Origin of the sequence: Blastomonas sp. RAC04 (assembly GCF_001713435.1) — a bacterium.
GTDB classification, from domain to species: domain Bacteria; phylum Pseudomonadota; class Alphaproteobacteria; order Sphingomonadales; family Sphingomonadaceae; genus Blastomonas; species Blastomonas fulva.
In genome coordinates this window covers 500,672-612,588 of sequence record NZ_CP016460.1, presented here as the reverse complement: position 1 = coordinate 612,588, position 111,917 = coordinate 500,672, and the positions used below count along the sequence as shown (strand labels likewise).

106 protein-coding genes and 2 tRNA genes (1 of these 108 cut by a window edge) are annotated in these 111,917 nt (G+C 64.6%); 39 read left to right on the top strand and 69 right to left on the bottom strand.

Annotation, left to right across the window (positions count from 1 at the left end; translation table 11 throughout):
* The 4 genes from BSY18_RS04010 to BSY18_RS03995 all read right to left on the bottom strand — a co-directional run.
* Positions 1–334: the 5' portion of a DUF1178 family protein gene (locus BSY18_RS04010; RefSeq protein WP_069049725.1), read on the bottom strand. 176 nt of this gene lie to the left of the window's left edge; only the first 334 of its 510 coding nucleotides appear in the window; its start codon is at positions 332–334; its stop codon lies off the left edge, out of view.
* Positions 331–1,158, bottom strand: coding sequence for a carbon-nitrogen hydrolase family protein (locus tag BSY18_RS04005; RefSeq protein ID WP_069049724.1), 828 nt, complete (start codon positions 1,156–1,158; stop codon positions 331–333). Before BSY18_RS04005 ends, BSY18_RS04010 begins: the two co-directional genes overlap by 4 nt.
* A gap of 7 nt (positions 1,159–1,165) precedes the next feature.
* On the bottom strand, positions 1,166–1,423 hold the full coding sequence (gene grxC / locus BSY18_RS04000; protein WP_054133131.1) for a glutaredoxin 3: 258 nt from the start codon (positions 1,421–1,423) through the stop codon (positions 1,166–1,168).
* A 75-nt stretch (positions 1,424–1,498) separates the two neighbouring features.
* A complete protein-coding gene (locus BSY18_RS03995) occupies positions 1,499–2,248 on the bottom strand; it encodes a ComF family protein (protein ID WP_069049723.1) in 750 nt (249 codons plus the stop codon).
* A gap of 41 nt (positions 2,249–2,289) precedes the next feature.
* Here BSY18_RS03995 and BSY18_RS03990 point away from each other — a divergent pair, with 41 nt between their 5' ends.
* The gene (locus BSY18_RS03990) at positions 2,290–3,153 is read left to right on the top strand and encodes a class I SAM-dependent methyltransferase (protein ID WP_069051681.1); all 864 of its coding nucleotides are present in this window, start codon (positions 2,290–2,292) and stop codon (positions 3,151–3,153) included.
* 152 nt (positions 3,154–3,305) lie between these two features.
* Complete coding sequence (locus BSY18_RS03985) at positions 3,306–4,085, top strand: SDR family oxidoreductase (protein WP_069049722.1); 780 nt, start codon at positions 3,306–3,308, stop codon at positions 4,083–4,085.
* Between the two features lie 18 nt (positions 4,086–4,103).
* On the opposite strand, the gene BSY18_RS03980 is transcribed toward BSY18_RS03985, so the two are convergent.
* From BSY18_RS03980 to BSY18_RS03955, 6 genes are all read right to left on the bottom strand, one after another.
* Positions 4,104–5,708, bottom strand: coding sequence for a long-chain fatty acid--CoA ligase (locus BSY18_RS03980; protein ID WP_236823441.1), 1,605 nt, complete (start codon positions 5,706–5,708; stop codon positions 4,104–4,106).
* 75 nt (positions 5,709–5,783) lie between these two features.
* A complete protein-coding gene (gene dnaE, locus BSY18_RS03975; protein WP_069049720.1) occupies positions 5,784–9,269 on the bottom strand; it encodes a DNA polymerase III subunit alpha in 3,486 nt (1,161 codons plus the stop codon).
* 45 nt (positions 9,270–9,314) lie between these two features.
* Positions 9,315–9,653 (bottom strand): hypothetical protein, encoded by a 339-nt coding sequence (locus BSY18_RS03970; protein WP_040370991.1) that lies wholly within the window; start codon positions 9,651–9,653, stop codon positions 9,315–9,317.
* Positions 9,654–9,799: 146 nt separating this feature from the next.
* Positions 9,800–10,276, bottom strand: a complete 477-nt coding sequence (locus BSY18_RS03965) for a glutathione peroxidase (protein WP_054133136.1) — start codon at positions 10,274–10,276, stop codon at positions 9,800–9,802.
* Positions 10,273–10,947 (bottom strand): ABC transporter ATP-binding protein, encoded by a 675-nt coding sequence (locus BSY18_RS03960; protein ID WP_054133137.1) that lies wholly within the window; start codon positions 10,945–10,947, stop codon positions 10,273–10,275. Before BSY18_RS03960 ends, BSY18_RS03965 begins: the two co-directional genes overlap by 4 nt.
* On the bottom strand, positions 10,940–12,178 hold the full coding sequence (locus BSY18_RS03955; protein WP_069049719.1) for a lipoprotein-releasing ABC transporter permease subunit: 1,239 nt from the start codon (positions 12,176–12,178) through the stop codon (positions 10,940–10,942). The genes BSY18_RS03960 and BSY18_RS03955 overlap by 8 nt, the downstream gene beginning before the upstream one ends.
* Before the next feature lie 559 nt (positions 12,179–12,737).
* Here BSY18_RS03955 and BSY18_RS03950 point away from each other — a divergent pair.
* Complete coding sequence (locus BSY18_RS03950) at positions 12,738–13,223, top strand: Hsp20 family protein (protein WP_054133139.1); 486 nt, start codon at positions 12,738–12,740, stop codon at positions 13,221–13,223.
* Positions 13,224–13,676: 453 nt separating this feature from the next.
* Here the strand turns inward: BSY18_RS03950 and BSY18_RS03945 are convergent, their stop codons facing one another.
* The 4 genes from BSY18_RS03945 to tpiA all read right to left on the bottom strand — a co-directional run bounded on the left by BSY18_RS03945 (position 13,677) and on the right by tpiA (position 17,726).
* Entirely contained in the window at positions 13,677–14,360 is a 684-nt protein-coding gene (locus BSY18_RS03945) for a Crp/Fnr family transcriptional regulator (protein WP_054133140.1), read from the bottom strand.
* A gap of 287 nt (positions 14,361–14,647) precedes the next feature.
* Complete coding sequence (locus BSY18_RS03940) at positions 14,648–16,285, bottom strand: CTP synthase (protein WP_054133141.1); 1,638 nt, start codon at positions 16,283–16,285, stop codon at positions 14,648–14,650.
* A 101-nt stretch (positions 16,286–16,386) separates the two neighbouring features.
* On the bottom strand, positions 16,387–16,854 hold the full coding sequence (secG, locus tag BSY18_RS03935) for a preprotein translocase subunit SecG (RefSeq protein ID WP_054133142.1): 468 nt from the start codon (positions 16,852–16,854) through the stop codon (positions 16,387–16,389).
* A 125-nt stretch (positions 16,855–16,979) separates the two neighbouring features.
* Positions 16,980–17,726, bottom strand: a complete 747-nt coding sequence (gene tpiA / locus BSY18_RS03930; RefSeq protein ID WP_083231295.1) for a triose-phosphate isomerase — start codon at positions 17,724–17,726, stop codon at positions 16,980–16,982.
* Between the two features lie 188 nt (positions 17,727–17,914).
* Between tpiA and BSY18_RS03925 the strand changes: the two genes are divergently transcribed.
* The 9 genes from BSY18_RS03925 (at position 17,915) to BSY18_RS03885 (ending at position 29,258) form a co-directional block, all read left to right on the top strand.
* Positions 17,915–19,858, top strand: coding sequence for a peptidylprolyl isomerase (locus tag BSY18_RS03925; protein ID WP_069049718.1), 1,944 nt, complete (start codon positions 17,915–17,917; stop codon positions 19,856–19,858).
* Complete coding sequence (locus BSY18_RS03920; protein WP_069049717.1) at positions 19,858–21,381, top strand: anthranilate synthase component I family protein; 1,524 nt, start codon at positions 19,858–19,860, stop codon at positions 21,379–21,381. Before BSY18_RS03925 ends, BSY18_RS03920 begins: the two co-directional genes overlap by 1 nt.
* A complete protein-coding gene (locus tag BSY18_RS03915) occupies positions 21,378–21,998 on the top strand; it encodes an anthranilate synthase component II (protein WP_069049716.1) in 621 nt (206 codons plus the stop codon). The genes BSY18_RS03920 and BSY18_RS03915 overlap by 4 nt, the downstream gene beginning before the upstream one ends.
* Entirely contained in the window at positions 21,995–22,996 is a 1,002-nt protein-coding gene (gene trpD / locus BSY18_RS03910) for an anthranilate phosphoribosyltransferase (RefSeq protein WP_069049715.1), read from the top strand. The genes BSY18_RS03915 and trpD overlap by 4 nt, the downstream gene beginning before the upstream one ends.
* The gene (trpC, locus tag BSY18_RS03905; RefSeq protein ID WP_069049714.1) at positions 22,993–23,787 is read left to right on the top strand and encodes an indole-3-glycerol phosphate synthase TrpC; all 795 of its coding nucleotides are present in this window, start codon (positions 22,993–22,995) and stop codon (positions 23,785–23,787) included. The genes trpD and trpC overlap by 4 nt, the downstream gene beginning before the upstream one ends.
* Entirely contained in the window at positions 23,787–24,257 is a 471-nt protein-coding gene (gene moaC, locus BSY18_RS03900; protein WP_069049713.1) for a cyclic pyranopterin monophosphate synthase MoaC, read from the top strand. Before trpC ends, moaC begins: the two co-directional genes overlap by 1 nt.
* A complete protein-coding gene (locus BSY18_RS03895; protein ID WP_069049712.1) occupies positions 24,257–25,459 on the top strand; it encodes a molybdopterin molybdotransferase MoeA in 1,203 nt (400 codons plus the stop codon). The genes moaC and BSY18_RS03895 overlap by 1 nt, the downstream gene beginning before the upstream one ends.
* An 89-nt stretch (positions 25,460–25,548) precedes the next feature.
* On the top strand, positions 25,549–26,271 hold the full coding sequence (lexA, locus tag BSY18_RS03890) for a transcriptional repressor LexA (RefSeq protein WP_054133150.1): 723 nt from the start codon (positions 25,549–25,551) through the stop codon (positions 26,269–26,271).
* 170 nt (positions 26,272–26,441) lie between these two features.
* Positions 26,442–29,258, top strand: a complete 2,817-nt coding sequence (locus BSY18_RS03885) for a CHAT domain-containing tetratricopeptide repeat protein (RefSeq protein WP_069049711.1) — start codon at positions 26,442–26,444, stop codon at positions 29,256–29,258.
* Between the two features lie 138 nt (positions 29,259–29,396).
* Here BSY18_RS03885 and BSY18_RS03880 read toward each other — a convergent pair whose 3' ends face one another.
* The 6 genes from BSY18_RS03880 to BSY18_RS03855 all read right to left on the bottom strand — a co-directional run bounded on the left by BSY18_RS03880 (position 29,397) and on the right by BSY18_RS03855 (position 35,084).
* Positions 29,397–30,494 carry a cobalamin-independent methionine synthase II family protein gene (locus BSY18_RS03880; RefSeq protein WP_069051679.1) on the bottom strand — a complete coding sequence of 366 codons (1,098 nt, stop codon included), beginning with the start codon at positions 30,492–30,494 and terminating at the stop codon, positions 29,397–29,399.
* A gap of 421 nt (positions 30,495–30,915) precedes the next feature.
* Positions 30,916–30,992 (bottom strand) — tRNA-Pro (locus tag BSY18_RS03875).
* A 251-nt stretch (positions 30,993–31,243) separates the two neighbouring features.
* A complete protein-coding gene (locus BSY18_RS03870; RefSeq protein ID WP_069049710.1) occupies positions 31,244–31,735 on the bottom strand; it encodes a RidA family protein in 492 nt (163 codons plus the stop codon).
* 166 nt (positions 31,736–31,901) lie between these two features.
* Positions 31,902–31,978, bottom strand: a tRNA-Ile gene (locus BSY18_RS03865).
* 94 nt (positions 31,979–32,072) lie between these two features.
* Complete coding sequence (locus tag BSY18_RS03860; RefSeq protein WP_069049709.1) at positions 32,073–33,062, bottom strand: polysaccharide deacetylase family protein; 990 nt, start codon at positions 33,060–33,062, stop codon at positions 32,073–32,075.
* An 81-nt stretch (positions 33,063–33,143) separates the two neighbouring features.
* The gene (locus BSY18_RS03855) at positions 33,144–35,084 is read right to left on the bottom strand and encodes a sensor histidine kinase (protein WP_069049708.1); all 1,941 of its coding nucleotides are present in this window, start codon (positions 35,082–35,084) and stop codon (positions 33,144–33,146) included.
* 294 nt (positions 35,085–35,378) lie between these two features.
* Here BSY18_RS03855 and BSY18_RS03850 point away from each other — a divergent pair, with 294 nt between their 5' ends.
* Positions 35,379–35,846 carry an Lrp/AsnC family transcriptional regulator gene (locus BSY18_RS03850; protein WP_054133156.1) on the top strand — a complete coding sequence of 156 codons (468 nt, stop codon included), beginning with the start codon at positions 35,379–35,381 and terminating at the stop codon, positions 35,844–35,846.
* Positions 35,847–35,921: 75 nt separating this feature from the next.
* Here the strand turns inward: BSY18_RS03850 and BSY18_RS03845 are convergent, their stop codons facing one another.
* A complete protein-coding gene (locus BSY18_RS03845; protein ID WP_069049707.1) occupies positions 35,922–37,232 on the bottom strand; it encodes a hypothetical protein in 1,311 nt (436 codons plus the stop codon).
* A 252-nt stretch (positions 37,233–37,484) separates the two neighbouring features.
* Here BSY18_RS03845 and BSY18_RS03840 point away from each other — a divergent pair, with 252 nt between their 5' ends.
* The 3 genes from BSY18_RS03840 to gyrA all read left to right on the top strand — a co-directional run bounded on the left by BSY18_RS03840 (position 37,485) and on the right by gyrA (position 41,778).
* A complete protein-coding gene (locus tag BSY18_RS03840; protein WP_069051678.1) occupies positions 37,485–38,243 on the top strand; it encodes a YaaA family protein in 759 nt (252 codons plus the stop codon).
* The gene (locus tag BSY18_RS03835; RefSeq protein WP_069049706.1) at positions 38,240–38,935 is read left to right on the top strand and encodes an SDR family NAD(P)-dependent oxidoreductase; all 696 of its coding nucleotides are present in this window, start codon (positions 38,240–38,242) and stop codon (positions 38,933–38,935) included. The genes BSY18_RS03840 and BSY18_RS03835 overlap by 4 nt, the downstream gene beginning before the upstream one ends.
* Positions 38,936–39,075: 140 nt before the next feature.
* Positions 39,076–41,778 carry a DNA gyrase subunit A gene (gene gyrA, locus BSY18_RS03830; RefSeq protein ID WP_069049705.1) on the top strand — a complete coding sequence of 901 codons (2,703 nt, stop codon included), beginning with the start codon at positions 39,076–39,078 and terminating at the stop codon, positions 41,776–41,778.
* Positions 41,779–41,781: 3 nt separating this feature from the next.
* Here the strand turns inward: gyrA and BSY18_RS03825 are convergent, their stop codons facing one another.
* From BSY18_RS03825 to BSY18_RS03815, 3 genes are read right to left on the bottom strand one after another with little or no spacing between them, the layout of a single operon-like run.
* Positions 41,782–42,168, bottom strand: coding sequence for a type II toxin-antitoxin system death-on-curing family toxin (locus BSY18_RS03825; RefSeq protein ID WP_069049704.1), 387 nt, complete (start codon positions 42,166–42,168; stop codon positions 41,782–41,784).
* A gap of 1 nt (position 42,169) precedes the next feature.
* Entirely contained in the window at positions 42,170–42,397 is a 228-nt protein-coding gene (locus BSY18_RS03820) for an AbrB/MazE/SpoVT family DNA-binding domain-containing protein (protein ID WP_054133161.1), read from the bottom strand.
* Positions 42,398–42,428: 31 nt separating this feature from the next.
* Positions 42,429–43,100 carry a lysoplasmalogenase gene (locus BSY18_RS03815; protein ID WP_069049703.1) on the bottom strand — a complete coding sequence of 224 codons (672 nt, stop codon included), beginning with the start codon at positions 43,098–43,100 and terminating at the stop codon, positions 42,429–42,431.
* 110 nt (positions 43,101–43,210) lie between these two features.
* On the opposite strand from BSY18_RS03815, the gene trmFO reads away from it, so the two are divergent.
* Positions 43,211–44,581 carry a methylenetetrahydrofolate--tRNA-(uracil(54)-C(5))-methyltransferase (FADH(2)-oxidizing) TrmFO gene (gene trmFO / locus BSY18_RS03810; protein WP_054133163.1) on the top strand — a complete coding sequence of 457 codons (1,371 nt, stop codon included), beginning with the start codon at positions 43,211–43,213 and terminating at the stop codon, positions 44,579–44,581.
* Here trmFO and BSY18_RS03805 read toward each other — a convergent pair whose 3' ends face one another.
* Both BSY18_RS03805 and BSY18_RS03800 read right to left on the bottom strand, forming a co-directional pair.
* Complete coding sequence (locus tag BSY18_RS03805) at positions 44,582–45,031, bottom strand: EF-hand domain-containing protein (RefSeq protein ID WP_069049702.1); 450 nt, start codon at positions 45,029–45,031, stop codon at positions 44,582–44,584.
* Between the two features lie 52 nt (positions 45,032–45,083).
* Entirely contained in the window at positions 45,084–45,746 is a 663-nt protein-coding gene (locus BSY18_RS03800) for a hypothetical protein (protein ID WP_150126197.1), read from the bottom strand.
* 126 nt (positions 45,747–45,872) lie between these two features.
* On the opposite strand from BSY18_RS03800, the gene BSY18_RS03795 reads away from it, so the two are divergent.
* From BSY18_RS03795 to BSY18_RS03785, 3 genes are read left to right on the top strand one after another with little or no spacing between them, the layout of a single operon-like run.
* Positions 45,873–47,831 (top strand): TadE/TadG family type IV pilus assembly protein, encoded by a 1,959-nt coding sequence (locus BSY18_RS03795; protein WP_083231294.1) that lies wholly within the window; start codon positions 45,873–45,875, stop codon positions 47,829–47,831.
* Complete coding sequence (locus BSY18_RS03790) at positions 47,831–48,427, top strand: TadE/TadG family type IV pilus assembly protein (RefSeq protein WP_069049700.1); 597 nt, start codon at positions 47,831–47,833, stop codon at positions 48,425–48,427. The genes BSY18_RS03795 and BSY18_RS03790 overlap by 1 nt, the downstream gene beginning before the upstream one ends.
* Positions 48,424–49,332 (top strand): TadE/TadG family type IV pilus assembly protein, encoded by a 909-nt coding sequence (locus BSY18_RS03785; RefSeq protein WP_069049699.1) that lies wholly within the window; start codon positions 48,424–48,426, stop codon positions 49,330–49,332. The genes BSY18_RS03790 and BSY18_RS03785 overlap by 4 nt, the downstream gene beginning before the upstream one ends.
* A 34-nt stretch (positions 49,333–49,366) precedes the next feature.
* Here the strand turns inward: BSY18_RS03785 and BSY18_RS03780 are convergent, their stop codons facing one another.
* The 4 genes from BSY18_RS03780 to eno form a co-directional block, all read right to left on the bottom strand.
* Positions 49,367–50,743 (bottom strand): pyruvate dehydrogenase complex E1 component subunit beta, encoded by a 1,377-nt coding sequence (locus BSY18_RS03780; RefSeq protein ID WP_069049698.1) that lies wholly within the window; start codon positions 50,741–50,743, stop codon positions 49,367–49,369.
* Positions 50,743–51,765 (bottom strand): pyruvate dehydrogenase (acetyl-transferring) E1 component subunit alpha, encoded by a 1,023-nt coding sequence (gene pdhA, locus BSY18_RS03775; protein WP_069051676.1) that lies wholly within the window; start codon positions 51,763–51,765, stop codon positions 50,743–50,745. Before pdhA ends, BSY18_RS03780 begins: the two co-directional genes overlap by 1 nt.
* A 250-nt stretch (positions 51,766–52,015) precedes the next feature.
* Positions 52,016–52,327 carry an FtsB family cell division protein gene (locus BSY18_RS03770; RefSeq protein WP_054133170.1) on the bottom strand — a complete coding sequence of 104 codons (312 nt, stop codon included), beginning with the start codon at positions 52,325–52,327 and terminating at the stop codon, positions 52,016–52,018.
* Between the two features lie 83 nt (positions 52,328–52,410).
* The gene (eno, locus tag BSY18_RS03765) at positions 52,411–53,685 is read right to left on the bottom strand and encodes a phosphopyruvate hydratase (RefSeq protein ID WP_069049697.1); all 1,275 of its coding nucleotides are present in this window, start codon (positions 53,683–53,685) and stop codon (positions 52,411–52,413) included.
* 214 nt (positions 53,686–53,899) lie between these two features.
* Here eno and BSY18_RS03760 point away from each other — a divergent pair, with 214 nt between their 5' ends.
* The 4 genes from BSY18_RS03760 to BSY18_RS03745 all read left to right on the top strand — a co-directional run bounded on the left by BSY18_RS03760 (position 53,900) and on the right by BSY18_RS03745 (position 55,737).
* Positions 53,900–54,490 (top strand): hypothetical protein, encoded by a 591-nt coding sequence (locus BSY18_RS03760; protein ID WP_069049696.1) that lies wholly within the window; start codon positions 53,900–53,902, stop codon positions 54,488–54,490.
* 32 nt (positions 54,491–54,522) lie between these two features.
* On the top strand, positions 54,523–55,005 hold the full coding sequence (locus BSY18_RS03755) for a phage holin family protein (RefSeq protein ID WP_069049695.1): 483 nt from the start codon (positions 54,523–54,525) through the stop codon (positions 55,003–55,005).
* On the top strand, positions 55,002–55,370 hold the full coding sequence (locus BSY18_RS03750; RefSeq protein WP_150126196.1) for a hypothetical protein: 369 nt from the start codon (positions 55,002–55,004) through the stop codon (positions 55,368–55,370). Before BSY18_RS03755 ends, BSY18_RS03750 begins: the two co-directional genes overlap by 4 nt.
* A gap of 142 nt (positions 55,371–55,512) precedes the next feature.
* A complete protein-coding gene (locus BSY18_RS03745; protein ID WP_054133250.1) occupies positions 55,513–55,737 on the top strand; it encodes a DUF4170 domain-containing protein in 225 nt (74 codons plus the stop codon).
* A gap of 32 nt (positions 55,738–55,769) precedes the next feature.
* Here the strand turns inward: BSY18_RS03745 and BSY18_RS03740 are convergent, their stop codons facing one another.
* The 5 genes from BSY18_RS03740 to carA form a co-directional block, all read right to left on the bottom strand.
* The gene (locus BSY18_RS03740; protein ID WP_069049694.1) at positions 55,770–56,447 is read right to left on the bottom strand and encodes a rhomboid family intramembrane serine protease; all 678 of its coding nucleotides are present in this window, start codon (positions 56,445–56,447) and stop codon (positions 55,770–55,772) included.
* 3 nt (positions 56,448–56,450) lie between these two features.
* On the bottom strand, positions 56,451–56,927 hold the full coding sequence (gene greA / locus BSY18_RS03735) for a transcription elongation factor GreA (RefSeq protein WP_054133176.1): 477 nt from the start codon (positions 56,925–56,927) through the stop codon (positions 56,451–56,453).
* 107 nt (positions 56,928–57,034) lie between these two features.
* Positions 57,035–60,388, bottom strand: coding sequence for a carbamoyl-phosphate synthase large subunit (gene carB / locus BSY18_RS03730; RefSeq protein ID WP_069049693.1), 3,354 nt, complete (start codon positions 60,386–60,388; stop codon positions 57,035–57,037).
* Between the two features lie 62 nt (positions 60,389–60,450).
* On the bottom strand, positions 60,451–60,822 hold the full coding sequence (locus BSY18_RS03725) for a ribonuclease E inhibitor RraB (RefSeq protein ID WP_069049692.1): 372 nt from the start codon (positions 60,820–60,822) through the stop codon (positions 60,451–60,453).
* On the bottom strand, positions 60,819–61,997 hold the full coding sequence (gene carA / locus BSY18_RS03720; RefSeq protein ID WP_054133179.1) for a glutamine-hydrolyzing carbamoyl-phosphate synthase small subunit: 1,179 nt from the start codon (positions 61,995–61,997) through the stop codon (positions 60,819–60,821). The genes BSY18_RS03725 and carA overlap by 4 nt, the downstream gene beginning before the upstream one ends.
* A 220-nt stretch (positions 61,998–62,217) precedes the next feature.
* Here carA and BSY18_RS03715 point away from each other — a divergent pair, with 220 nt between their 5' ends.
* The 3 genes from BSY18_RS03715 (at position 62,218) to rpoD (ending at position 66,761) form a co-directional block, all read left to right on the top strand.
* Positions 62,218–62,673, top strand: coding sequence for a GatB/YqeY domain-containing protein (locus tag BSY18_RS03715; RefSeq protein WP_054133180.1), 456 nt, complete (start codon positions 62,218–62,220; stop codon positions 62,671–62,673).
* A gap of 11 nt (positions 62,674–62,684) precedes the next feature.
* Complete coding sequence (gene dnaG / locus BSY18_RS03710) at positions 62,685–64,595, top strand: DNA primase (protein WP_069049691.1); 1,911 nt, start codon at positions 62,685–62,687, stop codon at positions 64,593–64,595.
* Between the two features lie 153 nt (positions 64,596–64,748).
* Positions 64,749–66,761, top strand: coding sequence for an RNA polymerase sigma factor RpoD (gene rpoD / locus BSY18_RS03705; protein ID WP_069049690.1), 2,013 nt, complete (start codon positions 64,749–64,751; stop codon positions 66,759–66,761).
* 143 nt (positions 66,762–66,904) lie between these two features.
* On the opposite strand, the gene BSY18_RS03700 is transcribed toward rpoD, so the two are convergent.
* Together BSY18_RS03700 and BSY18_RS03695 are read right to left on the bottom strand one after the other, a co-directional pair.
* A complete protein-coding gene (locus tag BSY18_RS03700) occupies positions 66,905–67,738 on the bottom strand; it encodes a tetratricopeptide repeat protein (RefSeq protein ID WP_171900164.1) in 834 nt (277 codons plus the stop codon).
* A gap of 182 nt (positions 67,739–67,920) precedes the next feature.
* Positions 67,921–69,045 carry a sterol desaturase family protein gene (locus BSY18_RS03695; protein ID WP_069049688.1) on the bottom strand — a complete coding sequence of 375 codons (1,125 nt, stop codon included), beginning with the start codon at positions 69,043–69,045 and terminating at the stop codon, positions 67,921–67,923.
* Positions 69,046–69,249: 204 nt separating this feature from the next.
* Between BSY18_RS03695 and BSY18_RS03690 the strand changes: the two genes are divergently transcribed.
* The gene (locus tag BSY18_RS03690; protein ID WP_069049687.1) at positions 69,250–69,597 is read left to right on the top strand and encodes a hypothetical protein; all 348 of its coding nucleotides are present in this window, start codon (positions 69,250–69,252) and stop codon (positions 69,595–69,597) included.
* Positions 69,598–69,770: 173 nt separating this feature from the next.
* On the opposite strand, the gene BSY18_RS03685 is transcribed toward BSY18_RS03690, so the two are convergent.
* The 3 genes from BSY18_RS03685 to BSY18_RS03675 are packed head-to-tail and all read right to left on the bottom strand — an operon-like array spanning position 69,771 to position 72,001.
* A complete protein-coding gene (locus BSY18_RS03685; RefSeq protein ID WP_069049686.1) occupies positions 69,771–70,196 on the bottom strand; it encodes a hypothetical protein in 426 nt (141 codons plus the stop codon).
* Between the two features lie 43 nt (positions 70,197–70,239).
* Positions 70,240–71,436, bottom strand: a complete 1,197-nt coding sequence (locus BSY18_RS03680) for an exo-beta-N-acetylmuramidase NamZ family protein (protein WP_069049685.1) — start codon at positions 71,434–71,436, stop codon at positions 70,240–70,242.
* 37 nt (positions 71,437–71,473) lie between these two features.
* Entirely contained in the window at positions 71,474–72,001 is a 528-nt protein-coding gene (locus BSY18_RS03675; protein WP_069049684.1) for a DOMON-like domain-containing protein, read from the bottom strand.
* 177 nt (positions 72,002–72,178) lie between these two features.
* Here BSY18_RS03675 and BSY18_RS03670 point away from each other — a divergent pair, with 177 nt between their 5' ends.
* Positions 72,179–73,135 carry a fatty acid desaturase family protein gene (locus BSY18_RS03670; protein ID WP_069049683.1) on the top strand — a complete coding sequence of 319 codons (957 nt, stop codon included), beginning with the start codon at positions 72,179–72,181 and terminating at the stop codon, positions 73,133–73,135.
* 13 nt (positions 73,136–73,148) lie between these two features.
* Here the strand turns inward: BSY18_RS03670 and BSY18_RS03665 are convergent, their stop codons facing one another.
* The 4 genes from BSY18_RS03665 to BSY18_RS03650 form a co-directional block, all read right to left on the bottom strand.
* On the bottom strand, positions 73,149–73,718 hold the full coding sequence (locus tag BSY18_RS03665) for a type 1 glutamine amidotransferase domain-containing protein (protein WP_069049682.1): 570 nt from the start codon (positions 73,716–73,718) through the stop codon (positions 73,149–73,151).
* Positions 73,719–73,802: 84 nt separating this feature from the next.
* Positions 73,803–74,783, bottom strand: coding sequence for a magnesium and cobalt transport protein CorA (locus tag BSY18_RS03660; protein ID WP_069049681.1), 981 nt, complete (start codon positions 74,781–74,783; stop codon positions 73,803–73,805).
* On the bottom strand, positions 74,780–75,217 hold the full coding sequence (locus BSY18_RS03655; RefSeq protein ID WP_069049680.1) for a hypothetical protein: 438 nt from the start codon (positions 75,215–75,217) through the stop codon (positions 74,780–74,782). Before BSY18_RS03655 ends, BSY18_RS03660 begins: the two co-directional genes overlap by 4 nt.
* 10 nt (positions 75,218–75,227) lie before the next feature.
* Positions 75,228–76,811 carry a lysine--tRNA ligase gene (locus BSY18_RS03650; protein ID WP_069049679.1) on the bottom strand — a complete coding sequence of 528 codons (1,584 nt, stop codon included), beginning with the start codon at positions 76,809–76,811 and terminating at the stop codon, positions 75,228–75,230.
* A gap of 42 nt (positions 76,812–76,853) precedes the next feature.
* Here BSY18_RS03650 and BSY18_RS03645 point away from each other — a divergent pair, with 42 nt between their 5' ends.
* From BSY18_RS03645 to BSY18_RS03635, 3 genes are read left to right on the top strand one after another with little or no spacing between them, the layout of a single operon-like run.
* The gene (locus BSY18_RS03645) at positions 76,854–79,781 is read left to right on the top strand and encodes an ATP-dependent DNA helicase (protein WP_069049678.1); all 2,928 of its coding nucleotides are present in this window, start codon (positions 76,854–76,856) and stop codon (positions 79,779–79,781) included.
* A complete protein-coding gene (locus BSY18_RS03640; protein WP_069049677.1) occupies positions 79,778–80,323 on the top strand; it encodes a SixA phosphatase family protein in 546 nt (181 codons plus the stop codon). Before BSY18_RS03645 ends, BSY18_RS03640 begins: the two co-directional genes overlap by 4 nt.
* Positions 80,324–80,333: 10 nt before the next feature.
* A complete protein-coding gene (locus BSY18_RS03635) occupies positions 80,334–80,870 on the top strand; it encodes a GNAT family N-acetyltransferase (RefSeq protein WP_236823440.1) in 537 nt (178 codons plus the stop codon).
* A gap of 3 nt (positions 80,871–80,873) precedes the next feature.
* On the opposite strand, the gene BSY18_RS03630 is transcribed toward BSY18_RS03635, so the two are convergent.
* The 5 genes from BSY18_RS03630 to rpmF form a co-directional block, all read right to left on the bottom strand.
* A complete protein-coding gene (locus BSY18_RS03630; protein ID WP_442856569.1) occupies positions 80,874–81,245 on the bottom strand; it encodes a MerR family transcriptional regulator in 372 nt (123 codons plus the stop codon).
* Positions 81,238–81,537: an integration host factor subunit alpha gene (locus BSY18_RS03625; RefSeq protein WP_054133195.1), complete on the bottom strand. Its 300-nt coding sequence runs from the start codon at positions 81,535–81,537 to the stop codon at positions 81,238–81,240. The genes BSY18_RS03630 and BSY18_RS03625 overlap by 8 nt, the downstream gene beginning before the upstream one ends.
* A gap of 119 nt (positions 81,538–81,656) precedes the next feature.
* Complete coding sequence (locus tag BSY18_RS03620) at positions 81,657–82,649, bottom strand: beta-ketoacyl-ACP synthase III (RefSeq protein WP_069049676.1); 993 nt, start codon at positions 82,647–82,649, stop codon at positions 81,657–81,659.
* Positions 82,646–83,716 carry a phosphate acyltransferase PlsX gene (plsX, locus tag BSY18_RS03615; protein ID WP_054133197.1) on the bottom strand — a complete coding sequence of 357 codons (1,071 nt, stop codon included), beginning with the start codon at positions 83,714–83,716 and terminating at the stop codon, positions 82,646–82,648. Before plsX ends, BSY18_RS03620 begins: the two co-directional genes overlap by 4 nt.
* 49 nt (positions 83,717–83,765) lie before the next feature.
* Positions 83,766–83,942 carry a 50S ribosomal protein L32 gene (gene rpmF / locus BSY18_RS03610; RefSeq protein ID WP_026091768.1) on the bottom strand — a complete coding sequence of 59 codons (177 nt, stop codon included), beginning with the start codon at positions 83,940–83,942 and terminating at the stop codon, positions 83,766–83,768.
* A 223-nt stretch (positions 83,943–84,165) separates the two neighbouring features.
* Between rpmF and BSY18_RS03605 the strand changes: the two genes are divergently transcribed.
* Positions 84,166–84,564 (top strand): MAPEG family protein, encoded by a 399-nt coding sequence (locus tag BSY18_RS03605; RefSeq protein ID WP_054133198.1) that lies wholly within the window; start codon positions 84,166–84,168, stop codon positions 84,562–84,564.
* Between the two features lie 160 nt (positions 84,565–84,724).
* Here BSY18_RS03605 and BSY18_RS03600 read toward each other — a convergent pair whose 3' ends face one another.
* Together BSY18_RS03600 and BSY18_RS03595 are read right to left on the bottom strand one after the other, a co-directional pair.
* Positions 84,725–85,402 (bottom strand): MBL fold metallo-hydrolase, encoded by a 678-nt coding sequence (locus BSY18_RS03600; RefSeq protein ID WP_069049675.1) that lies wholly within the window; start codon positions 85,400–85,402, stop codon positions 84,725–84,727.
* A gap of 42 nt (positions 85,403–85,444) precedes the next feature.
* Positions 85,445–86,152 carry a S24 family peptidase gene (locus tag BSY18_RS03595; protein WP_069049674.1) on the bottom strand — a complete coding sequence of 236 codons (708 nt, stop codon included), beginning with the start codon at positions 86,150–86,152 and terminating at the stop codon, positions 85,445–85,447.
* A 122-nt stretch (positions 86,153–86,274) separates the two neighbouring features.
* On the opposite strand from BSY18_RS03595, the gene BSY18_RS03590 reads away from it, so the two are divergent.
* Positions 86,275–86,460, top strand: coding sequence for a hypothetical protein (locus BSY18_RS03590; protein ID WP_069051673.1), 186 nt, complete (start codon positions 86,275–86,277; stop codon positions 86,458–86,460).
* Positions 86,457–86,789: a hypothetical protein gene (locus BSY18_RS03585; RefSeq protein ID WP_069049673.1), complete on the top strand. Its 333-nt coding sequence runs from the start codon at positions 86,457–86,459 to the stop codon at positions 86,787–86,789. Before BSY18_RS03590 ends, BSY18_RS03585 begins: the two co-directional genes overlap by 4 nt.
* A 46-nt stretch (positions 86,790–86,835) precedes the next feature.
* Here BSY18_RS03585 and BSY18_RS03580 read toward each other — a convergent pair whose 3' ends face one another.
* The 4 genes from BSY18_RS03580 to BSY18_RS03565 form a co-directional block, all read right to left on the bottom strand.
* Entirely contained in the window at positions 86,836–91,170 is a 4,335-nt protein-coding gene (locus BSY18_RS03580; RefSeq protein WP_236823439.1) for an LVIVD repeat-containing protein, read from the bottom strand.
* The gene (locus BSY18_RS03575) at positions 91,151–93,358 is read right to left on the bottom strand and encodes a hypothetical protein (protein WP_069049672.1); all 2,208 of its coding nucleotides are present in this window, start codon (positions 93,356–93,358) and stop codon (positions 91,151–91,153) included. Before BSY18_RS03575 ends, BSY18_RS03580 begins: the two co-directional genes overlap by 20 nt.
* Positions 93,359–95,341: a heme-binding protein gene (locus BSY18_RS03570; protein WP_054133203.1), complete on the bottom strand. Its 1,983-nt coding sequence runs from the start codon at positions 95,339–95,341 to the stop codon at positions 93,359–93,361.
* 93 nt (positions 95,342–95,434) lie between these two features.
* On the bottom strand, positions 95,435–96,817 hold the full coding sequence (locus tag BSY18_RS03565; protein WP_069051671.1) for a multiheme c-type cytochrome: 1,383 nt from the start codon (positions 96,815–96,817) through the stop codon (positions 95,435–95,437).
* A 269-nt stretch (positions 96,818–97,086) separates the two neighbouring features.
* Here BSY18_RS03565 and BSY18_RS03560 point away from each other — a divergent pair, with 269 nt between their 5' ends.
* Positions 97,087–97,764 carry a Crp/Fnr family transcriptional regulator gene (locus BSY18_RS03560; protein ID WP_054133204.1) on the top strand — a complete coding sequence of 226 codons (678 nt, stop codon included), beginning with the start codon at positions 97,087–97,089 and terminating at the stop codon, positions 97,762–97,764.
* 145 nt (positions 97,765–97,909) lie between these two features.
* Here BSY18_RS03560 and BSY18_RS03555 read toward each other — a convergent pair whose 3' ends face one another.
* The 14 genes from BSY18_RS03555 to coxB all read right to left on the bottom strand — a co-directional run bounded on the left by BSY18_RS03555 (position 97,910) and on the right by coxB (position 109,167).
* The gene (locus BSY18_RS03555) at positions 97,910–98,509 is read right to left on the bottom strand and encodes a fasciclin domain-containing protein (protein ID WP_054133205.1); all 600 of its coding nucleotides are present in this window, start codon (positions 98,507–98,509) and stop codon (positions 97,910–97,912) included.
* Positions 98,510–98,565: 56 nt separating this feature from the next.
* The gene (locus tag BSY18_RS03550; RefSeq protein WP_069049671.1) at positions 98,566–99,351 is read right to left on the bottom strand and encodes an SDR family oxidoreductase; all 786 of its coding nucleotides are present in this window, start codon (positions 99,349–99,351) and stop codon (positions 98,566–98,568) included.
* On the bottom strand, positions 99,348–99,752 hold the full coding sequence (locus BSY18_RS03545) for a dihydroneopterin aldolase (RefSeq protein ID WP_054133256.1): 405 nt from the start codon (positions 99,750–99,752) through the stop codon (positions 99,348–99,350). The genes BSY18_RS03550 and BSY18_RS03545 overlap by 4 nt, the downstream gene beginning before the upstream one ends.
* A gap of 82 nt (positions 99,753–99,834) precedes the next feature.
* Positions 99,835–100,731, bottom strand: a complete 897-nt coding sequence (locus tag BSY18_RS03540; RefSeq protein WP_069049670.1) for a class I SAM-dependent methyltransferase — start codon at positions 100,729–100,731, stop codon at positions 99,835–99,837.
* A gap of 9 nt (positions 100,732–100,740) precedes the next feature.
* Positions 100,741–102,156, bottom strand: coding sequence for a threonine synthase (thrC, locus tag BSY18_RS03535; protein ID WP_069049669.1), 1,416 nt, complete (start codon positions 102,154–102,156; stop codon positions 100,741–100,743).
* Positions 102,157–102,202: 46 nt separating this feature from the next.
* Positions 102,203–102,709 carry a GNAT family N-acetyltransferase gene (locus BSY18_RS03530; RefSeq protein WP_083231291.1) on the bottom strand — a complete coding sequence of 169 codons (507 nt, stop codon included), beginning with the start codon at positions 102,707–102,709 and terminating at the stop codon, positions 102,203–102,205.
* A gap of 25 nt (positions 102,710–102,734) precedes the next feature.
* On the bottom strand, positions 102,735–103,310 hold the full coding sequence (locus BSY18_RS03525; RefSeq protein ID WP_069049668.1) for an SURF1 family protein: 576 nt from the start codon (positions 103,308–103,310) through the stop codon (positions 102,735–102,737).
* Complete coding sequence (locus BSY18_RS03520; protein WP_069049667.1) at positions 103,307–103,705, bottom strand: DUF983 domain-containing protein; 399 nt, start codon at positions 103,703–103,705, stop codon at positions 103,307–103,309. The genes BSY18_RS03525 and BSY18_RS03520 overlap by 4 nt, the downstream gene beginning before the upstream one ends.
* Positions 103,706–103,734: 29 nt before the next feature.
* Complete coding sequence (locus tag BSY18_RS03515; protein ID WP_054133212.1) at positions 103,735–104,550, bottom strand: cytochrome c oxidase subunit 3; 816 nt, start codon at positions 104,548–104,550, stop codon at positions 103,735–103,737.
* A 44-nt stretch (positions 104,551–104,594) separates the two neighbouring features.
* Positions 104,595–105,170 carry a cytochrome c oxidase assembly protein gene (locus BSY18_RS03510; protein WP_054133257.1) on the bottom strand — a complete coding sequence of 192 codons (576 nt, stop codon included), beginning with the start codon at positions 105,168–105,170 and terminating at the stop codon, positions 104,595–104,597.
* Entirely contained in the window at positions 105,167–105,340 is a 174-nt protein-coding gene (locus BSY18_RS21220; RefSeq protein ID WP_162892381.1) for a hypothetical protein, read from the bottom strand. The genes BSY18_RS03510 and BSY18_RS21220 overlap by 4 nt, the downstream gene beginning before the upstream one ends.
* Positions 105,337–106,293: a heme o synthase gene (locus tag BSY18_RS03505; protein ID WP_083231290.1), complete on the bottom strand. Its 957-nt coding sequence runs from the start codon at positions 106,291–106,293 to the stop codon at positions 105,337–105,339. The genes BSY18_RS21220 and BSY18_RS03505 overlap by 4 nt, the downstream gene beginning before the upstream one ends.
* 105 nt (positions 106,294–106,398) lie before the next feature.
* Complete coding sequence (ctaD, locus tag BSY18_RS03500) at positions 106,399–108,066, bottom strand: cytochrome c oxidase subunit I (RefSeq protein ID WP_069049666.1); 1,668 nt, start codon at positions 108,064–108,066, stop codon at positions 106,399–106,401.
* Between the two features lie 15 nt (positions 108,067–108,081).
* Positions 108,082–109,167 carry a cytochrome c oxidase subunit II gene (gene coxB, locus BSY18_RS03495; RefSeq protein ID WP_069049665.1) on the bottom strand — a complete coding sequence of 362 codons (1,086 nt, stop codon included), beginning with the start codon at positions 109,165–109,167 and terminating at the stop codon, positions 108,082–108,084.
* A 197-nt stretch (positions 109,168–109,364) separates the two neighbouring features.
* On the opposite strand from coxB, the gene pyrE reads away from it, so the two are divergent.
* The 3 genes from pyrE to BSY18_RS03480 are packed head-to-tail and all read left to right on the top strand — an operon-like array spanning position 109,365 to position 111,789.
* Positions 109,365–109,958, top strand: coding sequence for an orotate phosphoribosyltransferase (gene pyrE / locus BSY18_RS03490; RefSeq protein WP_054133215.1), 594 nt, complete (start codon positions 109,365–109,367; stop codon positions 109,956–109,958).
* Positions 109,955–111,052, top strand: coding sequence for a serine hydrolase domain-containing protein (locus BSY18_RS03485; RefSeq protein WP_069049664.1), 1,098 nt, complete (start codon positions 109,955–109,957; stop codon positions 111,050–111,052). Before pyrE ends, BSY18_RS03485 begins: the two co-directional genes overlap by 4 nt.
* A complete protein-coding gene (locus BSY18_RS03480) occupies positions 111,049–111,789 on the top strand; it encodes a pyridoxine 5'-phosphate synthase (RefSeq protein WP_054135995.1) in 741 nt (246 codons plus the stop codon). Before BSY18_RS03485 ends, BSY18_RS03480 begins: the two co-directional genes overlap by 4 nt.
* The last annotated feature ends 128 nt before the right edge of the window (positions 111,790–111,917 follow it).

Here is a 111,917-nt window from a genome sequence, read left to right as displayed (position 1 = left end):
ACTGGCTCAGCGCCCGGGCCTGTGCCTGGGCGAGCGCCTGCAGCACCGCACGCATCTTGGCCGCATCCACCGGCGGGGCAGCATTGCTGACTGCGACCGGCGCGGGCGATGACGGCACTCCGTCTGCGGTGTCGACCCTGGCGGGCGCAGAGACCAGTTGCTGGTTGCCCTTGGCGTTGAGCCGCGGCGCCATCACCGCCTTGGCAACATCGGTCGATCCGCAAAAGGCGCAGGCGACGAGCCCGCGGGTGCGCTGGTCCTCATAGGCCTCGCTCGAGGCGAACCAGACCTCGAACACATGGTCATTGGTGCATTTCAAGTCGAAGACGATCATGCGACGATCGCCTCCTCCACAGGCCGGCGGTTGGCGATCACGGGCACCCGGCCACGCACCTCGGCGATCCGCTCGAGCGGGAGGTCGACGAACGCCAGGCCCGGCGCCTCGCCCATGTCGAGCAGGACATCGCCCCAGGGATCGACCACCAGGCTGTGGCCGTACGTGCTGCGCCCATCGCCATGGGTGCCCGTCTGCGCCGCTGCGACCACAAAGCAGGCGCTTTCAATCGCCCGTGCGCGCAGCAGTACATGCCAGTGCGCTTCTCCCGTGGGTACGGTGAATGCGGCGGGCACCGCGACAATGTCTGCCCCTGCCCGGCTGAGCGCCGCATAGACCGCGGGAAAGCGGATGTCATAGCAGATCGACAGGCCCAGCACCGCCTCTGGCAATTGCACCGCAACCGCCCGCTCGCCGCCTGCATAGACCGAGGATTCCCGCCAGCTCTCGCCCGAGGCCAGATCGACATCGAACAGATGGATCTTGTCGTAGCGCGCGGCGATGTTGCCATTCGGCGCGATAACGAAGGCACGATTGCGCCACTTGTCGGCGTCGGCTTCACCCCGCACCGCAAGCGAACCCAGATGCACCCAGATCCCGGCGATGGCAGCGGCGGCGCGGACCATGCCAAGCACGTAATCCTCCTCCTCGGGCCGGATATTGTCCGCTGCGCGGGCGCGGTTGCGATCGAGCATGTTCGACATTTCCGGCGTGAACAGGATTTTGGCACCGCCCGCCTTTGCCTGCGCCACAGCCTCGGTAAGCACGGCAACATTGTCGAGCGGATCGAAGCCCGCGTTCATCTGGAGAACCGCGATTTTCATGTGCGCGTCAAAGGCCCAGCAGCGGATCGAGCTTTCCGGCACGGTCGAGCGCGGCAAGATCGTCGGACCCGCCGATATGGTTGCCATCAATGAAGATCTGCGGGACGGTCATCCGGCCGCCTGCCCGGCGGATCATTTCCGCCCGCGGTTCGCCGCCCATCGAGATCTCGACTTCCTCGAACTCGACGCCCTTGGCGCCCAGCAGCGATTTGGCCCGGTAGCAATAGGGGCAGGTGAACTTGGTATAGATTTCGATCTTGGCCATGTTTCCATCCTTGGCTCCATATTTGGGGCAATTTCGCACAAATGCAACAGTTGTGGCGCGCAAGCGTCGCTGCCGTCACGGCGTATCCGCCTCGTCGCCCTCGCGCGGCACGCGCGCCCAGCAGAAGATGGTCACGCGCGCTGCCCCTGCCTTTTTGAGCAGGCGAACACAGGCATTGGCGGTGGCGCCGGTGGTGTAGACATCGTCGATCAGCAGCACGTGCCTGCCTGCGATGCGGTCACGCCGGGTGGCGGGGATGTCGAACACCCCGCGAACTGCCACCGCGCGCTGCTGCCGGGTCATGCCCTTGAGTGGCGGAGTGGCGCGGGTGCGGCGGAGCACGTCGGTTTCGATCTTCAGGCTGCGCTTGGCCGCCAGCGCACGCGCGATCAGGATTGACTGGTTGAAGCCACGCCGCCACAGCCGCAAGCGGTGCAGCGGTACGGGCACCAGCACCACATCGCTGCCATCGGCAGGCAGATGCCGCTCCAGATGCTTTGCCACCAGCCGGGCCAGCCCGATCTTGCCGCCATGTTTGAGCCGCAGCACGATCGAGCGCGACAGATCGTCGTACAGCACCGCCACCTTGATGCCATCATGCAGCGGCGGGTGCGCAAGACATTCGGCGCACACCAGATCATCGTCGCGGCCTTGCGCAAAGGGCTTGCCGCACGAGGTGCAGGCAGGCGCGCTGATGAAGCGCAACGCGTTCCAGCAATCGCCGCAGAACTGCAGGTCGTCCTCCACCAGCACCCCGCAGCCGGGGCAGCGCGGCGGCAGCACCAGATCGACCAGAGGTTTGAGGACAGAGACGGCAAGGCTCATCCCCCCTTGTCGCGCAGGCCATGCCCCGGCACAAGGCCGCGATGAGCGACGATACAGCCCCCCGCATCCTGTTTTCCTACCCCCGACGGCGGCTGGCGATGGCGCGTGGGTTGCAGCTGGCGGCGCGTCATGGCGGTGCGTTCCTCGCCGAGCATATGGCCGACGAGATCGTCGAGCGGTTGGGCTGGGTCAACCGCAGCTTTGCCGATGCACTGGTGATCGGCCACGCGCCCGCGATGCTGCTGGCGGCGCTCGACGCGCGCGGGGTGAAGGTGACGCTTGCCGGACCGATCGGCCCGCATGTGATGTGCGACGAAGATGCCCTGCCCTTTGAGCCCGCGTCGTTCGATCTGGTGATCGCGATCGGCACGCTCGACAGTGTCAACGACCTTCCCGGCGCACTGATCCAGATCAACCGAAGCCTGCGCCCCGACGGGTTGATGATGGCCGCGCTGATCGGCGCAGGTTCGGTGCCGCGGCTCAAGGCGGCGATGCTTGCGGCAGATGAGGCGACCGGGCGCGGGGTCACGGCGCATATCCATCCGCAGATCGATGTCCGCGCGGCCGGCGATCTGCTCCAGCGCGCGCGCTTTGCGATGCCAGTGGCGGACAGCGACACGCTGATCGTGCGCTACTCCGCGCTGCCCGCTTTGTTGCGCGACCTGCGGTGTCATGGCTGGACCAATGTGCTGGCGACAGGCGCGCCGCCGGTCAGCAGGACGGGCCTGATCGCCGCGCTGCAGGCCTTCGCCGAGGCGGCAGAGCCCGACGGCAAGACGCCGGAGCGGTTCGAGATCGTGTATCTGAGCGGCTGGGCCCCCTCGCCAGACCAGCCCAAGCCTGCGCGCCGGGGCAGCGCGACGACCTCGCTTGCGGGCGTGCTGGACAAATCGGCCAGGCGCTAAGCGGTTTGCAGCATCGCAGCGCTGGTGCTAAAGCGGTGCCACAAGGAGTTATCGACATGATCCAGCATCACCGCTGAGGCGGCATGACCACTGCGTGATGGCTCAGGCACAAACACTGGCCCATCACCTCCACGATCATATCGGAAAAATACATGCAAAAACTGACAGGCAAATTGTGCGTCATCACCGGCGCGGCACGCGGCATTGGTGCGGCTATCGCACGGAGATTTCAGCAGGAAGGCGCCTCGGTCGTCATCACCGACATCGATGAGCAGGCCGGGGCTGCGCTCGCCTCTGACATCGGCGCAAGGTTCATCAGGCTCGACGTCGCCAGCGAAGCCGACTGGGCCGCGCTTCAGAAAGAGGTCCCGGCGGCGGATGTCGTGGTCAACAACGCCGGGATTACAGGCCTCGAGCATGGGCCGGTGCCGCACGATCCCGAACATGCCACTCTTGAAGACTGGCGGGCGGTGCACCGCGTCAACCTCGACGGCACGTTCCTGGGGTGCCGCTATGCCATCGCCGCGATGAAGGGCAAGGGCACGGGATCGATCATCAACATCTCGTCGCGCTCGGGTCTGGTGGGCATTCCGCTCGCGGCGGCTTATGCCTCGTCCAAGGCTGCGATCCGCAACCACAGCAAGAGCGTCGCGCTGTATTGCGCGCAGCAGGGGTGGCAGATCCGCTGCAATTCGATCCATCCGGCAGCCATCCTGACCCCGATGTGGGAGACGATGCTGGGCGACGGCCCCGACCGCGCCGAGCGAATGGCCGCAATGGTTGCCGATACGCCGTTGAAGCGTTTCGGCACCGTGGAGGAGGTCGCCGCGATCGCCGCGATGCTGGCCGCCGATGACTCCGCTTATGTCACCGGCAGCGAGTTCAACATCGATGGCGGACTGCTGGCAGGGTCGGCGGCATCGCCCGGATAGCCGCCGATCGCGCCGCCCTCACACCGTGGGCAGCACATAGTCCTTGAACTGGTCGCGCAGCGCGGTCTTGAGCAGTTTGCCGGTGGCGCTGTGCGGCAGTTCTTCGACGAAGACGATATCGTCGGGCAGCCACCATTTGGCGACGTGCTGCGCCAGATGGTCCTGGATCGCCTGCTTGCTGGGGCTGGTTCCGGGCTTGGGGACGACCAGCAGCAGCGGACGCTCGTCCCATTTGGGGTGCGGCATGCCGATCGCGGCGGCCTCGGCAACATCCGGCATGCCCACGGCCGCGTTTTCCAGATCTACCGAGCTGATCCATTCGCCGCCCGACTTGATCACGTCCTTGGCGCGGTCGGTGATCTGCATGACGCCATCGGGGTGAATGACCGAGACGTCGCCGGTGTCGAACCAGCCGTCCTCGGTCAGCGCGTCGCTCTCCGCCTTGAAATAGCGCTTGATGATCCACGGACCCTTGATCTGCAGCCGGCCGCTGGACTTGCCATCGCGGGGCAAGATATTGCCGTCCTCGTCCACCACGCGCAGTTCGACACCGAAGGGCACGCGGCCCTGCTTGGTGACGAGGTCGAGCTGCGCCTCGAAATCGAGATCTTCCCAGTCGGGCGAAGGCGCGCCCATGGTGCCGATCGGCGAGGTTTCGGTCATCCCCCAGGCGTGGTTCATCCGCGCGCCCATCTTCATGATCCGCTCGCACATCGCGCGCGGCGCAGCGGAGCCGCCGATGGTGACGACCTGCAGATATTCGGGCTTCTTGCCGGTGCTGTCGATATGCTGGAACATCGCCAGCCATACGGTCGGCACGCCTGCGGAATGGGTGACCTTCTCGGAGTTCATCAGGTCGCACAGGATCGCAGGATCGTTGACCGCAGAGAACACGAACTTGATCCCCGCAGCCGCGCCCGCAAACGGCAGGCCCCATGCAGCGGCGTGGAACATCGGCACCACCGGCAGCGCCACCGACTGCGGCGAGAGCGAGAATACCGCCGGCTGCATTTCGGCGAGCGCGTGGATCACCGTCGAGCGGTGCTCGTACAGCACGCCCTTGGGGTTGCCCGTGGTTCCCGAGGTATAGCACAGCATGCACGGGTCGCGTTCCGAACCCTCGTGCCAGCGATAGTCCGCATCGCCGGTGTCGAGCAGCGCCTCGAAGCCTTGAGCGGAGGATCCGGCGGGGGGGTCGAAGCAGACATAATGCTCGATCGTGGTCCAGCGGTCCTTCATCTTGTCGACGATCGGCTGGAACGCCGCGTCATAGCACAGCACCTTGTCCTCGGCGTGGTTGGCGATGTACTCGAGCTGCTCCTCGAACAGCCGCGGGTTGATGGTGTGGATCACCCCGCCCATCCCGATCGCGCCATACCAGGCGACCAGATGGCGGCTGTGGTTCATCGCCAGCGTGGCGACGCGGTCGCCGGGCTGCAGGCCCAGCGCGACCAGCGCGCTCGCCAGCCGGCGCGCATCGCGGGCGATGCCTGCCCAGTGGGTGCGGGTCTGCTTGCCATCGGCCCAATGGCTGACAATTTCGCGCTTTCCGCTTTCGCGCTCGGCATGGTCGAGCAGCCGCATCACGCGCAGCTCATAATCCTGCATTCCGCCAACAATCATCCGACTCTCCTGACCCATGGCCCCCTTGCGGGGCGCAATTGTATGGCGATCAGAAAGCCCGAAGCGGAGCCCAAGTCAACTCACGAGGCGCAGGTCGGGGCGCTGGGTGGCAAAGGATTCGACATTGCGCACCGCAATCCCATCGAGCGCGCGCAGCGCCTCGATCGTCTCGGCATCCAGCCGGAAGCGATTGCCGAGCTTGACCGGCATCACCCGCCCCTGCCCCATGATCAGCCGAGCGTGGAGTTCGTCCTGGCCGCCGCCGGGTTCGCCCACCAGTTGCGAGAGCTGCCCCAGCGCCTCGGGTCGCAGCACGTCGATGCTCGCGCGGTGGCGGAAGGTCACCTTGATCTCGTCGAGCGGACGTGCGCGGCGGATGGTGGCGCGCGGCGCCTGGTCCTCGCTCGACCGGTCGAACTCGAGCTCGATCAGCAGACAGGCGGACTGGCTCGCCCATTCGGGCATGGCTGCGACGATGTCGTCATCGAAAGAGCTTGCCGAAAACTGCCCGCTTTCATCCGACAGGTCGACCATGACAAAGGCGTTGCCACGCTTGCTCTGGCGCCGGTTGCAGCCTTCCACCAGCGCGGCGACCTTGGCGGTCTTGCGCTCGCCGACGCGGACATCCATCGTCTCGACGACCTGCTGATAGGGCCGTGCGCCCTGCGATCGCGCGGTTGCAGCAAACTCTGTCACCGGGTGCGCGGAGAAGAAGAAGCCGAACGCGTCGCGCTCCGCGGTCATCCGCTCGCCCATCGCCCAAGGTTTGGATGCGGGCAACCGCAGCGACTGGCCTGGCTGCTGGACATCGCCGAACAGACCGCCCTGCCCGCTGGTGCGCTGGCGATGCGCGTCCGCTGCAACCGCCAGCACCATGTCTGCGCCGCCATGCACCGAAGCGCGTTCGATCTCGAAACCGTCAAAGGCGCCTGCTGCGGCCAGGCTTTCGATCTGGCGCTTGTTGAGCTGGCCCGGATCGACCCGGTCGGCAAAGTCGCCCAGCGACGCGAACGGACCGCTCGCGATGCGCGTCGCGACCACGCCCTCCATCGCCTTTTCGCCGACGTTCTTGAGACCCGCGAGCGCATAGCGCACCGCCAGCCCCTCGGGCGTTTCCTCGACCGAGAACTCGGCCTCGCTGGCGTTGATGCACGGCGGCAGGCAGGCAACGCCCATCCGCCGCATGTCATCGACGAAGATGTTGAGCTTTTCGCTCTGGTGCATGTCGAAACACATCGATGCCGCGAAGAACTCGTGCGGGTAATGCGCCTTCAACCACGCGGTTTGGTACGCGAGCAGTGCATAGGCTGCCGCATGGCTCTTGTTGAAGCCATAGCCTGCGAACTTGTCGATCAAGTCGAACAGCTCGTTGGCCTTCTTGGTGTCGATATTGTTGCGGCCTGCGCCCTCGACAAACCGGCCGCGCTGCTGGTCCATCTCCGCCTTGATCTTCTTGCCCATCGCGCGGCGCAACAGGTCGGCATCGCCGAGCGAATAGCCCGCCAGCACCTGGGCTGCCTGCATCACCTGTTCCTGATAGACGATGATGCCGTAGGTTTCCTTGAGGATGTCCTCAAGCAAGGGGTGCGGATAGGTGATCGTCTCGCGCCCGTTCTTGCGCGCACCGAAGCTGGGGATATTGTCCATCGGACCCGGGCGATAGAGCGAGACCAGCGCGATGATGTCACCGAACGCGGTCGGCTTCACCTGCGCCAGCGTGCGGCGCATGCCCTCGGATTCCAGCTGGAACACGCCGACGGTATCGCCGCGCTTGAGCAGTTCGTACACGCCCGCATCGTCCCAGGGCAGCGTGCTCAGATCGACCTTGATGCCGCGTTTTTCCAGCATCTCGGTCGCCTTGTGCAGCACCGACAGCGTCTTGAGGCCCAGGAAGTCGAACTTCACAAGGCCAGCGGTCTCGACATACTTCATGTCGAACTGGGTGACCGGCATGTCCGATCGCGGGTCGCGATAAAGCGGCACCAACTGCGCCAGCGGACGGTCGCCGATGACGACGCCGGCGGCGTGGGTAGAGCTGTGCCGTGGCAGGCCCTCGAGCTGCATCGCAAGGTCGAACAGCCGTTTGACCTCGGCATCGTCGCGATACTGATGGCGCAGCTCCTCGACGCCTGCCAGCGCGCGATCCAGCTTCCACGGATCGGTCGGGTGGTTGGGTACCAATTTGCACAGCCCGTCGATGCGGCCATAGCCCATCTGCAGCACACGCCCCGTGTCGCGCAGCACCGCGCGCGCCTTCAATTTTCCGAAGGTGATGATCTGCGCCACGTGGTCGCGGCCGTATTTGGCCTGGACATAGCGGATCACCTCGCCGCGCCGGGTTTCGCAAAAGTCGATATCGAAGTCGGGCATGGAAACGCGTTCGGGGTTCAGAAAACGTTCGAACAGCAGCCCCAGCCGGATCGGGTCGAGATCGGTGATGGTCAGCGCCCAGGCGACGACCGAGCCCGCGCCCGATCCACGTCCCGGACCCACCGGGATGTTGTGATCCTTGGCCCATTTGATGAAGTCGGCAACGATCAGGAAGTAGCCCGGGAAACCCATGCCGACGATGACGTTGACCTCGAACTCCAGCCGTTCGAAATACGCCTTGCGCTCTTCCTCGCTCTGGTCGGTATAGGTCGACAGCCGCATCTCAAGCCCGGCGAACGCATCCGCTCGCAGCTGCGCCGCCTCGCCCTCGAGATCACCTGCAAGGCTGGGCAGGATCGGCTTGCGCTTGGGCGGCGCAAAGGCGCAGCGCTGCGCGACGACCAAAGTGTTGACCAAAGCCTCGGGCAGATCGCTGAACAGCTCGCGCATCATCGGCGCGGACTTGATCCACGCCTCGGGCGAGCTGCGTTCACGGTTGGCCGCGCCGACATATTCGCCACGCGCAATGCACAGCATCGCATCATGCGCGGCGTGGAAGCCGGGGTCCGAATAGCAGGCGGGGTTGGTGGCGACGAGCGGCAGGCCGCGCGCGTAAGCAAGGTCAAGCAATGCGGTTTCTGCCAGCGTCTCGATCTCCTCGCCGCGGCGGCACAATTCGGCATACAGCCGGTCGCCAAAAAGCGTCTGCAAGCGGTCGCAATAGGCCTTGGCGGCATCGGTCTGCCCAGCGGCGAGCAGCCGCACCAGCGCGCCCTCGCCCGCGCCGGTCAGCGCGATCACGCCCTCGGTGCGGCCTTCGAGCCGTTCGAACGGAACGTGCGCGGGAAGCTCGAGCGGGCGGTCGAGATGCGCGTGCGACACCAGATCGCACAGATTGTCGTATCCAGCGGCGTTCTGCGCATAGAGCGCCAGCCAGTCGAGCACCGGCGCAGAGCCTGCAACATCGGGCCTCGCCACGCACAGCAACGTTCCGATGATCGGCTGGATGCCGCTTTCCATGCAGCCATCGGCAAACGGCATGCCCGCATACAACCCGTTGCGGTCGGCCAGAGCGATCGCGGGAAAGCCGCGCGCGTGTGCGGTCTTGGCAATCGCCTTGGGCTCGATCGCGCCTTCAAGCATCGTGTATGCCGAGAAGACGCGCAGCGGGACGAAGGGTTCATAAGCCATGGTTGGACGCTACCTTCAGGCCCGTGATTCGGGAACGGGTGGCGCTCACTCGCCGGTGGATAAATCCTGCGCCGCGATCTTGCGCCGCACGTCGCGGACGGTGGACCAGATGCCGTAAAGGATCAGCGCGCCGAGGAAGAACCACACCCACAGCGGGATGTCCTTGCCGACGATCGCCAGATAGACATAGGCCGAGACGAAGCACGCGCCGGCGCACATCACCGGCAGCAGCGTCGGCTTGCCCGCGCGCGCATTGCGCACCAGCCAGGCGATGCTGGCGAGGAACAGCGGAATCGCGCCGACATAGATCGATGCGAAGATCCACGGATTGACGCCATATTGCGCCCCCAGTTCGTTCGCCCAGGTGCTGATGGCTTCGATCATCTCGTTACTTCCCTCGTCACTCGCTCGTCCCCCCCCCCAACGCGGGGATCCCGCTTCAGCGGACCGGTCTCACAATAGCGGGATTCCCGCTTTCGCGGGAATGACGAAAAAGCATAGCAGGAAATTCGCCTTTGGAGCGTTTCCGGTTACAGCAGCTTCTCGATATCCGCCTTCAGCTGCTCGGGCTTGATCATCGAGCCATAACGCGCGACGACGTTGCCCTTGCGGTCGATCAGGAACTTGGTGAAGTTCCACTTGATCGCGCGGCTGCCCATGAGGCCTGCCTGCTGGCTCTTGAGATACTTCCACAGCGGATCGGCCTCTTCTCCGTTCACGGCGATCTTGGCCGACAGCGGGAAGGTGACATCATAGGTCAGCGAGCAGAAATTCTTGATCTCTTCGGCGTCGCCGGGTTCCTGCGCGCCGAACTGGTTGCACGGATAGCCCAGCACCTCGAACCCGCGATCGCCAAGATCGCGGTGCAGCGCCTCCAGACCTTCATATTGCGGCGTGAACCCGCATTTGGACGCAGTGTTGACGATCAGCAGCACCTTGCCGGCATAGTCGGACAGCGGCCTGGTGCTGCCATCGGGCAGCGGCATATTGTATTCAAAAACGGTCATGCGATCCTTCCATCGTGCAGGCGGACAACCCGGTCCATGCGCGTGGCCAGTCTTTCGTTATGGGTGGCCACCAAAGCCGCGCTGCCTTCTTCCCTTACAAGATGGAGGAACTCCGCGAACACTATGTCGGCGGTCGCCTCGTCCAGATTTCCGGTCGGTTCGTCGGCCAGAACCACCTTCGGGCGGTTGGCCAGTGCCCGGGCAACGGCAACCCGTTGCTGTTCGCCTCCCGAAAGCTGGCTGGGGCGGTGGTCCAGCCGTTGCCCCAGACCCAGCCGCGAGAGCAGCTGATCGGCACGTTCTGCAGCCTCGTCGCGGGTCTTGCCCATGATCAGCTGCGGCAGCACGACGTTCTCGCGCGCGGTGAAATCGGGCAGCAGATGGTGGAACTGGTAGATGAACCCCAACGCGGTCTTGCGAAGCAGCGTGCGACCGTTGCTCGACAGGTTGGCAGCCTCTTCGCCCGCGATGCGGATCGAACCGGTAAAGCCCCCTTCGAGCAGACCGACCGCCTGCAGCATAGTCGACTTGCCCGAGCCCGAAGGCCCCAGCAACCCGACGATCTCGCCCGGCTGCACCGCCAGGTCGATGCCCTTGAGCACGTCGATGGTGACCCCGCCTTGCGCAAAGCTGCGGCGGACGTCGGTGAGATGGATGACCGCATCACTCATAACGCAACACCTGCACAGGATCGGTTCCCGAAGCCTTGAGCGCCGGGTAGAGCGTGGCGAGGAAGCTGAAGATCATCGCCATCGCGGTGATGCCCAGCACCTCCATCGGATCGGTGCGGCTGGGCAGCTCGGTAAGGAAGCGGATCGACGGGTCCCACAGCTCCTGCCCGGTGACAAGCTGCACGAACATCACGATGCTCTGGCGGAAATAGAGGAAGACAAAGCCCAGCCCCAATCCGGCCAGCGTGCCCAGCGATCCGATGATCAGCCCGACGGTGATGAAGATCTTGAGGAGCGACTTTCGGCTCGCCCCCATGGTGCGCAGGATCGCGATGTCGCGGGTCTTGGCGCGAACCAGCATGATCAGCGACGACAATATGTTGAACACGGCCACCAGGATGATGATCGACAGCACGATGAACATCGCCACCCGCTCGACCGCGAGCGCCTCGAACAAGGAGGCATTGATCGTGCGCCAGTCGGAGATGATCGCCTGTCCGCGCAAGCGCTCTGCCAGAGGAGCGAGGATCTGACTGACCTCGTCGGCATCGCGGGTAGTGACCTCGATCATCCCCACCTGATCGCCCAGCAGCAGCAACAGCTGCGCATCGCGCATCGGCATGATCACGAACGCCTTATCGTAATCATACACGCCGATCTCGACGATCGCGGCGACCTCGTAGAGAATTTCGCGCGGGACCGTGCCGAACGGTGTCGAGCGGCCCGCCGGGTTGATGATGGTGATGCTGTCGCCGATGCGGACGCCCAGGTTCTGCGCCAGCCGCGAACCGATCGCGACCCGCGATGCGCCGGCCTTGAGCGCGCTCACCGAGCCCAATATGGTCTTGTCCTTGAGCGCGGCGATGTCCGGCGCATCGGTGCCGCGCACCAGGATCGCCTCGACCCGGCCTTCGTAGTTGACCAGCAGCGGCTGCTCGATCAGCGGCGACGCCGCCACGACGCCATCCATCTTGCGGGTTTCGGCGAGGATCTCCTGCCAGTTCTTCAGCCGTCCGCCATAGCCCTGCACCACCGCATGGCCGTTGAGCCCCACGATCTTGTCGAGCAGTTCGGCGCGAAAGCCGTTCATCACGCTCATCACGATGATAAGCGCCGCGACGCCCAGCATGACGGCAATAAGGCTGATCCCGGCAACCAGGAAAATGAACGCTTCTCCGCGCCCTGGCAGCAGATAGCGTTTGGCGATCGTCCATTCGAATGTGGACAGCATAGACGTGAACCGGACCTTTCGGATGGCTGGCATGACCGGGTCGGATGCCGTTGCGACAGGGCTATGGCTCTAGCCAGCCCATTGGGAACTGACAATGCCGGATGATCCGCATGCCTGTTGCACAATGAACACAGAATGGACCAAAAATGGAGGCAAGCCGCGAATAACCCTAGCGTCGGCCGCCGCATTACGGAATCATGACAACGCGGATCAAGCGGCTACGGCCATGGGTTCGGGGATAGTTTCCGTCGTTTTGGGGAAAGCGGCGGTTACCAGGGTCCAAACGTTGCGATCATGGCGAAACCGCCATCTGCGCGCGACACAATGGATCTGATAAAGAGCGTCCGGGTCTTGGGGGCCGGACGCTCTTTTTTCGTCTGCAGCCCGCGTACCGCGCCTGCCCTGTCGGCGGATCGACCGACAAAAAATCCATCTTGAAACCGCCTCGCGATATCCTAAATTTGCGATGTGAGCCACGCCGACAGGGTGGCTCACTGTTACCGAAGCGCCACAGACATGGGCTTCAAAACTATGAAATCGCTTATAAAGGATTTTGAAGATGAACCGTTTCGACTTTACCCCTTATCGCCGCACGACCGTTGGCTTCGACCGGCTGTTCGACTTGCTGGAAAATCAGGCGCGGGCCGCGCAGGGCGATAACTACCCGCCGTTCAACATCGAGCGCAACAGCGACGACGCCTATCGCGTCACCATTGCGGTCGCCGGATTCAAGGCTGACGAGATCGACATCACCGCGCAGCAGAACCTGCTGGTGGTATCGGGTCGCAAGGCTGCGGAGACCGAATCGCGCGGCAACTTCCTCCACATGGGCATCGCCAACCGCAACTTCGAACGCCGTTTCGAGCTGGCCGATTTTGTCCGGGTCAGCGATGCGGGTCTCGAAGACGGCCTGCTGACCATCGATCTGGTCCGCGAAGTGCCCGAGGCGATGAAGCCCAAGAAGATCACGATCAGCAGCGGCACGCCCAAGCTGTCCGTGGTTGAGGGCGCCAGCCAGGAAGACGGAGACAGCAAGGCGGCGTGACGCCGCAGCGTTTCCGGTTATCAGGGTAGACTGCAACGGGGTGGGTCGGCAACGGCCCACCCTTTTTGCATGCCATTTCTTCTCCCCTACCGCTTGCGGGAGGGGTGGCCGCAGGCCGGGGTGGGCCTGTTCAGTTCTTCGAAATTTTTCAGGCCCACCCCGGTTCAGCAAGCTGAACCTGCCCCTCCCGCACGCGATAGGGGAGAGGGAATCCCCCCCAAACAGAAGAGGGCGAGCCCTTTCGGGCCCGCCCTCCGCGCCCGCTCAGGACGCTGTTTTTCCCGGAGGCGGGATTGGCCGGGTCGCATTTACCGCACCCATCCCCGGAAAAAATCGGTATCTGGTCACCCCGCGCCACTGGGACGCGGGGTTTTCTCCGGGGCCGGGTTCGGCCGGGTCGCATGGACCTTGCCCAACCCCGGAAAACTCAAAAACTCTCTGCAGGCAGGACGGTCACGCGGCTTCGGATATCTCCAGCAACGTCTCGCGATCCACAATCTTCACCCTGCCCTGCTCCAGCTCGATCAACCCGGCGTCGGACCAGGCGGACAGCTGACGATTAATCTGTTCTCGTGACAAACCCGCGAACGTCCCCAATTCGCTCTGGCTCAGGTCCAGCTTGAGTTTGCCCTCATTGGCTCCCGATACCATCAGTCGCAGCAGATAGCGCGCCAGCCTGGGTCCGGAGGTGAACGCCCGGTCCGCCTCGATCACGTCGTTCGCCTGTCGCAACCGCTTGGCCATCACCCGCAGCATCCGCCGCGGCATCGCGACATGGCGTTCGGCGATTTCCTCGAAGGCCGGGCGCGAGAGCGACAAGGCGGTCAGTTCGGTCAGCGCCTCGATCGACGCGGTTCTCGGCCCACCATCCAGAAATGCGATCTCGCCGATCACATAGCCCGGTTCTGCATAATCCAGCACAATCTCGTGGCCGTTGCTTGCGACCATGCTGACCCGGGCAAATCCGGTCAGGATGATCAGCAAATTGTCGCCATCATCCCCCTGGCCCATGATCTCCTGGCCTTTGCGATAGCGCACGAAGTGGCCACGCAGGATGATGTCGGAAAGCTCGTCGGTTTCGCAATCGGCAAACAGGCTGTGGCTGGCCAGCAGTTCGGCAAGCTCGTTGGCGTGCATGTTTGGCTATACCCCTTCCTTTCTGTCCGCGATCAGAACCGTCGAGCAACTTTGCTTCAACCAGCCCTTCGCCGCTGACAGATTTCGTTTCCCACGAATCGCATTACGCCGCTGTGCGCTAACGCACAACACTGTCAAATAGAGTAAAAACTAGATTTAGCGGTGTGGTAAATTAGGGCAAAACGCCGTCGGCACGGGGTGGACCGCGCCCCGAGCACATTCACGATGCCAAGCACATTGACGATGGTCGAGACGAGCCGGAAGCGCCGCCGCGCGCGGCCCGGAGTTCAGACGAGGCGACTTTGCGCCACGGCCGCTTCGATGAAGCTTGCGAACAGCGGATGCGGATCGAAGGGCTTGCTCTTGAGCTCGGGGTGATATTGCACCCCTACGAACCAGCTGTGATCGGGCCGTTCGACGATCTCGGGCAGCACGCCATCGGGCGACATGCCCGAAAACACCAGACCACCCTTTTCGAGACGGTCATGATAGGCGGTGTTGACCTCGTAGCGGTGCCGGTGGCGCTCGCTGATCATGTCGCTGCCATAGATGCCCCGCACCCGGCTATTGCCCGAAAGCCTGGCCGGAAACGCGCCCAGCCGCATCGTGCCGCCAAGGTCTCCCTCGGCGCTGCGCTTCTGCAGACCCGATTCGCCCATCCATTCGGTGATCAGGCCGACAATCGGTTCGTCGGTCGAGCCGAACTCGGTGGTGGATGCAGCGGCAATTCCCGACGTGTTGCGCGCCGCCTCGATGCACGCCATCTGCATGCCCAGGCAAATGCCGAAGAACGGCACGTCACGTTCGCGCGCAAAGCGGACCGAGGATATCTTGCCCTCGCTGCCGCGCTCGCCAAAGCCGCCGGGCACCAGGATGCCGTGCATCGGCTCGAGCACGGCTGCGAGCTCGTCATCGGGCAGCTTTTCGAACAGCTCGGCATCGAGCCATTTGACGTGGACCTTCACCCGGTTGGCAAGGCCGCCATGAACCAGCGCCTCGTGCAGCGACTTGTACGCATCCTGCAGGCCGACATATTTGCCGACCACGCCGATCGTCACCTCGCCTTCGGGATGCTCGTGGCGTTCCATGATGTCGGTCCAGCGCGACAGATCGGGCTCGGGTGCGTCATGGATGCCGAATGCACGCAGCACCTCGTCGTCGAGGCCCTCGGCGTGATACTGGGTGGGCACCGCATAGATGCTCTTGGCGTCCAGCGCGGGGATCACCGCTTCCTTGCGGACGTTGCAGAACAAGGCGATCTTGGCGCGGTCCGAATCGGGCAGCGGCTTTTCGCAGCGGCACAGCAGGATATCGGGCTGGATGCCCAGCGAGGTCAGTTCGCGCACGCTGTGCTGGGTCGGCTTGGTCTTCAACTCGCCCGCAGCCGCGATATACGGCACCAGCGTCACGTGAACGAAGATGCTGTTCTCGCGGCCAATGTCGTTGCGCAGCTGGCGGATCGCCTCGATGAAGGGCAGGCTTTCGATATCGCCGACGGTGCCGCCGATCTCGCACAATACGAAATCGAGATCCTCGGTTTCGGCCTGCGCGAACTCCTTGATCGCATCGGTGACGTGCGGGATGACCTGCACGGTGGCACCCAGATAGTCGCCGCGGCGCTCGCGCTGGATGATCGTCTGGTAGATCCGTCCCGAGGTCACGTTGTCCGACTGGCGCGCCGAAACGCCGGTGAAGCGCTCGTAATGGCCAAGGTCGAGATCAGTCTCCGCGCCGTCATCGGTGACGTAAACCTCGCCGTGCTGATACGGCGACATCGTGCCCGGATCGACGTTGAGATACGGATCGAACTTGCGGATGCGCACGCGGTATCCGCGTGCCTGGAGGAGAGCGCCAAGGCTGGCGGCCATGAGGCCCTTGCCAAGCGATGAAACCACGCCGCCGGTGATGAAAATGAAACGCGCCATGGGAGCAACCCGTTAGCCGTTCACGCGCAAGGCTGACAAGCGCGCGAATCCGCATGAAAAACAAAAAACTGTGCACATGCCGCCGATATGCGGCGAGCAGATCAGTTGGCGGGGGCCTCGCCTGCAGGGGCAGGAGCGGTCTGGGCCGGCGCAGGGGCTGCAGGAGCGGCCTCGGCGGGCGCGGAATTCTGCGCGCCTGCGGCCGACAGCGGGTCGCTGCTGGCCGGCATTCCGGGGGCTGCCTGGCCGGGGGTGACCGGGCCGGGCGCTGCCAGCGGATCGGCCAAAGGTGCCGCTGCGCCGCGCTGCAGCGAGGTGTCGATATCGCCGGTCGAGTGCATGTTGGCCGCCATCACCGCGAGCACGATGCTGAGCACCACGAACAAGGTCGCAAGGATCGCGGTCATCCGGGTCAACAGATCGCCCGCGCCGCGCGCAGACATCAGGCCGTTGGGACTTCCGCCCACGCCCAGCGCGCCGCCTTCGGAACGCTGCATCAGGATGACTCCCACCATCGCGGCCGCAATCAGCGTCTGCACGATGGTGATGAACAGGAAAATCGACGACATGAACGGTCAGACCCAGATAAAAGGAAAACTATTGGCGCGCACATAGCGACTAGACCTCGCCAGCGCAACCGGCGCTGGCCAAGGGCTGTTGCGGGGCGCCGGCACGACCAGCGCGACGCATCGCATCAGCGCGGGGCAGCCTGGATGATCGGCAGGAAGGTCTCCGCCTTGAGGCTGGCCCCGCCGACCAGCGCACCGCCGACATCGGGGATCGCCAGAATATCTACTGCATTGCCGGGGTTGACCGATCCGCCATACAGGATGCGGACGCCTGCGCCCGCAGCGCCCAGCCTGTCGGTCAACGTCGCACGCAGCGCGGCGTGCATCGCGGCGATATCGTCCGCCACCGGGACCCGGCCCGTGCCGATCGCCCAGACCGGCTCATAGGCGACCGAAAGCCAATCGCCCGAGGCCGATGCAGGCAAGGATGCCGCCAGCTGGCCGGTGACGATGGCGATCGCATTGCCGGAATCGCGTTCCTCCAGCGTCTCGCCGACACACAGGATCGCCCCCATGCCCGCCTCACGCAGGGCGCCCGCCTTGGCAGCGACATCGGCATCGCTCTCGCCCTGGTCGGCGCGGCGCTCGGAATGGCCGACGATCGAAAAGCTCGCGCCCGCCTCCTTGATCATCGTTGCCGACAAGCACCCGGTGTGCGCCCCCGACGCCTTGGCGTGGCAATCCTGCGCGCCGATGCCGATGCCACCAGCAGCTTGCGCAAACGCCGCGATCAGCGTTGCTGGCGGGCAGATGCCGACATCGACCGCGCTATCGCTGCCAGCCGCGTCGGCAATCGCCTTCAAAATCGCGACATCGGCCTGCGTGCCGTTCATCTTCCAGTTGCCGACGATATAGGATTTGTGCTGCGTCACGCTGAGCTGTCCCCCGATGTGCCATTTGCCATTTATGGGCGGCGGCTAGCAAATCGTACGGGGCTTGACCAGTGGCGGATGCGGCGCGCCAGGCGAAGGGTTGAAGCCTGCGACAAAGCCCCCTAAAGCTCGCGCGCGTTTTCACGAGGTGCGGCCATCCGGCAGCGCCACTCATTGCGGGCTTCTCGATGATCAGCTTCTTCCGTTCCTTCTTCCAGTCCAAGATCGGCCTGGCGATCAGCTTTATCTTTCTGGCGCTGATCGCGGTGGCGTTTGCCGCGTCCGATGTCACCGGCGGGGCGACCTTTGGCGGGGTCAGCAGCGAAAGCGTTGCAGAGATCGACGGCGACGGCATCGGCACGGCGGAGTTCTCCTCCACCGTGAGCAACGCCTTCAACCAGTTCCGCCAGCAGAACCCCCAGCTCGACATGGCGGCGTTCGAGGCGCAGGGCGGCATCGACGGCATCCTGGAACAGATGGTCGGCAGCTATGCCGCATCGGCATTCGGCCAGAGCATCGGCCTGGGCGCCAGCAAGCGACTGGTGGATAGCGAAATCGCCGGAATCCAGGCATTCAAGGGCGCCGATGGCCGCTTCGACGAGACGCTGTTCCGCAACGCGCTGGCCCAGCAGGGGCTGACCGAGGCACGGGTTCGCCTCGATATCGAACGCGGCTTGCTGAGCGATCAGCTGATGATCCCCGCGACCTTCGGCTCCAAAATGGCGTCGCAGATGGCGCTGCCTTATGCCGGACTGATCCTGGAGGGCCGTGAAGGCAACATCGCCTTTGTCCCGTCTGCCGCCTTCGCGCCCAAGACGGCGCCCAGCGAAGCGCAGTTGCAGAGCTTCTTCTCGCGCAATGGCGCGCGCTACCGCATTCCAGAGCGCCGCGTGCTGCGCTATGCCACCTTCATCACCGATCGTTTCCGCGACCAGGTGAAGGTCACCGATGCGGAAATCGCCGCGCTTTACAAGACGCGCTCGGCAGAATTCGCCGCGACCGAAAAGCGCGACCTTGAACAGTTGATCGTCCCCACCGAAGCCGCCGCCAAAGCGATTGCCGCCAAGATCAACGGCGGCGCCAGCATGGCGTCCGCTGCCAAGGACGCCGGCCTTGCGCCGGTCGACCTTGGCCTGCGATCGAAGGAAGAGCTGACCCGCGATGCATCGCCTGCGGTCGCCAATGCCGTGTTCGCCGCCGCATCGGGCAAGGTCGCGACGCCTGCCAAATCGGCGCTGGGCTGGCACGTGGTCCGCATCGACAGCATCTCGGCGATTGCCGGACGCAGCCTGGCACAGGTCCGCGCCACGCTGGAAAACGAGATTGCGCAGGACAAACTGCGCCAGACGGTTGCGGATTTCACCGCCAATCTGGAAGACCGGATCGCCGATGGCGCCTCGCTTGCAGACATCGCCAAAGACGAGAAGCTGACCCTGGAAGTGAGCCCTGAGCTGCTCGCCAACGGCCAGTCGCCCAGCCGCCCGGACTTTGCCCCGATCGGCGCCTATCAGGCGATGCTGCCGGTGGCGTTCGGGCTTGAAGAGGATGCCGGCCCCCAGCTTGTCGAGGTCCAGCAGGGCAAGGAATTCGCGATCTTCGAGGTGCAGGACATCAAGCGCGCCGCGCCGCCGCCGCTGGCCAGCATCCGCGAGCGCGTCGCACGCGACTGGGCCTTGGCGCAGGGCCTTTCGTCGGCCAAGAAACTCGCCGACAGCATCGCCAAGTCGTCGCGCACCAGCGCCGATCTTGCAAAGGCGGTGACCGGCGCGAAGGTGCCGTTGCCCGGGATCGAGCAGATTGCCACAAACCGCCAGACGATCATGCAGCAGCAGGGCCGCGTGCCGCCGCCGGTGGCCCTGCTGTTCAGCATGGCTGAAGGCACCACCAAGGTGCTCGAGGGACCCAACCGCACTGGATGGTTCATCGTGCATCTGAGCAAGATTAACCGTGGCGATGCCAGCAAGGTGCCTGAGCTGCTGCAGGCCACCCGCACCCAGCTGGGTCAGGTCGTCGCCGACGAATATGGCCAGCAGCTGATGGCCGCGATGAAGGCCACGACCAACGTGAAGCGCAATCCGGCGGCGATCAAGCGCGTCAAGGACCAGCTCACCGGCCGCACGCGAGAGAATTGATGGCTGGCACGGCAAGCCACAATGTCGAACCCGCCACGCAGGCGCTGGCCTCTGGCCGATCGGCGCTGATCTGGCGGCGGCGCATCGCCGATACCGAAACCCCGGTGTCGGCAGCGCTCAAGCTGATCGAGCCCGAACGCGGCGATTTCCTGCTCGAATCGGTCGAGGGCGGAGAGACGCGCGCAAGGCACAGCTTTGTCGGCATCGCCCCCGATCTGGTGTTCCGCGCCTCGGGCGAAAGCGCCGAGATCAACCCCGCCTGGGCCACCGACCGGACGGCGTTCGCGCCCTGCGCTGAAGGATCTCTGCAGGCGCTGCGCACGCTGGCCGGACGATGCCGGATGGACGTGCCTCCCGAGCTGCCGCGCGCGCTGGCGTTTCTGGTGGGCTATTTCGGCTATGAAACTATCGGGCTGGTCGAGACATTGCCGCGCGCGCCGCAGTCCGCGCTTGCGCTGCCCGACATGCTGTTCGTGCGCCCCACGGTGCTGCTGATCTTCGACCGGCTGAAGGACGAACTGTTCCTGATCGCACCGGTCTGGGCCGAAGGCGATGTCGATCCCGCACGCCTGATCGCGGCCGCCGAAGACCGGCTCGATGCTGCCGAGCGCGCGCTGCAGGCGGCGCTGCCTGCGCCCTCGCGCGACCCCGCAGCTGACCCGCAGGCGCTTGTCCCCTCCCCGGTGCTGGCACCGGGTGCCTATGGCGAGATGGTGCTCAAGGCCAAGGATTACATCGAGGCGGGCGACGTCTTCCAGGTGGTGCTCGCGCAGCGCTTTACAGCGCCGTTCACGCTTCCGCCGATCGAGCTCTACCGCGCGCTGCGCCGGGTGAACCCCTCGCCCTTCCTCTATTTCCTCGACCTTCCCGGGCTCGCACTGATCGGGTCGAGCCCCGAAATCCTGGTCCGGGTGCGCGATGGCGAGGTCACCATCCGTCCGATCGCCGGTACCCGCCCGCGCGGCAAGACGCCTGCCGAAGACATCGAGAACCGCACCAGCCTGCTCGCCGACCCCAAGGAGCTCGCCGAGCACCAGATGCTGCTCGATCTCGGGCGCAACGATGTGGGGCGGGTCGCCAAAGCGGGCACGGTGCGGGTCACCGACAGCTTCACGGTCGAGCAGTACAGCCATGTGATGCACATCGTCAGCAACGTGGTAGGCGAACTTGTGGACAACCGCGATGCCATCGATGCGCTGTTCGCAGGGTTCCCGGCAGGCACGGTCAGCGGCGCGCCCAAGGTGCGCGCGTGCGAGATCATTGCCTCATTGGAGCCCGAGACGCGCGGCGCATATGCGGGCGGCGTCGGCTATTTCGCCCCCGATGGCTCGGTCGACAGCTGCATCGTGCTGCGCACCGCGATTGTCCGCGATGGCACGATGCATGTCCAGGCGGGCGCAGGCATCGTCGCCGACAGCGTTCCCGAATACGAACAGCGCGAATGCGAAGCCAAGGCCGGCGCCCTGTTCGCCGCCGCGCGCGAAGCCCTGCGGCTGGCCAGCGAAGCAGGATACGGCCAATGATCCTTGTCATCGATAACTACGACAGCTTCACCTACAACCTGGTCCATTACCTGATGGAGCTGGGTGCCGACGTGCGCGTCGAGCGCAACGATGCGCTTACTGCGCGCGAGGCGATTGCGACCAACGCGCAGGCGTTCCTGATCTCGCCCGGCCCCTGCACCCCCAACGAGGCGGGGATCTCGCTCGATCTGGTCGCGGCGTGTGCAGATGCCGGAAAGCCGCTGCTCGGTGTGTGCCTGGGCCACCAGGCGATCGGCCAGCATTTCGGCGGTGAGGTGATCCGCGGCGGGCTGATGCACGGCAAGACCTCGCCGGTGGTGCACGATGACAGCGGGATGTTCAAAGGCCTGCCCTCGCCCTTCCAGGCGACGCGCTATCACTCCTTGGTGGTGCCCGAAGCCAGCCTGCCACCCGAGCTGCACGTCAATGCGCGGGTCGCGGTGGAGGACGGCACGACGCCGCATGTCATGGGCTTTGCCCACGCGACCCTTCCGATCCATGGCGTCCAGTTCCACCCGGAGAGCATCGCGACGCAGTTCGGCCACCGGATTCTTGCCAATTTCATGACGATCGCCGGGCTGGATGTCCGCCCGATGCGCGCGGAGCTGCTCGCATGACCCGCCTGCCCGACACCATCCATCCGCTGAGCCGCGACGCCGCTGCCGAGGCCTTCACCGCGATCCTCGACGGCACGGTCGATGACGAGGCGATCGCGCAGTTCCTGATCGCCCTGTCCGAACGCGGCGAGACCGCGATCGAGATCGCCGCCGCCGCGCAGGCACTGCGCGACCGGATGATCCCCATCGCCGCGCCTGCAGGGGCGGTCGATGTGTGCGGCACCGGCGGCGATGGCCATCACAGCCTCAACGTCTCGACCGCCGTCTCGCTGGTCGTCGCCGCCTGCGACGTGCCCGTCGCCAAGCACGGCAACCGCGCCGCCTCGTCCAAGGCGGGCGCCGCCGACACGCTCGAGGCTTTGGGGATGGACATGACCGCCGCAGGTGCAACGGCTGAGCAATCGTTGGCCGAGATCGGCATCTGCTTCCTGTTCGCGGTAAACCACCACCCCGCAATGCGGCGTATCCAGCCGATCCGGCAGAAGATCGGCAAGCGCACGATCTTCAACCTGATGGGACCGCTCGCCAACCCGGCTCGCGTCAGGCGCCAGCTGATCGGCATCGCGCGCCCCGGCTATGTGCACGTCTATGCCGAGGCGCTCGAGATGCTGGGCACCGAACATTCGCTGATCGTCTCGGGCGACGAAGGGCTCGACGAGCTGTCACTGGCTGGCGGCAACGAGGTCGCCGATATCGGCGCGGACGGCGTGATCATGAAGCGCTGGCAGGCGAGCGATGCCGAACTGCCGGTGCACCCGATCGAGGCGATCCGCGGCGGCGATGCGGCGTTCAACGCGGCCGCGTTGCGCCGTCTGCTGCAGGGCGAGAGCGGAGCCTACCGCGATGCAGTGCTGTTCAACGCAGCCGCCGCGCTGCTGATCGCGGGCGAGGTCGACACGCTGGCCGACGGCGCCGAAGAGGCGGCTGAAGCGATCGACAAGGGGCTGGCCAACGCCCTGCTCGACTGCTGGATTGATTTTACGAAAGCCGCGGCATGAACAAGCTGGAAGAAATCTGCTCGGTCAAGGGAATCGAGGTCGAACGCCGCAAGGGCCTTGCCTCGCTGGCCGAGATGGAGCGCCGCGCGGCCGACGCGACAGCGCCGCGTGGCTTTGCCAAAGCGCTGGTCGAAAAATCGCTCACCGGTTTCGGCCTGATCGCCGAGATCAAGCGCGCCAGCCCATCCAAGGGCCTGATCCGCGCCGATTTCGACCCTGCAGCGCATGCCGCAGCCTATCAGGCGGGCGGCGCTGCATGCCTGTCGGTGCTCACCGATATGCCGTATTTCGAAGGGCATGACGATTTCCTGCTCGCCGCGCGCGCCGCCTGCGACCTGCCCTGCCTGCGCAAGGACTTCATGGTCGATGTCTGGCAGGTCGCCGAAAGCCGCGCGCTGGGCGCTGATGCGGTGCTGATCATCGTTGCCGCATTGGACGACGCGACGATGGCGGATATCGAGACCGCCGCGCTCGACCTTGGCATGGACGTGCTGGTCGAGGTGCACGACGAGAACGAGCTGGAACGCGCCCTCAGGCTGCGCTCGCCGCTCATCGGGGTCAACAACCGCGACCTGCGCAGCTTCAAGACCGATATCGCCAACACCGAGCGGCTGGTGAAGCTGATCCCCGAAGGTTACATCCCCGTATCGGAAAGCGGCATCTACACGCACGAGGATTGCGTGCGGCTGAGCAAGCATGGCGTGCGCAGCTTTCTGGTCGGGGAATCGCTGATGCGGCAGGACGATATCACCCGCGCAACGCGGCTGCTGCTCACCGGATCGGCGGACTGATGGCTGACCTCACCCATCTCGACGCCAGCGGAGCGGCGCACATGGTGGACGTCTCCGCCAAGGCCGACTCCGTGCGCGAGGCGGTGGCCGAAGGCATGATCAGCATGGCGCCCGAGGTGATCGCCGCGATCCGCGCGGGCGACATCAAGAAGGGCGACGTGCTGGGCACCGCGCGCATCGCTGGCATCATGGCGGCCAAGCAGACCAGCAGCCTGATTCCGCTGTGCCACCCGCTGCCGATCAGCAGCGTGTCGGTAGAGTTCGAATATACGGGCGCCGGCGTCCGCGTGGAAACCCGCGTGCGCACTTCGGGCAAGACCGGGGTGGAGATGGAGGCGTTGACTGCCGGCAGCATCGCGCTGCTCACCATCTACGACATGGCCAAGGCGCTGGACAAGGGCATGGTTATCGGCCCCGTCCGTCTGCTCGCCAAGAGCGGCGGCAAATCGGGCGACTGGATCGCGCCCTGATGGCGGGCGGCCTGATCGCGCTGGCCGAGGCACAGAAGCGGCTGCTCGCGCTCGCCACCACAAAGCCTGCCAACTCGGTCGGATTGCTCGAGGCGAACGGCCATATCCTCGCCGAACCACTGGTTGCCTGGCGCAGCCAGCCGGCAGCCGACCTGTCCGCGATGGATGGCTATGCCGTGCGCGCCGTCGACCTGCCCGGCCCATGGACGGTCATCGGCGAAAGCGCCGCCGGGCGGCCTTTCGATGGCGCGATGGGCGCAGGCGAAGCGATACGCATCTCCACCGGCGCGATCGTCCCTGCCGATGCCGATGCGGTGGTGGTGCAGGAAGACACTGGCATCGATGGCGCCACGCTGACCCTGACCGGCGACGGACCCGCGCGACCCGGTGCACACATTCGCCGCGCGGGGCATGATTTTGCCGAAGGTGCGCTGCTCGCTGCGGCGGGCACGCGGGTAGACGCTCGGCTGATCGCGCTGGCTGCGATGGCTGGGCACGGCACGCTCAGCGTTCACGCGCCGGTGCGTGTGACGATCCTGAGCACCGGCGACGAGCTGGTCGCGCCCGGCACTCCGCTGCCCAGCCCCGCGCACATCCCGGCCAGCAACGGCATCATGCTCTCGGCCATGCTGCAGGGGCTTCCGGTGGACATCACCATGCCGCCGCTGCTGCCCGACCGGCTCGATATCATCGCAGCGGCGCTCGCCGACCACCGCGACGCCGATATCATCGTCACCACCGGCGGCGCCTCGGTAGGCGACCACGACCTCATCCAGCCCGCACTGCTCCAGAGCGGCGGAACGCTCGATTTCTGGCGGATCGCGATGCGCCCGGGCAAGCCGGTGATGGTCGGGAGGATGGGCGATGCCATCGTGCTGGGCCTGCCGGGCAATCCGGTGTCGTGCTATGTCACCGCGCTGCTGCTGCTGCTTCCGCTGGTCAGGACCTTCGCCGGATATCAGTACGTTCTGCCTGATATCTCGCAAGCCAGGGCCGGCACCACCTTCCCCGCAAATGGCACCCGCCAGGACTTCATGCGCGCGCAGATCGATGGCGGGCGGCTGTTCCCGGTATCGAGCCAGGACAGCGGCGCGCTGTCCTCCTTGCATGCCGCCGATGCGCTGGTCGTTCGCGCCGTGCACCAGCCTGAAGCCGCGCCCGGCGACCTGCTCGACTATATTGCGCTTCGCTCCGGGGCGTAACACAAGGTCTTGACCTGACCGGCTTTGTTTCGTAATTGTTCCGTATTCGTTCGACCGCCGATCCACCGGCGCAGAAAGGAACATTCAGCATGCTGACCCGCAAACAACACGATCTGATCCGCTTCATCCAGGTACGGCTGGAGGAAGACGGCATTTCCCCCTCGTTCGAGGAGATGAAGGAAGCGCTGGATCTCAAGTCGAAGTCGGGTGTCCACCGGCTGGTCAGTGCGCTGGAGGAACGCGGTTTCATCCGCCGTCTGCCCAACCGTGCGCGCGCGCTCGAAATCCTCAAGCTGCCCGAAGCGAGCGTCAAGCCGCGCGCCAAGGAACTGGCCGCGGCCGCCGCTGCCAAGACCGATGCGGCCAAGAGCAACATCGTCAGCATGGACGCAGTCCGCAAGGCGCAGCCGCCGGTCGCTGCCAACAACAATGTGCTGGAAATTCCTCTGCATGGCCGGATCGCTGCGGGCGCACCGATCGAAGCATTCGAGGGCACCGAAATCCTTCCCGTGCCCGCCGCGCTGCTGGGCAGCGGCGAGCATTATGCGCTCGAGGTGTCGGGCGATTCGATGATCGAGGCAGGGATTCTCGATGGCGATTTCGCGCTGATCCTGCGCACGGAATCGGCGCGCGATGGCGAGATCGTGGTGGCGCTGGTCCGCGGCGAAGAAGCAACGCTCAAATATCTGCGCCGCGAAAACGGCCGCATCCGGCTCGATCCGGCCAATGCCTCCTATGATCCGCAATATTATGCGCCGCACGAAGTGCAGGTGCAGGGCAAGCTTGCAGGCCTGCTGCGCCGCTATCACTGACCAGCCTCGCTGACGAGCACTGCACGGCACCCGCGTCACCCTGGAGGTTGACCGGGACAGCACCGGGCTGTCCCGTTTTCGCTACAGTCCCAGGCGCAAGAAATCGCTTTTCATTTGGAATACGGCTGTCCAAGCTGCCCAGGTCTGCGATCGAGAACCGGGGGGCCCCTATGATCAAAGCTGCAGTGGCACTGGCGAGCGGTATCGGTCTGTTTCTGGGGGCACCAGCCCATGCCGCACCCGATCGCACGAGGCTGGACGCCCTGATCACGCAGTTCGAGGCCGCCGATGCCAACAGCGATGTCGAGGGTTATCGCAAGATCGCCGACCAGACCCTCGCCGAGGCACGGCGGCTCTATCCTGCCGGCCATCCCGAGATCGCCGCACGCGCGCTGTACGTCGCCCAGGCGCTGGCTGCTTCGGGCGAGATGGATCCGGCCAAAGCCGAGGTCGACAGGATCATCCCCGTGCTTGCGGGCGCGCAGGGATACAAGGCGGACTGGCGCAATGCGCTCAGCCTGCGCGCCTATATCCTCAACTTCAAGGGCGATCATGCCGGTGCGCTGGCGATCAACGAACAGCTCGCCGCCGAATATGCCAGCGATCCGTCAAGCCAGGGCATTCGCGACCATGCCGTAACGCTGTCGAACCTGGCAGCGTCGTATCTCGAACATGGCCGTCTCGATGACGCGCTCGCGCGCAACGCCGAGGCGATCCGCATTGGCCTCGCGCTGGATCCCGTCCCTCAGGACGTCGCCATCTGGAGCGCCAACCGGGTCGTCTATTTCTATTCCGCCGGGCGCACCGAAGACGCCATCGTCACCGCGCAGGAAGGCATCTCGCAAGCAGGCGGCGCCCTCGGCACCGATCACCCGGCGATGGCCAACCTCTACGCCAATCTCGGCGCGATCCTCATGCGGATCAACCGTCCGCACGATGCCATGGCGCCGATCCGGCAGGCCTATGAACTGATCGAAAAGGCCAATGGCGGCCCCAACCAGAACAGTGCGACGATGCGGACGCAGTTCGCCCAGGCGCTGGTGCGGGCCGGGCAGCACAAGGATGCCCTCGCCTTTCTCGATTATGCCACGCCGATCATCGATGCCCAATTGGGCGCGCAGAGCGACCGGTCGCTGGTGGCCCGCGATACGCGGCTGGTTGCGCTGATCGCGCTCGGCCAGGGTGCGCAGGCCGAAGCGCTGGCCAGGGAGCTGCTGGCGGTGCGCGATGCGCGGCTGCCCGATGGCCACAGGGACCGCGCCAATACGCGCGACAATCTCGCCAAGGCCGCCTTCTCGATCGAGAATTGGGCAACCGCGCGCGATGCAGCCGCGCAGGCCGTGGACTTGCGCAGCAAGGCGCTCTCCCCCGACCATCCCGATCTGCTGCTGTCTCGGGCATTTCTGCTGCGCGTGGAGGACCGCGGCGACTTGCGCCCGGCAACCGAGCTCGTCGCCGAGGCGCGCCAGGTTTTCGAGGCGCTGACCTTGAACGCGCAGCTTGCCCGCGGGTCCGCCCAGGCAGAGCGCCAGCGGCCCGCTTATGGCTGGCTGGCAGAGGTGTTCGCGCGGCGCGGTGCGGCAGACGATGCCTTCCGCGCTCAGCAATGGGCGGCGCGCACCGCGCTCGACGACACGCTGGCGATCGCGGCGAGCGAGCTTTCCGCCAAGGCAGACCCCCAGCTTGCCAGCCTGCTGGTGCGACGCCGCGAACTGGTGGCGGCGCGCCAGGGGCTGGAGGCGCGGATCGATGCCAATGGCGCGCGCCCAGATCCAAAGTTTGATCTGGCGGGCGTTTCGAACGATCTGGCCGGAAACCGCAGCGAGATCGCTGCACTCGATGCCGGACTGACCCCCGAGCAGCGCAACAGCCTGATGTTTGCCCCCGCAAGCGTGAAGGACATTCAGGCGACCGGCGCGCGGGGCGACGTCAGCATCATGATCACCGATATCGGCGACAGCTGGCTGGTGACCGCGCTGGATGCCGGACGCGTGCTGCAGACCCTTGTCGGCGCCGATGCTCCGGTGGACGCGCTCGTCGCGCAGCTGCGCGCCGTGGCTGATCCGACGGGCGATGGTGTGCTCGACCGGGCCGCATCGTCGCAGCTGTTTGCAGCGCTTTTCCCGGGCGAAACCGCAGCGCTGGTGCGCTCGGCGCGTCAGCTTTACGTGACCGCCAACGGCTCGCTGGGGTCCCTGCCCTTCGGCTTGCTGTCGGCCGATCGCGCCGGCCGTGGGTTGCTCATGGAGAAATCGACCATAGTGCGGCGGGTGGGCGTGCCACGCGGCCGGACGGCGGCCTTCGCGCCCACCGGCAACACACTCGTCGCCTTTGGCGGCGTAAAAGGCGCGCCCGCGCGAACCTTGATGGCGATGCGCTCGGCGAGCACCGCAAGGACGATTGCCGATCTGCCCGACCTGCCCGATTCACGGCGCGAACTGGCCGCGCTCGGCCAGGCGATCGGCACCGGGTCTGCGCAGCTTCTGGTCGGCGATGACGCCACCGAAGAGGCATTACGCCGCGCCGCTGTCCCGCCCGGCGCGGTGCTGGCCTTTGCCACCCATGGCCTGCTTTCTGGCGAGCTCGACGGGTTGAGCGAACCCGCGCTGTTGCTGTCGCCCGCAGGCAACGACGACGGCTTGCTCAAGCCCAGCGAGATCGGTGCGATGAACCTGCCTGCCGGGCTGGTGATCCTGTCGGCGTGCAACACCGCAGCAACCAGCTCGACCGATCGCCCGCAGCTGGCAGGGCTGGTCCAGGGCTTCTTCCTCGCCGGGGCTGAGCGCGTGCTGGCAAGCCATTGGCCGGTGCGCGATGATGTCGCCCGGCGGCTGTCGGTCAGCACCGTGCGCGGCATGAACAACCGCCTGGCGCCGGCCGAGGCACTGCGCCGCGCGATCGCCCAGGTCCGCAAGGGATCGGACGGCGAACCGGCAATCGACAAACCCGCGCTGTGGGCGGTGTTCGAGTTGTTCGAAGCCAATTGAACGACCGGGCGGGCTTTCGGTAAGCATCAGCAAGATCGCGCAATTCAATTGCCGCCCAACGCTGTTGGTCGCCAAGATTGACGCAAATCGCGATCAGGCGCGCGCATTCCCATTCGGTGGTGTGGTGCTCGACCGAACTTACAGCCTCGCGCCTGCAAGATCAGCGCCTTCGCGCAAAGCCTTGAGTTTCTTGGCGGTCACCAGCGGGTCGATCTTCCCATAGCCTGCAAAGGTGCCGAACCCGCAATCGGTGCTGCCGATGATACGGTCTGCGCCGACAATGCCGGCGAAACGCGCCAGCCGCTGCGCAATCAGTTCGGGGTGCTCGACATAATTCGAGCAGGTGTCGATGACCCCGGGGGCCAGCCGCTTGTCGCTGGGGATTTTCGCATCGCGCCACACCGTCCATTCATGTTCGTGCCGGGGGTTGGCCCCTTCGAACAGGATGGTGGCCGGGCGCGCGGCGAGCACGATGTCGACCACGCGCTCGAGCGGGATATCGTGATCGTGCGGACCTTCGTAATTGCCCCAGCAGATGTGCATGCGCATCCGCTCGGGCGGGATGTTGGCGGTGGCAGCGTTCAGCGCCTCGACATTGGCGGCAGCGACCTTGAGGAACTCGTCCTCGGACAGGTCCTGATAGCCGGTATGGCGCGACATCGCGAGATCGGGGCAGTCGAGCTGCAGGTCAAACCCGGCACCCACGATCGTCTCGTATTCCTCGCGCATGGCATCGGCGAGATCGGCCAGATACGCCTCGTGGCTGGGATAGTGGCGGTTGACCTGGAAGGCGGTGATCAGCCCGGGGGAAGCCGCGTTCATGAATCCACGCCCGCCTGGCGCATGTGCATCCATCGCGGCCCGAAAGCGGCGGATATCGTCGTGCAGCGGCTCGAGCGATACCAGCTTCACCGGACCGATGCACGAGGCACGAACGAATTCCTGACTGCCCATGATCGCAGAGAGCCTGCGCGCCAGATCGGGCACTTCGGCCAGATCTGCGGCCGGCTTGCGATCGACGTGCCCGCCAAAGCCCGACAGCCGCTCGATCATGTAGGTCGAATAGCCAACCTTGCCCATTTCGCCGTCGCTGACGATGTCGACTCCACATTCGCGCTGGAAGGCGACCGAGCGATTTACCGCATCGGACACCGCAGTGTCGAACGCAGCAGCATCATAGGGTTCGCCTGCATCGCGCGCGAGCAGCAAAGCGGTCAGCTCGGGTCCACGCGGCATCGATCCGACATGGGTTGTGGCGATATAGGTCAATTTAGCCCTCCTGATAACTTTTCACGGCCTCTGAGCTCGCTCCTTCGCCCATTTGGAGGGACCACACAAAGTGATAGCAGCGATCCAATACGATCAGTCCTGTTGATATGTGAGAAAGGCCGTTGCCGGGCCGAAACGCGGCATCTGCGCTGCCCTGGGATCGGCAGTGCGAAGGGTGGCCCTGATCGGGCTAGGAGATAATATCTCGGAAATCGACGCGGCGCCGAAAAATGTATCAGCCCTGGACGCGGATGGCATGGAGGATCTTGCACATGAGGTATCGCCCTGTGTCGGGCGTCTGTGCTGGTGGGATGTGTAGTGGTCGCGTGATCGAAAAACCCATCAGCCCATACTTACAGGCTGATTTCCCTGGGTTTTAGAGATAAAATGGTCGGGGAGACAGGATTCGAACCTGCGACCCTCTGCTCCCAAAGCAGACGCGCTACCAGGCTGCGCCACTCCCCGATCCTGGATCGACCCGGCCATGGTGTCCGCGAGGGCGGGCATCTGGGACGGATTTTCGCAATGTGCCGGTGAGTGGGCTGGCCCCAGGGTCACCTTCGACATTGCAAGGCCAGTGCTAACCGGCCTGCCGAGCAGGGTGTCTAGCCCGTTGCGACGGGATTGCAAGCCATGAAACGCCTCCACCGGGAGATTGCGATGCGGGCGCCGCGTGTGGTCCGGGATGGCCATTGCAAAGCCGTGACGGCTGCCGACTATCTGGCCTTGGCAGCGATCGCTTCGATCTCGATCAGATAATGCGGACCGGCGAGTCCTGCCACCTGCACGGTCGATCGCGCGACCAGATTTGGGTTCTGGCTGGTGCCGAAGAATGCGCGGTACCCTGCGTTGAAACCGGCAAAGTCCATCTTGCCGCCGAGCGCGGGATCGCCGACCACGAACACGGTGAGCTTGACCACGTCGGACATCGCATAGCCTCGGTCCGCCAGCGCATTTTCGATCTTGCGAAAGGTGCTGATCGTCTGGGTGCGGGTATCACCATAGGCTTCGATGCTGTCGGTGCGCGCAGGGTCGATCGGATCGGCGAGCTGGCCGCTGAGCATCAGGATCTCCGCACCCGGCGGGATCGTCACCCCGTTCAGAATGATCGCAGGTGGCGGATTGGGATGGCGAACGATCGGCTGGGCTTGCGCGGCGCCGGCACATACCAGCAACAGGAGCGTCAAAAGCGGCAGATGACGAATCAAGCGGCGATCCTTTCTTCCTGAACCGAGGGCGCAACGCAACGCGGCGCGCAGCAGCAATCACCAGCGCAATAGCAGAGGAAGGTGGCGCCCCGCCAGCCCGGGTTCACCTGCGATCGCTCGCGGCCCATTCGGCGCGCAACGGCGATGCTGAGGGTAAGGTGGAAAATGGTGGGCCCGGAGGGACTCGAACCCCCGACCTAGCCGTTATGAGCGGCCAGCTCTAACCAACTGAGCTACAGGCCCGTCCCGGCTGTGCCTCTGGCGCGGTTAGCCCAGCGCGGGGCGGCAATGCAAGCGGGAAAAGCGCAGTCCTCCAAAAGCCCGGCAGCCGGCGGCTTCAGCGCAGTATGGCAGCATCGATATCGCCAATGCAGGTCGGCTTGACGTCGCGCGATGCCAGATACGACAGCACCTGATGCCACCAGTCGAAAAACGCCTCCACATCCGCAGGCTCGCGAACATAGGGCGTGTGGCCTGCGCGGAGCGAGGGCGAGTGGAACGAGAAATTGAGGATCGGCAGACCATCGTCGAGCGCGATGTCGATCCCGCGGATCACCTCGGTGACCGAAATGCCTTCTGGCGTCAGCGAGATGCGTTCGAGCAACCGCCCGCGGGCCATCAGCGACTTGGTGAGACCCGCCATCTGCGCGAACGGGAAAATCGGTCCCTGGCGGCGCAGCAGCCCCCAATAGACCGACGTCACCGGCAGCTCGACGATGTCCAGCCGCCGATCCAGCCAATAGGGCTCAAGCGGGTAATGCGAAAAGTCCGGCCCCTCGGCCTTGCTGTAATCGAAATTGGCGCGCACCGAGGTATCGAACCGCACCCCTGCCTCGCGCAGCAGATTGAGCGTCTCGGGGCCGATGCCATAGCGCCCGGCGCGATAGGCGATCGGCTGCTTGCCGGTTACCTCGGCGATCGCATCGCGCAGTCGGTAGAATTTTGCCCGTTCCAGCTCGGGCGGCAGGTTGCCGGCATAAGTGTTGCGCTGGTTCACCTCTTCGTCGAACGGCGGATTGACCCAGGGATGCAGCTGAATGCCGACCTCGGCGCGCCCTTCGCGAACCAGCGCGCCATAGATTTCCTTGCCGCGCGAGTCTGAAATGATCGGCCAATCCACCAGATACAAAGGGGTTACGCCATATTGTTCGCACAGTGTCTGAAAGTCGGTGATCGCCTCGATCGTGTCCAGCGAATAGCCTTCGCGCTGGATCGGGCGGGTCCAGTCGAATTCTTCCTCGACATCGATGGTAACAAGATAGCGCTGCCCGAAACCCGGCGCGAACTGGACGAAGTCGTCCTTGCCCGGCAATCTTGCAAAGGTCATTCAGCCCGCCCTGGTTTCACAGCGTCGCAGTCACCAAGGCCGGGCCCCCCCTGGCCCCGCGCCCTGGCGCGCCCCGGAAACCTAGGAACGCGCGGCCTCTGCGCTAATCCGCGTGCAAGGCAAGGTCAAGCACAGAGCATCGGCCTCAACCGCCAACTCGCCGCCCTGTGCAGCAAGAAGATTGCGCACCAGCCTGAGACAAAACCCCAGACCCAGCAGCGGGCCGCCATCGTCATGCCCTGCCGAAGCCCGGTCGACATCGAACAGCTGATCCCGGTTGAGGGCGGCGAGCGAGCGGGGGCGGCTGAAGCGCAGATCCAGCGCGTCTGCATGCTGGGCGAACGAAAGCGTGAGCACCTCATCCGGCGCGCAGCTGCCGATCAGCGCTGCGGCGAGCCGGGGCACGATGCGGTCGATCGCCTGGGGCGACACCGCGATTACCGCGCCTGCGGGCAATGCGCCGATCTCCAGCCTGGTGCCTGCATGGTCGAGCAACGGCTGGACCCGCCCGATCAGCCGGTCGACCAGATCGCCCGGAGCAACCTGTCCGGCGGGATCATCCAGCGCGTTGCGATCGAGCCGCAGCGCAGTATCGAGATCGTCAAAGCCGCTCAGCAGCTGGCGTGCGTCCTGGCGGATGCGCAGTGCCATGTCCCTGTATTCTGCAGCCACCGGACCGAACAGCTGCTGTTCGATGATCTCGGAAAAGCCCATGATCGCGTTCAGCGGCGTGCGCAGTTCGTGGACGATCTGGCGCAGGCCATCGCGCCCGGCGAGCATCGCGCCATCGTCCTGGGGCCCTGCGCTTTCCCACGCCATCGGGCGGCGGACCATGCCATTGTAGCCGATGAAGCGCCCGCTGGCGCGATCGAACACCGGGTCGGCATCGATGCGCCACTCGCCCGACAGGCCCGCAGCACCGCCCAGATTGGCGCGGCCGCCGCGCACCGGCATCCGGCGGCTGAACGCGGTCGCGACCGCAGCATCGACTCCGCGGAACCCGGCCATCGCCGGAAGCGCGAGCGAAAGCCCGTAGACCGCGCCCAGCGCGACACCGCTGGCGCTGGCAATGGCGCCGTCGACACCGGTCGAAAAACGGAACTCCTCGGGGGTAACACTCTCCGGCGCAACGGCGAGCGGCTCGTCGGCGGCAGAACGGTCATCGTCCTGCGTCGCATCGCCGGACAACGCATCGCCCGCCATGGCATCGGCCTGGATGGCATCGCCCTGCACCGCATGGCCCAGCCGATTCCAGTCGGGCACCGCGGTGGCCGGACGATCTTCCATCGCCTGCTTGAAGCGCACTTCCTGCAGCGCCTCGATCCGCTTGACGATCTCCCCGATGCTCTGCGGCCCGCCGCTTTCGGGCGCGGTGGCAACGTTGGCGACGCTGGCCAAGGCCTCGATAGGCAAAGGTTCATCGGGCTGCAGCGCATCTGCGATCGGCGCGGCCGCTTCGGCTGTCGGCTCGGTGGAGATGACATCGGCTGATGGCAGGTCTGCGGTCGGCACCGGATCGGAAGCGATGGGTTCGGCAACGCCGCTCTGCGCCTCCGGTTCAGCTAAGGCGACCTGCGCCGCCGCATCGGGCAGCGCGGTATCGTAGAGCCCCAGTTGATCGAGCAAGGCACGGGTGCGCGCGCCCAAATCGCGGCGGTGACGCAGAAAGCCGCGCGCGCGCGTCGGCAATGCGGGAACCAGCGCGGCCCATTGGCTGTCGGTCAGCCGAGCCGCACGGATGGCAGCGCTGGCGATCTGCGGGGTTTCCGCCGCCAGATACTGGACCAGCACCGGCGATACCAGCCGCCCCGACAGGCACTGCACCGTCAGAAGGCGATCCGATTCACTCACCGCGCTGCGCAGACTGTGGATGCGCGCCAGACCCAGGGCATGGCGTTCGTCAGCAGCGCTTGCGCCGATCTGGCCCAGAATGTCCACCAGTTGCCGATATTGCGCCACCGCAGCCGCTCCGCCGGGGACGTCACCGGCGAGAACTGTGGTCAGGCGATCATCGAAATGCATAACTACCCATAATCCCAGCACGGCGTGCGAATGAGGCCAAGACCGGGCGCGCGTGCGCCTGCCGATACCGATCGCGAGACAAGAGGGATAGCCAGTCAGGGGCCGTGGCGGAAGTGGGCTTTTTTCCACGTCGCAATGTGGGACAATTGCGTTAGAGAACAATTATATTATATGGAGGCATCGTCTTGTTGCGGAAAATTTCCACAAAAGACCATTCTTCCCGGTGGTTCGGTGTGTCGCGGCTCAAATCAGGCCAACCCGCTCCGGTCCGCACGGCATGGCAGGGGATAAAAAGTGTCAAGTCTGGACCAAATCGATCGACAGTTGCTGACCAGACTGCAGGATGAAGGTCGCATCACCAATGTCGAACTGGCCAGCCGCGTCGGCCTGACCGCCCCGCCCTGCCTTCGCCGTGTGCGCGCGCTGGAAGAAGCTGGTATCATCCGGGGCTATCACGCCGATATCGACCCGCAGAAGCTGGGCTTCGCGATCACGGTGTTCGCGATGGTGAGCCTCAAGAGCCAGGCCGAAAGCGATCTCAAGGCGTTCGAAGACCATGTCAGCACGCTGCCCCAGGTGCGCGAGTGCCATATGCTCAACGGCGAAATCGACTTCATTCTCAAGATCGTAGCGCGCGATCTTCAGGAGTTTCAGGCGTTCCTGACCTCCAAGCTGACCCCGGCTGCCAACGTTGCCAGCGTGAAGACCTCGCTGACCATCCGAACGTCCAAACAGCAGCCCGGCGTTCCGCTCGACGAATAAGCCGCCGGCTTCAAGCACAAAAAAGCGGGCCGGGATGCTCTCCCGGCCCGCTTTTTTTGAACCCAGAGGCCTTGATCAGGCGGCAGGAGCCGCCGCTGCACCCGCACCCGACTTCTGGTCGATGTAAACCGCCCACAGCTTGGCGATCGGCGCGCGCACGCCGGTCACGCTGGTCAGCGTCTGGCGCGCGGGAGCGTATTTGCCCTGTGCGACCTGCGCGATGGCCTGAACCATCATGGCGCGTTCCTTGTCTTCGACGTTCTTGGTCAGCGCGAGCGCCGCCAGTTCCTCGGCTTCGGCATACTGCTTGTTGGCGAGCAGCGCGTCTGCGGTCGCAAGCGTCACGGTGGCGGTTGCCTTGCCGCGCGAATCGCGAATCGAATCGGGCAGCGTCGCGACATATTCGGCGCGGCTGTTGCCGGCCAGGGTAGCCTGCTCCTTGAAGAACGCATCGCTGGCGGACACAACGCCCGCAGCCTTGCCTTCCTCGATCAACGCAAGCACTTCGGTCGGACGACGCGCTGCGCCTGCCGCTTCGATATACTCGCGATAGTCATTGGCGCTGGAGAGCCCACCCGCCATGCGCAGCAGACGCATCGCGTCCAGGCTCTGGTCGCTGGTGAAGTTGCGGTTGTCGCTCTGCATCGCGCGAACGACTTCGTTCCAGGCCTTGTTGCCGGTGTCCGCCTTCAGCAGCAGCTGTGCCCAGACCGTGCTGTCGCTCTTGGTGGCGCGCGCAATCTGAAAACCGCGCTTGGCCCAGCTGGGCGCATACTGCTTGTCACCTGCCAGCTGCGCTTCCACAGCGCGCTGCAGATAGGGCAGGCCCTGCGCGGCCAGCGGCGAATTGGCGGCATCGATGCTACGACCGCCCGACTTGGCGATCGCTTCGCCGAAGTGCGCTTCAGCGAGCTGGAACAGGTTCACCGGGTTGTTCTGTCCCGCCTGGACCGCAGCGGTCAGATAGGTGCGGGCACGACTGAAGTCATTGCCGACCAGCGCCTTCTCGCCGAGGAAGCTGTTGAAGGTACGCGCTTCGGATTCGGTGGACTTGCCCGAGGCCAGCGCTTCTTCGATGCCCTTTTCCTGCATCGCCTGGTTTTCGGTCTTCAGGCCGATCTGCAGCTTCATCTTGCCGGTGAGGTACTTTTCGTCCGCGCTGGTCGCAACAGCAGCGGCTTCGGTCAGCTTGGCGTCGGCGGTAACGAAGTCGTTGGCGCCGAAGGCGGTCTGCGATTCACCGAACGCCTTACGGAAGGGAGCGCTCAGCTCCATCTGGGGGGCTTCTTCCTTGCCTTTCTTCTGCTTCTTCTGGGCCAGCGCGCCTTCGACCGGCAGAGCGAGCGAAACTGCGGTGGTCGCAGCCAGAGCCAGCGCGAGAGCCATGGGGAAACGGGAAATGCGACGCATATTATCCTCCGAACTAAATCCCGGTTATGCACATGCCGGGCGTGATCACCCTTTTGCCGGGGCGTTAATGAAGCCGTCCTTAATGAGTCTGGCTGAAACGAACAACCGGGCTTTGGGGTTCCGCCGCAAAAAGCGGCGCGATGGCGGTGCGAAACGGCGTCGCGATGCGGTGGGTGCGCTGCGAACGGCTTGGCAACGCCCCGCCTGCTGGGCTATGCGCGGGCAGGTATGATCATCCTGCTTTCCCCCGCAAAATCCCTGGATTTCGATTCGCCACCCCCCGCCGTCGACCCGAGCCCGATCCGGTTCGAGGCCGAGGCCGAGCGGCTGGTGCGATCGGCTGCACGGCTGACCAAGGCGCGGCTCAAGCAGATCATGCCGGTTTCCGATGCGCTGATCGATCTGAACTATGGCCGGTATCGCGGTTTTTACGATCAGCCCGAGCGCCCGGCTGCCTTTGCCTTTAACGGCGATGTCTATTCCGGCCTTGCCGCGCGCAGCCTCGAAGAACCGGCTCTGGCCTTTGCGCAGGACCATGTGCGCATCTTGTCCGGGCTCTACGGCTTGTTGAGGCCGCTTGATAATATTCGGCCCTATCGTCTTGAAATGGGTACGAGATGGGCGCCACGTCACCCCTCTCTGGTGTCGTACTGGGGCGACCGGATTGCAGCGGCGGTTGCCGACGACCTTGCCGCCAGCGGAAGCGACACGGTGGTCAATCTGGCCAGCCAGGAGTATTTCGCTGCCGCCGACAAGGGGCTGAAAAAGCGCGGAATCAGGGTGGTGACCGCCGACTTCCGCCAGCAGGGCCCGGATGGCCCGCGCTTCATCAGCTTCGAGGCCAAGCGGGCGCGCGGGCTGGCGGCACGGTTCCTGTGCGAGAACCGCCATGACGATGCAGAGGCGCTCAAGGGCTTCGATACCGATGGCTACCGCTTCGACCCGGAAACCAGCGACGAGGCCGTGTGGCGGTTCATACGCGCATGAGCGATTGTACCGTGATCATCGGAGCGTCGGGCGGGATCGGCGCGGCGCTGATGCACGAGGCACAGACACGCGGTGCGCATGTCGTTGCACTTGCCCGCAGCTTTGACGGCGTGGCGCATATCGACCTCGAGGACGAACCCAGCATAGCGGCAGCGGCCGAGCACATCCGCGCTCAGGGCCTGATCCCCAGCCGGGTGATCGTCGCCACCGGACTGCTGCATGCTGATGGCAAGGGGCCGGAAAAGAGCCTCAAGGACATCGACCCGGCCTGGATGGCGCGCAACTTTGCGGTCAACACCATCGGCCCGGCACTTGTCGGCAAGCATTTCGTGCCGCTGATGCCGCGCAAGGCCCCTGCCCTGTTCGCTGCGATCGGCGCGCGGGTGGGCAGCATCTCCGACAACCGGCTGGGTGGCTGGTACGGCTATCGCGCCGCCAAGGCCGCGCTGCATATGACCATCCGCAACATCGCCATCGAATTGGGGCGCCGCAACGACCAGTCGATCTGCGTCGCACTGCACCCCGGGACCGTCGATACCAGCCTCAGCAAGCCGTTCCAGGGCAATGTGGCAGAGGGCCGACTGTTCGATGCGGCCTATAGCGCCGCATGCCTGACAGACGTGCTGGACGGCCTTCAGGCAGCCGATTCGGGCGGGATATTCGCCTGGGATGGCACGGCCATTCAGCCCTAGCCGCTGTTGCCACCCAAGCTGCTGATTTTCCTGTTGAAAAATCCGGTCGGAAAGCCCGCAAAAGCTGGCATTTTCGCCCCCCTTCGCCTAGAGCCAAGCCGAGACGCAAAAGCGTCACAAAGGCATAAAAGGCGCATGGAATGAACGACGAAACCGCAGCAGCGGAACCCACCGAAATCGAACGCATCGACATCGTCGATGAGATGCGGTCCAGCTATCTGGACTATGCGATGTCGGTCATCGTCAGCCGCGCCCTGCCCGATGTTCGCGATGGCCTCAAGCCCGTCCACCGCCGCATTCTTTACGCCAGCCACGAAGGCGGCTTCGTCGCGGGCAAGCCCTATCGCAAGTCGGCCAAGATCGTCGGTGACGTGATGGGTAACTATCACCCGCACGGCGACAGCTCGATCTACATGGCATTGGCGCGCATGTCGCAGGATTGGGCGATGCGGGTTCCGCTGATCGACGGCCAGGGCAACTTCGGCTCGATGGACCCCGATGCCCCGGCATCGATGCGATATACCGAAGCAAGGTTGAGCAAAGTCGCGCTCAAGCTTCTGGAAGATATCGAAAAAGATACCGTCGATTTTATTCCCAACTATGACGGATCTCGCCAGGAGCCGCAGGTTCTACCCGCGCGTTTCCCCAATCTTCTGGTCAATGGCGCAGGCGGCATCGCGGTCGGCATGGCGACCAACATTCCGCCGCACAATCTGGGCGAGGTGATCGACGGATGCCTGGCGTGGATCGAGAACCCGATGATCGAGCTCGATGATCTGATGAAGATCATCCCGGGCCCCGATTTCCCGACCGCGCCACTGATCCTTGGCCAGTCGGGTGCCCGCGCGGCGTACCAGAAGGGGCGCGGATCGATCATCATGCGTGCGCGCCACACGATCGAGGAGGGTCGCGGCGACCGCCGCTCGATCGTGCTGACCTCGATCCCCTATCAGGTCGGCAAGAACGCGCTGGTCGAGACGATCGCCGAGGCCGCCAAGGGCAAGGAGGCGCGGATCGAGGGCGTCAGCGACATCCGCGACGAATCCAACCGTCTGGGCGTGCGCATCGTCATCGACCTCAAGCGCGATGCCTCGCCCGAGGTCGTGCTCAACCAGATCTGGCGCTACAGCCCCGCGCAGTCGAGCTTCCCTGCCAACATGCTCGCCATTCGTGGCGGCCGTCCCGAGGTGCTCGGCCTCAAGGACATCATCGAGGCGTTCGTCCAGTTCCGCGAGCAGGTCATCACCCGCCGCACCAAGTTCGAGCTCGCCAAGGCGCGCGACCGCGCGCACATCTTGCTGGGTCTGGTGGTCGCGGTCACCAACATGGACGAGGTGGTAAAGATCATCCGCAGCTCGGCCTCGCCCGCCGAGGCCCGCGCCCGACTGCTGGCACGCGAATGGCCGATCGGCGAGATCGCACAGTACATCAAGCTGGTCGAGGCGATCGAGGGTGAGCTGGAAGGCGACATCTACCGCCTGAGCGACCTTCAGGTCCGCGCGATCCTGGATCTGCGCCTCCACCGCCTGACCGCGCTGGGCCGCGACGAGATCGGCAACGAACTGAGCGCGCTCGCGCTGGCGATCGAGGAGTATCTCGCGATCCTCAGCGATCGGGCGAAGCTTTACGATGTGCTCAAGGAAGAGCTTATCGCGGTGCGCGACGAGTTCGCCACCCCGCGCCTGTCGGTGATCGCGCCTGCCTGGGACGGCATCGAGGACGAAGACCTGATCGAGCGCGAGGAAATGGTCGTCACCGTCACCCTGCAGGGCTATATCAAGCGCACCCCGCTCGACGCGTTCCGCTCGCAGGCACGCGGCGGCAAGGGCCGTTCTGGCATGGCGACGAAGGACGAGGATGCCGTCACCAGCATGTTCGTGACCTCCACGCACACGCCGGTGCTGTTCTTCTCCACCCACGGCAAGGTCTATCGCAAGAAGGTGTGGCGCCTGCCCGAAGGCGGCCCGGCGACGCGCGGACGCCCGATGATCAACCTCCTGCCACTGGCACAGGGAGAGACCATCCAGACCGTGCTGCCACTGCCCGAGGACGAGAGCACCTGGGCCGATCTGCACGTGATGTTTGCTACCGCCAACGGCACCGTGCGGCGCAACTCGATGGACGCGTTCACCAACGTGCCCACCAACGGCAAGATCGCGATGCGCTTCGACGAAGGATCGGATGACCGGCTGATCGGTGTTGCGCTGCTGACCGAGGGCGACGACGTGCTGCTGGCGACGCGCCAGGGCAAGGCGATCCGCTTTGCAGCCACCGACGTGCGCGAGTTCCAGAGCCGCACCTCGACCGGGGTGCGCGGTATGACGCTGCGCGAAGGCGACGAGGTCATTTCACTGTCGATTCTCTCGGGCTTTGAAGCCTCCACCGAAGAGCGCGACAATTACCTGCGCGCGGCCCCGTGGAAGGGCAACGAGGCCGAGCCGACACTGTCGCCCGAGCGGGTCAAGGAGTTCGCGGACGCCGAGCAGTTCCTGCTGACCGTCTGCGCCAACGGCTATGGCAAATTGTCGTCCGCCTATGACTATCGCCGCACCAATCGCGGTGGCCAGGGGATCACCAACATCGACAATATCGGTCGCAACGGGCCGGTTCTGGCGAGCTTCCCCGCGCATCAGAGCGACCAGCTGATGCTGGTGACCGATCAGGCCAAGCTCATCCGCCTCAGCCTCTCGACGATGCGCGTCATCGGGCGCAATTCGGCAGGTGTGAGACTGTTCAACGTGGCCGTTAACGAGCACGTCGTGAGCGCGGCGCGGATTGCCGAAGAAGAGGCGAGCGACGACGTGGCTGCAGAGCAGGACGGCGCATCCGAAGCGCCAGAGTAACGCCTAGCCCGTCACGATATGATCGCGAAACCAACGGGCGACCTCGTCTTCGGACAGGTCGCCCGCGGCAACCGCCAGCGTCATCACGACCAGTTCTGCCTCGGTGATCGCGAACTGGACGTCGTTAAGCAGCAGGAAGGTCAACGCCACAACCGCCGCCGTGCGCTTGTTTCCATCGCTGAACGGGTGATTGCGTGCCAGCCCGAAGGCATAGGCAGCCGCCAGGTCAGCCGCATCCGGGTTGCCATAAGCGGCAAGGTTCAACGGCCGACCCAGCGCGCTTTCGACCAGCGCCAGATCACGAATGCCGCTCAGCCCGCCATGTTCGGCGATCTGCTCGTCATGCAGCGCAAGAACGACATCATGCCGCAGCCAGACCCAGTCCGGCATCTCACTTGGCCAGTTCACGCAAGGCGTTGCGATAACGGCCCATCACGTCGCGAGCCGTTGCCATCTGCTTGTCGAAGTCGGGATCGGCAGATTTGAGCGCGATGCCATCAGCCTGCTTGACCACCGACACCTCATCCCCCTGCGCCAGGTTGAGGTGCGCGAGGATATCCTTGGGCAGGATGACGCCGGTCGAGTTGCCGATCTTGATGAGCTTAAGGGGCTTGTTCATACGGATGTTATAACACTAGCCTCCGCTGGCTTCAAGTCGGCACCCGCGGGTCCTTGTGGCGCAGCGTCTGGATCACCCCGGTGCAGATCAGGAACTGACCGAAGTAATAGAGCGGCCAGATCAGCCACTCGGGCAGCACCGATCCCTCGAGCGGTCCGAACCGCGCGAAGATCAGCAGGTCGGACGCCACGAACATGATTGCACCGGTGCCGACGCGATAGCGCGGAAAGTCGCTGGTCCATGCCATCGCCGCCATGACGGAGAGGAACAGGGTATAGACGGCTATGCCGGTTGCGCCCGATCGGTCGATCGGCAGCGCCCATGCGATCAGCACCACTGCAGGTACCAGCAATATCGCGAACGCCCGCTGGCTGACCGTCACGGTGGGCCGCCGGTGCCGCGCATAGAGCGCGATTGCAACGATATGCCCCAGCAGAAAGGCGATCGCTCCGTAGATGAGGTCGATCTCGATCAGCATGTCGCCGATGGCGCCCAGCGCCATGACGCCGGCGATCAGCCAACCATCGAGCGAATGGTGCCGGACGGACGCGAAGATGGCGAGAAACCCGACGCCAAGACCCTTCCACAGCATCAGGTACAGGCCGGGAATGGGCGCATCGCTGACGAAATAATAGCTGATCGCCGCAACCAGGCTGAGCAGCAGCCACGGCCGCGATTCCACCAATGCGCGTTTGACGACCATATGCCCCTGCCCTTCTGTTCTTGCCAAGCTGATGGCATTGTTCGCATCGCTCGCGCAAGCGGTGCAACGCACCCTGTGCAAAACCAGTCCGCCACGCTATTTGCTCGAGCATGAGCAACACACACACCTTCGAACATCAGATTCACATCATCGGCGGCGGGCTCGCCGGGTCCGAGGCGGCATGGCAGCTGGCCGAGGCCGGCATCAAGGTGCGGCTGTCGGAAATGCGTGGCGGCGGCGACATGACGCCCGCGCACCAGACCGATGGCCTGGCCGAACTCGTCTGCTCGAACAGCTTCCGCTCGGATGATGCCGACCGCAATGCCGTGGGCCTGCTGCACCAGGAAATGCGCACTTTGGGGTCACTGATCATGGCGTCGGCGGAAAAGGCCAAGGTGCCTGCAGGATCGGCGCTGGCGGTGGACCGCGACATCTTCTCTGCTGCGGTCACCGAGGCGCTCAGCAACCATCCCAACATCCAGATCGTGCGCGAACGCATCGACAGCCTGCCGGAAAGCGGCCCGACGATCGTCGCCACGGGCCCGCTTACTGCAATGACGCTGGCACAATCGATCGGTGCTGCGACCGGAGAGGACGCCTTGGCGTTCTTCGATGCCATTGCCCCGATCATCCACCGCGACAGCATCGACATGGACATCTGCTGGATGGCAAGCCGCTGGGATAAGGTTGGCCCGGAAGGCGACGGCAAGGACTATATCAACTGCCCGATGGACAAAGAGCAGTATCTTGCCTTCCACCAGGGACTGATGGACGGCGACAAGACCGAGTTCAAGGAATGGGAGAAGGACACCCCCTATTTCGAGGGCTGCATGCCGATCGAGGTCATGGCGTCGCGCGGGGTGGAAACGCTGCGTTTCGGTCCGATGAAGCCGGTCGGGCTAGACAATCCGCGCACCGGGCGCTGGCCCTATGCGGTGGTGCAGTTGCGGCAGGACAACAAATTGGGCACGTTGTGGAACATGGTCGGCTTTCAGACCAAGCTCAAGCACGGCGCGCAGGTCGAGCTGTTCCGCACCATACCGGGGCTGGAAAAGGCCGAGTTCGCGCGGCTGGGCGGGTTGCACCGCAACACCTTCATCAACTCGCCGCGGCTGCTCGACGAACAGCTGCGCCTCAAGGCTGCGCCGCACATCCGCTTTGCCGGGCAGATGACGGGTTGCGAGGGGTATGTCGAAAGCGCCAGCATCGGGCTGATCGCGGGGCGCTTTGCAGCTGCCGAACTGCAGGGCCGGGTGCTTGACGCGCCGCCGGTCACCACCGCGCTGGGCGCCTTGCTGGGGCACATCACCGGGGGCGCGGATGCGAGCGACTTCCAGCCGATGAACGTCAATTTCGGCCTGTTCCCGCCGCCCGAGGGCAAGGTGCACAAGAAACAGCGCAAGGAGGCCTACACCTCGCGCGCGCGTGCCGACCTGCAAAGCTGGATCAACGGCGAACCGGTTGCGATCGCAGCAGAATAATCAGCATTTGCAACGCGCTACAGGCCGTTTGGGCTTCGTCGTGGCAAACTCCTGAGCCGACAGGCGGCCGTTGCCATCGGCATCCGCCGTGGCAAAGCGGTCGGACGTGGCGACCGCCCATTCCTCGAAGGTGAGCAGGTTGTTGCCATCCTTGTCGAGCGCCTTGAACGCCTTGGTGCGGCTGGCGAGCAGTTCTTCGCGGGTGATGATCCGGTCGCCATTGCGGTCATGACGGGCAAAGCGGCGCTCTTCGCGGGTCATCTCGGTGGCCTCGGGGGGCGCGGGGCCGCGCATCGTCCCGGGATCGGCCAAGGGCAGCGCGGTGTCCACAGGCTCGGGTGGCGGCGCTGCGATGCTGGCCAGATCATCGTCCTGCTGCTGCGCACGGATGATGAAGAAGCCGCCGATCACCAGCGCGATCGCCGCCAGACCGCCAAACAGGAAGCGCATTGCCAATCCCCCCGCCAATATCCGGCGAGGGCCCTGCCCCGTCAGCGCTCCCTCAGCGCCCGGTCAGACCATGCCAGACCAGCCCCAGGAACACGCCGGGGCCACCCCAGGGACGATCCATCTGGCCCTGCGCAAAGTCAAGCCGCACCGCCCGCGCGATCATCGAGATCGGACGCAGTTTGCGCGGCAGCCTCGGTGCAGCGAGCGTCGGATCGCCCGCCGCCTTGACGGCAGCGTCCAGCGCAGGTGTGCGGCGGTGAAAGCGCGCCATGTCCCACAGAGCCCAGGCCTTGCCGATCCCTGCCAGATCGTCCCGGCTCACCATCGGTGCGAGGGGTTGAAAGGCGGCGATCAGCGCGCCACGGCCTTCTGCGAATTCTGCCACCGCGGCTCCATCCTCGAGCTCCAGCGCCGCCTCCCAGCCGCGGATCACCGGGCCAAGCGCGGATTGCAGGTCGAGCCCTTGCGCCTCCAGCGGCAGCAGCGCCGCCAGCACCGGATTGGCCGATGGCCGCTCGCTGGCAGGCTTGCCAATGACGTCATGCCACCACTGCAGGCGTATCTGCGCCAGCATCGCTTCGCGCGCCTGCAGCACGATCCCGGCGATCTGCGCATCGAACGCGAACAGCGCCTGGCACCAGACCCGTATCTGCGCATCGCCATAGCTGCTGGCGAGCGTGACAAGGGGTGAAACGGGGGGTTCGGGGGCCTGCATGAGGGGCGCGATCCACCAAAAGCCGCGCCGGATCAAGGTAAAGATCGCGGTAACCACGTCCCTTTGAAGGCTGCTTACCATTGCGCGCGTAGAAGGCCCGATACGTGACAGGGGCATTTACCAACCATGACGATCCGTACCACCAATACTCAGCATCGCCATGACGCCATTGCGACGCGCAAGGGCGCGGACCAGACCGCTGCCCGGCGCCCGTGGCTCAACCGCCTGCTTGCATCGAAGCGCGGCAACGTGCTGCCCATCGTGGCGGCCAGCATCCTGCCGATGGCCGCGATGATCGGCGGAGCGGTCGACATGAGCCGCGCCTATATGGTCAAGTCGCGCATCCAGCAGGCCTGCGATGCGGGCGTGCTCGCCGGACGCCGCGCGATGCAGCAGAGCAGCTATTCGGACGCCGCCAAGGCGCAGGCGCAGGACTTCTTCGACATCAACTTCAAGGCGGGCTACAACGACTCCCACTCCGTCACCTTCAACACGTCCAATCCGAGCGGCACCAGCAAGGTGCTGGGGTCGGCCTCCACGGTCATGCCCACCGCGATCATGGGGATGTTCGGCAAGAAGACGATCCCGATCGACGTGACCTGCGAGGCGGAGCTCAACCTCAGCAACTCGGACGTCACCTTCGTGCTCGACGTGACCGGATCGATGAACGACAGCATTCCCGTCGGCGGCGGCGGTTCGATCGTCAAGATCACCGCGCTGCGCAACTCGGTGATGAGCTTCTACGACACGCTTGCCAATGCCGCCACCGGCAGCCTGGCGCGCATCCGCTATGCGTTCGTCCCCTATTCGACCAACGTCAATGTCGGCGAGATCCTGTATGACACCAACTCGAGCTGGCTGAACGGTGGCAACGCTGCCGACAGCTGGAGCTATCAATCGCGTCGTCCGATCTGGCGCACGACCACCGTCGATTGTCAGGTGTTCGGAGGCAACCAGTCCTTTGCCTGCCCCAACCGCTGGCACAACACGATCTCGGGCGGCGGCACCAACATCACCCGCCAGCAGTGCACCACATATGGCAACAACGCCGACGGGTCGGGCTTCGGCTTCACGCCCAACCCGACCGGCAACCCCACCGCGCCGGTAACATCGGGCACCTCCACGACGACGGTGTCGTACGAGCGATACAGCTGGGGAGGGTTTGCTCCCGGCTGGAGCGGTTCGGACACCAGGCAATGCGTCCGCAGGCGGACCACCCAGGTCGACTCGTCGGTGGCCGTGGGCGGCGCGACGCTGATCTACGTCTATGAGCAGCGCACCTACCCGACCTTCGACTTCGTGCGGTCGATCAAGACTGCCAACCCTGCGGTGCCGACGCCCAGCGACGGGAACGGCGGAACCAGCCGCTGGACCGGCTGCATCGAGGAACGCGACACGATTGCGGGCGCTCCGATCGCCTATGGGGCCAGCGGCATCACCGTCAACGGCAGCACCAACGCGCACGATCTCAACATCGATGCGGTCCCCAACAGCGCAGCCACCAGATGGCGCCCCTATTGGGAGCAGGTCTATTGGCTGCGTGACGGGGGCCGCTCGACCGCCTGCCCGACCAAGGCAAGCCTTCTGTCGACCATGGCGCGCGCCGATGTGCAGACTTATGTCAACTCGCTGGTGGCCGTTGGCGGCACCTATCACGATGTCGGTCTGCTCTGGGGTGCGCGCATTGCATCGCCCCAGGGGATCTTCTCGTCGAACGTCAACGCGTCGCCGGGCAATGGCGGATCGGTGGGTCGCCATCTGATCTTCATGACCGATGGCGAGCTGACCAGCTATGATTTCGTCGCCAGCATGTATGGCACCGAGATGCTGGACCAGCGCGTCACCGGCGGCAGCAACGACCCCACGCAGCTGGAACGCCAGCGGCAGCGCTATCTGGCGATCTGCGAGGCGATCAAGGCCAAGGGCATCCGCCTGTGGGTGATCGCCTTCGGCACCACGCTGACCACCGACCTGCAGACCTGCGCCAGCTCGGGCAGTTCGTTCACCGCGGAAAACAGCACCAAGCTGAACACCGCGTTCCAGAACATCGCCAAGCAGATTTCCGAACTGAGGTTGACCAAGTGATGGCCCTGCCCGTCTTCATCAAGCGCATTCGCCAGGACCGGCGCGGGGTTTCCGCGACCGAGTTCGGGCTGATCGCGCCCACCTTCATCATGATGCTGCTGGGTGTGTTCGACATGGGCTACAACGTCTATGCCAGCGCCATCCTCGACGGCGCGGTGCAGAAGGCGGGGCGCGATTCCGCGCTGGAGACGGGTGCCAATGCCGTCGGGACGCTCGATGCCAAGGTGAAGGAAAACCTGGGCCCGCTCGGCACCGGGGCGGTGTTCTCGTATGAACGGCGCAACTATCGCGACTTCGCCAAGGTCGGCCTGCCCGAGGACTTCGAGGACAAGAACAGCAATTCTGTCCGCGATGCCGGCGAATGCTTCACCGATGAAAACGCCAATGGCACTTGGGATGCGGATCTGGGCAAGGACGGCGTCGGCGGAGCGCGCGACGTCGTGCTGTACACCGTGCGCATGAACTATCAGCGCAAGTTTCCGCTCTACAACCTGATCGGGATGAGCAGCCAGGCGACGATCGCCTCGGCCACCGTTTTGCGCAACCAGCCTTATGCCGACCAGGCCTCTGAAACCACGCAGGTGATTTGCACATGAACGCTGCCCATCCTCAGCCCTTGCCGGCACCCCGTCCCGAAAAGCGCGGCCTTCTGGCGCGCGGCAGGCAGTTTGCCCGCAAGCTGCGTCGTGACCGTTCGGGAATGGCGCTGATCGAGTTCGCCTTCACCCTGCCGCTGTTCACCGGGCTGGGCTTCTACGGCATCGAGATCTCCAATCTCGCGATCACGCAGATGAAGATGAGCCAGATTGCGCTCAACATGGCCGACAACGCCTCACGCATCGGCACGCTGAACGCCAATCTGGGCGCCAAGGTGATCTCCGAGCAGCAGATCAACGACGTGTTCCAGGCAGCCGCGCTGCAGGCGGGCGCTGCCGGCCTGTATCAGGATGGCCGCACGATCCTCTCCAGCCTCGAGCTCAATGCCAATGGTGGCCAGACGATCATGTGGCAGCGCTGCAAGGGCATGGACTTCGAGGATTCGAATTACGGCGCGCAAGGCACCGGTGCCACCGGCACCAGCTTCCAGGGCATGGGTCCTTCAGGCGACAAGATCCAGGCGACGTCCGGCACGGCGGTGATGTTCGTCGAACTGCACTACACTTATCACCCGCTGTTCGGCAGCATGTTCATGGAAGACCGCGAGCTGTATCAGGAGGCCGCCTATACGGTGCGCGACAGCCGCGAGATCGGCAAGGAACCCGGCAACAACGTGTCTGCAAGTCGCAAGTCGACCTGCGACAAATACGACGCGATCCTGCCGCAAACATCCGATGCCGATATCGCCGCGGCGCAAGCGGCGCTCGCCGCTGGCGGCGGGGACGGCGATGACGACGATGACGACGACGAGGATGAAGGACTGCCGGGCTATAGCGGCGGCAACAACCCCACCAATCCCGACAAGGGGCTGTGCGTCGCAGGTCTGATCTGCACCAAGACCTGAGCGTGGCCGGGCCTCACGACCCGGCCACCCCCTGTCATCCCTTGTAGCAGACCTTCTTGACCGCCTTGATCACGCGGGCGCTGTCGACCAGCGCCAGCTTCTCCAGGTTCGCGGCATAAGGCAGCGGCACGTCCTCGTTGGTGACGCGCAGCACCGGTGCGTCGAGATCGTCGAAACCCTGCTCCATCGCCACCGCCATGATTTCGCTGGAGATCGAGCAGACCGGCCAGCCTTCCTCGACCACCACCATGCGGTTGGTCTTCTTCAGGCTTTCGAGCACGGTTGCGGTATCGAGCGGGCGCAGCGTGCGCAGATCGATGACCTCGGCCTCGATGCCTTCGGCTGCCAGCTTTTCCGCCGCATCGAGCGCGACGGCAACCCCGATCGAATAGCTGACGATGGTGACGTCTGCACCCGCGCGCATGATCCGCGCCTTGCCGATCGGCAGGACATGGTCCTCCAGATCGGGGACATCGAAGCTGCGGCCATAGACCAGCTCGTTTTCAAGGAACACCACCGGGTCCTCGGTGCGGATCGCGGCTTTCAGCAAGCCCTTGGCATCGGCTGAATCATACGGCGCGATCACGATCAGGCCGGGAACGCTGGCATACCACGGACCGAAGTTCTGGCTGTGCTGCGCGCCCACGCGGCTGGCCGCGCCATTGGGTCCGCGGAACACCACCGGGCAGCGCATCTGACCGCCGGACATATAATTGGTCTTGGCCGCCGAGTTGATGATGTGGTCGATCGCCTGCATCGCGAAGTTGAAGGTCATGAACTCGATGACCGGACGCAGGCCACCCATCGCCGCGCCCGCCCCGATACCGGCAAAGCCGTATTCGGTGATCGGGGTGTCGATGACGCGGCGCGCGCCGAACTCCTCGAGCAATCCTTGGGTGACCTTGTAAGCGCCTTGATATTCGGCGACTTCCTCGCCCATCACGAACACGCGGTCGTCGCGGCGCATTTCCTCGGCCATCGCATCACGCAGCGCTTCGCGCACGGTGGTCGAGACCATCTTGGTGCCTTCAGGCACGGCAGGATCGCTGACCGGAGCGCGCTTGGGCGTTTCGGGGACGATCTTGGCGTCCTCGCTCGGCGCTTCGGCCTTTGCCGGCTCGGGCACGGGTTCGGCAGCGGGCGCTGGCGAAGGCGTGGAGGCATCCTCCCCTTCGGCAGCGATCATCGCGATGACCGCACCCACCTTCACGTTGTCGGTGCCCTCGGCGATCAGGATCTTGGTGATCGTGCCTTCGTCGACCGCCTCGAATTCCATCGTCGCCTTGTCGGTCTCGATTTCGGCGAGGATGTCACCAGAGGCAACGGTGTCGCCTTCCTTGACCAGCCATTTGGCCAGCGTGCCTTCCTCCATGGTCGGGGAAAGCGCGGGCATTTTCAGTTCGATGGCCATCAATATTGCTCCACCAGCACATCGGTATACAGGTCGGACGGGTCCGGCTCGGGCGAGGTTTCGGCAAAGTCTGCCGCCTCGCTCACCAGCTTTCGGATGTCCTTGTCGATCGTCTTCATCGCCTCTTCGGAAACGCCCATCTTGAGCAGTTCCGCCTTGGCCGCCTCGATCGGATCGGAATTGTCCTTCATGTTCTGCACTTCCTCGCGGCTGCGATACTTGGCAGGGTCCGACATCGAGTGCCCGCGATAGCGATAGGTCTTGAGCTCCATCAGCAGCGGACCATTGCCGCCGCGGACATATTCGAGCGCCGCCTCGGCCGCGCCGCGCACTTCGAGCACGTCCATGCCGTTGACCTGCATGCCGGGGATGCGGAAGGAATCGCCGCGCCGGTAGAATTCGGTCTCGGCGCTGCTGCGCGACACCTTGGTGCCCATGGCATAGCCGTTGTTCTCGATCACGAAGATGATCGGCAGCTTCCACAGGGCGGCCATGTTGAAGCTTTCATAGACCTGGCCCTGGTTGGCCGCGCCATCGCCGAAATAGGCCATGCAAACGCCGCCATCCTCGGTGTACTTGTGACCGAAGGCGAGGCCCGCACCCAGCGCAACCTGCGCGCCGACGATGCCGTGGCCACCATAGAATTTGTGCTCGGTCGAGAACATGTGCATCGACCCGCCCTTGCCGCGCGAAATGCCCGCGCCGCGCCCGGTGAGCTCGGCCATGATAACCTTGGGATCGATACCATAAGCCAGCATATGGCCATGGTCGCGATAGCCGGTGATCACGCTGTCCTGACCCGGCGTCAGCGCCGACTGCAGCCCGACCGCGACCGCTTCCTGGCCGATGTACAGATGGCAGAATCCGCCGATCAGGCCCAGACCGTACAGCTGTCCGGCGCGCTCTTCGAAGCGGCGGATCAGCAGCATTTCCTTGTAGAAATGCAGCAGCTCGTCGGCGGTCGCTTCATGCCGCTGCGGATCGCGCGGGCGGGGGTGGTTGCTCCCCTCTTCGGGAAGCACTGCCGACTTCGCCTTGGCGGCAGGCGCATCGGCATCTGCGGACTTGGCGGGAGCTTTTGCGGGTGGTTTGCGAACGGGCTTTGCAGCGGGTGTCTTGACCAAGACGGGAAACCTTTCACGATTGGGATCGGTGCCGTGAGGCGGGGAGGAAACGACCGCAGCGGGTATAGAAGCAAGCACGCGGTTTACGCAACGGCCTAGGCGGGTTTTGCGCAATAATCCCGCAGCATGGCTGCGGTGACCGGGCCGCCTATTTCAGCGGAACGATGATCTCGTCGGGATGCGCGACATTGAGATCGCGGCGCACCAGTTCGCTCACCAGATCGGGGTCGACCGCGCGCGGATCGAGCAGCTTCACCCGGTTGCGCAGCGCGTCGCGCTGGTCGCGCAGGCGGGCAAGCTCCACCTTCTGCACCTCGAGCCGCTGGCGATAATCGCCCCAGGCGAGCACGCCCGTCGGCCCGAGCAGCGCATACCCCGCGATCACCAGCAAGGCGACAAGCGAGATGCCCGGCGCAATGGCTTGCTTTGCTGGTTTGATGACGGGTTTACGTTGCGGCATTAACCCTATGAATCACAATTGATTCGGGCTGACAAGCCGAAACCGCCCTCGCGAATCAAATATGCGATCAATAGAAGTCAAGATCAGCGAAAGATCGCTGCCCCGGCATAATGGGCGCTAGCACCCAGCTCTTCTTCGATGCGGATCAGCTGGTTGTACTTGGCAAGCCGGTCCGAGCGAGCAAGCGAACCGGTCTTGATCTGGCCGCAGTTGGTCGCGACCGCCAGATCGGCGATCGTCGCGTCCTCGGTCTCGCCCGAACGGTGCGACATCACCGCGGTATAGCCCGCCCGGTGCGCCATGCTGACGGCTTCGAGCGTCTCGGTGAGCGTGCCGATCTGGTTGACCTTGACCAGCAGGCTGTTGGCCAGGCCCTTTTCGATGCCCATCGCCAGCCGCTCGGGGTTGGTGACGAACAGATCGTCGCCGACCAGCTGGACCTTGTTGCCCAGCAGTTCGGTGACCGCGAGCCAGCCTTCGAAATCGTCCTCGCTCATGCCGTCCTCGATCGAGCGGATCGGATATTCGTCGCACAGCTTGCCAAGATAGTCCGCCATTTCGGTGGGGCTAAGCGAAAGGCCTTCGCCGCTGATCTCGTACTTGCCGTTGCGGAAAAATTCGGTCGCGGCGCAATCGAGCGCCAGCACGACGTTCTCGCCGGGCTTGAAGCCTGCCTTTTCGACCGACGCCATGATGAAGTCGAGTGCGGCACGGGTCGAGGCGAGGTTGGGGGCAAAGCCGCCCTCGTCGCCGACCGCGGTCGCCAGGCCCTTCTCATGCAGACCCTTCTTGAGCGTGTGGAAGATTTCCGATCCCCAGCGCACGGCCTCGGCCAGGCTATCCGCGCCGACCGGCATGATCATGAATTCCTGAAAATCGATCGGGTTGTCGGCATGTTCGCCGCCATTGATGATGTTCATCATCGGCACCGGCAGCACATGCGCCGAGACGCCGCCGACATAGCTGTACAGCGGCAGGCCGCGTGCGTCGGCTGCGGCCTTGGCGACCGCGAGGCTGACACCCAGGATCGCGTTGGCGCCCAGCCGCGACTTGTTTTCGGTGCCATCCAGGCCGATCATCGCCATGTCGATGTCACGCTGGTCTTCTGCGTCGAGCCCGACGATCGCCTCGAAGATCTCGCTGTTGACCATGTCGACCGCCTGGGTGACGCCCTTGCCCAGATACATCGTCATGTCGCCATCGCGCTTCTCGACCGCCTCATAGGCTCCGGTTGATGCGCCCGAGGGCACCCCTGCCCGGCCAAAGCTGCCGTCTTCGAGCAGCACATCGACTTCGACCGTGGGGTTGCCGCGGCTGTCGAGAATCTGGCGGGCGTGGATATCCATGATCGCGGTCATAAGCGGCACTCTTTCGGGTCTGGCAGGTGGATGGAATGGCGCACCCTCTAGGGCTTGGAGGGCCCGTTGGCAACCATCCGGACGCACCTTGGCGCCTCCATGCTGCAAACGCGAAAACGCTTGAAAATGTGCACGGACTGGCCAGAATAGTGCAAGGGCAAGCGGAACCGCGGCAACGCCTCATGCGTCTGCTGCAAAGCTTGAGGAGGAATATATGTCCGAAGAAGAAATCAAGGCCGCTGCCCCGACCGAGGCTGCGCCCAAAAAGCCGCGCACCAAAAAGGCAGCCAGCCCCACAGATGGCTCCGCCACGACCGCTGCACCCAAGCGCAAGACGACGGCCACGCCAACCGAGGCCATCGCTCCTGCCGTGGCGACCGGAACCGCGCTTGCGGTCACGACCGCGCCCGAAACCGCTTCGTCCGACACCAGCGCGCTGGGCGCCGCTGCAGCCAAGGTGAATGCCATGATCCCCGACAACATGACCGACAAGGCCCGCGAAGTGGCGACCGACGTCAAGGACAAGGCCAGCGACGCCGTGCATGGCCTGGCGCGCATCATCAGCGACAGCGCCGGGGCGATCGACGACAATATCGGCCCCAAATATGGCGATTATGCGCGCACTGCGGCGCAATCGGTCAGCGATGCTGCCGATCGTCTGCGCGCCAAGCCTGTGGATGAGATCGCCGAGGATACGCGCGAATTCGTGCGGACCAAGCCCGCGGCCGCTCTCGGCATCGCGGCGGTGGTCAGCCTGATGCTCGCCAAGCTTGTCGGATCGGTCTTTGGCGGCAAGAAGCGCTGACCGCAGGTCCGGCGCCGATTGAACCCAAATTGATGACCACCATTCCCAATCCCGCGCCTGGGTCCAGTGCGCCTGCATCTGCTGTCGCTCCGGACACAGGGGCAGGTGATGCCACGGCGGCCCGGGACGCGAGCGAACCCACTGCCAAGCCCGGAATGATCGACCAGCTGCGCGGCCTGTACGCCGATGGCCGCGAGATGATCGATGCCGAAATCGGCTTTCAGAAGGCGCGGATGTCGGCAGCCGGCCGGCAGATCCGCACCATGGCGCTGCTCGGCGTCGTCGGGCTGATCCTGATCAGCTGCGCGCTCATCGCGCTGGTGGTGGGGACGATGATCGCACTCATCCCGATCCTGGGCGCATGGGGTGCGATGGGAGCCACCATTGCAGGCAGTCTGGTGCTGGCGGCATTGTGCTTCTGGCTGGCGGCGGGCCGCGTCGGCAAGGTGAGCGCATTGTTCGCCGCTGACCCCGAAGCCGAAACCACCGGCACGGCTGCGGAGGGTCACGCATGACAGAGCAGATGCAGGCCGCGCAAAGCCCTGACGAGCATGAACCCAGCCTTGCGGAAGTTGCCGCACGCAGGGTCGCCGCGCGCACCCAGTGGCAAAAGGCGCTCGCCCGCGCCAAGGAGCGCTTCACGCCGGCGAACGTTGCCGACGAAGCGATAGACACCGCCGCCAACACCATCGGCGGCGCTGCGGACAAGGCGGCGGGATTCGCCTGGGCGCATCGCGGCAAGCTGGCACTGGCGGGACTTCTGGGCGGGCTGTTTTATGGCCGCAAGCCCATCGCCAAGGCTACCGGACCGCTGGTCGGCAAGGCCAGGGCGTCGATCGGCAAGGCGCGCGAGACGTTGCTCAGCCGCAAGAAGCCCTGATCGCAGGTACGCGCGTCAGGGCTGGAAAATCGTTCCAGATGCGACTAAGGCGCACCGCTATCACGCGGTGGCCGCCAAGGCCCCGGTGAAGGAGAGGATGCCGCCCGGCATCCAGTTCATCGGTCATGGGACGCACAATTCAATGAGCAAACTTCATCTCGTCATGGGCGGACGCGTCAGCGATCCGCAAACCCTCGATTTCTGCGAACTCGACAACATGGATCTTGTCGGTGTCTATCCCGATTATGCCAGCGCCGAAGAAGCCTGGCGCAGCAACGCTCAGCGCACGGTCGATGACGCCGAGATGCGCTATGTCATCGTGCACCTGCACCGGCTGCTCGATCCGGAAACCCCCGAACAGGCCTGATCGCCCGTCGTTTAGCCCCCGCACTCGCCGTGTTACGGAATGTCGTGACGCGGCCTGCGCAGGCGATGGCTCTGCGCCAGAGTCACGGCCAGTGCCAGACCGGCGGCAAACCCGCCGATATGCGCCCAAATGGCGATGCCGAGAGCGGTTCCTGCAAAGGCGAGCTGGCTGAGCAGGTTGATGCCGATCCACGCGGCTGCCAGCCACGCAATGTGCACGACCAGGCCCGGCACCGGTCCTATGGCCTTTGGCTTGCGCCGGGCAAACAGCAGGAAATAGGCGGCGAGCAGCGCAGAGATGGCTCCGCTTGCGCCCACCACCGGCGTTGTCGACAGCGGATCGACGGCGTAATGCATCGCCGCCGCCCCGGCGATCCCTGCGACATAGAGCAGCACGAACCGACCTGTGCCGAGCGCCGCCTCGATCATTCGGCCGACCACCACCAGCACCAGCATGTTCATCGCCAGGTGGAAAAGCCCGGCGTGCAGGAATGCAGAGGTCACCGGGGTCAGCCACACGGGGACGACCCAGGGGTAATCCAGCGGCAGCGCGCTCGTATGGCCGTGCAGGCTGTCGGACAGCCGAGCCGCCCAGAACCCGCCTTCAACCTGAAAGCGCTCGGTCCAGCCGGTCAGAAAGCCTGCAAGCCAAACCAGCACATTGGCAATCACCAGCGCGTTGGTCGCCGCGCCGCGCGGCAGATTGGGCATGTGTCAGATGAACTCGATCTTCGACACGACATAGAACTTGTCGCCCGAAGGCACGCTGACCTCGACCTCGTCGTCGAGCAGGCGGCCGATCAGCGCGCGGCCCAGCGGGCTGGAATAGCTGATCTTGCCTTTGCGCGCGTCGGCTTCTGCTTCGCCGACGATCTGGTATTTCACCGGCTTGTCGTCTTCGTCGAGCAGCGTCACGGTCGCGCCGAACACGACCTTGTTGCCCGAAAGCGTGGTCGGATCGATGATCTGTGCGCGGCTCAATTTGCCTTCCAGGTCGGCGATGGTCGCCTCGACCTGGCCCTGACGCTCCTTGGCGGCATGATATTCGGCGTTCTCGGAAAGATCGCCATGCGCGCGCGCTTCCTCGATCGCCTCGACGATCAGGGGGCGCTCTTCCTTGAGCAACTTCAGCTCGCGCGAAAGCTTTTCATATCCTTCTGCCAGCATGGGCAGCTTATCGACGGTTGCCATTCGGCATATCCCTTCTTCTGTGGCCGAGCCTGGCCCATCACCCGACAAATAAAGCCCTTCACGGCCCCGCAATGGGACCGCACAAGGTTAACGACTTGTCGGGGGGCTCAAGCGTCAGGCCGTATATAATAAGCCTGAAGCGGCTTTACTTCAAGGCTGCTCTTGGCGAGCGAGGCCATCGCTCGCACCGCTGCGACGCTGGCTGCGGCGGTGGTGAAGTACGGAATCTTGCCGCTGAGCGCGCTCGCGCGGATCGATTGCGAATCCTTCAGGCTCTGCCAACCTTCGGTGGTGTTGAAGATCAGCGCAATCTGGCCGTCCTTGATCCGGTCGACGATGTGCGGACGTCCCTGCGCCACCTTGTTGACCTCGGTTACCGCCACGGCGTTGTCCTTAAGATAACGCGCGGTGCCGCCGGTGGCGACCACGTCCATGCCCAGCGCGATCAGGCCGCGCGCGGCCTCGAGGATCACCGGCTTGTCGCCATCCTTGACCGAAATGAACACGGTGCCCTTGGTCGGCAGCGTCAGACCCGCGCCGATCTGCGCCTTGGCAAAGGCGGTGGCAAAATCCTTGTCGATGCCCATCACCTCGCCGGTCGACTTCATCTCGGGGCTCAGCACCGGATCGACCCCGGCAAAGCGCGCCCAGGGGAACACCGCTTCCTTGACCGCCATGTGGTCGATGTTGCGATCGATCACCGGCAGGTCGGCCAGCATCTCGCCCGCCATCACCCGCGCGGCATATTTGGCCACCGGCTGGCCGATCGCCTTGGCGACGAAGGGTACTGTGCGGCTGGCACGCGGATTGACCTCGATCAGATAGACCTGGCCTTCCTTGACCGCGAACTGGATGTTCATCAGCCCGCGGACCTTGAGGCCCTCGGCCAGCGCACGGGTCTGACGTTCCATTTCGGCGATGAGGTCATCGGACAGACTGTAGGGGGGAAGCGAGCAAGCGCTGTCGCCCGAATGCACGCCTGCTTCCTCGATATGCTGCATGATCCCGGCGATCGCGACATCGCGGCCGTCGCAGATCGCATCGACATCGACCTCGATCGCATCGCGCAGATACTGGTCGATCAGCACCGGACTGTCGCCGGACACCTGCACGGCCGTCGCGATATAGGATTCGAGCTGCGCCTGACCGTCGACGATCTCCATCGCGCGGCCACCGAGCACGTAGGAGGGGCGGATCAGCACCGGATAGCCGATGCGGCTCGCCACTGCGATCGCCTCTTCGCGGCTGCGCGCGATGCCGTTCATCGGCTGCTTCAGGCCAAGCTTGTCGACCAATTTGGCAAAGCGCTCCCGGTCTTCGGCAAGGTCGATCGCGTCGGGCGATGTGCCCAGGATCGGGATGCCCGCATCCTCGAGCGCCTGCGCCAGCTTGAGCGGGGTCTGCCCGCCGAACTGAACAATGACGCCGACGAGTTCGCCGTTCGAGCGTTCGACGTCGAGGATCTCGAGCACGTCCTCTGCGGTCAGCGGCTCGAAATACAGCCGGTCCGAGGTATCGTAATCGGTACTCACCGTTTCCGGATTGCAGTTGATCATGATCGTCTCATAGCCCGCGTCGCCCAACGCGAAGCACGCATGGCAGCAGCAGTAATCGAACTCGATCCCCTGGCCGATGCGGTTGGGCCCGCCACCCAGGATCACGATCTTGCGGCGGTTGGTCGGCTGGCTCTCGCACTCGGGCTCGCCAAAGCTGGGCGCCTCATAGGTCGAATACATATACGGCGTCTTCGCCTCGAACTCCGCCGCGCAGGTGTCGATCCGCTTAAAGACGGGTCGCACGCCGAGCTTGTGCCGCAAGGCGCGCACTTCCTGCTCGGTCACGCCGCCGGTCATCGCGACCACGGCATCGCGCACCAGGCCCGATCCACGCGCGATGGCGTGGCTCATGCCGGGCCGCAGATGCGCCGACTTGAGCGCCAGATAGGCGAGACGCTTGTCCGAAAAGCCCATAGACTTCAATCGCCGCATGCCCACCGCATCACGGGGCAGGCCATCGGCGAGCACTTCGTTCTCGGCATCGACGATCTGCTTGATCTGCTCGAGGAACCAGGGGTCGTATTTCGCGACCGCGTGGACCTGCTCGACAGTCATGCCCTCGCGCAGCGCCTGCGCCGCGATCAGCAGCCGGTCGGGGGTCGCCTGGCTCAGCTCCGCAACGATATCGTCGTGCGGCGCACCGACGAGGTGGTCGACCATGTTGAAGCCGCTCAGGCCCGTTTCCAGCCCGCGCAGTGCCTTCTGTACCGATTCCTGGAAGTTGCGGCCGATCGCCATCACCTCGCCCACCGATTTCATCGCGGTGCCGAGCAGCGGGCTTGCCCCCTTGAACTTCTCGAACGCGAACCGGGGGATCTTGGTGACGACATAGTCGATCGTCGGCTCGAAGCTGGCGGGCGTCGCACCGGTGATGTCGTTGGTGATCTCGTCGAGCGTGTAGCCCACCGCGAGCTTGGCCGCGACCTTGGCGATCGGGAAGCCGGTGGCCTTCGACGCAAGCGCCGACGAGCGCGACACGCGCGGGTTCATCTCGATGACGATCAGGCGGCCGTCCTTGGGGTTGACCGCGAACTGCACGTTCGACCCGCCCGTTTCCACGCCGATCTCGCGCAGCACCGCAATGCTGGCTGAGCGCATGATCTGATATTCCTTGTCGGTCAGCGTCAGCGCGGGCGCCACAGTGATGCTGTCACCGGTGTGCACGCCCATCGGATCGACATTCTCGATCGAGCAGATGATGATGGCGTTGTCGTTCTTGTCGCGCACAACCTCCATCTCGTACTCTTTCCAGCCGAGCAGAGATTCCTCGATCAGCACTTCGGTGGTTGGCGAGGCATCGAGCCCGCCGGTGACGATCTGGACGAACTCGTCGCGGTTGTAGGCGATGCCGCCGCCGGTGCCGCCCATGGTGAAGCTGGGGCGGATGATCGAGGGAAGGCCTGTGCGTTCGAGCACGGCGAGGGCTTCGTCGATCGTGTGCGCAATGCCCGAGCGCGCTGATTCCAGCCCGATCTTGTCCATCGCGTCGCGGAACTTCAGCCGATCCTCGGCCTTGTCGATCGCTTCGGCCTTGGCGCCGATCAACTCGACGTCGTATTTCTCGAGCGTGCCATCCGCGTCGAGCGCCAGCGCGGTGTTGAGCGCAGTCTGCCCGCCCATCGTCGGCAGCACCACCAGCTTCTCGTTCGGGCGCTCGGCGCGCTCCTTGGCGATAATCTTGGCGACGATCTCGGGCGTGATCGGCTCGACATAGGTCGCATCGGCCATGTCGGGATCGGTCATGATCGTTGCGGGGTTGGAATTGACCAGAATGATCCGGTAGCCTTCCTCCTTCAACGCCTTGCACGCCTGCGTGCCCGAATAATCGAACTCGCACGCCTGGCCGATGATGATCGGGCCTGCGCCGATGATCAGGATGCTGTTAATATCGGTGCGCTTGGGCATTGTTGTTGTGCTCTCTTTAAAGGCTTTGTTTCATCTGGGGGAGGCGGCGACCGGACGTTTCTTCAGTGCATCGTGCCGGACTGCGCTTCGCAGCCCCAACCGTCATATTCGACATCGAACAGCATCTCGATCTGCAGACAGGTGCGGGTCAGGTCCTTGATCGACTGCGCATCGACCGCCTGGAACCGCTCGAAGAACAGATACGGCTCGCCGCCTTCTGCATCCTCCTCGCGGTCGAGCTCGGTAAGCCCGAAAGTGTTCGCGGCCTCGGAAAGGCGCTGCAGGTTTTCCTCCGAGCCCCGGAAGCTCACATCGACCGCGCGCTTGACGCTCGCCCGGTCACCATTGGCCGCCAGATTGCGCAGCACGTCCTGATCGGCCACCCACTCCTGCTCCATGCGCGCAGGATCGACCTTGGGGAGTTTCATGCTCATGCCACACCTGCGGGGGACTTGAGGCCGCCAACGAACTTCTCGAACAAATAGAAGCTGTCCTGCGGCCCGGGCGAGGCTTCGGGGTGATACTGCACGCCGAACGCGCGCTTGTCGGTGAACGCGATGCCGCAGTTGCTGCCGTCGAACAGCGAGACATGGGTTTCGATGACGTTGGCGGGCAAGGTCGCTGCATCGACCGCAAAGCCGTGGTTCATGCTGGTGATCTCGACCACACCGGTTTCGAGCCTTTTGACCGGATGGTTCGCGCCGCGATGGCCCTGGTGCATCTTCATCGTGCGCGCACCAGCGGCAAGGCCCAGCAGCTGATGGCCGAGGCAGATGCCGAAGATCGGCACGTCGCGCTCGAGCAGCGCCTGGATCACCGGAACGGCATACACGCCGGTTGCCGCCGGATCGCCCGGACCGTTGGAGAGGAACACGCCATCGGGCTGAAGTGCGGTGATTGCATCGACCGGCGTCTGCGCAGGCACGATGGTGACGCGCGCGCCGGCCTGCACCAGCGATCGGAAGATGTTGTGCTTGGCACCGTAATCGATCGCGACGACATGCGGGCGGTCGCCCTCGCCGGCGCCGGCATAGCCCTGCCCCAAAGTCCAGATGCCGCCCTGCCAGTCGCGGGTGTCGGCACCGGTGACCTCGATCGCCAGATCCATGCCCTCGAGCCCTGCCCAGCCCTGCGCCTGTGCGAGTAGCGCGGGCATGTCGAACACGCCGTCGGGCGCGTGCGCGATAACCGCATTGGGCGCGCCTGCCTCACGGATGCGGCGGGTGAGCGCGCGAGTGTCGATGCCGGAGATGCCGATCTGGCCGTTCGCCTCAAGCCACCGCGTGAAATGCTGGGCGGAACGGAAGCTGCTGGGATTGGTCACGTCCTCGCGCACGATGCAGCCTAGCGCGCGGGGCACGTCGGCTTCGACATCTTCTGCATTCGCGCCGACATTGCCGATATGCGGGAAGGTGAAGGTGATGATCTGCCCGGCATAGCTCGGGTCGGTCAGGATTTCCTGATAGCCGGTGATCGAGGTGTTGAAGCAGACCTCGCCTGCCTTGGCTCCGGCGGCACCAAAGCCCCTGCCCCAGATCGCCGTACCATCGGCCAGAAGCAGCAATCCGGTCGCGCCTTGGGGCTGAGCGGAGGTGGTGGCGTGCGCCATGGATCGTTTTCCTTGTGTTGCGTTGAGTCGCAAATGGGCCGGGCCGCAGACTATTGCAGGTTCGGGCGGGGCCAAAGCCCCGTTCACGCCCCCTGCCGGAAAGCGGCCAAATTGGCGGGTCACTAGGCTTAGCGGGCTTGTACGGTCAATCTATGAAAAACATTTTTATGCGGCTAGGCTGGTCGCTTGTTCCAAAATTCACCGGAAAGGATGCGCTCGCATGATTCGCGATTCGCTTAAGGCTGCGCAGGTTGCGGCAATGAAGGGGGGCGACAAGCCCCGCACCGCGGCGGTCCGCCTGATCCTCGCCAAGATCAAGGACCGCGATATCGAGCTGCGTACTTCGTCGGCGACCATCGATGACGACGCGATGGTCACCGAGGTGCTGCAGAAGATGATCAAGCAGCGCCGCGAATCGATTGCGATGTACGAACAGGGTGGCCGCGCCGAGCTCGCTGCGCAGGAAGCATCCGAGGTCGCGATCATCGAGGAGTTCCTCCCCGCGCAGCTGGACGAGGCCGCCGCCCGCGCCGCGATCGCTGCCGTGGTTGCCGAAACCGGTGCATCGAGCCTTAAGGACATGGGCAAGGTGATGGCCGAAGTGAAGGCCCGCCACGCCAGCGAGATCGACATGAGCAAAGCCAGCGGCTGGGTGAAGGAAGCTCTGGCGGGCTAACCGGAACGCACATGACCCTCACCCCGCAATGGCTGGACGAGTTGCGCTCGCGCATCACGCTGTCGACCCTGATCGGGCGGCACGTGAAGGTCCAGCGCGCGGGGCGGGAGTACAAGGCGTGCTGTCCATTCCACAACGAGAAGACCCCCAGCTTCACGATCAACGACGAAAAGGGCTTCTATCATTGCTTCGGTTGCGGAGCCCATGGCGATGCGATCCGGTTCATGACCGATCATCAGGGGCTGGGCTTCATGGATGCGGTCAAGGAGCTCGCCTCCGAGGCCGGGATGGCCGTCCCCGCCCCCGATCCACGCGCGGCGCAGGCGGCAGTTGCCCGGGCGTCGCTGCACGATGTCTGCCAGGCGGCGCAGGACTGGTTCGCAGCCCAGCTTGGCAGCGCTTTGGGCGAGCAGGCGCGGGCCTATCTGAAAGCGCGCGGGCTGACCGCAGAGACGATCCAGCGCTTCGGCATCGGCTTTGCGCCAGACAGCCGCACCGGGATCAAGTCCGCGCTGGGATCGATCAACGAGGATCTGCTGATCGAGGCCGGGCTGCTGATCAAGGTCGACGACAAGCCGAGCTATGATCGCTTTCGGGGGCGGATCATGATCCCGATCCGCGATCCGCGCGGGCGGGTGATCGCGTTCGGGGGGCGCATCCTCGGCCAGGGCGAACCCAAATACCTCAACTCTCCCGACACGCCGTTGTTCGACAAGGGGCGCACGCTCTACAACCTGCACCTGGCCGCGCCCGCCTCGCGCCAGAGCGGGCGCGTGGTGGTGGTCGAGGGTTATATGGACGTGATCGCGCTGGCCCAGGCCGGCTTTGGCGAGTGCGTCGCGCCGCTCGGCACCGCGCTCACCGAACACCAGATCGAGCGGCTGTGGAAGATGGTCGACCGGCCCCTGCTGTGCTTCGATGGCGACGGTGCGGGGCAGAAGGCGGCGATGCGCGCGGCGTCGCGTGCGCTGCCGCTGCTCAGGCCGGGCCTGTCGCTCGGCTTCGTATCGCTGCCTGCGGGTCAGGACCCCGACGATCTGGTGCGCGCATCGGGTCCGGGCGCCTTCACCGCCTGCATCGATCGCGCAACCGGGCTGCTCGATCACCTGTGGACGCATGAACTGAACGCCGCGCCGCTGACCAGCCCCGAGGCACGCGCGGGGCTCAAGGCACGGCTCAACGCGCATGCCGACACGATCGCGGATGGCGACATCAAGGCGCTGTACCGCCGCGAGATTGGCCAGCGCTTTTCGGACATGTTCTTCGGCGCGCGCCAGCCCCAGACGCCCGGCGCTGCCTTCCGCCCCGGCGCCAAGGGCCAGAAGGGCTGGCAGCGCCGCGATGAACCCGTACCGCCCAGCGAGGAACTGCGCGAATTCAGCCGCCAGCCGATGAGCGACCTCATCCTGCGCGGCGTCCTGCACGGCGTGCTTCATCGCCCGGCGCTGCTGATGCGTCACTCCGAGGCGCTGAGCGAGTTTGTCGGACTTGCAGAAGGCTGGGCCGATCTGCTCGACGCGATGCTCGATGCAAGCCACGCGCATTCCATTCAGCCCGATGACGCGGCGGAAACTCTTGATACGGCACGCCTTATGACCATATTGCAGGACAAGGGCATGGCAGACACGATCGACAGGCTGAAATCGGGTGGCAGGCCGCCATTTTCGTTCTGCACTGCGGTGCAGGCGGAGAAAGACGAGGCGCGCGAAATCCGCATCGCGGGAGATTTTGCAGAAGCGATCGAAGTGATGACCACGCGCCCCCGGCTGGTGGCGGCCTTGAGTGAGGTAACCCGGCGGTTCGAAGCCGATCTGGCGGAAAATGATTCGGGTGATGGATTGTTTTTGGAGCAGCAACAGCTAAGGGCAAGAAAGCAGCAGTTTGACCAGCGCCTGATAGAATTAACCGAACGGAGTGCATAACCGGCGATACAGTCGTCCACACTCCGGGTGATACAGGGCCGCTTGAGCTCAGACGCAAAACATTTGTATCGGCCAATCGCGGCCTGATATGACGCAAATTATCTCCGCAGCCGCTCGCAGGCCGCGGCGACACAGGTGACAGGAATTACGGAATTGGCAAGCAAGGCACCGAAAGACAGCAAGGCCGACACCACGGATGCACCGCTGATCGATCTGAACGAAGCCTCGGTCAAGAAGCTGCTCTCGCGCGCCAAGAAGCGCGGCTACATCACCTATGACGAGCTGAACGAGGCGCTGCCGCAGGACCAGATGTCGTCCGAGCAGATCGAGGACGTGATGTCCGCGATCTCGGAGATGGGCGTCAACATCGTCGAGAACGACGAGGAAGCGGGCGAAGAACAGCCGGCGGACGATAACGACACCCCCGACGACGGTTCGGAACAGCTCAACATCTCTCCGGAAAAGAAGAAGGAGACGATGGACCGCACCGATGATCCGGTGCGCATGTACCTGCGCGAAATGGGCGCGGTGGAGCTGCTCAGCCGCGAGGGCGAAATCGCCATCGCCAAGCGCATCGAGGCCGGCCGCGACACGATGATCCTGGGGCTGTGCGAAAGCCCGATTACCTTCCACGCCATCATCGAATGGTCGACCGCGCTCAACGACGGCGAAATGCAGCTGCGCGAGATCCTCGATCTCGACGCGATGCTGTCGAAGGAGCCCGCGCCCGAAAGCCTGTCCGAGGACGGCGAGGACGATGGCGAGATCAGCGAGAAGACCGCGGGCCCCAGCTTCAAGGAAGAGGACGATGTCGAGGAGGTCGCCGAGACCAACGACGACGAAGACGATCTGACCGAGCGCCGCACCCGCCGTCCCGATGACGACGAGGAAGAGGACAACACGCTCAGCCTCGCGCAGATGGAAGCGCAGCTGAAGCCCGCCGCGCTCGAGAAGTTCGCGCTGATCACCTCGCTGTTCCGCAAGTTCGAGAAAATCCAGCGCGATCGCCTCAACGCGCTCAGCATCGGCGACGATTTCCCGTCGGCCAAGGAAAAGAGCTATCAGAAGCTGCGCGAGGACCTGACCGCCGAGGTTGAGTCGGTGCAGTTCCATGCCAACAAGATCGAATATCTGGTTGACCAGCTCTATGCCTTCAACCGCCGCCTGACCGCATTGGGCGGCCAGATGCTGCGCCTTGCCGAGCGCCACAAGGTGCCGCGCAAGGACTTCCTCGACCGCTATCTCGGCCACGAGATGGACGAGGCGTGGCTGGAAACCATGGCGGGCGTCGACAAGAAATGGGCGGCCTTCGTCAGCAACGAAGCAGGCGCGGTTGACCGCATCCGCGCGGAAATCAGCGACATCGCTGCCGCCACCGGCATGAGCCTCAACGAGTTCCGCCGCATCGTCAACATGGTGCAGAAGGGCGAGCGCGAGGCGCGGATCGCCAAGAAGGAAATGGTCGAGGCGAACCTGCGTCTCGTGATCTCGATCGCCAAGAAATACACCAACCGCGGCCTGCAGTTCCTCGACCTCATCCAGGAAGGCAATATCGGCCTGATGAAGGCGGTGGACAAGTTCGAGTATCGCCGCGGCTACAAGTTCTCGACCTATGCCACATGGTGGATCCGTCAGGCGATCACCCGTTCGATCGCGGATCAGGCGCGCACCATCCGCATCCCCGTGCACATGATCGAGACGATCAACAAGCTGGTGCGCACCAGCCGCCAGTTCCTGCACGAGCAGGGCCGCGAACCCACGCCTGAAGAAATGGCCGAGCGCCTCTCTATGCCGCTCGAAAAGGTCCGCAAGGTGATGAAGATCGCCAAGGAGCCGATCTCCCTCGAAACGCCGATCGGTGATGAGGAAGACAGCCACCTGGGCGATTTCATCGAGGACAAGAATGCGATCATCCCGGTGGATGCCGCGATCCAGGCGAACCTCAAGGAAACCGTCACGCGGGTTCTTGCGAGCCTGACCCCGCGCGAGGAACGCGTGCTGCGCATGCGCTTCGGCATCGGCATGAACACCGATCACACGCTTGAAGAGGTCGGCCAGCAGTTCTCGGTCACCCGCGAACGTATCCGTCAGATCGAGGCGAAGGCGCTGCGCAAGCTGAAGCACCCGAGCCGTTCGCGGAAGATGCGGTCGTTCCTGGATCAGTAAGCCCCAACCCAGGGCGCGCGTCGCGGCAATGGGTTTTACCCGGTTTCGGCTCGGTCATCGAGGGCCTAGGATGTCTGCCTCCCGCGTTTGAGCGCCAATGGTTTGGGTAATTGGCACGGCGTTACGTGTGAAATCCGTATGGCCTAGTTCTGCAAGCCATAGCTCAGGAGCGCGTTCTTCGCGTTGGCATAATTGGGGTCGAGGGCCAGCGAGCGGCGGAAATAGGACACTGCTTCGCTGTAGCTCGGATCGGTCCCCTCGCCATTGGCGTACATCACCCCGACATTGTAGCAGGCTGATGCGCGCCCGAGTTCGCACGATCTGGTGAACAGTGCCTTGGCCTTGACCATGTCCGTCGGCAGAATCTTCTTCTTCGAATAGAACAATGCGAGATCGTGGCAGCCGCTCGGCTCTCCACCCGTGCACGCCTTGTCGTAAAGCGCCGCTGCTTTCTGGAAATCCTGCGGCAGAAGGTCGCCTTCGACGTGGAGCCGGGCGAAATTGTAGCATGACTTCATATGGCCGGCGTCGCAGCCCTTGGTGTACAGCGCCTCCACGCTCTTCGCATCCCGTTCGAGCACGGTGCCTTCGGTGTGCATAACGGCAAGATCGAAGCATCCTCTGGGCTGATCGATGGTACATGCCCTGTCAAGCAACCGCTTGCCCTGCGCGACATCTGGCTCGACGCCGTCTCCGTCGACATAGATGCGTCCAGCATGGTAGCAGCCCGAGCCGATGTCGCCGTCGCAGGCCTTCGCAAAGAATGCGGCAGCCTTTACCCTGTCCTCCTTGACCATTTCGCCATTGTCATACGCAGTAGCGGCGTTGTGGCAGGAAACGGCATCGCCCTGGTCACATTGCGTGATCCACGCGAGCAATTCTTCCGGTTCCTTCATACTGGCACGTTGTTCGTCTTGCGCTGCCGGTGCGGAGACAAGAGATACTGCAATGATCGCTTGCCAAAGTCCGACCAGCACTGGTTGAATCATGGCATGTACTCCTTGGCATCAGTGGCTTTTCCTTACAGCGTAGATTACCACATTTGTGCAAGCGAAGATTTTCGTTCCGCCAACCAATCCGGCCTATGCCGCATCTGTCCAGGACATACCTACGGCTATAGGACAACATCGGGCTGCCAGGCGGCGGCCCGGGCATCACATCACCCCCGCAACGGCCACACCAGTTGCCGCACATAGCCTTCCGGCACCTCCAGCCCTTGCACGCCATAGCCGCTCGGCCAGCGGTCCTTGGGCATGTGTTCGGTGCCGAACCAGCGGTCGATCATCGGCAGATGGACCGCAAAGTTGGTGTCGCGCGCCTCGGGCTCGATCGCGTGGTGCCAGTGGTGAAAGCGCGGCATCGCGACCCAGCGTTCGAGCCACGGGCTACGCGGCGCAAAGTTGGCGTGGATGAAGACCGCATGCAGCGAGACGAAGCCGAGATAGGCGTAGACCGCAACTTGGTCGAACCCCAGCGTCACGATCGGCAGCAGAACCAGTGCGCGCGTCGCGACGACATCGACCAGATGCAGCCGTGATCCGGCGATCCAGTCCATCGTCGTCACCGAGTGGTGCACGCGGTGGAAGCGCCACAGCAAAGGCACGGCGTGGAACGCGCGGTGGACGGCATATTGCGCAAGGTCCGCGACCAGAACGACGGCCAGAAACTGCACCACCAAGGGAGCCATCTGGACCCATGCCTGCGCCGGCGCGATCGCCAGCGCCTGGCCGACCTGGGTCGCGGGGATCAGCACCAGCAGCGACATCAGTTGCACCAGAGCATGGCTCATGAAGAAGTAGCCCGCGTCGGTCAGCCAGCCACGCCGGAACGGCCCCTGCTGGCGCCTCAGCGCAAACGCGCGCTCGAGCGGCACAAACACCGCCGCGGTGGTCAACACGCCGAGCACGAACCAGTCGAGCCCGACATAGACCGGGCTCGCAGGCGCTTCAGGGATCGCGACCCCGCCCGCTCCCAGCGCCAGTGCAATCCCAGCAAGTGCGAGGCCGGCAAGCCCCAACGCCTTGCGCCGCCGCAACAGCATCGACAGCGCGGCGAGCAGCAGCGTTGCGAAGATCCCCGCATCGATCGCGGTGCGCACCAACCCCAGCGGGTATCGGCCGCGCAGTTCGGGCAGTGTCAGCCATTGCGGGAAATGCAGGCACAGCACCGCCGCCACGCTCAGCAAACCCAGCACGATGCCCAGCACACCGCTCACCCATCCGCTACCGAAACGGCGCGGGGCCTGGTCTGCAAAGATGCGGGTCAGCCATTGCTCTGCGGTCATGGGGCTAGGCGTCACATGAATTTGCGAAGATATGATTGATGGGGTACATTAGTTTGCTTGCGCCGTATTGCCGATGCAGACTCAAACGCTTACCGAATGACGTGACTGCAGGAACGTCGGCGGCGGGACATTGCCTGAAATCTATACTGAGCCTAGTTGATTAGGCGTATGATGATTTACCGACGTGGGTAGAGGTGCATCAAGATGATACAATATCTAGTAGCTCTGTCTCTTGCAGCTCAGGATTTCAGCTATGCGCCGTTTATTCTTCAGCAAGAGGATGCTGTGTATGTTGACAGTCAAATCGACCTAAAAAAATGCAATATCGCAAAGGATCGCTATTCTAGATGGTATTGGTTCGACGCAATAGCGCCTGGCGATGGTACGCACGTAATTCATTTGCACACCGTCAGATTCGCAATTGTTGACGACAAAAAGAATAAAGTCGTCGCCATGGTATATCCGCCATTCGATGAGATCAGAGTGAAAACTGTAGCGCATGGAACATATGAGTTTGTCGGCGAAAAAACCGACATGCAGTGCCACCAATAAACCTTCTGTAACTATGGGAACACGGTGACACAGAAAGGTCCCTTTTTGCTGCTTCTGTCGTTCCGTTAGCCTCGCCAGCAAATTCATCTGCTCGTGATAGATCGCGGCGATGAGCACAGGCGCATCTCCGCACGGCGTCGGGCTTCGCGGCTATTGCTTGTTGCGCGCTGCGATCAAGCCACGCGGGCTTGCGGTTCTGCCGCGTTCTGGCCCGGGGTCTCTTCTTCGTCGCCGACCGCCATCAGCCAGGCCTCGGCCTCGTCGACGTTGGTGAAATATTGCGCGTCGCGGCTGGAAGTGGCGCGGAACAACTGCATTCGCGCCAGCGACAGCGCGACAACGAAGGCAAGCTTGCGCGATCGATGGCGCGAATCAGCCAACACACCGCCAAATGCCTTCACGATGTCCTGCTGCTGGATCTTCATGTCGCGCACATCAACCAAAGTGACATGCTCGTTTGGGCCGCACGTCAACTTGTCGTGGGCTGCGTTGCGTGCAGCGATGTACGCCTCGACATCCATCGGCTCGAAGAAGCCCGCGAGATAGTGTCGAACGATATTGCCTACCGGATCGACTTCGACTTTGTAGATCGCATCCATGCCGCGACGTTAATCGGGACGAGTGAAAATTTGGTAAGCGCGCTCAATACAGCCGGAACGCCGACACCGCGTCCCACGCCGCTTCGTCCGGCGCGGTGAGCGCGTCCAGATGATCCGGCGGCGCGCTCGCATCATCAACCCATTCGCGCAACGCCGGTCCGCCGTTGATGACATCGATCGCAAGCTTACCCAGCTCGTATTCGTATGGGAAGTCGCGCCACAGCGGGTAGTCGGGGTAGAGGCTGCGGATGGCCTTGAAGGCGAGCGCCTGGACGCGCCAGGGGCGGAAACTGGCGTGGTCGTAGAACGCGCCCTCGGCGTGGATGTGCACGCCGTGGCACAGCTGGCCGACGTGCTTGTGGAAGGTTGGCTCGAACCAGATTTCGCGCAGGGCGCAGCCGGCGAGCCAGTGCGGGGCGATGGCGCGCATCCTGTCGATGACCGCGCGCGCGTCGATATCGGGCGCTCCAAAGATCTCGAGCGGGCGTGTCGTCCCCCTGCCCTCGCTCAACGTCGTGCCTTCGAGCATCACTGTGCCCGCATAAGCGCGCGCCATGTTGACGTTTGGGGCGTTGGGGCTGGGGTTGATCCAGATGCGGCTGTCGGGCCAGCCGAAGCCTGGCGCAGCATCGGGCTGCCAGCCGGTCATCTCGATCACCCGATAATCGACATCAAGGCCATAATGACGGATGAACCAGTGGCCCATCTCGCCCAGCGTGAGACCATGCCGCATCGGCATCGGCCCTGCGCCGACAAAGCTCTCCCAGCCCTCGCGCAGGGTCAGCCCCTCGACCGGGCGCCCGGCAGGGTTGGGCCGATCGAGCACCCAGACCGATTTGCCCTCTTTCGCCGCGGCTTCGAGCATGTAGAGCAAGGTCGTGACGAAGGTGTAGATCCGGCAGCCCAGGTCCTGCAGGTCGATCAGCACGACATCGAAGGTGCCCATCATCTGCCCCGTCGGGCGACGGACCTCGCCATAGAGGCTGAACACCGGAATGCCGTGCACCGGATCGGTAAAGTCCGGGCTTTCCACCATATTGTCCTGCTTGTCGCCGCGCAGCCCGTGCTGCGGGCCGAACGCGGCGGTCAGGCGGATATCGTCGAGCCCGGCCAGCGCGTCGAGCGAATGCGTCAGGTCCGCGGTAACCGACGCAGGATGCGCGACCAGTGCGACGCGCTTGCCGTGCAGCAGTTTGCGCAGGTCTGGCTCAGCCAGAAGACGATCGATACCGAAGAGCATGGGGCCTCGCGCGCTGCTTGAATTGGGTGCGGGTTCTTTAGCCCAGCCGCGCGGCAAAACAATCCGCGTGGTGAAAATCGGGTTTTCCGGGAGGGTGCGCGAGCGACCAGTAGGATTTGCGGCCGTCCTCCGCCTCGATCACCGCAGTGATCGCCAGCCGCCACGGCGCGGGGCCGATCAGGTCGGCGAGCCCGGTAAGGTCGAGCGTGGCCTGCCAATGGTTGGAGGCGGTGCGCGCGATCTGCGGCGGCGCAGTCAGATCAAGGTCGCGCATACCGATGCGATAGTCGTCAAACCCATAGGCTGCCCAGGCACCCGAGGGCGAGAGGTTGAACTCGGCATAACCGCTTCCGGTGTCCGACCCGATGAACGCCTCGAAGCAGCTGGTCTGCCAGAGGTTATCCGCGCGGCCGACCGCAGGCGCGGGCCACAGGATTGTGTGGAAGGGATCGGAGACGCGGACTTCGAGCGTCAGCAGCTCGACATCGAGCGTCCAGCCGACGGCGACCTCGACGCTGTCAGGGGGCGGACAATCGGGATGGGGGACAAGAATGGGCGACTTCATGGCCCCAACTTCGCGGACATTGCCCGTTTATGCAAGAACCATCCCCGTCATTCCCGTCATTCCCGCGTGCGCGGGGGTGACGAAAGAGGGCATGGCTTGGCGACATGCGCATATGCTGGTAGACTGACGCAAACGTAAAGTTCGCGCGCCAGCCCATGGCGCAGGAGATGGATCGCAATGGCCCTGGTGAAAGCCGCCAACCCCGCGCAGATATTCGGCCGCGACAGCTTTCGCGAGCTCACCGCCGTGTCGCGCTGGAAGGGGCTCGCATTGGTCGCGCATGCTTGGGGCGTGATCATCGCGCTCGCCTGGGGGGCTGCGTATCTCGGCACATGGTGGGCGTGGGTGATCGCGGTGCTGCTGATCGGTGGTCGGCAGCTGGGCCTCGCCATCCTGATGCACGAGGGCGCGCACGGCCTGCTGCACCCCAACCGCGCGATCAACAACTGGGTCGGCCAGTGGGTCACCGGGGTGCCGATGGGCACCGATCTGCACGCCTATCGCACCTATCACCTGACCCACCACCGCTATACGCAGCAGCCCGAGGACCCAGACCTGTCACTGTCAGCGCCCTTCCCCACCACCCGCGCCAGCATGCTGCGCAAGGTGTTTCGCGATCTGACCGGGCAGACGTTCCTGAAACAGCGCAGCGCGCAGGTGATGATGGCGCTGAAGGGGTTTGGCCCGGGCGCAAAAGAGCAGAATTTGTTCGTGGGCAAGGTGGTGCTGCGCTTCCTCGGCGCGCAGGTGGTGCTGCTGGCGCTGTCGTTCGCGACTGGCCTGGGCGTAACGCCTTATCTGGTGTGGCTGATCGCGCTGGCGACCACGTTCCAGCTTTACCTCCGCATCCGCAATATTGCCGAGCACGCCTGCACGGCCACAGGCAGCGAGGACCCGTTCACGCATGCGCGGACAACGCACGCCAACTGGCTGGAGCGCGCGACGGTGGCACCATATTGGGTGAACTTCCACAGCGAGCACCACCTGTTCATGGGAGTGCCCTGCTATAACCTGCCGCGCGCGCACCGCATGCTGGTCGAGGGCGGCCATGCCGGCCGGATGACCATTGCGCCAGGCTATATCGAGGTCATGCGGCAGGTGATCATTCCATCACCTGCCGCACAAGCTCATTGATCAGACAAGTTGATCAGACGGTTTCGGACTGCGCTTCAGCAGCCGCCTTGACAGCCATCGCGATCGCCGCATTGAAGGCCGGAAGGTCATCGGGGTTGCGGCTGGTGATCAGGTTGCCGTCGATAGCGACTTCCTGATCGACGACATTCGCACCGGCGTTCTTGAGATCGGTGCGGATCGAACCGTAGCTGGTCATGGTCTTCCCCTTGGCGAGGCCCGCCTCGATCAGCAGCCAAGGTGCATGGCAGACGGCGGCGATCGGCTTGCCGGCGTCTGCGAATTCCTTGATCAGCGCCATCGCGGTCTCGTTGGCGCGCAGCAGATCGGGGTTGATCTGGCCGCCCGGCAGGACCAGCGCGTCATAGTCGGCTGCCTTGGCACCATCGAGCGGCGCATCGACCGAGACGCTCTTGCCCCAGTCGTCACCCTTCCAGCCGCGGATTTCGCCGCTTTCAGGCGAGACGACATGGACGGTGGCGCCCGCGCCGCGCAGGGCGTCACGCGGTTCGATCAGCTCGGACTGTTCAAAGCCGTGGGTCGAAAGGATGCAGATCGTGCGGCCGGTAAGATCGGGAAGCGACATGGGGTATTCTCCGTTGTTGGGGGTATGTCACCCCTACGGATCACCCGGCGTGCGCGTTCCATGGCGGCGGCGTCCGGTCGCGCATTACAGCCACTTCGCCCGTTTGAAGCGGACATACAGCGTCAGGCAAATCATTGTCATCACGCCCAGAATTGCGAAGTAGCCATAGCGCCAGCGCAGTTCGGGCATGATATCGAAGTTCATTCCATAGATCCCCGCGATCGCGGTCGGCACCGCCAGGATCGCCGCCCAGGCGGCAAGCTGGCGGGTGATCGCTCCCTGGCGTTGCTGCTCGAGCAGGCCGCTGGTCTCGATTACCGATGTCAGCGTGTCGCGCAGCCCCGCCACGCGATAGTCGGCGCGCCGCACATGGTCGTGCAGATCGCGGAAATAGGGCACCATGTCGCCATCGATCTGCGGCAGGCTGAGGTTCATGCAGCGCGCGGCGACATCCTGCATCGGGCCCAGCACACGCTGCAGCCGGAACAGGTCGCGGCGCAGAGAAAAGACCGCGCTCGTCTGCTCGCGATCAAGAAACGCGTCGAGCGCGCGATCCTCCATCGCCAGCACACGGTCCTCGAGCACGTCGATGACATCAAGATAGCTGTCGACGATGAAATCGAGGATGGCGTGCAGCACGAAATCGGCGCCATGCGCCAGCATCCAGGGTGTTGCCTCAAGCTGGGTACGGACCGGGCTATGGTCGCGCATCGACCCGTGCCGCACGGTGACGATGAAATGCTTCCCCATGAAGATCGCGGTGTTGCCGTAGGTGATGCGGGTCTTGGCGGCCTCGTCCTCGTCAAGATGCACGGTGCGCGCCACCGCGAACAGATGATCGCCGAACGCCTCGATCTTGGGGAGATGCCGGTGGTCAAGGGCATCCTCGACCGCCAGCGGATGCAGCTTCAGCTGCTCCTCGATTGGCGCCAGTTCATCCTCGGTCGGTTCGTGCAGGCCGATCCACAGCAATTCGCCCGCTGCGGGAACAGGCAGTGGCTGCGCCAGATCGACATCGGTCAGCTTGACACCATCGCGGTACAGGCGCGCCGTAATGACGGTCATCCGGCGACGACCTTGACCCATTCAGACTTGATCCAGCCCGATTTGCAAGGCCCGGCATAGACCCTGTCCGCGCTTACCGGAGAGCCGACCTTGCAATCCGCATCGGGCTCGCGGGTATAGATGATGCCGATCGCGTCGCTGGCATCATCGCTGTCGCACATCCACACCTGCTCGCCATCGGACAGAAAATCGATTGCGTCGGGCGAGGTGTCATCGGCGGGGAACACCATGATCGCTCCCTCGCCTGCACCTGTTATCTCGCCCAGCGCGCAGGGGTCCAGCCCGTCATCGGCCTTGAGCATCACCGGGCGGTTTGCCCCGACGAACGGCGGCTGGGCCAGCGATCCTGTTTGCGGCTGGGCAGGGAACTGGGCCTGAGCCAGCGACCCGGTAACCAGCGCAAGCAGAGCAGTACCCGCAATCATCGCCTTCATGTCGTTTCCCCTAAGCAACGCTATCCAGCGCCTGCGCGATCAGCGTGCGGGTGTTGGCGATGCCGTACAGCGTGATGAAGCTGCCCATACGCGGGCCCTGCTCGCTGCCCAGCAGCGTCTCGTACAGCGCCTTGAACCAGTCGCGCAAGTTGCCGAAACCGTACGCCTCGTCCTTGCCGATGGCGTAGACGATGTTCTGGATGTCCTCGGCGGTCGCATCTTCGGACAGCGCGGCCAGCTCTGCATCGAGCGTCCTGAGCGCATCGACCTCCGCGCCCACTGGCGCGCGGCGCTTGAGCGTCGGCGCGACGAAATCGCGGCCATAGTTCACCGCGTTGTCGATGAGGCTGTCGAGCTCGGGATGCGTCTGGGGCGACACGCCGGGCGCGTACTTCTGCACGAAGCCCCAGACCAGATCCTTGTCGTCCATGCCCGGCAGGCTGACGACATTGAGCAGCAGCCCGAAGCTGACCGGCGGACTGCCCTCGGGCACCTCGCCTGCATGGATGTGGTGCGCTGGATTGCCCAGGCGCTTGTCGGCGTCCTGGTTGTGCCAGCTGTCACGGAACTGGAAATATTCGTCCACCGCGCGAGGAACGACAGAGAGCGACAGCTGCTTGGCCGCCTTGGGCTCGCGATAGATATAGAACGCCAGGCTGTTCTCGCTGCCATAGCGCAGCCACTCGTCGATCGACAGGCCGTTGCCCTTGGACTTGGAGATCTTCTCGCCCTTTTCGTCGAGGAACATCTCGTAGATCATGCCCTCGGGCTTCTGGCCGCCCAGCACGCGTGCGATCTTGCCCGACTGCACGCCGCTGTCGGTCAGGTCCTTGCCGTACATCTCGTAATCGACGCCCAGTGCCACCCAGCGCATCGCCCAGTCGACCTTCCACTGCAGCTTGGCGCCGCCGCCCAGGATCGACTGCTCGATGGTCTCGCCCTCGTCGACGAAGCGCACGATCCCGGCTTCGGCATCGACCACCTCGACCGGCACCTGCAGCACCACGCCCGACTTGGCGCTGATCGGCATTACCGGCGAATAGGTCGCCGCACGCTCTGCCCGCAACGTCGGCAGCATGATGTCGAGGATCGCCTGATAGTTGCGCAGCACCCCGCGCAGAGCCTCGTCGAAATGCCCGCCCTGATAGCGCTCGGTCGACGACACGAACTCGTAATCGAACCCGAACTGGTCGAGGAATGCCCGCAGCATCGCGTTGTTGTGATGCGCGAAGCTTTCGAACTTGCCGAACGGATCGGGGATCTGGGTGAGCGGCTTGCCCAGGTGCTCGCGCAGCATGTCCGGATTGGGCACGTTGTCGGGCACCTTGCGCAGGCCGTCCATGTCATCGCTGAACGCCACAAGACGCGTCGGCGCGCCGCCCGTCAGGGTTTCGTAAGCCCGGCGGACGAGCGTGGTGCGGAACACCTCCTGGAACGTGCCGATATGCGGCAGGCCCGAGGGGCCGTAGCCGGTTTCGAACAGCACCGGGCCCGCGCTCTCCGGCTTGCCGTCGCGATAGCGTTTGATCAGCTTGCGCGCTTCCTCGAACGGCCATGCCTTGGATCGCAGTGCTGCCTCGTGATACGCGCTCACGTGTGTTTCCTTTTCGTTCCGATGCCGCCATAAGGGCGGGTGATGACCGCTTCCCTAAACTTTCCAGCCCTGCATGCAAGCCATAGCGCGATCTGGTTCGCAGCTCCCGGCAAGCCTGCGGTGCGCATTTCCAAGGGCGAGGCAATCGGCCGCGCCGCCGAGACCCCGCTGATCATGCTGAACGCGCCTTTGGTGGCGCAGCGGCTGGGGTACCCCGAGCTCTCCGGGCTCGACCTGCTCGAGCTGTTCGCGTTCGTGCATCCGGCGCAGTTCATGGTGCCCACGCCGATGGGTCTGGCGCGGGCGCTCAAACTCCCTCTCCCGACACTTGCCTCGGTCCCCGGCGAAGGCGGGGGACCATCTCCTGAGTTTTCGGGATTGCTGGGGGGTGGTGACGTAGGGCGCGCAGACGCAAACCTGTTCGATCCCAGTACCGACCGCTCCAACCGCAACCCTTCGGAGATGGGCCCCCGCCTTCGCGGGGGATCAATAAATGCTGATGGCGACGACTCCATCGCTGACTCCGCGATCCCCGCCCTCCTCCACGCCGCGACGGCCGCCCTGTTCGCCACGCTGGAGCGCAGTGACTGGCCGCAGCGTGAAGGCGCATGGTCATCGCTGCAGGCGCTGGCCAAATTGCGCTGGCCATGGGCGGGGGCGGCCGCAAAGCATCTGAAAGCCCCCGAAAAGGCCGAGCGTTGGCTGTTCAGCCGGTTGCCCGAATGGGAAGAACAGCCGCCCCGCGCGCAACCCCGGCAGGTGAGCTTGAGCGAGGACGCGGTCGAGGCGCAGCTTGAGGGGCTCACCGGCACCGGGGCCGAGCGGCGCGAGGGGCAGCGACAGTTCGCGCGGACCGCCGCGCACATCTTCGCGCCGCGCGAACGCAAGTCGGAGCCGCACATGCTGCTGGCGGAGGCCGGCACCGGGATCGGCAAGACCTTGGGCTATCTCGCCCCCGCCTCGCTCTGGTCGCAAGCCGCGGGCGGCACGGTGTGGATATCGACCTACACCAAGGCGCTGCAACGCCAGCTGTCGCGCGAGACCGAGCGCATCTACGGCAACGAGGCCGCGTTCCGCAAACGCGTGGTCATCCGCAAGGGCCGCGAGAATTACCTGTGCCTGCTCAACCTCGAAGATGCGCTGCAGGGCGGCTTCCAGGGCCGTGCGGCGGTGCTCGCACAACTGGTCGCGCGCTGGGCCGCGTACAGCCGCGATGGCGACATGATCGGCGGAGATCTGCCCGGCTGGCTGGTCACATTGTTCCGCCGCGCAGGAGTCACCGCGCTCACCGACCGGCGCGGCGAGTGCGTCTATGCCGGCTGTCCGCACTACCGCAAATGCTTCATTGAGCACGCCGCGCGCGCCAGCCAGCACGCCGATCTGGTGATCGCCAACCACGCGCTGGTGATGGTCAACGCCGCACGCGCGCGCGAGCAGCAGGGTCGCCCGACGCGGATCATCTTCGACGAAGGCCATCATCTCCACGATGCCGCCGATTCGATGTTCGCGGTCGCGCTGACCGGCCAGGAAACGGTCGAGATGCGCCGCTGGATCATGGGCCCCGAAGGCAAGTCGCGCGGGCGCAGGCGGGGCCTGGCCGCGAGGCTCTCCGACGTTGCCTCCTATGACGAACTCGGCGGCCGCGCGATCGAGGCGGCGCGGATCGCGGCCGAGGCACTCCCCGGCGAAGGCTGGCTGGCACGCATCCGCGAGGGCGCAGCCTCGGGCGAGATTGAGCTGCTGCTCGCCGCGATCCGGGGCACGGTGTACGCGCGCGACGAAAGCGGCGGCGAGGATGCGGGCTATGGGCTGGAGACTGAACTTGCAGAGCTCGACGGGCCGCTGATCGCCGCGGCGCTGGAGGCGGCGCGCGCGATCGATGCGCTGCACAATCCGCTGGTGGCGCTGGGGCGGCGGCTCGAGGCGCTGATCGAGGACGGCCCCGACTGGCTCGACGGCCCGGCGCGCGCGCGGATCGAGGGGGCGCTGGCATCGCTCGGCTGGCGGATCGACCTGCTCGCGGCATGGGCGTCATTGCTCGGGCGCATCGGCGGGCCTGCCGACCCCGATTTCGTCGACTGGCTGGCACTCGACCGGTTCGAGGGTCGCGAATACGACATGGGGCTGCATCGTCGCTGGCTGGACCCCGGCAAGCCACTCGCCGAGGCGGTGATCAAGCCCTCGCACGGCGTGCTGGTGACGTCTGCGACGCTCAAGGCCGGGGACGACTGGACGCCTGCCCTCACCCGATCGGGCGCGGTGCATCTGGAAAAACCGCCCGAGATGTTCGAGGCGCGCAGCCCGTTCGATTATGCCAACCAGGCCGAGGTGCTGATCGTTACCGATGTGCGGCGCGGCGACATGGCAGCGCTGGCGGGAGCCTATGGGCGGCTGATCGAGGCGGCGGGTGGCGGCGCGCTGGGGCTGTTTACCGCGATCCGGCGGCTGCGCAGCGTCCACGGGCGTATCGCCGACCGGCTCGCGCAATCGGGTCTGCCGCTATATGCGCAGCATGTTGATCCGATGGAGACGGGCACGCTGGTCGACATCTTCCGCGACGATCCGCGCGCATCGCTGCTGGGCACCGACAGTCTGCGCGATGGCGTCGATGTGCCGGGCCATTCGCTGCGGCTGGTGATCATGGAAGGCGTGCCCTGGCCCAAGCCCGACATCCTGCACCGCGCGCGCAAGGCGGCGGGCGGCGGCACGCAATATGACGACATGATCATCCGGGCACGGCTTGCCCAGGCGTTCGGGCGGCTGATCCGGCGGGCGGACGATCGCGGGCGCTTCGTGATGCTGTCCTCGGCCTTCCCCTCGCGCCTGCTCAGCGCGTTTCCCGCCGGCACGCCGGTGCGACGGGTAACGCTTTCGGAAGCTTTACAAGCGGTGCAATCTGGCGTTTCTGCGCAACCGATGTCGGGCGCACGAATCGATCCCGTGACGGGATCCGGGGGAGAGACGCGATGAAGAAGCTGACCTTGCTGAGGCACGCGAAATCCGACTGGCTGGACCGGTCTTTGCGCGATTTCGACCGCCCGTTGAACGCCCGCGGCCTGCGCGGAGCCCGGGCGATGGGGCTGTACGCCGAGGAGAAGGGCATGGTGTTCGACGCGGTTGTCGCCTCGCCCGCGGTGCGGGTCACCGAGACGATCGATCATTTCGAGACCGCTTATGGCCACACGCTCAACCCCGATTGGGACCGGCGCATCTATCTCGCTTCTTCGGTGACGCTGATCGACGTCTTGCGCGGCGTGCCCGATACCGCCGGCCATGTGCTGATGGTCGGCCACAACCCGGGGCTCGAGGACCTGGTGTTCGATCTGGTCGCAGATGACGGTTCGAGCCCGCTGCGCGATGTGGTCGAGGAGAAGTTCCCGACGGCAGCGCTGGCGGTGATGGATATCGCCATCGATCGCTGGTCCGATCTCGACAACCGCTCGGCAAAGCTGGTGGAAGTCACCCGGCCGCGCGATCTTGATCCCGATCTTGGTCCACAGGACGACGATTGACCACTCTGCCGTGACGACTGCGACCCTGCCCGAAACGATCCTGCGCCGCGCCGCGCCGCAAGACGCGCCCAAGCTGGCGCTGCTGGGTGCCGCAACGTTTCTCACCGCCTTTGCCGCCGATCATCCGGGCCAGGCGCTGGTCGATCACTGTGCGCATGAGCACTCGGTGAAGCGGTATGCCGATTGGCTCGCAAATCCCGATTATGCCTTCTGGATGATCGAAACCCCTCTGGGAGCGCCGCTTGGCTATGCCATGCTGTGCCCGCCCGAGATCGACATCACGCCCGATCCGTGCGCACTCGAACTCAAGCGCATCTACACGCTGCCGGGCTGGCAGGGCGCAGGCATGGGGCGCAGGCTGATCGAGGCGGTGATTGCCGAGGCGAAGGCGCGCGGCGCACCGTCGCTGTATCTGTGCGTCTACACGGTCAACGTGGCCGCGCAGCGTTTCTATGCGCGGTTCGGTTTCGAGAAGGTCGGGCAGCAGAAGTTCATGACCGGCGATGTGCCGTTCACCGACTGGATCCTGCGCAAGCCGCTAGGCTGATGCTCAGGCAGCTTCCAGCGCGCCGGCAAGCCGGTCGCGTATGGCGCGCAGCGCGGACAGATCGATCGATGGCTGCGGCGCAGGCGTAGCGGGTTCGCTGGCCGGTGCCGGGGTCTTGTCTCCAGCCTCCGCCGCCAGCAGCTGCCGCGCACCGCGCACCGTGAACCCCTCATGGTTGAGCAGCTGGTCGATGCGGCGCAGCATGACAACATCCTGCGCGCGGTAATATCGCCGTCCGCCGGCGCGCTTCAAAGGTTTGAGAACATCGAACTGCGCTTCCCAATAGCGCAGGATATGCGGCTTCACGCCCAGTTCGGCCGAAACCTCGCCGATGGTGCGCATCGCGCCATCGGCCTTGGCCACGGCTTCAGTCACTGGACATGATCCTTTCCTTCATGATCTGGCTGGCGCGGAAGGTGAGAACACGGCGCGGGGTGATCGGCACTTCGACGCCGGTTTTGGGATTACGCCCCACGCGCTCGCCCTTGTCGCGGAGCAGAAAGGTGCCGAAACCGGAGATCTTGACGTTCTCGCCGCGCTCGAGCGCATCGGTCATGTGGTTGAGAACGGATTCGACCATCTGCGCGGCATCGGCGCGCGAAAGACCGATCTGGTGGTTGATCGTGTCGGCCAGATCAGCCCTGGTCAGAGTACCAATCGATCGCATACCGCATTCTCCTCACCCGCATATGGGGGGAAGATAACGCAACTGCATTAACAAGGCAAACCGGCCCATCCCTAAAACAACGTAAATTGAGCCAATTGGGAGCAAAATATGACGCGAGGTTAATAACGGATCACCGCAGCGCCCCAAGTCAGCCCGCCACCCATGGCTTCGAGCACCATCAGGTCGCCGCGCCGGATGCGGCCGTCGCGCACCGCAGTGTCGAGCGCCAGCGGGACCGAGGCGGCGGAGGTGTTGGCGTGCTGGTCGACGGTGATCACCACCTTTTCGGGCGGCAGGCCCAGCTTGCGCGCGGTGGCATCGAGGATGCGGGCATTGGCCTGGTGCGGCACCACCCAGTCGATATCGGCGCTGGTGAGGCCCAACGGCTTCATCACCTGCTCCATCACCTCGGCCAGATTGACCACGGCGTGGCGGAACACTTCGCGTCCGCGCATCCGCACCTTGCCGACGGTGCCGGTGGTGGAAGGTCCGCCATCGACATACAGCAGATCATGATGGCGGCCATCGGAATGCAATTGCGTCGCCAGAATGCCGCGTGGAGCGGTATCGCCGTCGGCGGCGGTTTCCAGCCCCAGCACCACGGCGCCCGCGCCATCGCCGAACAGCACGCAGGTGCCACGGTCTTCCCAGTCGAGAATGCGGCTGAAGGTTTCCGCGCCAATCACCAGCGCGCGGCGCGCCATGCCGGTGCGCAGCATGCTGTCGGCGACGCTCAGGGCATAGAGGAAGCCCGAACAGACCGCCGCGACATCGAAGGCGATACCGCCAACCATGCCGATTGCCGCCTGGACCTTGGTCGCGGTGGCGGGAAAGGTGTGGTCGGGCGTCGCGGTGGCCAGCACGATGAGGTCGACATCCGAGCCCTGCAGACCGGCAGCATCGAGCGCAGCGCGCGCGGCGCCGATCGCCAGCGTCGAGGTGGTCTCGTCCGGCCCTGCCAGATAGCGGAACTTGATCCCGGTACGCTCGGTGATCCAGTCGTCGGAGGTGTCGACGGTCTCGGCCAGTTCGGCATTTGATACCCGCCGCGCAGGCAGCTGAGATCCCGTGCCCAGGATGACACAGTGTTCGGCCGGGGTCTGTTGGGTCATTTCGGTGATTCGCCCGATCCGTTGGTGCTTGCGCCGTTGCTGGCGATCGCACTGGTGTCGAAGTCCTTCAGGACATCGCCAATCCGCTGGGTGATGTTGTCTTCCACCAGCCGCGCCGCGACTTCCACCGCATTGGCCACGCCCTTGATGCTGGCTGAGCCATGGCTTTTGACCACCACGCCGTTGAGCCCCAGAAAGACCGCGCCGTTGTGGTTGTTGGGATCGAGGTGATGCCGCAGCAGATCGGTCGCGGGGCGCGAGATCAGGAAACCGATCTTCGAGCGCAGCGACGACTGAAAGCTGCGCTTGAGCAGGTCGGTCACAAAGCGCGCGGTACCCTCGAGCGACTTGAGCGCGATGTTGCCCGAAAAGCCATCGGTTACCAGCACATCGATATCGCCGCGCGAGATCTTGTCCGCTTCGGTGAAGCCCTGGAAATCCATCGGCAGGTGTGTGGCGGTGCGCAGCGCGGCAGCGGCATCGCGCAGCGCATCGGTGCCCTTGGAATCCTCGGTGCCGATGTTGAGCAGCCGGGTGCGCGGCTTTTCGAAGCCGAAGATGATCTGCGAATAGACCGCGCCCATGACCGCGAACTGGACCAGATTGCGGGCATCGCAATCGGTGTTGGCACCCAGATCCAGCATCACCAGATCTGTGTCTTCCAGCGTGGGCAGCAAGGCGGCGAGCGCGGGCCGGTCGATCCCCGGCATGGTGCGCAGGGCAAGCTTGGCCATCGCCATCAGCGCGCCGGTGTTGCCGGCGCTGACCGCAGCACCGACCTCGCCCGACTTCACTGCCTGGATCGCCAGGCCCATGGATGAATTCTTGGATTTCCGCAGCGCCTGGCTCGGCTTGTCCTCCCCCCGCACAACCTCGTCGGTGTGCAGGATTTCGGACGCAGCGCGCAAATTGGGGTGGTTGTCCAGCCCCGCCTTGATTTGCTTTTCATCCCCGACCAGCAAGAAGGTGAAGCGCTCGTGCCTATGGCGTGCCTCTGCAGCACCCCCCAGCATCACGCGCACGCCTTCATCACCGCCCATCGCATCAATCGCGATCCGCGGCTTCATTGGCACCGGTTAATCCCCCTGAAAAAGTGCAAAGGCCGTCTGATCTGGATCAGGCGACTGCAAGCACCTCACGGCCGTTATAATGGCCGCATGCGCCGCAAACATGGTGCGGGCGCTTCAGTTCACCACAGTTCGAGCATTCGCTGAACGCATCGACGGTCAGCGAATCGTGGCTGCGACGCATGCCGCGCTTGGAGGGTGAGGTTTTTCTTTTAGGAACAGCCATGGCAGGATCTGCTTACCTTATCTGCTTGTCTATCAATGCGATAATGCCATGTTTTCCGAAGCAGGCGCGTCTAGCGCAGTCTGCCGGTGGAGCAACAAAGCCCATTCGCGTGCGAAGGCGGGGCTATAGCGAAAATCTCGTGCGTTGCAAGCATTGTCACGCTAGGCCCGCCGCACAATTTGCCGCGCTTTCCTTGCGGCGAGACTTGAGGGGAGCCTATCACATGAACCTGCCGCTGACACTGACCATGGCCGCTGCCGCCGGACTGATCAACATCTGGCTCGCCATCCGCATCGGCCAGGTGCGCACCAGCCAGAAGGTGAGCGTGGGCGATGGCGGCAACGAGTTCGTCATCCGCCGCATGCGCGCGCAGGCCAATTTCGTTGAGTTCACCCCCTTCGTGCTGATCCTGATCGCCGGCCTCGAAGCCTCGGGCTTTGCCGCGACCTGGATGTGGGTGGTGGGCGTTATCTACATGATCGGACGGCTTGCGCACGGCCTGGGCATGGATGGCGGCGCGTTCAAGCTGGGCCGCATGATCGGCACGCTGACCACGTTGCTGACGCTGCTCGGGCTGTCGGGTTATGCGGTGTATGTGGCGAGCGTGCTGCCGGTGGCGTGAGCGATTTCCCCACCCGCTCCAAAAGCTCCCCTCCCTCTGAGGGAGGGGCTGGGGGTGGGTAGGCCGTTACAGAAAAGCCGTCCGCCCTATACCGCCGCGACCCACCCCTAACCCCTCCCTGACCAGGGAGGGGAACGCGCAAAGCGCTAGGGATTCGGCTTTACGCCAGCACGTGATCCGCAACGAACCCGTTGCGCTGGCGCTCGAAGCCGAAGTTGCTGGTCGGGCCGTGCCCCGGAACGAACACCGTCTCGTTGCCCAGCGGCCACAGCTTCTGCGTGATCGAATCGATCAGGTCCTGGTGGTTGCCGCGCGGAAAGTCGGTGCGGCCGATCGATCCCTGGAAGATCACGTCGCCGACGATCGCCAGCTTCGATGGCGCGTGGTGGAAGACAATGTGCCCCGGCGTGTGCCCCGGGCAATGGATGACATCGAGCACCAGATTGCCGACCGTGACGGTATCGCCATCCTTGAGCCAGCGATCAGGCTCGAACACCGCGCCTGCGATCCCGTAATTGCGGCCGTCATCGTCCAACCGCGAGATCCAGAACCGGTCTTCCTCGTGCGGCCCCTCGATGGTCAGGCCTAGCTCCTTCGCCAGCGTGCCGGTCTCGCCGCAATGGTCGATATGGCCATGCGTCACCAGCAACTTTTCCAGCGTCACCCCGGCCTGCGCCACAGCCGCCTTGAGCTTGGGCAGATCGCCACCCGGATCGATCAGCGCGCCCTTCATCGTCTGCGTGCACCACATCAATGTGCAGTTCTGCTGCAGCGGCGTCACGGGGATGATCGCGGCGCGAAGCGGCGGCTGGGCTGGATTGGCGGAGGTGTCGGTCATACAAGGCTATGTGGCAAGGATGCGGGGCACGTGCAAGCTTGGTCAAACCCGCCGCCCGGCCCAGATCACTCTCCCGACAATGCTGACGCCGTCCGGCGCAACGTCCGGATAGCTGGGGTAGAGCGCATTGTCGGACGTCACCGACAACCGCCCATCCGGACGGAATGCCAGCCGCTTGACGATCAGCGCGTCGTCCATGCGCAGCACATGGATGCCATCGCGGCGGCGCGGGGCAGCGCCCTGATGCGTTGCGACGAGGATGTCGTCGCCATCGCTGAGCGTCGGCGCCATCGAATCACCTTCGACCTGGATCATCGTTACCGCATCCGATCCCGCGCCTAGCCGCCGGAGCCAGGCCTCGTCGAACGCGATTTCGGCGAGCGGGGATTCGTTGTCCGGCAAGGCCCCTGCCCCCGCCGAGGCGCCGACCGCCAGCCGGGGGATCAGCCGCATCCGTGATGGCAGACCGCGCGCGGCGCCTGTGCGTTGCAGACCCTGACGGACGGGAAGCCCGCTGCGGCGCGGCGCGGGCATATCATCATCGGGCGCGCCCAATTGCTGTTCGGACACGCCGAAGAACTGCGCCAGCAGCCGCCGGTCGCGCTCGTCGAGGCGCTTGGGACTGCCCCGGCGGATGAACTGCTGGACGTAGGACGGGTTCTTGCCGAGCAGCTGCGAGACGCCGGCAAAGCTCAGCCCCCGCGCCTCGATCAGCGCCTCCAGCGTCCGGCGAACGTCGTCTGTGTCCATAACGGATATATAGCATAGGAGATTTCCTTTTCAAGGATATTTCCTACACATGGCGAATCGCCTATAGGAATAATCCTACCGCATTGCGGGCCGGATCGTCGGTCGTCGAAAGGAGAATGCTGATGCCGCTGCTGCGCCTGATCGAAATCTTCCTGCGCGAAACGGGAATGCCGCGCACCCGCTTCGGCCGGCTGTGCGCAGGCGACCCCCGCCTGGTCGATGATCTGCGCAATGGCCGCGAGCCACGCGAGGCCTTGCGGAAACGCGTAGAACATTTCATGAACATTTACCGTCAGGAGCAGGCATGATTCACCATACCATCCGTCACGACCCCGCCACCGCGCTGATCCGCGCGGTGCTGTCGCTGGCAAGGGGGGATGCCGAACTGGAGGAGCATCGCGGCACCAGCTGGGCCAGCGCAACCTTCACCGGGATGCGGCATGTCATGCGGCTGAGGTTCAACGGCGATCAGGCTGTGCAGACCGCGCAATGGCTTGCCCGCATGCTGCCCGAGCACGAGTTCGCCTTTTCCGGACACCTGGTCGCGGATATCGCGATTACCGACACCCACCGTCGCAACGAAGGCATGCCGATCATGACGCTCGTGATCGAGGCGCTGACCGTGGAGGCGGACTGATCCGCCTCCGCCGCCCGAGGCGCGCGGGCACCCCTTCCGCTGCCGCCTAGTTTCCTCTGGCGGCCAGCATCGCAGGGCGCGGCCCCATCCAGTCGGCCATCGTGACGGTATCGCTGACCTTGTAGGGCTTGCCGCTCCTGTTCAGGAAAAGCTTCTCCATCTCGGACCGGGTGAAGGGTCGCGAGCCCAGCCTTCCGAAGATCGCCATCTGACCGCCCGATTCGTCCACGCCGCGGTCGCGATCGAGCCCCTTGGCGACGGCGATCGCCGGGGTCGGCGTTCCGGTCCAGGCGATCAGGTCGGGCCTCGGGTCGGGCGAGAAGCCATAGAAGTTGGGCTGGCTCGATGGCGATGTCAGCTGCAGCACTTTCATCCCGTTACGTCCATCGGCGACATAAGCGAACAGCGTCGCGTTGGTGGAGCCCACGATCACGTCCTCGGCATCATTGAGCTGACCGCCGGCGTTGTAACGCATGTACTCGCGCGGTGCTTCCGGGTTGGTCATGTCGATAATGACTAGCCCGTCCTGCTTGGCTGCGACATAGGCGAATGTGCGCGCAAGATAGAGCTTGCGTGCATCCGCCAGCCGGACCGTGCCCGAAGGCACCGCAACGGGCGCTTCCAGCCGGGTGATGTCGAACAGCTTGATGCCGTCTGCATCGGTCACCCACAGATAGCGGAACTGCACCGCGCTCGCGCGCGCATCCTGAAGCGGCAGCACCGCCATCAGTTGCGGGTTGAGCTTGGAGTAATCGAAATCGCGCGGGGCATTGGCGGGCGGTTCATCCGCCAGCCGCACCACGACGAGCCCGGCATCGGCGGTGATATAGGCAAAGTCACCTGCCAGCGTAATGTGGCGCGCACCCTTGAGCACGTTGTCCGGGTTCCAGGTCAGCGTCCGCTTGAAGAAGTTGTTGCGGAACTCGCCATCGGCCAGCGTATCGATGTTGACCGCGATCAGGCCTTCGACGCTGTCGGTGACGAAGGCGTAGTGATAGACCGCACGGAACGGCTGTTCCTGGTTGGCCTCGCGCATCGCCGGCGTGTTGCGGCTGGGTGCAATCGGCTGGGTGGTGGCGATCGCCATGCAGGTGGCGTTGGTGGTCTTCACATGCGTGTCATGCCCCAGCGACGAGAACGGCGCGCGGATGATGCGTTCGGAAAAGCCCTTGTTGCCGATCGAGGCGATGTCATAGGCGCGGAAACCGCCCCTGCCCTCGGCCACGAACATGTATTCGCCGCGGTTCTGCAGGCAGTTCACCCGGCCGTCGGTGCCCTGCACGACATTGGCGAACTCCTCGCGCGCATAGGTTTCGCCCGAGAACTTGTCGTCGAAGATCGGACCCCGGGTCCAGTTCTTGAGCTCTCGGCCGTTCTTCTCGACGTGCAATTTGTAGTAATCGGGATAGGCGTAGCGGTGGAGATACGATCCGATCACCGCCTGCGGCTCGTCCCATTCGGTGACGCGCACCGCCTCGAAGCCGCCTTCGAGCCCGAACCAGCTGTTGAGCCCCACGAAGTTGACGAAGTTGGTGCCGAGCAGCAGCAGCTGCGACATCACGGCGTTGTTGTCGTTCGCCTCGCTCAGATGGCAGTCCGAGCACTGCTTGGTCTCGGTCTTGCGCACCGTGTGCGGGAAGTGCGGCGCAAACGCCTGTGACGAGAAGCCGGGCGCCGAGATCGGCGGCTGCTGCACATAGATGCGCTCGCGGTTGATGTTGGTCGACGACAGGATCAGCGCCGAGGTCGAGCGGATCGGCGCGATGATGTTGCCCTTGCTGGTCTGGTGGCGACCGATCTGGAACATCTCGTCACGCGCGACCTGCGGATTGTAGGTCGCGTAATTGCGCGTCTCGTCTTCCTCGTATTTGTGGACCTTGGCCTTCCAGTTGGCCTCGATCGGCAGGTGGCAGCCGCCGCACGATGTCGTCCAGCTGAGATGGCAGGTGAAGCACGCCATCTCTTCGGTGTTGTGCGCGCGGTCGGCCTTGGCGACCTGTGGACCGAAGCTGTACTTGCCGGTGTCCGCACCCTGCTTGGCCATCAGCTTCGAGCGCGCGGCCTTGGGGTTGAAATCGGGGCTGGCGGGGTCGACCGCATCCTTGACCAGGCTCACCTGCCAGGACAGTTCCGGATCGAGCACCGAGCGCTGGATCAGAACGCGCTTGCCGGTCGCGTCCTTCATCCATTCGAAGCGGCGCTGGCCATCGGGATTGCGGATCAGCGACAGATTGTTGCCCTTGGGCCGCGCGGCGAGGTTCGAGGTGAACAGCGTCGGGTAGGCATCGGGGGTGCCGTGGCAGTCCTTGCAGCCGATTTCGACCGCATTGGCGACCTCGCCATAGATCAGGCCGTTGCCGTGCCCGTCCTGGCTGAAGTGGCAATCGACGCACTGCATGCCAAGCTCGGCATGGATGTCCATCATGTGGACCGCCTTGCCGGGGTTGGTGCCGACGGGGACGAACTTGCCCTCGCCCGCCTTGCGGAATTTCTCGGGATCGTCGGGCGACACCATGTTGGCAGTGTCGGTGCCCCAGGTCGCCATATTGCCTTCCGCATCGAGCAGATTGCCCTTGCGGTCGCGCTTCAGGATCGCGCGGAAGTTCCAGCCATGACCGTGATAGTCGGCAAACTGGGTGTCCTTGGCCTCGGTGTTGAGATCGTAGACATTGCGGACGAAATCGATGTCCGACCACAGGCCGCGCGCCGAGGCGCCTTCCGGATTGCGGTCCAGCGTCGCGCGCACTTCCTTGGCGGTGGGATAATGCTGGCGCTTGTAGACGCGCTGATACTCTTCTTCCGACATGCCCTCGGGCTTGGGCGCACGGTTCTCCGGCCCCGGCCACATCAATGGCGCGTCCGATTCATAATCCCACATCGTGTAGCCGAGATAGCTGTTCAGGAAGATGTTGGGCTGGTGCATGTGGCAGTTCATGCACTGCGCGGTCGGGATCGCGCGGGTGAAAGCATGCTTGAGCGGATGGCCCTTTTCCTTGAACGCGGCTTTCTGGGCGTGCGTATCCTTGGCGGCATGGCCATCGCCAGTTCCGGCGCCATGCGACGCGCCGTGCTCGCCTGCACCTTCGGCCAGGGTGGTGCCATGGTCGCCGCCATGACCGCCTGCGCCGCCATGCTCTTCGTGATGCTCGGCGGCGTCATAGTCGCCATAGCGACCGGGGCGCTTCTGCCCCTCGGTCAGCGCGTTGATCGTCGGATCGTCGGTGATCGTCTGGCCGTCGCGGCCGTATTTTGCATAGATCAGGCTGTGCCGCGGTTCGCGGTCGTTGGCATAGACGACGTGGCACGCCGCGCAGCCCGATGCGCGATAGTCGCCCGGCTGGTCGTTGGTGCCCATCTGCCACAGGAACGGATCGTTGAGGCGGGTCTTGTGGATGTTGATTACCGGCACCGCGACGCGCAGGCCGGTGCCGGGTCCGCGGTTCGACTGCTTGAGATCGGGGCGGCCCGGCTCTTCCAGACGCTGGATGATGCCGCCGGTGTTGGGCAGGCCGATTTCCGGGAATTGCGAGTTGATGTTGCGTCCGCCACGCTCGAACACGCGGAAGATGTCGCCCGGCGGCAGGATGTGCCATGTCGGCAGTGGGTACATCACCGGCAGCGCACCGCGCGCCTTTTCCGCCGCGGTCACCGTGCCATGCGCCGCGCCCGGCTCGGTCGCCGCAGACTTGATCATCGCAGGCTTGCCGTCGCGGGTGAACGCCTCCCCGAACATGTAGTTCTTGAACGGTACGATTCCGTTGTTGTACGCCGCCCCGCCCCACAGCATCGCGCCCGTCGCCATCAGCGAGCGCTCGGATGCCTCGATGATCTCGATATGACAGGCACCGCACGATTCGCGCACAACGCGGTAATCGGACGGGTTGACGAAGCGGATGAACTCGGGCGCTTCCTTGGCGAGCAGCGCGTAGGAGCGCTGGGGATTGGCCGAGGATGGCCATTTCCACGCCACCGGATATTTGGGCAGGACGTGGCTCTTCAGCAGCGCGTCCTGATAGGGCAGGCTGTCGCGGCCCCAATTGTTGTCGCCCATGATGGTCGCATCGCCGCCATGGCAATCGGTGCAGCCCAGCACGACCGCAGGCGATGCGTGCATCGTCTTGTGGTCGCTGGCGGTGTGGCAAGACTGGCAGCCTGCGCTCTTGGCGTCGGCCTCGGCCCATTCCTGGTTCTCGGGCGCGGGCGCGGTGAAGGTGTATTTGACCTTCTGCGCCTTTTCCTTGCCTGAGGCGAGCAGCTGATCGGCAGGCAGCGTGCCCAAGGTGATGAGCAGCAGGCTCGCCAGCAGCAGCTTCCAGTTGAAGGCCCCCAAATTGAAGGCCAGCGCGTTGCCGCGCGCCCGATCAGTACGCCAGAATTGCATTGAACAGCACCGAATAAAAGAGGTCTGACTTGCCGGATTGGGTGAACAGGTCGCGGAAACCCTTGGACGGATCGAACACCGCTCCCGAAAGGCGGAAGACAAGGTTCTGGTTGGCGTTGGGCCGCCAGATCAACGCAGCAGAAACATCGGTCCCGATCGAGCTGGGCACCGTGCCTTCCTGGCGCAACGCCTCGATCGTGTCGGTCTTGTGGAACCACAGATGGTTGAGGTTCGCCGACAGCCGGGTGGTCGAGCTGAGGTCGAAGTCAGCACCCGCGCCCAGCAGAACGGTGCCGGGGTTGTTGAAGTTCGACTGGCCCTGCTCCTTGGACGAGCGCAGGTTGTTGAGGATGCCGTTACGGGTGTTGACGCCCACCGCGCGGCCGCCGCCGGCAAACGGGATGACCTGGCGGATCCAGTAGCTGGTGTCGGCACCGGCAAAGATCGGGTTTTCGAAGATCGCATCGAACCCGGCCTCGGTGTCGTTATAGGGATCGCCATCGCCGCTGGCGAACAGGCCCTGCAGCCGAAAACGCGCCCAGTCGTAATCATAACTGACCTCGGCGGCGCCGAAATAGGAGCGAATATCGGCCTTGCGGCTGGTGAAGAAGCTGTTGCGGTCCTCGCCGAACGCCCCGTACAGCTGGCCGGTCAGGTTGATCCGGCCGATACGGCCATCGACCGCATAGCCCAGATACACTACGTCATATTCGCGGCTGCGCAGATCGCCCAGCAGCGCCGGACGCACCGGGAAGCCGTTGTCGTCGATCTTGAGCTCGCGCCCGCCCTCGCGGTTCATGTTGTAGGTGACCGAGACCTGGCTGGTCAGGCCGACAACCGGAAAGTCCTGCCGATAGGCGTTGGCGAAGAACACCCAGTCGTCGCGCGGGCTATCAACCACGCTGTTCAAGCCCGAATTGGTGTCCTTCTCCAGCCGCCAGAACGCGCCGATGTTGAACTGGAAGCGGTTGTTGTCGCGGTTGCCGAACAGGCGGATGCCCAGCTGGTTGTCCTGGAACAGGAAGCCGCGGAAGTCCGCCTGCATCGGCTGGATCCCTGCGCGCAGTGAAATGAAATCATAGCGCGACGTATCATAGGCGCCGAGGTGATAGTCGATGAACGCTTCCTGGATGCCGACGAAATGGTCGGTGCGCTGCGTCGGCCTGGAAGGCTCGACGAACAGGATGCGGCGTTCGTTGACATCGACATGGTTGACCTGCGCCGCCAGCGTCAAACGGTACTCGATCGCCGGCGGCTTGTAGGTGGTCTCCCCCTTGATCAGCGCCACCCCTGCGATGATCGTCTGTGCGAGCACAAGCGAGTCCGCGCGGCCGAACACGTCGAGGCTGTCGGGCCGCGAAGTCGTCTGCACGCCCACCGGGGTCGGAAAGCTGCGCGGCTCGACCACGGTATCCGAGATCACATTGGCCACGAAGAACCAGTCGTCTTCCTTGAGGAAGCCCGGGCGTTTGCCCTCGGGCAGCGGCCGGTCACCCTTCAGGATGTTCTGGTGATAGGGGTCGAGCTTCGAGCGGCAGACGTTCGAGAGGTTCGGATAGAGGCTGTAGATCGACTTGTCGCCATTCTTGGTCGGACACAGAGAGGTGACGATGCGCCAGCGATCTGGCACCGGAAACTCGTCAGTCGGGAACGCCTCGGGCGCAGGCGCGCGCACCGCGCCGGGGTTGTCCTGCGTCACCCGGTCGGGCAGCTTCTTCTCGATCCCCGGACGGCGGCGGTCATCGATCAGCGCCTCGTCGGCATCGATCGCATCGGCATCTGCCGCGGGATCTGCGGTGGGCAGCGTCGGCGGCACGGCACCTGCGGCAGGCGGCGCCTCCTGCGCGGCGGTGAGCAAAAGCTCGTCCTGCGCCCAGCCATAGGCGCCATCGTCCAGCGTGCCGACCGGCGAGCTCAGCCGATAAGGTGCCGGGGCAACCGCCCTGCGGACCGAAACAGCCTTTGCGGCCCGATCCGCGATAACCGGGGCGGCCATGGAGGGCGCCTCGTCATGCGTCAGCGCGATGCGGGTGAGCGCAAGGCTGCGCCCCAGATCGGCGGCCGCCAGCGCAGAGGTCGCCGTCTGCGGCCCGTGCCGCATCAGGGGTCCGGTGGACGCGTCGCCTGCCACGTCGCCAGTCCCGGCGAACGCCATGATCGGGATAAGGGCGACGAGCGACGCAGTCATCTACAGACCCTCGCAGACGTTCTGGGCGTTGGTATCGAGGAACGGCGCAAACGGGCAGCTGACATAGCGCAGCCGGACCTGTGCGCTGCCGACATTGACCACGATACGGTCCGCGCGCCGATCCTTGGGCGCATTGCCGATACCGCCCACCCGCGCGCCGCCGTTGTTCAGCCCGAGGAAGCTGACCATGTCGTCCTGATCGATGCCGTCACCTGACACCCCGATGCCGCCGACCAGCTGGCTGCCACGATAGATCGGGACCGATCCGGGGAAGATCTGGATGCCGTTTTCGAGCCGGTTCTGTCCCTGCGCGGTATCGGGCAGCGCGGTGCAGCGCTGAGCGGTGTCGGTGGGCGATGCGCCCGAGACGAACTGTGCATGCTGGATGATGTTGGCGGCGACCAGCTGGACCTGCAGCCCCACCGCGAAGGGATTGAAATCCTCGATCGGGCGCGACAGCGGGCCTGGCGGTCGCCCAAGTTCGCCATCGGGGAAATAGGGCCGCGCGAGATTGCCGACGCTGCGGTTGCCATAGGCAAAATTGCCGGTGAGCGAGCTGGTGTCGCCGAGGAAGGTGCGCATCGCCTGGACGAACGGGGCGACTCCCCCACCTGCCGACATCAGGTTGGAAGCCGCCTGGGCGTTGGAGAAGAACATCGCGGTGCGCGCCTTTTGCAGCGACACATCGATGCCGAAGATCGGCGCATCGGGAGAGCGGACGATGCCGAGCACCTCGCCATGCGTATCGACGACCGAGATCGACGCCTGCATCCGGCTGTCGAGCGGGCGGCGGATCTGCGCGCGCGCGCGGGTGAGCACGGTGAACGCCTCTTCCAGCACGGCGCGGACCTCCGCCGCTGTCAGCGGTTGCGAATTGCTCGCGCTGTCGGTACCGGCGCGGATCGGATAGCGGTTGTTGCCCGCCCCATCGGTCAGGATGAACGCATCGGAATTGTTGAACTCGGCAGCGCGCGCCGCGCGGATGCCCGAAGCCTCGGTGCCATAGGGCGTGCCAGCGATGATCGCGGCGGTGCTGTAACCGCGCACCGCGACAAGGCTGCCGGCAGTGCCGTTGATCGCCGCAAAATTGCCCGACACCGAGCCGATGTCGCTGCCGGTGATATCGCTGAACCTGAGGCTGGTGCCATCCACCGTGATACGGTCCGCGCGGATGGCGTCGGCCGCGGCAAAGCCTTGGGTTCCGGCAAAGGCGATCGCCTCTTCGGGGTCGATATCGCGGTCGAGGATGTTGGGATCGAAGCCGTAATCGCCATCGCCCATCACGCCGATCGCGCCGACGACCACGCCGTTCTTGTAGAGCGGCAAACCGCCGGGATCAGCGGCAAGGCCTAGCGGCGCGCGCTTGGGGCCGATCAGCGCAGAGGTGCCACCTGCCGACTGGAACCGCGCCGCAAGGTCCGAACAGGGCAACTGGCTGAACTGCACCCCGAACAGCGGGCCGCTCTCCAGCCCGCGCGTCGAGGGCGCCGGCGGGAAGTGCTGCTGGACGATCTGGCTGGCGGTGCGGCTGGAGAAGGCGTTGCCGCCGCTCGACAGGTACGCACCGGTCACTGCCTTGGAGATCGCCGCCATTTCGGCGGGCACATCAAGCCCCTGCGCATCGACCAGCGGGCTGTTCAGCCCCGCCTCGGTCATCGCGCTGGTGCGCGCCTGAGCCCGCGCGCCGTTCATGCGGAACACGCCCAGCACATTGCCGACCCGGTCGACCACCGCGATCACCGATGGCAGGTTGCGGCGCTGCGCCTCGCTCACCGCCTGGGCGATGATCGTCTGAACCTCGCCCACGCTGAGCGATTCCTGCGCCGGCGCGACGAAATTGCCGCCGCTGGGCGGCGGCGCCGGATTGGGTGTCGGGGTCGGGCTTGGCGCAGGCGTGGTACCGCTGCTGTTGCCGCCCCCGCAGGAGCTGAGCACGAGTGCCAGCACCGCCAGCGACGCCGTAACCTTGCCAATCCGCATCATGCCGCAATACTCCGCACATCTGCGACCCTGACCGACTTCACCTCAACAGACACCCCGGAACGTCCCACTTTGGTCATCTCCCTGCCACCCGGATCACTGCAGCGCCCGGATGGTGCGCACGGCCCCGCCCAGCGCCCGGCGGAATTCCAGAGGCTTGTAGGAATTGGGCTCGGCCACCGCGGCATAAGCCTGGTTGATCTGCGCGCGCAGCGATGTCGCCGCCCCGCCCGAGACTTGACCCTGGGTCACCAGACCGCTGAGCAGCGTGTCGACCGCCATCACCGCCTGCACCGAGCCTTCGTAATCGGTGAAGCGCGGGGAAATCGCCTCGCTCGCGATCGATTCCATGATCGAGAAGGTCTGCGCGCGGGTGAAGTCGCTGCGGCTGAACCGGTCGGCGAGCGCCATCGCGGTCTGTCGTAGCCGGTTGGCCGCTTCTACCGCAGGCCCCCTGCCCTGCGCCATCGCGGCGTGGAAGGCGCGCGTCTGCCCCTCATATTGCTGGGCCAGCTCGGGCGCGGCGATCCGCACCGCCGCCGAGAGCATGATCATGTTCTCGTCGTTATAGGGCGGCATGCCGGTGGGGATCGGACGGCCGGGATTGGAGATCTTCGCCGGGCGGGCATCTTCCTCATCATAGATGCGGCGATGGCAGCTGTGGCAATCGAAGAAATAGAATTCTGGGAACACGCCTTCCGTGCCCAGCCCTGGCTTGCCAAACAGGCTGAGCGAGCGTTCGAGCGCGATCGCCTGACCCACCGCCCACATCCGCATGGAATTGGTCTTGCCCTTGCGCTGGCGATAGTCGGCGTCCTCGTCATGGTGCTGGGTCAGCGTGGAGAAGAGGTCGAGCTCGAACGCGATGCGCGGATGCCCCGCCGCCATGATGCGGTGGTTGACGAACTGGCCCGGCGCATCGTTGCCCAGATGGCAGTCGAGGCACACACCCGCACGCGCCTGCGCATTTTCCAGCGGGACGAGCCCTTGCGACACGTTACGCGCATGGCTGGTGCCGGTGGCATAATGGCTCGCCAGCCAGCCCGATGCCGCGCCATGGCAGGCTTCGCAGCTTACGCCGTCGCTCGCCTGGTAGCGCGGGCCCTTGGCGGCAGCAGGCGTGGAGTGACAGCCCAGGCACATCGCGGCAGAGCGCGGATCGCCGATCCCCAGCTTCTTGCCGATCGCGAGGCTGCGCTGTTCGCCGAGCACGCGGAACGCACGGGCATGCGCGCCGCCGGGTGTCGATTCTTCCTGCCAGCGCCACAGCTCGTCCTGGCGCACGACTTCGCCATCGGCCTCGTTGCGGCCATGGCAGGTCGATCCGGCGCAGCTGCCGACGCCCATATGGGTGCCCGATGCGGCGCGCGAGGCCTGTGCCTCGAGCCGCTCCGCCCCGGCAAAATTCGCGATGAAGAAAGCGCCGATGGCAAGGGCAAGGCACCCGAGCGCTGCAAACACAGCCCGAACACCACCCACCCGCGATACGGCCGAAAGCCCTGAATTGTGCATCGTCGCTTTTACCCCCGGCTCCATGAGAAGCCGGCCCCCGATAGACTAACGATGCGACCCTTTAGTCTTGTCTTATGGCGCCTTATCGCTGGTTCGCCCTTCACTTTCAAGGCAATCCTGCCCGGGCCTTCGCAAAAACATCCCCGGCTCGCCGCACCGCCCCAGCAGCTTGCATCCACCGCTTGCCGCAGCCCGACGCATTTGCCATGCTCTGCGCGATTTCAGGAGTTGACGACATGCCGCTTGGACTGGGTTTTGCCGAAGGTGCCTGGCTTGGGCATCTCACCTTCCTGATACTCGCGGTCGCGCTGATCGCCCCGCCGATGCCGTGGATGCGACTCGGGATCGTCGCAGCATCGCTCGCCGGGCTCGGCTTTGCGCTGGGTTTCGCCAAGGACCTCGGCCTTGCCTTCTGGTTCTTCGTGCTGCTCGTGATCAGCGCATCGATGCTGGCGCGCTATCTGATGGCCGAGCGCAACTCGCGATTCTCGGCAGAGGAGGAGGCGCTGCGCTCGAGCTTCATGGGCGAGATGACCCGCGCCGGAGCGCGCCATCTGATGGACCAGGGCAACTGGATTACCGGACGCAGCGGGGAGGTGCTGATCAACGAGGGAGAGGCAATCAGCCACCTGTTCTATCTGCACGATGGCGCGGCGGAGATCACGCTGCACGGCAATCCTGTCGGTGCGGTTTCAGGCGGGGACCTGATCGGCGATGCGACCGCGCTGAGCGGCGAGCCTGCCACCGGCACCGTGCGGCTGACCACCGACAGCCGCTTCTGGTGCGTGTCCGCGCCGAAATTGCGCCAGTACCTCGATCTTCACCCGGATGCGCGCACGGTGATAGAGCGCCAGATCAACAGCGCGCTCGACCGCAAGCTCCGCGCCGCCAACGCCGCGCTGGCGGGGGATTGAGCGCTCAATCCGCGTCCCTATCCTCGTCACCCCGGCGCACGCGGGGGTCCCGCTTCTGCGCCAATACCAGCAAAATATCGGGATTCCCGCCTTCGCAGGAATGACCAAAGCGGACCGGTAAAAGTTCAGGCCGAAGTCTGCAGCCTTAAAGCTGCGGGCCGAGCACCTGATCGATGCCGTGCACCACGCCATTGCTCGCCGCCAGATCGGGCAGCGCGATCGAGGCGACGTTGCCGCTGGCGTCGGACAGGCGGATCTGGTCGAGCTCGACCGAAGCGTTGAGCCTTTCGCCCTGCAGCGTCACGATCTCGACGCTGCCGCCGCTGTCGCCGATGCGCTTGCGCAGATCGGCGGCGGTCAGCCGTCCGGGGATGACGTGATATTTCAGGACGGTCGCCAGCCGCTCCTTGTTGGCGGGCAGCAGCAGCTCGGCGAGCGCATCGACCCCGACCTTGTCGAAGGCACCGTTGTCGGGCGCGAACAGCGTCATCGGCGTGTCGGCGCCCAAGGCCTCAGCAAGGCCGGCTGCCTTGATCGCGCGCGCCAGCGTCGACAGATCGGGGTTGCGCAGCACCACCTCATCGACGCGCAAGATGGCATCGGGCTCGACCTCGCCGCTGGCCTCGGCCACCTCCAGGCTCTTGGGATCGATCCGCTTGACCGGATCGCCGCCGCCATCCTGGCTGCCACAGGCCGCGACGGTGAGGGTCAGACCCAGCAGGGCAGCAACGGCTTGTGAACGCATGGTAATCTCCAATATTTCGGGCTGATGGGGTCACCCCCCTGTTCGGCCCTACGGGCTCAGGCCTCTTCCTGCTTGTCCAGGAAAACAAAGTCCCGATCCAGGCTGAGCATATGGGCACCGCCATCGACGAAAAGCAACTGGCCGGTGATCGCCGGCTCGTCTGCAAGGTAGCGCACCGCACGTGCAATGTCTTGCGGCGTGGACAACCGCCCCAGCGGCATCCGCGCGGCGAGTCGTGCCATTTGCGCGTCGTCATAGTCGCTGGTCGCCAGCGTCAGCCCGGGCGCGACGCCGTTGACCCGCGCGCTGGGCCCGAAGGCGCGCGCGAGCGTGCGGATCGATTCGGCCAGCGCCTGTTTGGAAAGGGTATAGGACAGCTGGTCGCCATTGGGGTTGCGAACCCGCTGGTCGATGATCTGGACGATCGCAGGCTGCGCCCCCTCCCCTGCTGCTGCCACCAGATCGCGCGCCAGCAGCACCGGCGCGAAGGTATTGACCGCAAAATGATCGGTCAGCATCTTCGGCGTCAGGCTGGCAAGGTCGTCATAATCGAACAGCGAGGCGTTGTTGACCAGCAGATCGGGCGCGCGGCCGAAATGCGCGATCACCGCAGCGATCAGTTTCGCAGGCGCCGAAGCCTGACCCAGATCGGCGGTAAAGCCGTGCCAGTGCGTTTCGCACTCCGCAAGAACCTCTGCCAGTTCGGCATCGGGCACCGCATCGCTGCGTCCGTGCAGCGCCAGTGCCCAGCCCGATCGGGCCAGTTCGGCAGCAATGGCAGCACCGACCCGGCGGCATCCGCCCGTGACGAGCGCCAGTCGCGCGCTGCCCGCCGCGCTCACCGGCGCGTCCGGGTCAAAGTGATGCCGATCGATTCGCCCTGCTCGGCGATCGCCAGCTTGATGATCTTGATCGTCAGCCGGCGGATGCGGGGGTCCTGCAGGAACAGCGTCTCGATGACATGATCCGCGACCGCCTCGATCAACGTGAAATGCACGCCCTGCGGCAGCGCGGTCGAGGCTGCGTGCTTGAGATCCATGTAGTTCTTGGATGCCGCCAGCGGCGTATCGGGCCCGTAATGATCCTCAGCCAGCATCTCCGCCTGGATGGTGAAGCGCAGCGGCTGGGGCAGCTTGGTCTCTTCCGAATAGATGCCGGTGAGAACGTTGACATCGAAATCGGCGACCTCGAGGATCAGGCTGTCGGGTTTGGTATCGGTCAATGTGGGTAGCCTGTTCTGCATCAAGAGCGTCGCTTGCCGGAGTATGCCGGAAGTCGTCAATGTGCGCTGCGCGTTCGCAAATTGCGCGCGGCAACGCAAGCGTTCAGCTGTTCGACCAGCGCGCGAAGATGGCAGTGGGAAGCAATCGTCCCCCCGCCTGCTCGCGCACCGCAAGCTCGCCGACCTCGATCTTCCCGGGCAGATCGGCGAAATGCGCCGCGAGCAGTTCGCCCAGCGCCAGCGCCGACATCCGCACCGCATAGACAGTGAGGAACAGGCAGCGCGAGCGGTCATCGAGCAGCCGGCGGCAATCGGCGATCAGGCCGGCCAGATGCTCCTCGAGCTTCCACACCTCGCCCTCGGGTCCGCGCCCGAACTTGGGCGGATCGAGCAGGATCGCGTCATAGCGCTTGCCCCGGCGCACCTCGCGCGCGGCGAACTTGACGCAATCATCGACCAGCCAGCGGATCGGCAGCGACTCCATGCCCGACAATGCGGCGTTGACCCGCGCTGCCGCCACCGACTTCTTCGAGGCATCGACATGGGTGAGTTCGGCGCCCGCAGCCGCCATTGCCAGCGTGCCGACCCCGGTATAGCCGAACAGGTTGAGCGCCTTGGCGGGCTCATCGCCCTGATGCTCGCCGATCTGCTCGCGCAGCCAGCGCCACACCGGATCCATATCGGGGAAGAAGCCAAGATGCCTGAAGGGTGTGTTGAGCGCGGTCAGCCGCACCTCCTCCCACGCCAAAGGCCAGCCATCGCGCGGCACGTTGGGCTCGAGCTGCCACTTGCCGCCGCCATCCTCGTCCGATCCGGGGATGAACGCGCCATCGGCGTCCCAGTCGGGCAGCGTCGTCGGCCACATCGCCTGCGGCTCGGGGCGGACGAAGCGATACGGGCCGTAAGACTCGAACTTGCGCCCGCCACCGCTGTCGATCAGCGTGTAATCCTCGCGCGGTTCGCCGATCATCAGCACCGGTTGCGGATCGAGAGCGGCCATAATTGAGCGTCAGCCCCGGGCAGGGACAGCGCGCGTGGCGATGTAATCGCGCACGGTGTGGTAATCGCCCGCCAGCTTGTCGAACCGCTCGGCGCGCTCGAACAGGTCGCCGACCCGGGTGGGCAGACGCGGGCGCAGGCCCGTGGCGCGTTCGACCGCATCGCGGAACTTGGAGGGATGCGCGGTGGCCAGCGTGACGCACGGGATCGCGCGATCGAGCGTGCCTTCATCCTGCAGCCGGTGCGCCGCGCCAAGGCCGATCGCGGTGTGCGGATCGAGCACCTGGCCCGCATCATCCCATGCCCGGCGCATCGCGATACCCATCTCTTCCGGGTCGATCCGCGCGCTGGCGAAGATGCCGTTGGCCCCCTCGCGCATTGCGGGCGTCAGCTGCATCGCCTTGCTCGCCTCGAAGCCCTGCATCCGCGCCGCAGTCAACGCGCCATCGCGGCCTTCCAGATCGAACAGCAGCCGCTCGAAGTTCGAGCTGACCTGGATGTCCATCGATGGCGCCGCGGTCGGCGTGACGCTGCCGGCGGAGTAATCACCCGCGCTCAATGCGCGGTGGAGGATGTCGTTGACGTTGGTCGCGACCACCAGCCGCGCGATCGGAAGTCCCATCTGGCTGGCGACATAGCCTGCGAACACGTCGCCGAAATTGCCCGTGGGCACCGAGAACGCGACCGGACGGTGCGGCGCGTCCAGCTGTAGCGCGGCGGCGAAATAATAGACGATCTGCGCCATCAGCCGCGCCCAGTTGATCGAGTTGACAGCCGACAGCGTGAACTTGCCGGCAAAATCCGGATCGCCGAACATCCGCTTCACCATCGCCTGAGCATCGTCGAAGCTTCCGTCGATCGCGATGTTGTGGACGTTGGGGGCAAGCACTGTGGTCATCTGCCGCCGCTGGACGTCGGAGACGCGGCCATCGGGATGGAGCATGAAGATATCGACCTTCTCGCGCCCCGCGACCGCGTCGATCGCCGCCGAGCCGGTATCGCCCGAGGTCGCGCCGACGATGGTCAGATGGGTGTCGCGGTTCGAAAGGAAGCGTTCGAACAGATGCCCGAGCAATTGCAGCGCAACATCCTTGAACGCCAGCGTCGGCCCGTGGAACAGTTCGAGCAGCCAGTTGCTCTGGTCCAGCTGCACCAGCGGCGTCACCGCCTTGTGCGAGAAGCGCCCATAAGCCGCTTCGCACAGCCCTTGCAGCTCGTGCTCTGTCAGGCTGCCCGCCACATACGGCGCCATGATCTTCACCGCGAGATCGACATAGGACAGGCCCGCCATCGCCGCGATCTCGGCTTGCGTGAACTTCGGCCAGCTGCGCGGAACATACAACCCGCCATCGCTTGCCAAACCTGCCAGCGTCACGCCCTCGAAATCGAGCGCCGCTGCTTTCCCCCTGGTGCTGATATAGTCCATGGGTTGGACCCGTTAGCGGGCCTGCATGCCGCATGCAACCTGCGCGTCAGTCTTCCGGGCTTTCGTAGAACATCAGCACGGCGGGACCCTCCGGCGTCTCGATCTCGCCATGCTCGACAAAGCCTGCGCGAATATAGGCGCTGCGTGCGCGCTGGTTGTGCGGATCGGGATCGATGCACAGCACGCGAACCCCTTGCGCGGCAAGCTGCTTGGCCAGCATCGCCAGCAGCTTGGCACCATGGCCCTTGCCGATCAGCGAGGGGATGCCGATGAAGCAATCGACCGCCCGCGCACCCTGCGGCAGATCCTGCAGATGCTTCTGCGGCCAGGCATGCACCTCGAAATGCTGGATATAGGCGATTGGGCGGCCATCGAGCATCCCGATCAGCTGGACCATGTCGGGATTGTCCATGTCCTCCTCGATCAGCGCGAGTTCATGGCGCGGGTCACCCCACCATTTCTGCACCTCGGGCGTTTCCAGCCAGGCCTCCAGCATCGGCAGGTCGGAATGCGAGACCCTGTGAAACCCGTAATAATGTCCGCCCTGCATCATCTCTCCTCAGGCGTCATGCGGACGATCAGGATCGCGTCCGCCGTGCGACTGCCACACCGTATATAACGGCAGCGATCGCTGCGAATAAAAACCATTGTATCGCATAGGCCCAATGATTGTTCGGAATGTCCTCCGGCGAGGGCGGCTGCACGGCGTCAAGCCCCGCCACGGGAGGCGCCGCGACCAGCCGGATCAGATGCGTGCTGTCGGGTGCGATGATGCCGCCGACCTGCCCGCCGGACCAGACCGGATCGTCGGGCCGCGATGACCACCCGGCCACCACCTGCGCGCCGGGGCCTTCCGCGCCGGTCGAACACGAAGCGATATGCACCCACCCCGCCTGTCCGCGCGCACTGCGGCCGCTGGACGACCACCAGCCGGTGACGGTGAGGCAGTTGACCGACGATTTGCGATACAGCGGCAGCGACCCGGCATCGGGCACTGCCGGCCAGGCGATCGCGGGCTGATCGGACGCCGAGGCGTATTCCTTCAGCAGCGCATCCTTCCACGCCATGCGCTGGAGCTGCCAAACGCCCAGACCGATCATGATCGCGATGGCGATACCGACCACCAGGGTCGGCAACAGGGGCAGGCGTTTCATGGGTCTAGCCTCGTGTCATCGGCGATCTTGCCTTCGCGCACTTCGGCGCGAGCCTCGTGGATCAGCATGGCCGCCTTGGAGACCCTCAGCGACAGCAGCACCAGCGCGCTGGTGATCGGCACCCAGAGCAGGATGTGCACCCAGAACGGCGGGCTCATCCTGACCTGAAGCACCAGCGCAAGGGCGCACACCAGCGCGCCGATCACGAGGATCAGGAACGCGGCAGGCCCATCGCCGACATTGTAGCTGGAAAAATCATGCCCGCACGCGCGGCAGCGGGTCGCAAAGCGTACCCAGCCGGCAAACAGCGTGCGCGATCCGCACGCGGGGCATTCGCCGAAAAGGGCAGCCTGGACCAGACCAGACTGCCCTTTTTGGATTTGCGGATCATCCATGATGACCGCGCCGGTTCATCGGCTGGATATCAATGCGTCACCGCACCCCAACCACCCCAGACATAGATGACGAGGAAGAGGAACAGCCACACCACGTCGACAAAGTGCCAGTACCATGCAGCGGCTTCGAAGCCGAAATGCTGCTTGGGGGTGAAGTGGCCCTTATAGGAGCGCACCAGGCAGACGATCAGGAAGATCGTGCCGACCAGCACGTGGAAGCCGTGGAAACCGGTCGCCATATAGAAGGCCGAACCATAGTTCAGGTCCTTGAACGGGAAAGGCGCGACCGAATATTCATAGGCCTGCACGCAGCTGAACACGATGCCCAGGATGATCGTGAGCCACAGGCCCTTGATCAGGCCATCGCGGTCGCCGTTGATCAGCGAGTGGTGCGCCCAGGTGACGGTGGTGCCCGAGCACAGCAGGATCAGCGTGTTGAGCAGCGGCAGTTCGAAGGCGTTGAGCACTTCGACACCCTTGGGCGGCCAGGTTCCGCCGATCACGTCCGCGGTGGACGGGAACAGCGAGAAATCGAACCATGCCCAGAACCAGCCGACGAAGAACATGACTTCCGAAGCGATGAACAGGATCATCCCGTAGCGCAGGTGCAACTGCACCACCGGGGTGTGATCACCCGCATGCGCTTCCTTGATGACCTGCGCCCACCAGAAATAGAAGGTAGCTGCCACGGCAGCGACACCGGCGTAGAAAACTATGCCCGAGGGATCGACGCTGTGCATCCACAGGATCGCGCCTACGGCCATGAGCAGCGCCGACATCGATCCCGCGAACGGAATGATGCTGGGCGGCAAAATATGATAATCGTGGTTCTTTGTTCCGGCCATCGGTCTGGTCCCTGTCGTCCCTAAAGCGTCTTCAAACTAAGCCCTTAACTGCCCTTTTTCGCCTGGTCCAGCGGGTAAAAGGTATAGCTGAGGGTTATCTCTTCGATATCCTTGGTGTCCGGATCGGTGAGGATCGCCGGGTCCACATAATAGATCACCGGCATCCGCACCTTCTCGCCCGGCTGCAGCGTCTGCTCGGTGAAGCAGAAGCACTGGACCTTGGCGAAATACCGACCGGCCTGCACGGGCGTGACATTGAACGTCGCGGTTCCGGTCACCGGCTTGCTCGAAAGATTCTCCGCCACGAACGCGGCCATGTCGCGCGCACCGATAGTAATCTTCTCGGTCGGGTTTTCCGGCTTGAAGCGCCACGGCAGCGCCGAGGACACGTTCGAATCGAACCGCACCACGATCTGCTTGTCCGTCACCGCGATTGCCGACGCGGTCTCTTCGCTGACCTTCATCGTGGTTCCGCCAAAGCCGGTTGCCTCGCAGAAGATGCGGTACAGCGGCACCGCGGCATAGCCCATGCCGAGCATTCCGCCCGCAAAGCACAGAGCGAGGAGAGCAGCCTTGCGGTTGCGGCGCGAAACATCGGGAGAAAGCGTCGCGGCGTTCATCCCCACACCCCGATCTTCACGATGGTGATGACATAGAACATCACGCACAAGGCGATGAGAATCGCGGCCATGAACAGCGCGCGGCTGCGCTGACGCGCGCGCAACTGGGCGAGGACCTCCGGATCGTTGAAATCGGGCGCCTGCGTGGTCGATGTGGGCTGTTCGGTCATGCCGCGATGGCCGGCAGCACCGCCCGGTCGATGACCAGCGCGGTGAAGATCATGAACAGATACAGGATCGAATAGGCAAACAGCTGCTTTTCGGGCTTGAGTGCATCGCCCTCGCCCGCGACGCGGAAGCCGACGCGTGCGGCCAGCAGCACGAACACGCCCGAGAGCACCAGCGCACTTGCGCCATAGGTCCAGCCAGCAAGGCCGAGCGCAAACGGCGCCATGGCGGTCGCGAGCAGCACCAGCGAATAACCGAACACCTGACGGCGCGTGGATTTCTCGCCCGCGACGTTGGGCATCATGGGAATGCCGACGCGCGCATAATCCATCTTCACGAACAGTGCGAGCGCCCAGAAGTGCGGCGGGGTCCAGAAGAAGATGATCGAGAACAGCAGGATCGGCAGCATGGTGACATCACCGGTCACCGCAGCCCAGCCGATCACCGGCGGGAACGCCCCTGCCCCACCACCGATGACGATGTTCTGCGGCGTATTGGGCTTGAGCCAGACCGTGTAGATCACGGCGTAATAGAAGATCGAGAATGCCAGGATAGCAGCCGACAGCCAGTTGACCGCCAGCCCCATGATCACCACCGAAAAGCCCGACAGCGCCAGGCCGAACTGCAGCGCGGCCTCGCGGTCCATGCGGCCTGCGGGGATCGGGCGGTTGGCGGTGCGCTTCATCAGCGCGTCGAGATCGGATTCGTGATACTGGTTGAGCGCTGCGGCACCGCCCGCGCCCATCGCGATGCACAGGATCGCAACGAAGCCGATGACCGGGTGAATGGTCCCGGGCGCAACCAGAAGCCCGCACAGGCCGGTAAACACCACCAGGCGGATCACGCCGGGTTTGGTCAATGCCCAGAAGTCCCGCCAGTGTGCGGGCATGAGCGCGCCATGCGGGGCCGGAACGGCGCCTGCCTGACGATCCAACTGCTGAACGGCTTCGGTCATGTCACTCATTACCCATATGGCAAACCCCTCCCTTTCGGGGAGGGGCTGCGGGCCGACCTGGAAACATCCGTGTCGGCCCGTCAATCTGCCCGAACTCTGCCTGCCTTACTTGATGACGGGCAGCGTTTCGAACTGGTGGAACGGCGGCGGGCTGGACAGGGTCCATTCCAGCGTCGTGGCACCCTCGCCCCAGTAATTGCCTTCGGCACGACGTCCGGCAACCATGGCATAGGCGATGTTCACGAAGAAGATCAGCATGCCGGCAGCCATGATCGCATAGCCGAGCGAGGCGATCTCGTTCCAGTAGGCAAACGCCTCGGGATAATCGGGATAGCGACGCGGCATGCCCTGACGGCCCAGGAAGTGCATCGGGAAGAACAGGATGTTCACGCCGATGAAGAACACCCAGAAGTGCAGGTGGCCCAGCAGCTCGTTGTAGTGACGGCCGCTCATCTTGGGGAACCAGTAGTAGAACCCTGCGAAGATCGAGAACACCGCGCCCAGCGAGAGCACATAGTGGAAGTGGGCGACCACGTAGTACGTGTCGTGCAGGTTGTCGTCGACGCCGCCATTGGCGAGCACGACACCGGTCACGCCACCCACGGTGAACATGAAGATGAAGCCGAGCGCCCAGACCATCGGGGTCTTGAAGGTGAGCGAACCGCCCCACATCGTCGCGATCCACGAGAAGATCTTGATGCCCGTGGGCACCGCGATCACCATGGTTGCTGCGGTGAAGTACATCTTCATGTTGACCGACAGACCGACGGTGAACATGTGGTGCGCCCACACCACGAAGCCGACGACGCCGATGGCGACCATGGCATAGGCCATGCCGAGATAGCCGAACACGGGCTTCTTGGAGAAGGTTGCGATGATGTGGCTGATCATGCCGAAACCGGGCAGGATCATGATGTACACTTCGGGGTGGCCGAAGAACCAGAACAGGTGCTGATACAGAACGGGGTCACCACCGCCTGCGGCGTTGAAGAAGGCCGAACCGAAGTTGCGGTCGGTCAGCAGCATGGTGATGGCTGCGGCCAGAACCGGCAGCGAGAGGAGGAGCAGGAACGCGGTGACCAGCATCGACCACACGAACAGCGGCATCTTGTTGAGCGTCATGCCCGGAGCGCGCATGTTGAAGATGGTGGTGATGAAGTTGATCGCACCGAGGATCGACGATGCACCGGCAAGGTGCAGCGAAAGGATGGCAAGATCGACGGCAGGTCCGACCGAACCGCTGGTCGACAGCGGAGCATAGACCGTCCAGCCGGTACCCGCACCCAGACCCGAACCGCCGGGAACGAAGGTCGAACCGAGCAGAAGCGCGAATGCGGGGATCAGCAGCCAGAACGAGATGTTGTTCATCCGCGGGAAGGCCATGTCCGGCGCACCGATCATGATCGGAACGAACCAGTTGCCGAAGCCGCCGACCATCGCTGGCATGACCATGAAGAACACCATGATCAGGCCGTGCGCGGTGATGAGCACGTTCCACATGTGATAGGCCTGGTCGAGCGTGGCTTCGCTGCCCTGCATCATCGAGGCCCAGCCCTGCAGATACTGGACGCCGGGCTCAGCCAGCTCCATGCGCATCAGGCCGGAAATGGCACCGCCGATGATCCCCGCGACGATCGCGAAGATCAGGTACAGCGTACCGATGTCCTTGTGGTTGGTCGACATGAACCAGCGCTGGAAAAACGCGGGCTTGTGGTCGTCATGTGCATGATCATGGTCATGCAGATCGGACGGGTTGGCAGCAATCGTGGTCATGGTCTTGCCCTGTCCTTACTGAGCGGCTGCAGGAGCGGCGGCGGCAGTGCCTGCGCCTTCTGCTGCGGGAGTGGTGGTCGCGGCTGCAGGTGCAGCGGCGGGAGTTGCGGCGGCGGCGACTTCATCGCCCTTGACGGTGCCGCCCTGCGAGCGGACCCAAGCGTCGAACTTGGCGCGAGGCAGCGCCTCGACCGCGATCGGCATGAAACCGTGGCGTGCGCCACACAGTTCGGAGCACTGGCCGTAATAGACGCCGGGCTCCTTGATCACGAGCATCTTCTCGTTCGAACGGCCCGGGACGGCGTCCATCTTGAACCAGAGTGAAGGCACCGAGAAGCTGTGGATCACGTCCGAAGCGGTGGTGATGATACGGATCGGCTCACCGGCGGGGACGACCATGCGGTTGTCGACGGCCAGCTGGTATGGTTCGCCACTCTTGATGGCGGCCTCTTCGGTCAGCATGTTCGAGACGACTTCAAAATCGCCGTTGTCGGGATAGCTGTAGCCCCAGTACCACTGATAGCCGGTCACCTTGACGGTCACGGCCGAAGCCGGCGCAGGCTTGTACTGCTTGGCGAGCAGGTCGATCGACGGGACCGCAACACCCACCAGGATCAGCACCGGAACCAAAGTCCAGATAACTTCGATGGTGGTATTGTGCGTGACGCGCGATGCGACCGGGTTGGCGGCGGCGCGATAGCGGAGGACGATCCACATCAGCAGGCCGAGCACCAGCAGCGAGATCGCCACGATGATAGGCAGCAGGACGATGGTGTCGAGCCAATAGGCATATTCACCAAGCTCGGAATACTGGTCCTGGAAGTCGATGCCCTTGTCGACCGGCATGCCCTTGCCCGGGGTCGGCGCCATCGGGGTGTAGCTCGAATCGAGCGCCCCTGCAGCAGCGGCATCTGCCGGAGCGGCTTCGGCGGTGGCGGCGGGAGCAGCAGCGGCAGGCGCTGCGGCTTCAGGTGCAACCTGCGTGCTGGGGGCGGGAGCAGCGACCGGCGGAGCCGGCGGCGTCTGTGCCAGCGCCAGCGGCGCGGTTACGAGAACAAGGGCTGCGAAACCGATAGATTTCGTCCAAGATGCGAACGCCATTCGTAGAATGTCCCTGTATGGGCAGGGCATCCGTCCACGTCCCGTAGTGCCGGATCACTGCCGTGTTTGCGTCATAGCTGATCGTGCCTATACGCAGGCTTGCCGCCAGTCTCAAGCCAATCTAGGGATATTTTTTGCACCCATCCCCAAGCCCCCCTCCGGGGGGTGCCGAGACGCTACGTAAAAGGCTAAATACAATGCAGGACGAAGAAATTCTGGCTGAGTTTCGGGCGAGTCAGGCACTGCTCGAAGGGCATTTCATCCTCTCCTCGGGGCTGCACAGCGCGCATTATCTGCAATGCGCCCGTGTGCTGATGGACCCGATGCGCGCCTCGCGCCTCGCCAGCGCGCTCGCCGCCCGCATGCCGCGCGATGTCCGCAGCCAGATCGACCTCGTCATCTCGCCCGCGATGGGCGGCCTCATCATCGGCCATGAGATGGGCCGCGCGCTGGGCGTCGAGGCGATGTTCGTCGAGCGCCCCACCGGCACCTTCGAGCTGCGTCGCGGCTTTGCGATCAAGCCGGGCCAGAAGGTGCTGCTGATGGAAGATGTCGTCACCACAGGACTGTCTTCGCGCGAAGCGATCGCAGCGGTGAACGCAGCGGGCGGCAATGTGATAGCTGCCGGCGCGCTGGTCGACCGCACCGCTGGCGAGGTGTCGCTGGGCGTTCCGTTCTTCCCGCTGATCTCGCTCAACTTCCCGACTTTCGCCGAAGACGCCCTGCCCCCTGAGCTCGCTGCGACTCCCGGCGTCAAACCGGGAAGCCGCAAGGAACCAGAAGCGGCATGATCCGCTGGCTGTTCGCTCCGCTCGCAGCGCTGCTGCTGGGCGCTGGCGCACCGCCGCCTGCCATTGACGAGGCTGCCGTGGCAGCCGCGCTCGATGCCACCACGGCCCCCGGCACCGTGCTGATCGCCCGCGGAGACGCGATCGTATTCGAGCGCGCATTCGGCCTTGTCGACCCGGCATCCAAGGCCGAACACTCATTGGGCCAGACCTGGCGCTGGGCCTCCGTATCCAAGCAGGTAACCGCCACCCTCGCGATGCAGGAGGTGGCCGCCGGCAGGCTCGACCTTGACGCACCGATCCTCAACTACCTGCCCGACAGCAAGGCTCCGTTTGCAGGCACCATCACCTCGCGGATGCTGATGCAGCACATTTCCGGCCTGCCGCGCACCGAAGAGGGGCCGATCGGCAGGGACGGCTGGTCGACCTTCTACATGGTCGATCGCGGCAGCCCCGAAACCGGGCGGACGTGGTGCGAAGGGCCGACCAACCGCAAACCGGTGTCCGAGTTCTTCTACGGAGACTGCGATTTCATCATGATGGCCGCCGTGATCGAGGCCACCAGCGGCAAGTCCTATGACACGCTGATCGCCGAACGCATCGCACAGCCTCTGGGCCTTGCCAGCGTGGGCGTGTTCCCGCTAACCGAACCGACGGTGCCAGGATATGCCGAGGGCAAGCCCGAGACAACGGCGTTCCGGCTCGAGAATTTCGGCGGCGCAGGCGCGCTCTATGGTACGACGCGTGACCTGTTGGCCTTTGATCGCGCGCTGATGACCGGCAAGCTGATCCCCGAAGCCGAGCGCGCGCAGATGTGGGACGGCAAGCCCGAATATGGCTTTGCCGCGCTCGGCCAATGGTCGTTCAGCGTACCGTTGAAGGATTGCGGGGATACGCCGGTGCGCATTGTCGAGCGGCGCGGCTTCATTGGCGGCGTGGTGCTGCGCAATATCATCCTGCCCGATCTGGACGTGGTGATCATCATGACATCGAACCGCGCCGAGGCCGAGGCTGCCTTTGGCGAAATCTGGCAGCAGGCCGGCATAACCCATGACGTGATGCGCGCGGCCTTGTGCGCAACCGGAGCACCTCAATGACACAGCACCTGCGCCTAGGCGTCAACATCGACCACGTCGCCACCATCCGCAACGCGCGCGGCGGGGATCATCCCGATCCGATGCGCGCGGTGCGGATCGTCCAGGCGGCGGGCGGCGATGGCATTACCGTCCACCTGCGCGAGGACCGGCGGCACATCCGCGACAGCGATCTCGACACGATCATGGCGGGGTCGACCCTGCCGATCAATCTGGAGATGGCCGCGACCGAGGAAATGCTCGAGATCGCGCTGCGCCACCGTCCACACGCTGCGTGCATCGTTCCCGAAAAGCGCGAGGAGCGCACCACCGAGGGCGGGCTGGATGCCGCTGGCATGCACAACACGCTCGCGCCCATCGTCGGGCGCCTTGCCGATGCGGGAATCCGCGTCAGCCTGTTCATCGAGCCGGAGGCGCGGCAGATCGACGCCGCGATGCGGCTGGGCGCACCGGTGGTCGAACTGCACACCGGGCGCTACGCACATCTGTGGCTGGACGAGGACCGCGACGGGATCGAGACCGAGCTCAAGCGCATCGCCGATGCCGCGGCGCTCGCCACCAAGAACGGCATCGAACCGCATGCGGGGCACGGCCTGACCTTCGATAATGTCCAGCCCATTGCGGCGATTCCCCAGCTCGCCGAGCTCAACATCGGCCATTACCTGATCGGCGAGGCAATCTTCGACGGGCTGGAGGCCAGCATTCGCCGGATGCGGCAGCTGATGGATGAAGCGCGGTGATTCTTGCAATGATGCAGACGGTCGTATCCCACCCCTCTCCCTTTACGGGAGAGGGCGCGAGACTTGGCAGCTTGCTGCCTAGTCGCGGCGGGAGAGGGCAACTGCGCCATGCATCCGCCCCCCTCTCC

Excerpts from the sequence above, each read along its gene's own strand:
- BSY18_RS03660 (WP_069049681.1), bottom strand. The coding sequence starts at position 74,783 with ATGACCGTCATTACGGCGCGCCTGTACCGCGATGGTGTCAAGCTGACC.
- BSY18_RS03675 (WP_069049684.1), bottom strand. The coding sequence starts at position 72,001 with ATGAAGTCGCCCATTCTTGTCCCCCATCCCGATTGTCCGCCCCCTGAC.
- BSY18_RS03845 (WP_069049707.1), bottom strand. The coding sequence starts at position 37,232 with ATGGCTCTCGCGCTGGCTCTGGCTGCGACCACCGCAGTTTCGCTCGCT.
- BSY18_RS03605 (WP_054133198.1), top strand. The coding sequence starts at position 84,166 with ATGAACCTGCCGCTGACACTGACCATGGCCGCTGCCGCCGGACTGATC.
- carA (WP_054133179.1), bottom strand. The coding sequence starts at position 61,997 with ATGGCGCACGCCACCACCTCCGCTCAGCCCCAAGGCGCGACCGGATTG.
- BSY18_RS03815 (WP_069049703.1), bottom strand. The coding sequence starts at position 43,100 with ATGGTCGTCAAACGCGCATTGGTGGAATCGCGGCCGTGGCTGCTGCTC.
- BSY18_RS03940 (WP_054133141.1), bottom strand. The coding sequence starts at position 16,285 with ATGGCGCGTTTCATTTTCATCACCGGCGGCGTGGTTTCATCGCTTGGC.
- BSY18_RS03590 (WP_069051673.1), top strand. The coding sequence starts at position 86,275 with ATGCCGCTGCTGCGCCTGATCGAAATCTTCCTGCGCGAAACGGGAATG.
- dnaG (WP_069049691.1), top strand. The coding sequence starts at position 62,685 with ATGACCCTCACCCCGCAATGGCTGGACGAGTTGCGCTCGCGCATCACG.
- trmFO (WP_054133163.1), top strand. The coding sequence starts at position 43,211 with ATGAGCAACACACACACCTTCGAACATCAGATTCACATCATCGGCGGC.
- pyrE (WP_054133215.1), top strand. The coding sequence starts at position 109,365 with ATGCAGGACGAAGAAATTCTGGCTGAGTTTCGGGCGAGTCAGGCACTG.
- BSY18_RS03980 (WP_236823441.1), bottom strand. The coding sequence starts at position 5,708 with ATGATTGTTGGCGGAATGCAGGATTATGAGCTGCGCGTGATGCGGCTG.
- BSY18_RS21220 (WP_162892381.1), bottom strand. The coding sequence starts at position 105,340 with ATGACCGAACAGCCCACATCGACCACGCAGGCGCCCGATTTCAACGAT.
- gyrA (WP_069049705.1), top strand. The coding sequence starts at position 39,076 with ATGAACGACGAAACCGCAGCAGCGGAACCCACCGAAATCGAACGCATC.
- BSY18_RS03985 (WP_069049722.1), top strand. The coding sequence starts at position 3,306 with ATGCAAAAACTGACAGGCAAATTGTGCGTCATCACCGGCGCGGCACGC.
- BSY18_RS03625 (WP_054133195.1), bottom strand. The coding sequence starts at position 81,537 with ATGCGATCGATTGGTACTCTGACCAGGGCTGATCTGGCCGACACGATC.
- lexA (WP_054133150.1), top strand. The coding sequence starts at position 25,549 with ATGCTGACCCGCAAACAACACGATCTGATCCGCTTCATCCAGGTACGG.
- BSY18_RS03770 (WP_054133170.1), bottom strand. The coding sequence starts at position 52,327 with ATGCCGCAACGTAAACCCGTCATCAAACCAGCAAAGCAAGCCATTGCG.
- BSY18_RS03580 (WP_236823439.1), bottom strand. The coding sequence starts at position 91,170 with ATGCAATTCTGGCGTACTGATCGGGCGCGCGGCAACGCGCTGGCCTTC.
- rpmF (WP_026091768.1), bottom strand. The coding sequence starts at position 83,942 with ATGGCTGTTCCTAAAAGAAAAACCTCACCCTCCAAGCGCGGCATGCGT.
- BSY18_RS03755 (WP_069049695.1), top strand. The coding sequence starts at position 54,523 with ATGACCACCATTCCCAATCCCGCGCCTGGGTCCAGTGCGCCTGCATCT.
- BSY18_RS03785 (WP_069049699.1), top strand. The coding sequence starts at position 48,424 with ATGAACGCTGCCCATCCTCAGCCCTTGCCGGCACCCCGTCCCGAAAAG.
- BSY18_RS03690 (WP_069049687.1), top strand. The coding sequence starts at position 69,250 with ATGATACAATATCTAGTAGCTCTGTCTCTTGCAGCTCAGGATTTCAGC.
- BSY18_RS03505 (WP_083231290.1), bottom strand. The coding sequence starts at position 106,293 with ATGACCGAAGCCGTTCAGCAGTTGGATCGTCAGGCAGGCGCCGTTCCG.
- BSY18_RS03685 (WP_069049686.1), bottom strand. The coding sequence starts at position 70,196 with ATGGATGCGATCTACAAAGTCGAAGTCGATCCGGTAGGCAATATCGTT.
- dnaE (WP_069049720.1), bottom strand. The coding sequence starts at position 9,269 with ATGGCTTATGAACCCTTCGTCCCGCTGCGCGTCTTCTCGGCATACACG.
- BSY18_RS03835 (WP_069049706.1), top strand. The coding sequence starts at position 38,240 with ATGAGCGATTGTACCGTGATCATCGGAGCGTCGGGCGGGATCGGCGCG.
- BSY18_RS03780 (WP_069049698.1), bottom strand. The coding sequence starts at position 50,743 with ATGGCCATCGAACTGAAAATGCCCGCGCTTTCCCCGACCATGGAGGAA.
- BSY18_RS03540 (WP_069049670.1), bottom strand. The coding sequence starts at position 100,731 with ATGGCCGCTCTCGATCCGCAACCGGTGCTGATGATCGGCGAACCGCGC.
- BSY18_RS03795 (WP_083231294.1), top strand. The coding sequence starts at position 45,873 with ATGACGATCCGTACCACCAATACTCAGCATCGCCATGACGCCATTGCG.
- BSY18_RS03825 (WP_069049704.1), bottom strand. The coding sequence starts at position 42,168 with ATGCCGGACTGGGTCTGGCTGCGGCATGATGTCGTTCTTGCGCTGCAT.
- BSY18_RS03805 (WP_069049702.1), bottom strand. The coding sequence starts at position 45,031 with ATGCGCTTCCTGTTTGGCGGTCTGGCGGCGATCGCGCTGGTGATCGGC.
- BSY18_RS03515 (WP_054133212.1), bottom strand. The coding sequence starts at position 104,550 with ATGGCCGGAACAAAGAACCACGATTATCATATTTTGCCGCCCAGCATC.
- BSY18_RS03960 (WP_054133137.1), bottom strand. The coding sequence starts at position 10,947 with ATGAGTGATGCGGTCATCCATCTCACCGACGTCCGCCGCAGCTTTGCG.
- BSY18_RS03995 (WP_069049723.1), bottom strand. The coding sequence starts at position 2,248 with ATGAGCCTTGCCGTCTCTGTCCTCAAACCTCTGGTCGATCTGGTGCTG.
- BSY18_RS03800 (WP_150126197.1), bottom strand. The coding sequence starts at position 45,746 with ATGCAGGCCCCCGAACCCCCCGTTTCACCCCTTGTCACGCTCGCCAGC.
- BSY18_RS03575 (WP_069049672.1), bottom strand. The coding sequence starts at position 93,358 with ATGACTGCGTCGCTCGTCGCCCTTATCCCGATCATGGCGTTCGCCGGG.
- BSY18_RS03855 (WP_069049708.1), bottom strand. The coding sequence starts at position 35,084 with ATGCATTTCGATGATCGCCTGACCACAGTTCTCGCCGGTGACGTCCCC.
- BSY18_RS03740 (WP_069049694.1), bottom strand. The coding sequence starts at position 56,447 with ATGCCCAATCTGCCGCGCGGCGCGGCGACCAACGCGCTGGTGATTGCC.
- BSY18_RS03750 (WP_150126196.1), top strand. The coding sequence starts at position 55,002 with ATGACAGAGCAGATGCAGGCCGCGCAAAGCCCTGACGAGCATGAACCC.
- BSY18_RS03695 (WP_069049688.1), bottom strand. The coding sequence starts at position 69,045 with ATGACCGCAGAGCAATGGCTGACCCGCATCTTTGCAGACCAGGCCCCG.
- BSY18_RS03915 (WP_069049716.1), top strand. The coding sequence starts at position 21,378 with ATGATCCTTGTCATCGATAACTACGACAGCTTCACCTACAACCTGGTC.
- secG (WP_054133142.1), bottom strand. The coding sequence starts at position 16,854 with ATGTCGTCGATTTTCCTGTTCATCACCATCGTGCAGACGCTGATTGCG.
- BSY18_RS03970 (WP_040370991.1), bottom strand. The coding sequence starts at position 9,653 with ATGATCGAAGCCATCAGCACCTGGGCGAACGAACTGGGGGCGCAATAT.
- BSY18_RS03955 (WP_069049719.1), bottom strand. The coding sequence starts at position 12,178 with ATGCTGTCCACATTCGAATGGACGATCGCCAAACGCTATCTGCTGCCA.
- trpD (WP_069049715.1), top strand. The coding sequence starts at position 21,995 with ATGACCCGCCTGCCCGACACCATCCATCCGCTGAGCCGCGACGCCGCT.
- BSY18_RS03920 (WP_069049717.1), top strand. The coding sequence starts at position 19,858 with ATGGCTGGCACGGCAAGCCACAATGTCGAACCCGCCACGCAGGCGCTG.
- BSY18_RS03965 (WP_054133136.1), bottom strand. The coding sequence starts at position 10,276 with ATGACCGTTTTTGAATACAATATGCCGCTGCCCGATGGCAGCACCAGG.
- grxC (WP_054133131.1), bottom strand. The coding sequence starts at position 1,423 with ATGGCCAAGATCGAAATCTATACCAAGTTCACCTGCCCCTATTGCTAC.
- BSY18_RS03950 (WP_054133139.1), top strand. The coding sequence starts at position 12,738 with ATGAACCGTTTCGACTTTACCCCTTATCGCCGCACGACCGTTGGCTTC.
- BSY18_RS03645 (WP_069049678.1), top strand. The coding sequence starts at position 76,854 with ATGACCGCTTCCCTAAACTTTCCAGCCCTGCATGCAAGCCATAGCGCG.
- BSY18_RS03480 (WP_054135995.1), top strand. The coding sequence starts at position 111,049 with ATGACACAGCACCTGCGCCTAGGCGTCAACATCGACCACGTCGCCACC.
- carB (WP_069049693.1), bottom strand. The coding sequence starts at position 60,388 with ATGCCCAAGCGCACCGATATTAACAGCATCCTGATCATCGGCGCAGGC.
- BSY18_RS03555 (WP_054133205.1), bottom strand. The coding sequence starts at position 98,509 with ATGCGTTCACAAGCCGTTGCTGCCCTGCTGGGTCTGACCCTCACCGTC.
- BSY18_RS03485 (WP_069049664.1), top strand. The coding sequence starts at position 109,955 with ATGATCCGCTGGCTGTTCGCTCCGCTCGCAGCGCTGCTGCTGGGCGCT.
- BSY18_RS03620 (WP_069049676.1), bottom strand. The coding sequence starts at position 82,649 with ATGACCCAACAGACCCCGGCCGAACACTGTGTCATCCTGGGCACGGGA.
- BSY18_RS03895 (WP_069049712.1), top strand. The coding sequence starts at position 24,257 with ATGGCGGGCGGCCTGATCGCGCTGGCCGAGGCACAGAAGCGGCTGCTC.
- BSY18_RS03525 (WP_069049668.1), bottom strand. The coding sequence starts at position 103,310 with ATGAAACGCCTGCCCCTGTTGCCGACCCTGGTGGTCGGTATCGCCATC.
- coxB (WP_069049665.1), bottom strand. The coding sequence starts at position 109,167 with ATGGCGTTCGCATCTTGGACGAAATCTATCGGTTTCGCAGCCCTTGTT.
- BSY18_RS03560 (WP_054133204.1), top strand. The coding sequence starts at position 97,087 with ATGCCGCTTGGACTGGGTTTTGCCGAAGGTGCCTGGCTTGGGCATCTC.
- BSY18_RS03680 (WP_069049685.1), bottom strand. The coding sequence starts at position 71,436 with ATGCTCTTCGGTATCGATCGTCTTCTGGCTGAGCCAGACCTGCGCAAA.
- BSY18_RS03520 (WP_069049667.1), bottom strand. The coding sequence starts at position 103,705 with ATGGATGATCCGCAAATCCAAAAAGGGCAGTCTGGTCTGGTCCAGGCT.
- BSY18_RS03585 (WP_069049673.1), top strand. The coding sequence starts at position 86,457 with ATGATTCACCATACCATCCGTCACGACCCCGCCACCGCGCTGATCCGC.
- BSY18_RS03820 (WP_054133161.1), bottom strand. The coding sequence starts at position 42,397 with ATGAACAAGCCCCTTAAGCTCATCAAGATCGGCAACTCGACCGGCGTC.
- BSY18_RS03745 (WP_054133250.1), top strand. The coding sequence starts at position 55,513 with ATGAGCAAACTTCATCTCGTCATGGGCGGACGCGTCAGCGATCCGCAA.
- BSY18_RS03990 (WP_069051681.1), top strand. The coding sequence starts at position 2,290 with ATGAGCGACGATACAGCCCCCCGCATCCTGTTTTCCTACCCCCGACGG.
- BSY18_RS03595 (WP_069049674.1), bottom strand. The coding sequence starts at position 86,152 with ATGGACACAGACGACGTTCGCCGGACGCTGGAGGCGCTGATCGAGGCG.
- BSY18_RS03885 (WP_069049711.1), top strand. The coding sequence starts at position 26,442 with ATGATCAAAGCTGCAGTGGCACTGGCGAGCGGTATCGGTCTGTTTCTG.
- BSY18_RS04005 (WP_069049724.1), bottom strand. The coding sequence starts at position 1,158 with ATGAAAATCGCGGTTCTCCAGATGAACGCGGGCTTCGATCCGCTCGAC.
- BSY18_RS03925 (WP_069049718.1), top strand. The coding sequence starts at position 17,915 with ATGATCAGCTTCTTCCGTTCCTTCTTCCAGTCCAAGATCGGCCTGGCG.
- BSY18_RS03725 (WP_069049692.1), bottom strand. The coding sequence starts at position 60,822 with ATGAGCATGAAACTCCCCAAGGTCGATCCTGCGCGCATGGAGCAGGAG.
- BSY18_RS03945 (WP_054133140.1), bottom strand. The coding sequence starts at position 14,360 with ATGCACGCCAACGAGCTTGCCGAACTGCTGGCCAGCCACAGCCTGTTT.
- BSY18_RS03510 (WP_054133257.1), bottom strand. The coding sequence starts at position 105,170 with ATGAACGCCGCGACGCTTTCTCCCGATGTTTCGCGCCGCAACCGCAAG.
- moaC (WP_069049713.1), top strand. The coding sequence starts at position 23,787 with ATGGCTGACCTCACCCATCTCGACGCCAGCGGAGCGGCGCACATGGTG.
- BSY18_RS03570 (WP_054133203.1), bottom strand. The coding sequence starts at position 95,341 with ATGATGCGGATTGGCAAGGTTACGGCGTCGCTGGCGGTGCTGGCACTC.
- BSY18_RS03600 (WP_069049675.1), bottom strand. The coding sequence starts at position 85,402 with ATGACCGACACCTCCGCCAATCCAGCCCAGCCGCCGCTTCGCGCCGCG.
- eno (WP_069049697.1), bottom strand. The coding sequence starts at position 53,685 with ATGACCGCGATCATGGATATCCACGCCCGCCAGATTCTCGACAGCCGC.
- BSY18_RS03760 (WP_069049696.1), top strand. The coding sequence starts at position 53,900 with ATGTCCGAAGAAGAAATCAAGGCCGCTGCCCCGACCGAGGCTGCGCCC.
- ctaD (WP_069049666.1), bottom strand. The coding sequence starts at position 108,066 with ATGACCACGATTGCTGCCAACCCGTCCGATCTGCATGACCATGATCAT.
- BSY18_RS03655 (WP_069049680.1), bottom strand. The coding sequence starts at position 75,217 with ATGAAGGCGATGATTGCGGGTACTGCTCTGCTTGCGCTGGTTACCGGG.
- thrC (WP_069049669.1), bottom strand. The coding sequence starts at position 102,156 with ATGGACTATATCAGCACCAGGGGGAAAGCAGCGGCGCTCGATTTCGAG.
- trpC (WP_069049714.1), top strand. The coding sequence starts at position 22,993 with ATGAACAAGCTGGAAGAAATCTGCTCGGTCAAGGGAATCGAGGTCGAA.
- BSY18_RS03880 (WP_069051679.1), bottom strand. The coding sequence starts at position 30,494 with ATGCCGCGTGGACCCGAGCTGACCGCTTTGCTGCTCGCGCGCGATGCA.
- BSY18_RS03840 (WP_069051678.1), top strand. The coding sequence starts at position 37,485 with ATGATCATCCTGCTTTCCCCCGCAAAATCCCTGGATTTCGATTCGCCA.
- BSY18_RS03790 (WP_069049700.1), top strand. The coding sequence starts at position 47,831 with ATGGCCCTGCCCGTCTTCATCAAGCGCATTCGCCAGGACCGGCGCGGG.
- BSY18_RS03640 (WP_069049677.1), top strand. The coding sequence starts at position 79,778 with ATGAAGAAGCTGACCTTGCTGAGGCACGCGAAATCCGACTGGCTGGAC.
- plsX (WP_054133197.1), bottom strand. The coding sequence starts at position 83,716 with ATGAAGCCGCGGATCGCGATTGATGCGATGGGCGGTGATGAAGGCGTG.
- BSY18_RS03530 (WP_083231291.1), bottom strand. The coding sequence starts at position 102,709 with ATGATGCAGGGCGGACATTATTACGGGTTTCACAGGGTCTCGCATTCC.
- BSY18_RS03860 (WP_069049709.1), bottom strand. The coding sequence starts at position 33,062 with ATGACCTTTGCAAGATTGCCGGGCAAGGACGACTTCGTCCAGTTCGCG.
- BSY18_RS03545 (WP_054133256.1), bottom strand. The coding sequence starts at position 99,752 with ATGCAGAACAGGCTACCCACATTGACCGATACCAAACCCGACAGCCTG.
- BSY18_RS03670 (WP_069049683.1), top strand. The coding sequence starts at position 72,179 with ATGGCCCTGGTGAAAGCCGCCAACCCCGCGCAGATATTCGGCCGCGAC.
- BSY18_RS03665 (WP_069049682.1), bottom strand. The coding sequence starts at position 73,718 with ATGTCGCTTCCCGATCTTACCGGCCGCACGATCTGCATCCTTTCGACC.
- greA (WP_054133176.1), bottom strand. The coding sequence starts at position 56,927 with ATGGCAACCGTCGATAAGCTGCCCATGCTGGCAGAAGGATATGAAAAG.
- BSY18_RS03715 (WP_054133180.1), top strand. The coding sequence starts at position 62,218 with ATGATTCGCGATTCGCTTAAGGCTGCGCAGGTTGCGGCAATGAAGGGG.